This is a genomic window from Jiangella mangrovi (assembly GCF_014204975.1).
Classification (GTDB): domain Bacteria; phylum Actinomycetota; class Actinomycetes; order Jiangellales; family Jiangellaceae; genus Jiangella; species Jiangella mangrovi.
In genome coordinates this window covers 3,479,475-3,594,817 of the sequence record NZ_JACHMM010000001.1, presented here as the reverse complement: position 1 = coordinate 3,594,817, position 115,343 = coordinate 3,479,475, and the positions used below count along the sequence as shown (strand labels likewise).

Below are 115,343 nucleotides of genomic sequence, written 5' to 3'. Positions count from 1 at the left end.
ATTGCGCTTCTCGCCCCGCGTTCGTCGCTCCCAGCCGACGCCGAGTGCTCGGGTCAGGTGATCGGCGAGGACAGAGTTGTAGTGCTCGGACAGCGCAACCACCGCGGCATGCATCGGGCGCCCGTCGAGCGTGCGCCACCTGCCGTCGCGACCCTGCACCCGGTTCGCAATGACAACATGCGTGTGCAGCTGTGGGTCCGATGCCCGGGAGTCGTAGTGATCGAACGCCGTCGCGGCTACGCCCAGGGTCTCGATCTGTGCGACTCCACCGGTTCCGGTGCGGGTCATCGCGACGTCGCGCTCGAGCAGCGCGATTACATCCGCGATGGCGTCGTGATGTGCATGGACGATCATCGCCTGGGTGCCGACGTCGGCGAGCCCCCACAGGACGGACACCGACTTCGGGACCGAGAAGGTGAGGTCGTAGCCGGCGACGGTCCGAGGCCGCGAGCGCGCGGCCTCTTCCGCCTTGATCTGCCGCATGCTCTCCGTTCGTTGCTCAGGAGAGAGTTCCGGGCTCAGGCGTGCAGCGCGGACCGCAACTCGCACCGCGACCGGCTTGAACTGGTAGAAGCAGCGGCCCAGCGGCTCGCCGGTCAGGGGGTCCAGGCCCCGGCCGAGCAGGCGACGCAGCTGCGCCTCCGTCACGACATCGCCGGAGGTCAGTGTGCCGTCGCCGAAGCCGTGCACGCCTGTCCCGAGCCAGAACCCGGGGGGTGTGCCCTTCTCCTGGTAGTAGCGGGTCAACGGCGTCGACAGCGAGCGGTTGCCATCACCGGCTGCGACCGACCTCAGCAGGTATCGGTAGCCCTCCCCCGCTGTCAGCACCCGCATCGACACCGTCACCGAGTCCAGGTACGCGGAGGTCGCCGCGGAGGGACTCGGATCCGCCCAGGGTCAGCGTCCCATTCGCCGTCTCAGACCTGCCCTTGTGACCCCGCACGGTTCCGACCCTCGCTGCTCACAGGGATTTCTCCACTGGGTTGCCGGCCCCCGCCTAACCGAACATCTCTTTTGACCGTTTACGCATGAGCTGTCTCAGCTCGGAGCGTGTTGTTGCCCACGCATCCGGGGAGAACCGCTCCTCGATCTCAGCTAGATGGACTCGGAGGAATTCGGCATACGACTCGTCAAGGAGCGAGGAGGTCTCGCGTTGCTTGAGGAAGAGGCGCCGGACGAGATCAATCGTGTACCACTCGGTGGCTGAGCCGGTCGCGGCCGGCTGGAAGTCGAGCAACAGCTGCTGACGGTCGCTGACGAAACGCAACCGGAGCAGAGCGGACTCGACCAAGAGCAGCGCATCGCCGCCGTTCGATGTCGAGACCTCGGAGCCGACGATCCGGTACCGCGCTTCGCGCCAGAGGAAATCCATGTGGGCGGCGATGAACGCAAGGATGAGCGTCATGTCAGCCTCGAGGACGGAGGGACCATTGGTTCACCCATTGGTAGCCGTTGGCAAGGAGGTAATCGATCTCCCTCTGAAGATACCCGCCCAGAGGGATCTCACCCTTGGGCACGGACAGCAGTATGCGGTCGCCGGCGGCGATTCGGTCGTCGAGGAAGTACACGTTCAGCGCCCACGGATCGAACCCCTGAGCCGTGTACTCGTCCCACTTCTGCTTGCCGATGTCGAAGTAGCTCGCTCCCCTGGCCTCCGCTTTGTTGATGTACCCCGGATGACGCCCGAGCACGGTGTCCCCGCTGTTCGTTACGTGCTGGGTTGCCAGTTGAATCTGCTCGTCGGTGAGCCCAGCGACGGCGCCCGCCCCAGGTCCCAATGGGCCAGCCGAACGATTGGCTCCAGGAAGGCTCGAACGGCTCAAGAACGCGGGGACGGCACTGGAGAGGCCGCCGCCGATGGCGCCGAGGGCGACATCGAGGGCTGAGGTGGGTCGACAGAGGAGGGTGTTGGTGGCCCAGGTGTAGCCGGCGCCGACGGCGGTGTTGACGCCGAGGGCGGTGAGGAACCTGGGCGCGCCGCTGCGCACGGTGGAGGCAACGGCGTTGCCGACGCCGGGCATGAGGATGGCGGCGCCGGCGCCGATGGCGGCGTCCTGGAACACCTGGGTGCCGAAGTCGGACCAGTCCCAGTCGCCTTCGTGGTCGAAGGCGTAGGAGACGCCGCCGGCGAGGCCGCCGATCGCGCCGCCGACCGCTGCAATCACGCAGAGGGGGCAGAGGCCGGTGGGGTCGGTGAGAGTGGTGGGCTGGCCGTCGGCGTAGATGTAGGGGCTGATCGCGGACGAGCCGGCGGGCCGGTCGACGGGGTCGGTGCTGGTGAAGCGGCCTGTGTCGGGCTGGTAGTCGCGGGCGAGCAGGTGGTAGTCGGCGGTGGCGGTGTCTTGGTGGGCGCCGGTGTAGCGGCCGGTGTTGGCCGGCGGTGAGGTGGCGACCTGGGTGGTAGTGGTGACGCCGAAGACGTCGTAGGTATAGCGCCACTGCTGGGCGCCGGTGGTGTTGACGACCTCGGTGGTGCTGCCGAGTCGGTCGTGAAGGTGCGGGAACACCCCGGCGGCGGTGCGTTGGGCGAGGATCGCACCCGTGGGGTCGGTGACGTAGGCGGTGGTCGCGCCGGCCGGGGTGATGGTCTCGGTCCGATACGGGACGTCGGCATTGATGTCCCAGGTCGATCGGGTGATCGCGGTGCCGGTGGTGCTGCTGGTACGCAGACCGAAGCCGTCGTAGCCGTAGACGGCGTCGGTGGTGGCGGTGTCGACAGCGGTGAGCCGGTTCGCGGCGTCGAACGTGTAGGTGGTCGCGCCATCGGTGATGAGGTTGCCGTCCAGGTCGTGGGTGTAGCTCTGGACGGGCGTGCCGGTGGCGGTCTGGATGGTGGCGGTGATCTGGTTGGCCGCGTCGTAGGCGTGGGTCAGGTCCGTGGTGGCGGTGCGCACGCGGGTGCGGTTGCCGACGTCGTCGTAGTCGTAGCGGGTGCCGCCGGTGGCCGTACAGGTGCTCGTGGCGGGGACGGTGCACTCGCGGGTGGGACGGCCGGCGTCGTCGTACTCGATGGTGGTGCGGGTCGGGGCGGCGGTCCCGCGGGTGGTGTCGATGCGGGTGGGCTGGCCGGCGTCGTCGAGGGTGTAGGTCCACGACGAGATCAGCGCTCCGGTGGAGCGTTCGGAGCGGACGCTGGTGAGGCGGCCGGCGTCATCGTAGCCGCGCTCCTCAGTGGTCCCGCCGGGCAAGGTCGCGGTGAGCGGGTTGCCGGCGTTGTCGTAGGTGAAGCTGCTGGCCTGGCCGTTGATGGTGCGGGTCGCGAGCAGCGAGTCGGCGTCGTAGGTGCTGACGACCTGGGTGCCGCCCGGGTAGGTGATCGAGGCGACGTTGCCGAGGTCGTCGTAGGTGTAGTCGAACCCGGTGGCCGCGGTGCCGACGCTGGTCATCTGGCCGGCGTCGTCGTAGGTGAGCTGGCGGGTGCCGGTGGCGTCGGTGACGCTGGTGAGCTGGCCGGCGTCGTCGTAGCCGTAGGTGACCGTCGTGGCGCCAGGGATGGCGACGCTGGTCTTCAGCCCGCGGGCGTCGTAGACGGTGGTGACGGTCTGGCCGCGGGCGTTGGTGATGCCGGTGCGGTTGCCGTCGGCGTCGTAGTCGTAGCTGGCGACGCGGTTCAGGCCGTCGGTGACGCTGGTCTGCCGACCGGCGAGGTCATAGTCATAGCTGGTGGTGTGGCTGTTGGCGTCGGTGATCGTCGCGACGCGCCCGACGGGGTCGTACGTGTAGGTGGTGACGGCGCCGGTGGGGTCGGTGACCGTGTCGACCTGACCGGCGGGGGTGTAGGTGTAGCTGGTGGTGCGCGACAGGGCGTCGGTGACGGTAGCGATGCGGTTGAGCGCGTCGTAGCTGGTGGTCGTGGTCTCGCCTGATGGGTTCGTCTCAGTGATCAGTCCGCCGGCGGCGTCGTAGCCGTAGGTGGTGATCTCGCCACGCCCGTCGGTGAGCGTGCTGACCCGTCCGTCATCGTCGTAGGTTCTCGTGACGGTGATGCCACCCGGCGTCGTCTCGGTCAGCCGGTTGCCGTCGTCGTCGTAGGTGGAGGTCGTCACGCCGTCGGCGGGATCGATGACCGCGATCGGGCGGCCGACCTCGTCGTAGTCCGTCGTCGTGACCCGGCCCCCTGGATCGGTGGCGGTCAGCGTGCGTCCGGCGCCGTCGTAGGACCAGGTGCTCTCGCGGCCGAGCTCGTCGGTCACGGAGACACGGCGGCCGAGTTCGTCGTACTCGGTGACCTCGACCGCGCCCATCGGGTCAGTGAGGCTGACCTGGAAGCCGCGCTCGTCATACCCGAAGGTGGTGGTGAAGTCGGCCGGGTCGCCGCCGGCTTCGTTGCCGCGTGGAGAGGTCCGCGCGACGAGCCGGTTGGCGGCGTCGTACTCGAGGGTGGTGACGTCGCCGTTGGGGTCGGTGATGCTGGTCTGGTTCCCTGCGTCGTCGTAAGTGTGGGTAGTGACGCCGCCGTCGGGTGCGGTGGTCGTCGTGAGTTGGCCTGCGCCGTCGTAGACGTTGGTGGTGATCTCCCCCGCCGGATCGGTGATCTCCACCAGGCGGCCGGCGTCGTCGTACGCGTACTGGGTGACCGCGCCGTCGGGCGTGGTCTGGGTCAGCAGCCGATCGGCATCGTCGTAGGTGTAGGTCGTGGTGAAGTCCGCGGGGTCCGCGCCGGGCTCGTTGCCACGCGGGTCCACGCGGGAGGTCATGCGGCCGGAGGTGTCGTAGCCGTAGGTCGTGACGGCACCGGTCGGCGAGGTCTCGGTGACGAGGTTGCCGGCGGTGTCGTAGTCGTACTCGGTGGTGTGGCCCTCGGGCGTGGTCGCCGTCTCGAGCAGGCCGCGGGTGTCGTAGGTGTTCGTGGTGACGGCGCCGTCGTCGGTGGTGACGGTCAGCGGCAGGCGCGCGGCGTTGTAGGTGTAACCGGTGACGGCGCCGTGCGGGCCGGTGTGCGAGGTCGCGTCGCCGTTGGTGTCGTACACCCACGACTGCGTGAGGCTCGACGGCGCCGGCCCGGTCTCCGTCGTAACCCGGTGGGCGGTGTCGTAGGTGAAGCTGGTGGTCCCACCGGACGGGTCACGGACCTGGGACGGGTTCCAGAACACGTCGTAGCGCGACTGAGTCAGGTTCCCGAGTGGGTCGAACCGGCCGACAAGTGCCTTGCCTGCGTAGACATCGGTCCAGATGCCGCCCTCGGGGTCGGTGACGTCGGTGCTGTACTGCTCGTGCTCGAATGTCGTCTCGCGATCCAACGCGTCGGTCTGGGTGCTGACTCTGCCTTGCGCGTCGTAGACGTTGGTGACGGTGTCCGCGCCCGTGGCGTCGGTAATCACGGACAGGCGGCCGTTGGTGTCGTAGCCGTAGGTCGAGGTGGTCCCGTCGACGCCGGTGACGCTGGTGAGCCGGCCACTGGTGTAGCCGTAGGTGATCTCGCGGCCGTCGGAGATGTCGATCTGGGTGAGCAGGCCGCCGGTGTAGGTGAGGTCGAAGGTGTGCCCGGCGGCATCAGTGATGGTCGACACCTTCCCGCTCGAGTGCTGCAGCGACAAGCCCTGCCCGGTGGCGGCGACTGTGCTGGTCAGTGTCCCGGCGGTGTCGAACGCCAGCACCGTCCCATCCGGGGTGCGCAGCTGGTAGCCACCCGTGACCGCCATCAGCGTGGACCGCGACGTGATCGGACTGGCGTAAGTGCCGTTCGACCGCCGCGTGAACGGCTGCGCCGACCCGTCCTCCGCATGCAGCACCACACTGGCGCCGCCGGAGGCGATCTGCAGCCGCGCCTCCCACGGCACGGACCAGCCGACGCCCATGGAACCCGCGTCGGTGTCGCGGGAGGAGTACGTCCTGGTCGCCGAACACGTCTCCCCCGGCGCGGCCAGCTCCACATCGGTGAACGACGGCGTGAACGCGCCCGTCGCGGTGTTCACCGAGTTCCCGCCGCTGTTCTGCAACCCGCCGCGGCCCGCGCTGGTCGGGGCGCACAGGCCGCCGATCAGACCGTCCGGGATGTCGCCGTTCACCCACAGGTTCCACGTGCTCGACCCCGTCTGCCCACCCACGACGGCCGCGTTGACGAACACGCTCGAGTTGCTCCGCAACGGGTTGTTCCACGTGCCCGTGCACCCGGTGCCGGGCAACGCGACCGTGAACGTCACCGGCACGCCAGGCACGCCGTCATTGATCGACGGCGCCGACACGGTCCCAAGGCTGTAGACCTGCTGCTGCAGCAGGCAGTTCCGCGTGTTCGCCGACACCGCGACGTCCTCGACCGTGCCCGCCGGACCGGAGTGCTGCACCTGGAACGTGAACGTCACAGGCTCCCCCGGCAACACCGACCCGTACTGCGTCACCGCGCCACTCGCAGCCAGAGCGCCGCCGAAGGAGTTGAATCCCTGGACGTTCCGCGGCAACCCGACCGCGTTCACCAACTGGTTCGCCCGCCGCGGCGACACCTTCAGCTCGGCCAGCACCTCATCGAGGCTCTTGTCGTCGACCGGCAGCTTCCGGTGCGGATCGAGCTCGATCCCCTCCGCGTGCTCATCCAGCTGAGCGTCGCGATCGGCCTCGGACATCGCGTCGTGGCCCTGGACGGAGTCCGGGAGCTCCGGCGCCATGTAGGCGGTATCGGCTACCGCTGGTCTCGGGACCCGCTCCGCAACCGCACCGGCCTGGGCGGGGAATCCCGCCGCCAGAACGGCCAACGACACGACGGAAGCAAGCCCACCCGACAACCTCACGGCAACCCCCTGCGGCATCTCAGGACGAACCCGACGAAGGGCACGATCCGGCTAACCTAGCCACAATGCAGGCTGTCCCGCTACCCTGAGTAGCCAAAAAGTCACTTAGAGTAGCGATCTAGGCGGCCAAGGGCGAAGGCGAGCCGCACCGTCCATAGGCCCGCACGACAGTTGCTCGGTCCCAGCAGTGAATCCCCCTCACCGCTCACGCGCCGATCCCCGCTTCGCCAACGAGGTCGCCGCCCCGCGCCGCGCTCTGGCCCGAGGGCACCCGCGGCCTCGCCCACGCTGACTTCACCGAGACCGCCGACGTCTGGCAGGACCTGGAAGAACGGGTGCTGCTCGCCCTCCCCCGACGGCTCGGCCCAGGCGTGGTGAAGACCCAGTGCCAAGTCCCGCGTGCCATCATTTGGGCTGTGACCTTTCCCGCCGTCGCCATAGTGGTGCTGATCGCGTCGCCTGGCGACACGGGACCGGAGCGCAGCACAGTCGCGCTCGAACTCGGTCGCTGGAATGCGCTGCGCGCCCAGCACGAGCACGTCGTCGTGGTGCCGTGGCTCTACGAACACCATGCGGTTCCCCTGCTCGGAGCGCACCCACAGAGCATCATCAACGCTCAAGCGGTTGACCGTGCTGACGCGGTCGTTGCCATCTTCGAGGCTCGCCTCGGAACCGCGACCGCGGCGGCAATCTCGGGCACAGCGGAGGAAATCCAGCGGGCGGTTGCAGCCGGGAAGCCCGTCCACGTCTACTTTTCGCGTGAAGCCGTCCCCGTGGGGGACATCGATCCGCAGCAACTCGCAAGCCTCAAGGCGTTCCGCGAGGGCCTGCAGTCCCAGGGACTGCTCGGCGAGTACGAAAGCCCGAAAGACCTCGCAGCCCAGGTGCGGGCGGCGATCGAGCACGACATCGCCACGCAGCGCTGGGGTGTCGAGGCTGGTCCAATCCCGGCTGCCCGAAACGGCGGTGCACTCCTCGTCGCCCATCATGACCATCGGCGGGAGCCGAGGGGGATCGATAACCGCGGCAAGCAGCTCTATCGAACCATTTCAAATCGTCTGGTGGTCACTAACAAGAGCACGACGACAGCTGCCGACGAGCTGATGGTGCGGGTGGAGGGCCTAAACGGGCAGGAGGCAGCCGTTCGCTTCGACGAGCCGAAGGAGCCGATCACACTAGGGCCGGGATCCGAGAGATCTTGGACCTTGATTGCATTCAGCCGTGACGACGTCCGCGTACTGCTCACCTGGACCGAGGATGGTCAGCCCATGCACGCGGAACAGACCATTCGTCTCAGCTCCGGTTGATGATCGATGTCGTCTTGACCTGAAGCGTTCAGGCCGCCGTGATATGCGCGCACACTATGACCCGACCTCCTGGACTCTGACGCGGCCGGCCAGCGCCGCGCGCACACCTGGACACATCGAGCTGGCCGTCGCCGGTGACGGGACTGCGGATCCCCGCCACCGGCGACGGCAGGCGACTACTCGTGAGGTTCGACCTGATGCAACCGGGTCAGTCGAGGCTCCAGACGGCCGCCTCCCGCAGTGTCACCGGGCCAACTAGGCCGGCTTCAAGCAATGGCGAGTCGCTCGAGTAGTGCTTCCAGGTGGTGAACGTGATCCGCTCGCCGCCCGGCTTCAGTTTGCCCTCGACGAACCAGTCGGGGATCGCAGAGATGCCGCCGGGTCGCTCGCCGCCCTCGTTGTAGTCGTACTCGGGCGGCAGCTGCTCGTCGCCGATGAGGCGGTTGGGCCACAGGTTCGTCACCTTCACCTCGAGGGTGTTCTGCCCGGACGACACGGCGTCGGTGATGTCGAGGAGGTGCGGGCGCCGCCAGGACGTCCCGAGGGACTGGCCGTTCACCGTCACGTCCGCGATCACCTCGACACGGCCGAGGTCGAGGAAGAGCCGCCGGTCCCGCCCGACGCGCGGTGCGGAGAAGGCCGTGCTGTAGACCGCGGTCCCGGAGAAGTACCGCACACCGGCGTCCTCGTGCCGGTGCAGCGACGTCAGCTGCTGCAGTTCGACGCTCTCCGGAGCGCCCCGGCCGGCGGGGAAGCTCACGGACCAAGGGCCGGCCAGCTCGGCCGGCTCGCCGAGGTCGGAGAGCCGGAGAGACGAGTGGCCCTTCGCCTCGTACCGGCCGTTCTGCCACACGAGCAGTGATCCGCTCGCACCGAAGGCGGGCTCGACGGATGGCGGTGCCGCCGGCGCCGGGACGCCGCCGGCCATGAGCTCACGGATCTCGGCGTCGGACAGGGCCTTAGGCGCGACGGTGAGCGCCTCCAGGTCGCCCTCGAAGTGCGGGACGAAGATCCGGTCCGGCGCGGCGAAGCCGGCTCCCGGGTGGATCGTCCGGCCCGAGGTGAGGCCACGGTGGACGAACTCGCCGTCGACGTAGAGGTGCGGCACACCGTCGCGGTAGACGAGCGCGACATGGGTCCAGCCGGCGATGGCGACGTCGGCGACGAGGACCCGGGGGAACTGGTCGTCCCAGCGTTCGTAGGCGGCAACCGCGTTGCGGCCGACGACGAAGCTGGCGGTGGCGTGACCGTCCCCGAAGAGCGCGGCACCGTCCGGCGGGTACGCCACGAAACTGAAGGCACCCATGTAGCCGTGCCGGCCCTCGGTCGCCTCCGGGCCGAAGTCGTCCGGGCCGGTCGTGGTGTCCCCCTCCGGCTTGACCCACGCCGCGATGGTGAAGTTGTCCGAGACGTCGTTCGGGCCGGCGGAGCGCTCGAGGCCGCGGGCCGCCAGCACCCGCTCGCCGTCGCGGGTGATCTGCTCGACCCGTTCCTTCCGCGCCTTCGAGCGGAAGACCACGAAGACCGACCCCGACGGCTCGAGGGTGAGCGGCAGGACGACCTCGTCGCCGTCGACGTCGTAGACGGGGGCGTCGATGATCGCGCCCGTGTGGGCGTCGAGCAGCTCGGGTTTGCGGTCGCCGGCGCGGAACCGGCAGACGACGTCCTCGTAGCGCCGCTGCTGGTTGGCGACGAAGTACACGTCGGTCTTGTCGACGACCCGGTGAATGTAGTGCAGGTTGGCGTCGGGGTTCCGGGAGCTGTAGGTGAAGTCCGGACCGAGCTCCAGCCGGTCCAGGACGTCGCCGACAGACGCGCCCCAGAAGACCCGGCCCCGGCCGAATTGCCGTTCCGTCTTCGTCTCACCATCCAAGTCGCCCCAGAGCTCGCGGACGAGCGCCCGCAGCCGCGTCTCGTTCCGCTCCTTGTCCTTGAGGCCGTAGACCTCGGAGGGCGGGGCGCCGAGCAGCCACATTCCTGCCCGGACGAGGTCGTGCAGCCGTCCCAGGACGGTCAGCGACATCTGGGTGATGCCGTCGGGCAGCACGAAGGCGCGGTACTGCATGCCGTCCGGGAGCACGATCCGGCCGCGACGGATCTCGACCCGGCTGAGCAGTGCCTCTACATCGCACAGGTCGTAGGCGTGTCCGGCCGGCGGGTCCGGGGTGAGGATCGGGTACTCCTCGTCGAAGTACCCCTTGGTCCGGGTCTCGACGGGCGCGTTCTCGCCGACGAAGTAGAGCAAGTCGGCGACGTACTTGCCCTGGCGGAGGATGTGCTGGCAGGACGCCATGTAGGCGAGCCACGGCCCGGCCTGGTCGAACCACGTCGTGGTCCGGTTCATGTGGATGCCGTGCGGGCCCATGGTCATGCCCGGGAGCACGTCGGGGTTGCCGGGCTGATGGACGAACGTGTGGAAGATGACGTCCTGGAGGCCGTGCGTGTACACCAGGTCGCCGATGGCCTTCATCGCGAACGGGTGCTCCGTCCACTTGGCGTACTCCTCGGAGCCGGTGAACGACTCCGCACCGACCACCGGCTTGCCGTGGAGGTGCGCGACGGACGAGGCAATCTTCAGATCGGGGATGTGGTTGCCCGACCTGAACCAGAACTCGCCCATCGGGTAGTCGGTGCGCGAGCCCGCCTGGAGCTCGTCGAACGGCCCGTTGCCGTAGGGCTCGGTCTTCGAGACCAGCCCGACCTCGTGGCAGAGCTCGTTGAAGCGGCCCCAGTAGTTGTCGGCCATGAGGTCGGCCTGCACGCGCCGCACGTCCCACAGGAACCGCTCCGTCGTCTCGACGTCGCCGACGATGCGGCCGGTCATCGCCGGCAGGTAGGCGGTGAGGTCGTAGCCGGCGCGGTCGCTGAACTCGGCGTCGAAGCCGGGCGTCCAGTTCTGCATGCCGACCTCGTAGCTGTCGATCAGGGCACCCGCGAGGTCCTGATCGGCCAGCGGCCGCAGACCGTCCAGCAGCGGCCCGAAGAACCGCTCGAAGTGGAAGTCCATCGCCTCGCGGCTGTACTTGTCGATCTCCAGGCCGACACCGGTGTCGGTGGCCTGGTTCTGCACGCGCCCCGTGGTGGTGTGGCCGAGGCGCAGGATCGTCCACTCCCCTGCCGGTGCGTCCCACCGCAGGCGTCCGTCGTCGACCCGGTCGGTTAGGTCGACGACCTTGCGCGAGTCGATGATGCCGGTGACGGTGCGCTCGTCGAGGTCCTGGTCCTGCAGCGCCCGGCGGCCGAGGTTGGTCTTGTACGGCCAGTCCTCGAGCCGGTCCGCCGCGGTGAGATCCAGCTCGCTGATGTCGACCGAACGACTGCACGACACCCGGAAGAACCGGGCGGTCACGGCCTCGAACGCGGCGGTCGCGGGGAAGGCCGCGGTCCGGCCGAAGCCGCTGCCGCCGGTGAGGGCAGCCACCGGTGTGTAGCTCGATCCGTCCTGGGACGCCTCGAGGACCATCCCGGCGGGCGCGCTGCGGTTGTCGCCCGGGACGGCGGCCTGGATCGCGATCGTCCGCGCCGTGAACGGCTCGGCGAACTCGAGGACCAGACGGGCGGGGCTGTTCTCGTCGGCCGGGCGCATCTCGATGACGGTGTCGATGGTCCGGTCGGTGATCGCCGCGACGTCGGTCTCGACGCCGTCGACGGTGGCGCGCCGCACCCGGCTCGTCAGCGGTGCGGTTTCGCCCGGCAGCGACGGGAAGGCGAGGATCTTCGCGTCCTGGAAGTAGTCGAGGTTGGCCAGCGGCCGCTGCAGGTCCACCTCGACGGTGCCGCCGCCCTGGACGTAGGTCTCGCTCCAGGAGAGCTGCTGCATCGATAGCTCTGGCGTGATCCAGGGCGCTCCGGTGGAGGACCAGCCCGAGCAGTTGTGCAGGGTGAGGTCCAGTCCCAGGCGGTGGGCCTCGCTCATGGCGTGGTTCATCAAATCGAACCACTCGTCGCTGTAACTGACGACCGGACCGGCAGGCATGCGGTCGCTGACTTCGAAGAGATGGAAGCCGCCGATGCCCGTCAAGGCCATCGCCTCGAGGTCACGAGTGATGCCCTCGGAGGTGACGCTGCCGTTCATCCAGTGCCACCACGTGTGCGGCCGCGCGGACGCCGGAGTCTCGCCGAACGGATGCGAGGACGCTTTGCGCTCCCCCGCCGCAGCGGTTCCGACGTGCTGCGATACCACGAGCATCATCGATGCTCCGGCCGTGGCCTTCAGAAAACCTCTTCGGTTCAGGTCCATTCGCCCTCCCTTGGACGATTCCCGCACAGGGGCCGCTCAGCTCGGGCGACGCCGTCTCTCACGCTCGCCGGGGCGCGGCCGCGCGCCCTTTTCGGGGTGTGCGGCGGCCATCGCTGGATGGCCCGTGAGAGTGGGCTTGACGACGATTGATCTCGCCGTCCGCCAGAGCAGGAATTGAGTCGATTCAATCCCTTGTGACAAACCGTAGAGCCCACGGGTGATGACCGGTAGGTCAGCGGTGCAGGTTGTCCGGATCCGGTCAACCCCGGAGCAGCGTGACCTCAGAGCAGGCCTCGGTGCGCCGCCCACACGACGGCCTCGATCGGTGTCGCGACCCCGATCCGATCGCACACTGCACGGGTGCGGCGGCGCACTGTGCGCTCGGACATGTCCATCCGCCGTCCGACCACGTCCAGGGGGAGCCCTTGCGCGATGAGCTGGAGGACTCTCAGGTCCTCGTCGTCGATCGCGGGGGCTGGTGGCCGCGCTGTCTCCATTCGGTGTCCCTCCTCGGTGAGGTCACAGGCGCTCCGTGGAGTCCAGGCGGCCGGCGCCCGCGCTCGAGCGCGCCGACCGCCTCGCCGGGGGACGTGGCACCCCGGCGAGGCTTCGGTGTCCGAGGCGCGACGGCCGCCGTCAGAAGTCGAAGTCGTCGATGTTCTCGGCGTTGAAGACGAACGGATCCCCGAGGAGGACCGCAGCGTCGGCGCCGACTTCATACGAGCCGAGCCGGCCGGCCTCGAAGGTGTCCCCCTCCTCGCCGGTGATCTCGCCGGTGACGAGGGCCTGGGCGGCGAAGGCGGCGAGGTAGCCGAGGTCAGCCGGGTTCCAGAGCGCGAATGCGGTGACGGTGCCGTCCTTGACGTACTCGCGCATCTGGTTCGGGGTGCCGAGGCCGGTGAGCGCGACCGTGCCCTTGTGCTCGGACGTGGAGAGGTAGCGTGCCGCCGCGGCGATGCCCACCGTCGTGGGCGACACGATGCCCTTCAGCTCCGGGTAGGTCTGCAGGAGCGCCGCGGTCTTGTCGAAGGACGTCTGGTCGTCGTCGTCGCCGTAGACGACCTCGACGAGCTCGATGTCGGGATGACTGGCCTCGAGCTCCGCCTCCATCATCTCGATCCACGCGTTCTGGTTGGTCGCGTTGGCCGATGCGGACAGGATGGCGATCTGGCCACTCCCACCGATCTGCTCGGCGATGAGGTCGACCTGCACCTTCGCGATCCCCTCGGCGGAGGCCTGGTTGATGAAGAGGTCGCGGCACTCGGGGTTGGTGTCGGAGTCGAAGGTGACGACCTTGACGTCCGCCGAGCGCGCCTCGTCGAGCGCGTCGCAGATCGCCTCGGGATCGTTCGCAGAGACGACGAGGGCGCCGACCCCCTGCTGGGCGGCGGTCTGGATGAAGCTGACCTGCGACGTCGGGCTCGCCTCCGTCGGCCCGACCTCCTCGTAGGAGCCACCGAACTCCTCGATCGCCTCCGCGCCGCCGGCGTTCGAGGTGTCGAAGTAGGGGTTGCCGAGGTTCTTCGGCAGGAAGGTGATCGCCAAGTTGGCGTCGCCACCGTCCCCGCCGCCTCCGCCGGAGTCACTCGAGTCGTTGCCGCAGCCGGTCGCCAGCAGGGCGATGCCCAGCGCGAGCGCTACTGCCGTTCCTGCGCGCCGCTTCGGATTCGGTCCGAACATCGTTGTCTTCCTTCCTTGATGCGAACGCACTGCTATTGGGGTGCCGGCTGTGGTCGGCGGTCGTCCCCCGGTCGTCGTCTCCTCGAGAGGGCGCCGAACCGCCGGGTCTGGAGCCAGGCGAGGAGGCTGGTAGACACCACGGACGCGATGAGCAGCAGGCCAGTGATGACGTTGATGATGTCGCTGGAGATCCCGGCCAGCCGGAGAGCGCTGCCGAGTGTCCCGATGAGGAGCACGCCGGCGATCACGCCGTGCAGCGCCCCTCGCCCGCCGAAGATCGAGACGCCCCCGAGCAGCACCGCGGCGATGATCTGCAACTCCATCCCCATGGCGTTGTCGCCGCGGGCGTTGGAGTACAGCAGCGTGAAGTACACGCCCGCGAATCCCGACACCGCGCCGCTGAGGACGAACAACTGGAACTTGGTCCGGGCGACGTCGATGCCAGAGAACGCCGCCGCGTCCTTGTTCAGGCCGATCGCGTACAGCGACCGTCCGTACGGCGTGAAGTGCAGCAGCACGGCGAAGACGACCGCGAGGATGGCGAAGAGAATCATGACGACCGGGATCGGCGTGCCGGGGATGTTGGCCTTGGCGAGGTCGGTCCAGCTCTCCGGGAAGTCTGTGATCGCCGTGGTGCCGAGCAGGCCGACCGCGATGCCGCGGAAGAGCGCCAGCGTGCCGATGGTGACCGCGAGCGACGGCAGGCCGACCACGGTCACGAGGAACCCGTTGAACGCTCCCGCCAGTGTTCCCACCAGGACGGCGGCAAGTGCGGCCAGGGGGAACGGCAGCCCGGCCTGGGTGAGCAGACCGGTCACGACGCTCGCGAGACCGACGATGCTGGCGACCGAGAGGTCGATCTCCTCGGTGACGATGATGAGCGTCATGGGCAGGGCGATCAGCAGGATCGGGGCGACGTCGCGGAGCAGATAGGTCGCGGTCAGCGGGCTGTCGAAGTTGGGCACGGTGGCGAGCGACACGACGACCACGAGCACGAGGATCACGACGATGGCGGTTTCGCGGGTGAGCAGCGCCCGTCGCCACGCGGGCCTCGCGTGGGGCTTGTAGGTGCGCACGGCGACCTCGGTCGCGGTCATCTCGTCTCCTCCCGTTGGGCGATGAGCCGTCGGTGCTGTCTCACCGCGAGCACCCGGTCGAGCACGATCGCGCCGAGGATGAGGACGCCCACGACCGCTCGCTGCCAGAAGTCGTCGATTCCGAGGATCGGCAGGGCGCGGTTGATGGTGAGCAGCAGGAACGCGCCGATGGCGGCACCCCGGACGGTGCCGACGCCGCCCGAGATGGCGACGCCGCCGATGACCGCAGCACCGATCGCCTGCAACTCCCAGCCGAACCCGGCGCCGGAGCTGACGGTGCCGTAGCGGGCGGCGAACAGCACGCCGGCCAGCCCGGACAGGGCGCCGCTGACGACGAATGCCGCGACGATGCGCCGGGTCATGGGCAGGCCACACAGATGGGCGGCGGCCGGATCGGAGCCGATCGCGTACAGCTCGCGCCCGCTGCGCAGGTTGCGCAGATACCACGCGGCGCCGGCGAGCACGACGAGGGCGATGATCGTGAGGATCGGGATGCCCAGCACCTGGTCGGTACCGAGTCCGCGGAAGCCGCCCGGCATGTCCGAGGCGTTGATGCGGTCGCTGCCCGTCCAGGCGACGTTGATGCCGCGGTAGACGTACATGGTCCCGAGCGTGATCACGAGCGCCGGCACCCGCGCGAAGGCGACAAGGGCTCCGTTGACGAGACCGAGCAGTCCGCCCAGGGCGACACCGGCGAGGAACACCACGACGATCGGGATGCCGGAGACGTCGACGAAGAGGGTGCCGGTGAGGTACGCCGTCAGGCCCACGATCGACCCCACCGAGAGGTCGACGTTGCGGGTGATGATCACGATCGCCTGGCCGACGGCGACCAGCAGGAGCAGCGACGGCGTGAGGAGCAGGTCGCGGAACCCGTCGCTGGAGAAGAGGAAGTTCGGGTTGCTGAGGGTCGCGGCGATGATCACCAGCACCAGGGCGACCAGGATGCCGGTCTCGCGCGCGGTGGCGGCGTGGCGCATCAACCTGGACGCGCTGCTGGCGCCGGGAGCCGAAGGGCGCGTGACCGTGGTCATCGGACCGCCTCCGTGACCGTGGTGGCGGCGTGCATGATGGCCTCCGGCGTCGCCTGGTCACGCGGGAACTCACCCGTGAGGCGCCCTTCTCTCATGACGAGGACGCGGTCGGCCATCCCAAGCACCTCCGGGAGCTCGGACGAGATCATGAGGATCGCGATGCCCTGCTGGGCGAGCCGGCTCAGCAGACGATGCACCTCGGCCTTGGTGCCGACGTCGATGCCGCGCGTCGGCTCGTCGACGATGAGCACTCTCGGCTCGGTGGCAAGCCACTTGCCGAGCACGACCTTCTGCTGGTTGCCGCCCGAGAGCGTGCTGGCCTGGGCATCGAGGGCGGACGTCTTCACCTCGAGCCGGCTCGCCCACACCTGCGCCGCCTCGTTCTCACTGCGGGTCCACACCAGCCCCCACCTGGCGAGCTTGGACCGGATGGCCAGCGTGAGGTTGCGCGAGACGCCGTCGTCGAGAACCAGGCCTTGTCTGCGCCGGTCCTCGGGGACGAGGGCGATGCCACGACTCGTCGACGTGCGCGGGCGACCCTTCGGCAATGCCTCTCCGTTCACCCGTACGCTGCCGCTCTCGTACGCGTCGACCCCGAAGATCGCGCGCGCGACCTCGCTGCGCCCCGCGCCGACCAGGCCCGCGAGGCCGACGATCTCGCCGGCACGCACCGAGAATGAGACGTCGCGGAACACACCGGCGCGGGTGATCCCCTCGACCTCCAGCACGACGTCACCGATGTCCGCGGCGAGCTTCGGGTAGAGCTCGGTGACGTCACGCCCGACCATCTGTCTGACGAGGTCGTCGACCGTGGTGTCGGCGATGGGCGTGGTGTCGACGTAGGAGCCGTCGCGCATGACCGTGACGGTGTCGCACAGCGCGAAGACCTCGTCGAACCGGTGCGAGATGAACAGCAGCGCCCGACCCTCGTCGCGAAGGCTCCGGGCGACGGCGAACAGGCGCTCGACCTCGACGCCCGACAACGCCGCCGTCGGCTCGTCCATGATCAGCACACGCGCGTCGAGGGAGATCGCCTTGGCGATCTCGATGATCTGCTGGTCGGCAATGGACAGGCCCTCGGTGACGCGGTCCGGGTCGAGTGCCACGCCCAGACGGCCGAAGATCTCCTGCGCCTCCTCGCGCATCGCTCGGCGATCGATCCGCCCGAGCCGGGTCACGGGCTGGCGGCCCATGAAGATGTTCTCGGTGACCGAGAGGTCGGGGAAGAGCGTCGGCTCCTGGTAGATCACCGCGATGCCCGCGGCCTTGGACTGTGCGGTGCTGGAGAAGTCGACCGATTCGCCGTCGAGGAGGAGGTCGCCCGCATCGCGGCGATAGAGGCCGGCGACGATCTTGACGAGCGTCGACTTGCCGGCGCCGTTCTCGCCGATGAGTGCGTGGATCGAGCCTCGCTCGAGGATCAATGAGCCGGATCGCAGCGCGACGACCGGGCCGAACGACTTCACGACCCGTCGCAGCTCGAGCACCGGACGCGGCGGGGCGGACGCTTCGACTTCGATGGCCACGCAGGCCTCCTCCTCGCTGAGGGATCGTCGTCCGAACTCGACTTGAATCAAGGATGAATCGATTCATGCTAAGTTCAAGTTACCCTAGGGACCTGCCGCGGTGCGGTCAAGTTCTCGGGCCGATTCCTGGTCGATGGAGAGTGGAGGCGTCCGTGGCCGTGAGCATCCGGGACGTGGCGCAGCGCGCCGGTGTGTCCGTCGGCACCGTCTCGAACGTGCTCAACCGGCCGAACGAGGTGTCCGCAGACTCGGTGACCCGGGTGACCCGCGCCATCGAGGAGCTCGGCTACGTCCGCAACGACGCCGCGCGGAAGCTGCGCGCCGGCATCAGCGCCACGGTGGGGTTCGTCGTCCTTGACGGCCAGAACCCCTTCTACAACGACGTCGTCCGCGGCGCCGAAGACGAGGCGAGCAGCCACAGCATCGCTGTCCTCTACGGCAACACCGACCAAGACCCGCGCCGCGAGCGCACCTACATCGACCTCTTCCACGAACAGCAGGTCCGGGGCCTGCTCATCGCCCCGTACGGCGACGTGACGGCCCATCTCGGCCGCCTCCGGGAAGCCGGCATCGCCGTCGTCCTGGTCGACCGGTTCAGCGGCGACGGTAAGTTCTCGTCCGTCTCGGTCGACAGCGTCGCCGGGGGGCGGCTCGCCGTCGAGCACCTGATCGAGACCGGTCGCGACCGGATCGCCTTCGTCGGCGGCCCGTTCGACATCCGTCAGGTCAACGACCGGCTCGCCGGAGCTCGCGCAGCGGCGGAGAACGCCAACACCCCCGCGTCCCTCGAGGTCATCGCAACGGAGAGCATGGCCGTCGAGGACGGCGTGTCCGCCGGCGCCCGCATCCTGGCGCGCTCCCCCAGCGACTGGCCGGATGCCCTGTTCGCCGCCAACGATCTGATCGCGTTGGGACTCCTGCAGTCCCTCGTCACGGACGGACGCGCGAGGGTCCCTCAGGACATCGCGATCATCGGCTTCGACGACATCCCCTTCGCCGCCGCGGCCGCCGTGCCGCTCTCGTCCATCCGCCAGCCCAGCCGCGTGATGGGGCGCACCGCGTTGCGGATCGTCCTGGAGGAAGCGGCGGACCCCGATAGCATCCCCCGCCAGACCGTCTTCCCGCCCGAGCTCGTGGTCCGTTCGTCCACCGTGTCCAGGTGACAAGCGGCTCACCCGGGACCGGTTGGCCGGCTCCGGGTCATCGTGCCTCGGGCGTCTCAGGTCAACCTCCAACCAGCGCTCGGAACCGCTTCTCCAGCTGTTCGGCGGCGGCGGCCAGCCGGCCGCGGTGGCCGCTGACCGCCGCGGCGTCGTTCGCCAGCTGGTCGCGCTGCGTGTCGAGCATGCGGGCGAGCTCCGCCGGTTGCGGGCCGCCGAGACCGGCCCGGCTCCGGACGAACGCGGCAGGGTCGAGCGCGGTGCGGTAGCGCTGCTCGGTCAGCGGGAAGTCCTGACCCGTGACCTGCCGGTAGATGGCTGCGGCCGCGTCGACGCCGATGTCGGCCGGGGCCAAGGCCTGGGCGCGGCCGTGGTCGGCCAGCTGCGACGCGAACCGGTGCCCGTCGCGGAAGGAGACGCCGGCGGTGTCGTGCAGCAGGTCGGCCAGCTCGGTCATCGTGGAGTAGTCGTTCGCGCACTCGGCGAGCGCTCGTGCGCGGTCGACCCGCAGCGCTGCCAGCACGTCGCCGAAGAGCTCCACCAACAGCCGGGTCGGCTCCGCGGCGAGCTGGGTGATGCTCACCTCGCGAATGTCGGGCATGCCGGTGTGCAGGTTGTGCGCCGCCGTGAACAGTGCGCCGAGCGATCCGGTGACCAATGAGGCCAGCTCGCGCAGCGTCTCCAGAGCTGTGGGGTTTCGCTTCTGCGGCATCATGCTGCTGATGCCGGTCAGCGGGCCGGCCGCCAGCGTCAGCCACGGAAGCGGAGCCGCCTGCACTTGGTGCACGTCCTGGACGATCTGCGTCACCTGCACGGCCACGATGCCGAACCCCGCGGCCGCCTCGAGAATGGCGTCGGTCGGCGCCAGGTGGTTGGCGGCATAGGAGTTCTCGACGACGCCGTCGAAGCCGAGCAGCCCGGCCAGCAGCGAGCGGTCGAGGGCGAACCTCGACGTCGTCAGGGCGCCGGCGCCGAGCGGCGAGACGTTGCCGCGCGCGTACGCCTGGTCCAGCCGGGCGAACCCGCGGCCCATCGCGTCGTCGACCGCCAGCAGGTAGTGGCCGAACGTCGTCGGCTGAGCCTGCACGCCGTGGGTGTAGGCCGGCACGACGGTGCCGGCGTGCGTCTCCGCGAGGCCGAGCAACCGCCCGCGCAGCACGACGAGCGCGTCGAGCACCTCGAGGATCCCCGCGCGGAGCACGGCGCGGCAAGTGGCGGAGAACATGTCCTGCCGGCTCCGGCCGAGGTGGATCAGCGACGCGTCGCCGCCGACCAGTTCGGCCAGGCGGGACTCGAACTCCAGGTAGTCGACCCACTCCCCCGCGTACGGCTCGGCGGCCAGCAGGTCGATCGCCCGCGCGAGGCCGGCGGCGACACCGTCCTCGACCAGTCCCGCCTCGTGCACGACGACGAGGGCGGCCCGGTTCATGTCGAGGCCGAAGGCGTGGACGAGCGGCGACGGCCGGAAGAGCAGCGCTCGCGCCGCGTCGTAGGCCGGACCAGGATGATCGACGTCGGTCATGCGCCGGCCACCTTGAACGGCTCGAGCGCGCGGCGGTCCAGGTCGAAGCCGAGGCCCGGGCGGTCCGGTACCGAGATCGTGCCGTCGACGTTGAGCTCGAGGCGTTGCTCGAACATGACGTCCTTCAGCGTGTTCAGGCTGTTGTCGTAGTACTCGACGATCAGGCCGTTGGGAACGGCGGCGACGAGGTGGACGTGGATCTCCTGGTCGCCGTGCGGGGCGACGGGGGTGTCGTGGGCCAGTGCGTAATGGGCGGACTTCTGCCATTCGGTGATGCCGCCGAGGATCTGGGCGTCGGCGTTGAGGACGTCGGCGCAGCCGGTGTCGACGAGGTGGCGGAAGCCGGGCAGCGTGTACTCGTTCTCGCCGAGGGCGATCGGCACGTCGCCCGCCGCGACCAGCGCGGCGGCGCCGTCGAAGTCGTCGGGGCCGAGCGGCTCCTCGAACCAGTAGACGCCCCGCTCGCCGAGGGCACGCGCCATGCGGCGGGCGCCGATGCGGTCGTAGGCGTTGTTCGCGTCGACCAGCACGTCGACGCCGTCGCCGACCGCCTCGATGACCGCGTCGACCCGGGCGAGGTCCGCGGCGATCGGGACGCCGCCGACCTTCATCTTCACCGCCGCAACGCCGTCGTCGACCCGACCGCGCATCTCGTCCTGGAGATCGTCGAGCGTCTTGCCCGGCTCGTAGTAGCCGCCCGCCGCGTAGGCCGGGACGCGGTCGCGGTAGCCGCCCAGCAACCTGTGAACGGACATGCCGGCCTGCTTGCCGATGGCGTCCCAGACCGCGATGTCGACGGCGCTGATCGCCCGGGTGCTCAGGCCGCGGCGGCCGTAGATCTTGGGCCGGTAGATCGCGGCCCAGATGCGCTCGGTGTTCAGCGGCAGGCCGACCACGGACTCGGCGATCTGGCGCAGCGCCTGGAAGACGATGGCTCCACCGTGCGTCCAGCCGACGCCGGTGATCCCGTCCGCGGTCTCGAGCTCGCAGACGACGATCTCGGTATCCGTGTACGTGTAGAGCCCGTTCGTGATCGGCTTCTCGTACGGCGCCGAGTACGCCGTCACCCGGACGCTCGCGATCGTCATATGCCGCGGCCCTCCCTTGATCAGATGTGATGTAAATCGATCTAACGGTCACACTGGCACGCCGTCGGCGTCAAGTCAGGTGCTTCACAGATGAGCGAATCCTGAGCTGAATGCATGGTTATCGCCGTGAGACAGTGAGGATTGACGCCACGGCCGTCGACTGCCTATGCTGCGGCATCGTCGATGGAGTTAATCGATACAACTCCCACGTTCAACGGAGAAACGGTGGTGATGATGACCTCCAGTACGACCACGACGGCGAGTCGGCCGGTCGCGACCGGCACCGGATCGCGACGGCGGCGCAGCCATGTCTCGCTGTGGTTCGCCGTCCCGGCGCTCGCCGTCTACGCCGTCGTGGTGCTCTATCCGGTCGCCTCGGGCGTCTACCTGGCCTTCACCGACTGGAACGGCCTCAGCGCGACCCGCGCGTTCACCGGGCTCGAGAACCTGCGGACCTTCCTCGGCGACGGCGACGCCATGGGCGCGCTGATTCACCAGCTGATCATCGCGACGGTCTTCCCGCTGATCCAGAACGTCGTCGGGCTGGCGCTGGCGGTGGCACTGAACTCGCGGATCAAGTCGCGCTACGTGCTGCGGACCGTCTTCTTCGCGCCGGCCGTGATGACGCCGATCATCATCGCGTTCCTCTGGCAGTACATCTACTCGACCGACGGCACCCTCAACACCGTCCTGGGCGCCGTCGGACTCGACGGGCTGCGGCAGAGCTGGCTCGGCGATCCCGACCTCGCACTCTGGTCGATCATCGCGGTCATCATCTGGCAGTTCACGGGCTATGCCATGGTCATCTACCTGGCCGGCCTCCAGGCGATCCCCGGTGAGTTGCTCGAAGCGGCGCAGATCGACGGCGCCGGACGGGTGACGACCTTCGTCCGGGTGGTGATCCCGCTGCTGGCGCCTTCCATCACCATCAACGTGGTGCTCTCCACCATCATGGGCCTGAAGATCTTCGACCAGGTCTACGCCATGACCGGCGGCGGGCCCGGCAACGCCACTCAGACGCTCACCGGCTACCAGTACCAGCAGGCCTTCACCCTGGGGAACTTCGGCTACGGAACGACCGTCGCCCTGGTACTCGCGGCCATCGTCTCCGTCGTCGCCGCACTCCAGTACAAGGTCCTGCGCCGCAACGAGCGGGCCGCCTCGTGACCGGGCGGCGCTACGGCGGCGGCACGTTGACGCTCGAGATCGTCATGATCGCGATCGCGCTGGTGTTCGCGTTCCCGCTGTACGTGCTCGTCGTGCTGTCGTTGAAGAGCCCCGAAGAGGCGGCGAACTCGCCGCTGTCGCTCCCATCGGCGCTGTCGTTCGACAACTACACGGCGGCCTGGGAGCAGGCTGACCTCGCGCCCGCCATCCTCAGCAGCGTCGTCATCACCGTCGTGAGCGTCGCGGCGCTCGTGGTCACCGGCGCGCTCGCCGCGTACGCCATCGCCCGGCACACCAGTCACTGGAGCGGCGCCCTGTTCGCCGTCTTCCTCGTCGGGCTCGTGGTCCCGTTCCAGCTCGCGCTGATCCCGCTCTACCAGCTGGTCCGCGACGCCGAGCTGCTCGGCTCCTACTGGTCGGTGATCCTCTACATGGTCGGCACCGAGCTACCGCTCACGGTCTTCCTCTACACCGGCTTCCTCCGAGCGGTCCCGCGCGACTACGAGGAGGCCGCCATGATCGACGGCGCCTCGCAGCTGCGCGCCTTCCGCTCCGTCGTCTTCCCGCTGATGCGACCCGTCACCGGGACCGTGATCATCCTCAACGCCATCGGGTGCTGGAACGCGTTCCTGGTGCCCAACCTGTTCCTCAGCGGCTCCGGGCGCCAGACGATCCCCGTGGCCGTGTACTCGTTCGTCGGCGAGTTCGCGACCCAGTGGAACCTCGTCTTCGCCGGCCTCGTCATCGGCATGGCCCCAATCCTGCTCGTCTACCTGCTGCTGCAGCGCCGCATGATCCGCGGCTTCGCCAGCGGCCTCAAGGGCTAGCGCCGTCCGTCGTCCGTCCCGAGAGAAGGACCCCGTCATGACCACCAGAACACACCGGTCCACGACCGTCGCCGGCACCGCACTGCTCGCCACACTCGCCCTCGCCGCTTGCGGCGGATCCGGCGGCGACTCGACGGGCGCCGGCGACGACTCCGGCGCGCCCTCGGGCGAGCTGCGCATCGCCGTGCCCACCAGTCAGGGCCCCGCCACCACCGCCGCCGCGGAGGCGTTCGAGCAGGAGTACCCCGACGTCTCGGTGGACGTCTCGACGGCCAACACCGACCAGTATCAGCAGGCCACTCGGACACAGCTCGCCTCGGGCACCGCCGCCGACGTCGTCTACGTCTGGGCCGGCAGCGGCGGCGTGATGTCCGTGGCCACACTGGCGAGTGAGGGCGTGCTCGCCGACCTGTCGGAGGAGGAGTGGACGGCGGGCATCCCCGAGGAGCAGCGCTTCCTCACCCAGGTAGACGGCAAGACCTACATCCTGCCCGCCATCTACGGCGCCGTCGGCGCCATCTACAACCAGGCAGCCTTCGACACCGCCGGCGTGACACCCCCGCAGACCTGGACCGAACTCCTGGCCGCCTGCGACACGTTCAACGACGCCGGCATCGTCCCGATGGCGCTGGGCCTGCAGACCCCGGCGAACGGTCAGTTCATCGACTACTCGCTGGTCGCGACGACGGTGTACGCGGAGCAGCCGGACTTCGGCGAGCAGATGGACAGTGGCGCGGCGACCTTCGCCGACTCCGGCTGGCGTGACGCCATGGAGAAGTACCTCGAGCTCAACGAGCACGGCTGCTTCCAGGAGAACCCGACGGGCACGCCGGCAGACGAGGCGCTGCGGATGGTCAGCACCGGCGAGGCGGCCATGTCGGTGCAGGTCAACTCCTCGCTCCCCCAGGTCCAGGAGTCCGCCCCGGACACCGAGTTCGGGCTGCTGGCGCTCCCTGCCACCGACGACGCCCCCGCCACGCGGCTGCCGGTCGCGCTGACCGGCACCTTCGGCGTCACGGCGCGGAGTGAGAACCAGGCCACCGCCAAGGCGTTCCTCGACTTCCTGGCCGAGAACCAGTCGATCTACGCAGAGCAGGTGAGCACGCTCCCGATCGACCCCGACCAGGCCCCGGCGGAGGTCACCCCGGCCCTGGAGACCGTCAGCACCTTCGTCGCCGACGGCCGGACCGCCCCGTATCCCGACCAGACGTGGCCGAACCCGGAGGTGCAGCAGACTCACCTGCAGGTCGTGCAGGATCTCTTCACCGGATCGGCCAGTGTCGACGACGCGCTCGGCCGGCTGCAGGAGGCCTTCGAAGGGTGAGATCATCGGTCCGATGGCACGGACCCGATGACCCGTCCGGCACGGCCAGGCTGAGAAGGAGGCGGTGATGGCCAAGGTCCGAGTCAGGGAGGTGGCCGCCCTGGCCGGTGTGTCCACCGCCACCGTCTCCAACTACCTCAACCGGCCGGGCCGGGTCTCCGACGAGACCGGCAGGCGGATCCGCGCCGCCATCGACGAGCTCGGCTACGTCCGCAACAACGCCGCCCGGCAGCTGCGGCAGGGCCGCAGCTCGACCATCGCGCACATCGTCCCCGACATGACCAATGTGACCCTCGGCGCGCTCGCCGACGGCATCGAGAAGCGGGCGTCGGAGGCGGGACTGTCGGTCTTCCTCGCGAACTCGCAGGGCGACCAGGAGAAGGAGAACGCGTACCTCGAGCTCTTCGAGGAGCACGGGGTACGCGGCATCCTCGTCCTTTCCCGCGGCCCGGTCGAGGAACGGCTGGCCGCCATGCGTGAGCGCGGGACACCGAGCGTGATCATCGGCCACCGGGCCTCGAACCCCGAGCAGCCCTCGGTGTCCGTCGACAACGTCGCGGGTGGCCACCTCGCGGCGAAGCACCTCGTCGACATCGGCCGCCGGCACATCGCCTTCGTCGGCGGCCCGCTCGCCATCCCCCAGGTCGCTGATCGCCTCGCCGGTGCCGGCCGCGCCGTGAAGGAGTCGGGCACCGCCTCGCTCGAGCTCATCACCGTCGACCAACGCGACGTCGCGACCGGGCGTGCGGTCGGGGCGGAGCTCGCCGCCCGTAGCGCCGACCGCCGGCCCGACGCCGTCTTCGCCGTCAACGACCTCCTCGCTGTGGGCCTCGAGCAAGCACTCGTCACCGGCGGCGTGCGCGTCCCCGACGACATCGCCCTCGTCGGCTACGACGACAGCGAGTACGCCCGCGCGTTGCTCGTCCCGCTGACCTCGATCCGACCTCCGCACGAGAGTTTCGGCGCCTCCGCGGTCGACCTCCTCATCACCCTCATGACCGACGACGGACCACCAGAGGAGACGCAACTCGTGTTCGCACCCGAGCTCGTCGTCCGCGGATCCACGGTTCCCGGCGCCGACACCTGACGGCTCCAGGCGGGTGCTCCCGAGTGGTCGCCGACATCGGCAGCCGCGCGCCACCACCGCTGCGTCGGAGCCTCGGCCTACGCTCGTGCTCGTGACGGTCACCTGGACGAGTCTCCATCGGCTTCTCGGCGTTGCGCCGGGACCGCTGACGTACGAGATGTTCGAGCAAGCCGCCGGCGAACAGCTCGCCGAAACTGGCGACCTCGACTGGAAGCAGACTCTGCCGTTCAAGCTCGAAAAAGCCCATGCCGAGAAGGAGAAAGAGGAACTGTGCAAGGACGTCGCTGCCATGGCGAACAGCGGCGGCGGCCTCATCGCCTACGGGATCGCAGCAGACGGGCAGAGTGGCCGGGCGCAGAAGGTCATGCCCGTGACCATGGACGAGAAGGCCCAACTGCAGATCCGCTCACTCGCCGCTGCCCGTATCCGGCCTATCGTCGGCGGCCTTCAGCTCGTACCGTTGCCGGCCCCGGGTGATCCCGCGAACGGAGTGCTCGCGGTGCACGTGCCCGCTAGCCCATCAGCGCCTCACGCCTTGGAAGGCCAGGACGTGCTGCGATTCCCGTACCGCTACGGTCCGCAGACCGTCTGGATGCGGGAGCAGGAGCTCGAACGCGCTTACGGTGACCGATTCGATAGGCGAGCGGCTGACCATGAACGGCTCGCAAAGATCATCGATGAGCTGACAAGCCGGCTCGATTCTGGCGTTGGAGCATGGGTCGTGGGCGTCGCGCACCCACGGGTCCCCCGCACGGGCCTAGTGCCGGACACACCACGTGGGGAGATCATTTCGATCATCGACCGGGCACGGGAAGTCTCGAATGAGCTCATCCCACGCGGCGGTTTCTTCAGGTACGGGTTCCTCGATGCTGTCGAGCACGAGGCGCTGAACCCGCGTCGAGGACTTCGCCGTTGGGTCGTGCGTCGGGCTTCCCCCTCTGGCCCCAGCGATCAATCACAGGGCGTGCACGTGGAGATCCATCACGACGGCACCGCCGTCCTCGCCGCCCAGTTGAACTGGAATGCGCCTTCGGATGACACCGCTCTTGTGATCTCTGAACTCATCGAAAGCGCCGCCGCGGACCTCGTCGCGCTGACCGCCTCGACCGCTCGAGCACGCTACATCGACAGCCCACTGGCTGTGCGCCTCGATCTGGTACAGGACATCGACGGCGCCCTTCCCTACCAGGCCGCAACCGCCTACGGGCCGCTCGGCACGCCGCGGAACACCCCGCTCCCGATCGACGGCACTTGGCGTGTACATCGCTTCACGCCGATCGAGACGGAGGTCTCCGCAACGGCCGATAAGTCAGCCCTGGAGGAGGCCGCGCGTGATCTCGCGACTGACGCCATGCACCAGTTCGGCGCGGAGTCGATTCGACTCCTGCGGGCGCGTCCCGCGGGTGGTCAGGCAAGCTGATTCCGGAGCTCGGCGGCCGCTTCAAGGGGCCAGTGCGCCAGCGAGCGGCGTGAGCGCGACGACCTACCTGGAGATCAAGAAGATGTCGAACCGCGGGACGACCCGCTCCGGCTGATCGACCTCGGCGTACGTGGAGCCGAACGGGAACTCCGTCCGTCGGCATAGGAGATCGTCACCGCGTCCAGGCGCCGGCACACGAGGGCTGCCGTCGACCTGGTCGCGGTTGCGCAGCAAGACAGGTTATCCGTTGTAAAACAGTCCGCACGGTTATCCGTTGTAAATCGTGGCGAAGGGACAGGCATCTTGTACGACGTCGAGGTCGGACTGGATCCGGCGTTCACCGTGGGCACGGTCGATCCGCGACTGTTCGGCACGTTCGTCGAGCACATGGGGCGGTGCGTCTACGGCGGCATCTTCGAGCCCGACCACCCCACGGCCGACGAGCACGGCTTCCGCGGCGACGTCGCCGAGCTGGTCCGCGAGCTGGGCGCGACCGTCGTCCGCTACCCGGGCGGCAACTTCGTCTCCGGCTACCGCTGGGAGGACGGCGTCGGTCCGGTCGCGGAGCGCCCGCGCCGCCTCGACCTGGCCTGGCGTTCGTTCGAGCCGAACACCGTCGGCGTCGACGAGTTCTGCCGCTGGGCCCGCGGCGTCGGCATCGACCCGATCCTGGCGGTCAACCTCGGCACCCGGGGCGTGGACGCCGCCGTCGACCTGCTCGAGTACGCGAACTTCGCGCCCGGCACGACGAGCACCGCCGATCGCCGCGTGGCGAACGGGCACAAGGACCCGCACGCGATCCGCACCTGGTGCCTGGGCAACGAGATGGACGGCCCGTGGCAGATCGGGCACAAGACCGCCGACGAGTACGGCCGGCTCGCCGCCGAGACGGCGAGGGCCATGCGCCGCGCCGACCCGGACATCGAGCTGGTCGCCTGCGGCAGCTCCAACAGCGCCATGCCGACGTTCGGCACCTGGGAGCGGGTGGTCCTCGAGCACACCTACGACCTGGTCGACCACGTCTCGCTGCACGCCTACTACGAGCCGGTCGGCGGCGACGTGGACAGCTTCCTGGCCTCCTCGGAGGACATGCGCGCGATGATCACGGCCATCGCCGCGACGGCGGACCACGTCGGCGCGGTGCGGCGCAGCGACAAACGGCTGACCATCTCCTTCGACGAGTGGAACGTCTGGTACCAGCACCGCTTCGCCGGCCAGGAGGGGCTCGAGCGGACCGAGAACGGCGCCCTCATCGAGGACGTGTACGACGTCACCGACGCGGTCGTCGTCGGCGACCTGCTGATGGCCCTGCTGGACCACTGCGACCGCGTGGCGATCGCCTGCCAGGCGCAGCTGGTCAACGTCATCGGGCCGATCCTGACCCGGCCGGGCGGTCCGGCCTGGCGGCAGACGATCTTCCACCCGTTCGCGCTGACCGCCCGGCACGCCCGCGGGACGGTGCTGCGGACGGCGGTCCGCACCGCACCGCTCGCGACGGAACGCTTCGGCGACGTCCCCGCCACGCGCGTCACCGCCGTCCAGGACCCGGTGACCGGGGCGCTCACCCTCTTGGCCACGAACCGCAGCCGCACCGAGCCGGCCCGGCTCACCGTCGACCTCCGAGCCTTCGGCCACCGCCGGCTGCTCGAGCACCTCACGATCGCCGACGACGATCCGTCCGCCACCAACACCGCCGAGCAGCCGGACCGGGTCGTCCCCCGTCCGGCCACCGGCACCGTTCTCGACGGCGACCAGACGCTCACCGCGACCCTGCCGCCGTCGTCCTGGCACCTCATCCGGCTGGGCGACTGACCCGGCACTGCCTGCGAAGGAGCAGCTGTGACCACACGCATCCACCCCCTGTCCAGGAGACGCTTCCTCACCGCGACCGGCATGGTCGGCGCCGGCGTCGTCCTCGCGAACTGCGGCGGCGGCTCGCAGTCGCCCGGCGCCGAGCCGGCCGAGGGCGACGGCGGCGCCAGCGGCTACGACGGACCGAACGTCGAGCTGGCGTTCTGGAACGGCTTCACCGGCGGCGACGGCCCGTTCATGCAGGAGCTCGTCGACACGTTCAACTCCGAGAACCCGAACATCGCGGTCACGATGACGGTGATGGAGTGGGCCGACTACTACGCGAAGGTCCCGACGGCGGTGCAGTCCGGCAACGGGCCCGACGTCGGCATCATGCACATCGACTCGCTGCCGACCAACGCCGCCCGCAACGTCATCGTCCCCCTCGACGACGTCGCGTCGGCACTGGACCTGAAGGAGGGCGACTTCGCCGACGCGGTCTGGGGCGCCGGCGAGTACGACGGGCAGCGCTACGGCATCCCGCTGGACATGCACCCGCTCGGGATGTTCTACAACAAGACCGTCCTCGAGTCCGCCGGCCTGGACCCGGAGAGCCCGCCCATGGACCGGCAGTCCTACGAGGCCGCGCTCGAGGCGCTGGCGTCCGCCGGGATCCAGGGGCACTGGATGTCGCCGCACCCGTTCACCGGCAGCATGACGCTGCAGTCGCTGATCTGGCAGTTCGGCGGCGACCTGTTCAACGAGGACGGCACCGAGGTCACCTGGGCCGAGGACCCCGGCGTGCAGGCGCTGACCTGGATGGTCGACGCGGTCAACACCGGCTGGAGCCCCAAGGACGTCGGCCAGGACGCCGACGCGATCGCGCTGCAGAACGGCCAGGCCGCGTTCAACTGGAACGGCATCTGGAACATCAACACGCTCAAGGAGATCCCCGACCTGCAGTGGGGCGTCGCTCCGCTGCCGAACATCGGCGGCACCGACGCGGCGTGGGCGGGCTCGCACAACTTCGTCATCATGCGCCAGCGCCAGGCCGACGACGACAAGCTGGCGGCGTCCCGGGTGTTCATCAACTGGGTCAGCCAGCAGTCCATCGCATGGGCCGAGGGCGGCCAGGTGCCCGCCCGCAACGAGGTCCGCGAGTCCGCCGAGTTCGAGGCGCTCCCGGAGCAGGCCGCGCTCGCCCAGCAGGTCGACTACCTGCACTTCCCGCCGTCGGTGCCGGGGATCAGCGAGGCGTTCGCCGACTTCGACCAGGCGCTCAACGAGGCGGTGCTGCTGACGAAGGAGCCGGCGGCCGCGCTGTCCGAGGCGGCCGAGCGGGCCTCGAAGAAGCTGGAAGAGAACCGCGAGCGGTACGACGGGTAGCGCCGTGGCGACCACCGCGCCGGCGGCGCCGCCGGCCTCCCCCACCCGCATCAGGCGGCACGCACCCTGGACGCCGTACGCGTTCATGGCGCCGTTCCTGGTCGTGTTCGCGACGTTCGTGCTGGCGCCGGCGGTGCTCGGGATCTGGATGAGCCTGCACGACTGGGACTTCATGCTGCCGAGCAAGCCGTTCATCGGGCTGGACAACTATCTCGCGCTGTTCGACTCGACGTCGGCCGTGTTCGAGGAGTTCTGGAACGGCATGCGCGCGACCGCGATCTTCACCGTCGCGAGCGTCCCGTTCCTGGTCGCGGTCCCGCTCGGGCTGGCGGTGCTGCTGAACCGCCGGTTCCCCGGCCGGACGTTCTTCCGAGCGGTCTTCTTCATGCCCTACGTGCTCGGCGTCGCCGTCGTCGGGCTGCTGTTCCGGTTCATGCTCGACCCGAACATCGGCATCGTGAACGGCCTGCTCGGAACGACGACGCCGTGGATCACCGCCCAGCCGTGGGCGTGGATCAGCCTGGTCGCGATGACGGTGTGGTGGACGCTCGGCTTCAACACGATCATCTACCTGGCCGGGCTGCAGGACATCCCGCGCGAGCTGTACGACGCGGCGAAGGTCGACGGCGCGTCGGCCTGGCAGGTGTTCCGGAACGTGACGCTGCCCGGGCTGCGCACGGTGCACCTGTTCGTCGTGACGATCACGATCCTGGCCTCCGCGAACATGTTCGGGCAGGCGCTGCTGGTGACCAACGGCGGACCCGGCGACTCCACCCGGACGGCGCTCATCGTCATGCTCGCCGAGGGCCTGGAGTCGTTCCGGATGGGCAGCGCCGCGGCGATGTCGTACCTGCTCGCGATCTTCCTGGGGATCGTCTCGATCGTCCAGGTGCTGGCCATGCGGGAGAGGAGGCCGCGATGGCGCTCCTGACCCGCCCGTCCCGGTCCAGCGAGGACGACCGGGCGACGACGGCGTCCGGCTCGCGCGGGGCGCCCGGCGGCCTCGCCCGGCGGGGCATGTTCTGGCTGTTCCTGCTGGTCCTGACGGTGATCTTCATCGGGCCGATCGTCTGGATGTTCCTGACGTCGATCAAGACGAACCCCGAGGCGACCGCAGTCCCGCCGACGCTGCTGCCGTCGTCGCCGACCTTCGACGCCTACGAGGGGCTGCTGCGCCTCGATGGCGCCTACCCGGTGCTGCGCTGGTTCCTCAACAGCCTGCTCGCGGCGACGCTGCACATGGTGCTGGTGCTGGCGATCGCGTCGACGGCGGCGTACGCGCTGGCCCGGCTGCACTTCCGCGGCCGTGGCGCGCTGTTCGTCGTGATCGTGTCGACGCTGTTCATCCCCGGTTTCGTGTTCCTCATCCCGAACTACCTGATCATCGACCGGCTCGGCTGGCTGGACACCGTCTGGGCGCTGGCCGTGCCGGGCGCGGCCGGCGCGTTCGGGGTGTTCTTCCTGCGCCAGTTCTTCGCCATGCTCCCCGGCGAGCTGGAGGAGGCGGCGCTGATCGACGGCGCCAACCAGTGGCAGATCTTCACCCGCATCGTGCTGCCGAACTCGAAGCCGGCGCTGGCCACGCTCGCGGTGCTCTCGTTCCTGTCCAACTGGAACGACTTCGTCTGGCCGATCTACGTCCTGTTCAGCCCGGAGCGGCTCACGCTGCCGGCCGGGCTGCGGCTCCTGCAGGGCGCGTACACCACCGACTACCCCGTCATCATGGCCGGCGCGTTCGTCGCCAGCGTCCCCGTCCTGATCCTGTTCCTGTTCACGCAGCGCTACGTCATCGAGGGCGTCTCGCGCAGCGGACTGAAGGGATGATCGCGTGATCCGAATCCCCCTGCTCGGCGCCGTCGTGCTGATCGCCGGGCTGCTGGCGCCGTCCGCCGCCACGGCGGAACCGGCAGCTGACCCCGTCACCCGGAATCCGATCTCGAGCGAGTTCTCCGACACCTACGCCGACCCGGCCGTGATCCGCGGCAAGGACGGCTGGTGGTACCTGTACGCGACCAGCGACCCGTTGCACGAGGCGCCGAGCGAGTTCGGGCTCATGCACATGGCCCGGTCGCGCGACTTCGTCGACTGGGAGTACCTGGGGACGGTGTTCGAGGAGGGCGACCGGCCTTCGTGGACCACCGGAGGCTCGTTCTACTGGGCGCCGGACATCCGCTACGTCGACGGGCAGTACGTCCTGTACTACACGGTCACCGACACCGTCGCCGAGCCCGGGCAGTGGAACTACGCCATCGGGGCCGCGACGGCGCCGACCCCGGCCGGCCCGTGGACCGACTCCGGCGGGCCGGTCGTCGCGCCGCGGCCGGTCGGCGACGGCAACTACTTCAACACCATCGACCCGGCGCTGCTGTCGGCGTCGGACGGGAAGCGCTACCTGTACTTCGGCGGCTTCCACGGCGGCCTCTGGGTGACCGAGCTGGACGCGTCCGGGCTGCGCGCCGTCGGATCGCCCACGCAGGTCACCGTCGGCGACCGGTACGAGGGCTCGTTCGTCGTCGAGCGGGACGGCTGGTACTACCTGACGGCGTCGTCGGCGAACTGCTGCGCCGGGCCGGTCACCGGGTACAGCGTCTACGCCGGCCGGTCGCAGAGCCCGCTCGGCCCGTTCCTCGACCACGAGGGCGTCTCGATGCTGGACTCGCGGGTCGGCGGGACGCAGGTGCTGGCGCAGAACGGCAACCGCTGGATCGGCGTCGGGCATCACACGATCGTCACTGACGTCGCAGGTCAGGACCACATCGTCTATCACGCGATCGACCGGGACGATGCCTGGCTGGACGCGCCCGGCGGCGTCAACGAACGGCCGACGCTGATCGATCGGCTCGACTGGATCGACGGCTGGCCGGTCGCGCGGGCCGGCGCCGGACCGTCCGACACCCCGCAGCCGGCGCCGGTGACGGCGTCGTCGCTCGGGATCGAGTCGGCTGCGCCCGCATCGAACGGGGCGCTGCGCGGCGACTGGTCCGCGGGGACGGATTCCGTCGGCGACGGCGGCGACGTCGCGGTGCTGTCGGGTGCGGCCCGGACGGCGGAGTCCGCGCCGAAGGACGTGCGGGTCGAGGCGGACGTCCAGGTGTCCGGAGCGTTCACCGTCGAGGTCGCGCGGTCCGGGCGCAACGGCGTCACGGTGGCCGTCGACGCCCTGGAGCGGACGCTGACCGTCACGTCGACGCAGGGCCGCCGCGTCGTCGGCGACTCCACGCCGTTGCCGGCCCGGTACGACGGCGACGAGTGGACGGCGCTCTCGGTCGAGGTGCGCGACGGCCGCGTGGTCGCGCGGCTGGCCGAGAGCCGGCTCGGCGACGCCGACGCCGAGGTCGCCCTCGACCTGCCTCGCGGCGTGGCCAAGCCCCGCCCCGTCACGCTGGCGGCGTCCGGCGGCGAGGCGCGGGTCGACAACCTCACCGTCGTCGCGGCGCACGAGCCGGTGACGGAACGCGTCGACGAGCCGGCCGCAGGTGACACCGTCGTCGATGAACAGTTCGACGGGTCCGCGCCCGGCGCGGGCTGGGAGTGGGTGCGGCCGTCGTCGTCGGTGACCGTCGGCGAGGGCGTGCTGCGCTGGCCGCTGGAGTCCGTCGACGTCGTCGGCGCCGGCAACACCGGGCCGCTGCTGCTGCGTACGCCGCCCGACGGCGACTGGATCGCGGAGACGAAGCTGCACCTCGACCTCGGCTCCGGGACCATCCGCAACTACCAGCAGGCCGGGCTGATCGTCCGCGTGGACGACGACGACCTGCTGCGGCTCGGCGACGTCGCGATCTGGGGCACGCGCCAGGTCGAGTTCGGCAAGGAGCTGGACGAGAACGGCGCCCTGCGGTGGGGCGCGCACCTCGGCGGGCCTGTGGCGTCGACGATGTGGCTGCGGATCGCGCACACGCGGGACCCGGAGACCGGCGAGCACCGGTACCGGTCGGCGTCCTCGCGCGACGGGGTCAGCTGGCGGTGGGGCGCGACGTGGACGCTGCCGGCGGACACGTCGCCGCAGATCGGGCTGTACGCCGGCGGCGGCGCCACCCCGGCCAGCGTCGCGACGTTCGACTGGTTCCGTCTGTACGAGGCTCGATGAGGATCGGTCTCTTGGCGGCGGTGCTCGCGCTGACCGCGTGCACCGCCGCCGAGCCGGACCCCGTCGAACCCGATCCCGCTGAACAGGAGACCAGCACCGTGGGCTTCACGAACCCCGTCGTCGACCGCGACTTCCCCGACCCCGCCGTCATCGAGGCCGACGGCGGCTACTACGCGTACGCGACGAACTCGCGGCTCGGGAACGTGCCGGTCATGACGTCGCCGGACCTGGTGACGTGGGAGCCGGCCGGCGACGCGATGCCGGTGCTGGCGCCGTGGGTGACCGGCGGGCGGACCTGGGCGCCGGAGATCGCCGTCCACGCGCCGGACCGGTACGTGCTCTACTACACGGCGCTGGGGACGGCGTCGGGGCGGCAGTGCGTGGGCGTGGCGGTGGCGTCGTCGCCGTCGGGCCCGTTCGTCGACGAGTCCGCGGAGCCGCTGATCTGCCAGGCCGACGAGGGCGGCTCGATCGACGCGAGCCCGTTCACCGACGCCGACGGCGCTCGCTATCTGCTGTGGAAGAACGACGGCAACGCCGTCGGCGTCGACACCTGGCTGTATGCGCAGCCGCTGTCGCCCGACGGGTTGTCGCTCGTGGATTCGCCGGTCCGGTTGATGAAGCAGGACCAGCCGTGGGAGGGGAACCTGGTCGAGGCGCCGTTCCTGTGGCTGCGCGACGGCACGTACTACCTGTTCTACTCGGCCAACGCCTACGACACCGCCGCGTACGCCGTCGGCTACGCCGTCTGCGAGGGTCCGCTGGGGCCGTGCTCGAAGCCCTCGGAGGAGCCCGTGTTGGCGTCGACGGAGGACGCGGCCGGGCCGGGGCACTGCGTGCTGGTCGAGAAGGACGGCCGCACCTGGATGGTCCACCACGCCTGGCCGCCGGAGTCGGTCGGCTCGGCGCTCCCCGGCCGGACGATGTGGCTCACCGAGGTGACCTGGTCCGACGGCGTCCCGGTCCTGGACGGCCCGCGGGCCTCGGTGGACGTCGTGCCCTGAGTCATGGCGCTCTTTCCGCTGCTCTGGCAGCAGAAGAGCGCCATCAGCCGTCGACGGTGACGTCGATGGTGTGCCAGCCGGAGGCGCCGTCCGGCACGGGCGGCGCCTCCTCGGAGGTCTGTACCTCGCCGTCGGCGGTGGTGGCGCGGACCGTCAGCCGGTGCTCACCCGGCTCGGCGTCCCACTCCCACACCCACTGCCGCCAGGTGTCGGCGCTCGGGACGGCGGCCAGCCGCGCGGCGTTCCAGTCGCCGTCGTCGACCCGGACCTCGACGGCGTCGATGCCGCGGTGCTGTGCCCACGCGACCCCGGCGACGGCGACGGTACCGGCGTCGACGTGGGCGCGGCTGTTCGGGACGTCGATGCGCGACGCGACCTTGACCGGCCCCTTCTCGGCCCAGCCGCGGGTCGTCCAGTAGGCCTCGAAGTCGGCGAACCGGGTCACCTCGAGCTCGACCACCCACTTGGTGGCGCTGACGTAGCCGTACAGGCCGGGGACGATCATGCGGACCGGGAACCCGTGCGCGACGGGGAGCGGCTGGCCGTTCATGCCCACCGCGAACAGCGCGTCGCGGCCGTCGGTGAGCACGTCGAGCGGGGTGCCGGCGGTCCAGCCGTCCTGCGACGTGGAGCGGACGGCGTCGGCATCGGCCGTCGGTCGGGCGAGCGCCAGGACGTCGGCGATGGGGATGCCGGTCCACAGCGCGTTGCCGATGAGGTGGCCGCCGACCTCGTTGGACACACAGTTCAGCGTCAGCCAGCGGCTCTCGAGGCCCATGCCGACGAGCTGGTCGTAGTCGAGCTCGACCTCGTTCTCGACCATGCCGTGCACGCGCAGCGTCCAGTCCTCGGCCCGGACCAGCGGCTCCGAGAGCGCGGTGTCGATGCGGTAGAAGTCCTGGTTGGGCGTGCGCCACGGCTCGCCGCCGTCGACGACGAGGTCGACCCCGTCGGGCGGCGTGGCCCGCGGGAGGTCGATGGTGCTCGCCAGGTCGTCTCGCGACGTCTCGACCCCGGCCCGCCGAGCGCCGAGCAGCTGACCGAGCCCGCTGCCGACAACGGCGAGGCCCGCGGTGATGCCGGCGGCGGTGAGGAACGATCGTCTCGTCGGCGCCGATGGGGGTGACGGCGTCAGCTGCGGTTGCGGTGTGGTCGGCCCGGTCGCCTTGCCGACGAGCCAGCTCAGGGTCGGCAGCGCGACGATCCCCGCCGCGACCGTGGGGATGAGGTCGGCCATGGTGGTGTCGGGCCGGCTGTTGACCGCGAACCCGGCGATGACCAGCAGCGCCGTCGCGGCGAGCATCCCCCAGCCCTTGCGGCGGGCCGTGAGCAGGCCGATCAGCGCGCCGAGGACGACCAGCACCACGCCCATGCCGACCAGCAGCGCCGTCTTGTCGTGGGTGCCGAACGTCTGGATCGCGAAGTCCTTGAGCCAGGACGGCGTGTGGTCGATGAACTCCTCACCGACCGCCACCACCGGCGTCTCGGCCCGGCCCAGCGCACCGGCGACCACCTCGGCGGCGGCGAGGCCCAGTCCCAGCGAGAGCACGCCGGCCAGCGCGGGCGGCCACCACGGGCGGTGTGGCGTAGCCGGCGGGGCGGTCTCCGGCGCTGCCGTCACGGAATCGGTCACCCTCCGATCATCCTCCCGGCCTCGCCGCGCGCCCAGGTGACCGTCATGATCGTCAGCGAAAGTTCAGAATCGGGGTTGGCCGGGAGGATGAGGTGGGCCGGGGTGACGAGGTTGGCTCCCCGTCCCCCTGCTGCCCAGTCTCTTAACCCCGCACGCGCGCCTCAAGTCCGCGCCCTCTGTGGTCGGCTCTCACTGTGGCTTCCGGGGCTTGGACTTGACCCGCACGCACGGGGCCAAGAACTCTGGCAGCTATCAGGGGGACGGGGAACACCCTGGGCACGCCTCGCCGTCATCTTGCGGCGCGCCTGGGGCTGTGGACAGCGATGATCATCAAGGATCGCCCACATCACGAGGCTTACCCGAGCCTCAACACGATTGCAGGCGTGTCGAGGCTCGGGTAAGCGTGGTGGGCGGCCCAGCAAACACCCCGAAAGGTGCGGGCCCGCCGACCACCCACCCGTCGCCAGACTCCCCCCGTCCCCCTGATAGCTGCCCGTTCTTAGACCGCGGGGAACCGGGTCAAGTCGAAGCCCCGGAAGCCACAGCGGCAAAGCAACCACAGAGGGCGCCGACTTGAGGCGGGTCCCCGCGGCTAAGAGAATGGGCAGCAGGGGGACGGGGGGAACCCAGCTCAACCCAACGCAGCGAGATATGGGGCGATCCCTCGGAAGGCCTGGCCTCGGTGCGAGATCGCGTCCTTCTCCTCCGGCGACAGCTCGGCGGTGGTCCGAGTCGACCCGGAGGCCACGAAGATCGGGTCGTAGCCGAACCCGTTGGTTCCCCGCGGCGAACGCACCACGACCCCGTCGCACCGCCCCTCCGCGACGAACGAAGAACCGTCGGGCAGGGCCAGCGCCGCCACGCACACGAACGCGGCCTGCCGGGCCGAGTCCGGCACGCTCTCCAGTTGCGCGAGCACCAGCCGCAGGTTGGCGCCGTCGTCGCCGTGCACCCCGGCCCAGCGGGCCGAGAACACGCCGGGCATCCCACCCAGAGCGGCGACCGACAGGCCCGAGTCGTCGGCCAGCGCGGGCAACCCCGTCGCCGCCGCCACCGAGCGGGCCTTGAGCAGGGCGTTCTCCTCGAACGTCAGCCCCGTCTCCTCGACGTCTTCCACACCGGGGAACGACGACACCGCGACCAGCGAGACCGGGGCCCCGGCCGACGACAGGATCCGCGAGATCTCCGGAATCTTGTGCGCGTTCCGAGTGGCGAGTACGACCTTCACCCGACCAGCGCCGCGTTCTGCAGGTCGGTCAGCTCCTTGCAGCCGGAGCCGGCCAGCGCGAGCAGCGAGTCCAGCTCGGAGCGGTCGAACGGCGCGCCCTCGGCCGTGCCCTGGACCTCGATGAAGCGGCCGTCGCCGGTCATGACGACGTTCATGTCGGTCTCGGCGCGCACGTCTTCCTCATAGCAGAGGTCGAGCAGCGGGACGCCGTCGACCACGCCCACGGAGATGGCGGACACGGAGTCGGTCAGCACCTTCTTGTCCGACGACACCAGCTTCTCCGCGCGCATCCACTCGACGGCGTCGTAGAGCGCCAGGTACGCCCCGGTGATGGCGGCCGTGCGGGTGCCGCCGTCGGCCTGCAGGACGTCGCAGTCGATGACCAGCGTGTTCTCGCCCAGCGCGGCGGTGTCGATGATGCCGCGCAGCGACCGGCCGATGAGCCGCGAGATCTCGTGCGTGCGCCCGCCGATGCGGCCCTTGACCGACTCGCGGTCCGAGCGGGTGTTGGTCGAGCGCGGCAGCATGGCGTACTCGGCCGTCACCCAGCCGAGGCCGGAGCCCTTGCGCCAGCGCGGCACGCCCTCGGTGACCGACGCGGCGCAGAGGACGCGCGTCTTGCCGAACTCGACGAGCACCGAGCCCTCGGCGTGGTCCAGCCACCCCCGGGTGAGCCGGACGGTGCGGAGCTGATCGGCGCTGCGGCCGTCGATACGGGTCATGCCGCCCAAGCTATCGCCTACTCGACGGTCGCAGCGCCGAACCCCCGTGACAGAAGGTCCGAACCCCTCCCTCAGAACGTCCGGATCGCGATCTCCGCCGGCGCGGAGAACAGCGACACCAGCTCGTCGTCCAGCTTCACCAGGGTCAGCGAGACGCCGGCCATGTCCAGCGACGTGCAGTACTCGCCGACGTAGTTGCGCCCGACGGTGATCCCGCGGTCCGAGAGCTGCTCGTGCGCGCGGCCGTACAGGATGTACAGCTCGCTGATCGGGGTGCCGCCCAGCCCGTTGATCATCAGCGCGACGTTGTCGCCGCGCTCGTACGGCAGGTCGGTGACGACGGCCTCGAGCAGCTCGTCGATGATCGCGTTCGCGTCGGCCAGCTTCTCGCGGCGCCGGCCCGGCTCGCCGTGGATGCCGACGCCCATCTCCATCTCGTCGGCGCCGAGCTCGAACAGCGGCGAGCCCTTGGCCGGCGGCGTGCACGACGTCAGCGCCATGCCCATGGTCCGGGTGACGGAGTTGACCTTGTCGCCGATGCGGACCAGCTCGTCGAGGTCGGCGCCCTGCTCCGACGCCGCCCCCACCGCCTTGATGACGAAGAAGTTGCCGGCCACGCCGCGCCGCCCGACGGTGTACGTCGAGTCCTTCACCGCGACGTCGTCGTCGACGACGACGGTCTTGATGGTGACGCCCTCGGCCTCGGCCAGCTCGCGGCCCATGTCGAAGGCCATGCGGTCGCCGGTGTAGTTGTTGATCAGGTGCAGGACGCCCTTCGGCGTGTTGAGCAGCTTGCTGGTCTCGAGCACATAGTCCATGGGCGGCGCCGAGAAGACGTCACCCGGACAGGCCGCGTCGAGCATGCCCCTGCCGACGACCATGACGTGCGCCGGCTCGTGCCCGGAACCGGAGCCCTGGATGATCGAGACCTTGTCGTCGCTGGGCGCGTCGGAGCGCATGATCAGGTTGTACTCGGGCACGTAGCGCAGCGTGTCGGGATTGGCCAGCGCGATGCCCTTGAGCATCTCGGGCACGAACTGCTTCGGGTCGTTGACGAACTTCTTCACAGCGCCTCCTCCGGCTTGGTTGCGGGAGCGGCGTGGTCCGCCCATCCCCCGGCGATGCGTTCGGCCATGACGGCGACGGCGACGGCGCCCGCGTCGAGCGTGCCGATGCTGCGTTCCCCCGTGTACGCAGCTCGGCCCCGCTTGGCGATCAGCTCGCGGGTCGCCTCCGCTCGTTCGCGCGCCGTCGCCGCCGCCGCGTCCAGTGCCGCCTGCCCGTCCGCGCCGGTGGCCAGCTCGGCCTCCAGCCGGTCGACGGCAGGGATCAGCGCGTCCAGCAACGTCTTGTCGCCGACGTCGGACTGGCCGCGCGTCTTGATCCCCTCGATCGCCGCACGCAGCATGGCGATCGCGTCCTGTGTGGTGACGGCGGTCCGATCGCCCGCCGTCGACCCGGCGCGGAGGAACGCCGTCCCCCAGATCGGCCCGGACGTGCCGCCGATGCGCCCGGTGATGGTGATGGCGACCTTCTTGAGGAACGTGCCGATGTCGCTGCGGTCGATGCCGTCCCAGTCGGCCAGCACGATCTCGAAGCCGCGGGCCATCGAGTAGCCGAAGTCGCCGTCGCCGACGACGGCGTCGAGGTCGCCGAAGTAGGTCTCGTTGTCGACGGCCGTCTGCGCGATGGTGCGCACGACGTACTCGACAGCGGAGAAGCTCGGATCGGCCATCTATGCCTCCTTCAGCAGCGCGGCCACGTCGTCGAGCGTGATCCACTCGCCGGGCCGGGCCGCGGTGCGGTTGGCCAGCACGGTCGTGTGCTCGCCGTCCGGGTCGCCCAGGGTGGTGACCACCAGGGCGGCCTCGGAGAAGTCCTCGTTCTCCGTGTAGCCGTTGACCGTGACCAGGCAGGAGAGCCCGGCTCCGCGGGCGGCGAGCAGCCCGTTGCGGCTGTCCTCGACGACGACGACGGCGTCCGGCTCGGCGCCCAGCCGGTCCAGGGCGAGCAGGTAGATGTCCGGTGCCGGCTTCTTGCGCGGCACGATGTCGCCGGCCAGGACGGTGAAGCCGGCGGCCCGCTCGTCCCCCACCACGTGCGTCAGGACGGCGCGCACCGACGGTTCCGCCGACGTGGACGCGACGGCGAGTGCCCAGCCCGCGGCGGCGGCCTCCTCGACCAGCCGCGCGACGCCCGGCCGCCCGGGCAGCCGGCCCTCGGCCACCATCTCGGTGTAGAGCTGGGTCTTGCGCCGGTGCCAGCGGGCCAGCACCTCGCGCTGCCCGTCCTCGTCCGCCGGCAGTCCGGCGGCCGCGACGAACGACGGCGTCAGCAGGCTGGCCATGCGCTCCTTGCCGCCGCCGATCAGCAGCTTCTCGGCGTACTCGTCCTCGCTCCAGTGCACCGGCAGGCCGAACTCGGCGAACGTCTGGTTGAACGCGGGCAGGTGGCCGTAGCGCTCGGTGTCGGCGAGCACGCCGTCGCAGTCGAAGACCAGCGCCGGCACGCCCGTCACCAAGCCTTCCCGGCGCTGCCGAACTGGCGCATGAAGTCCGCCGACATCTCCAGCACGTCGGCGCGGACGGCCTTGAACAGCGACGGCGGGTCCCAGCTGTCGCGCCGCTCGGCGCCGCGCAGGTACTCGAGGTTGGACTGCATGAACGTCACCTTGAGCGCGGTCGAGATGTTGACCTTGGCGCAGCCGCGGGCGATGAGGTCGGCGAACTGGGCGTCGGTCATGCCGGTCCCGCCGTGGAGGGCGATCGGGATCGGCTCGGCCTCGACGATGTCGGTGACCCGCTGCGCGTCCAGCTTCGGCTCGGCCTTGTAGCGGCCGTGCGCGTTGCCGATCGCCGGCGCGAACACGTCGACCCCCGTCGTGCGGATGAACGTCAGCGCCGTCTCGAGCGACTGCCGCTCCGCCTCCTCGTCCGAGCCGACGCCGTCCTCGACGCCGGTGATCGACTCGATCTCGCCCTCGACATGGGCGCCGACGGCGCGCGCCTCGGCGACGACCTCGACGGTCTGGCGCTGGTTCTCCTCGACCGGCAGCGCCGACGCGTCGAACAGCACGCTGTTCCAGCCCTTGCGCAGGCAGTCGGTGATGACCTGCCGCTCCGGGCAGTGGTCCAGGTGCAGCGCGACGGGCACCTCGATGCCGGCGGTCATCTCGCGCCACATCGCGAACAGCAGGTCCAGTCCGATCGACTTCACCGTCTTCACCGACGTCTGGACGATCACCGGCGCCCGCTCCTGGACCGCCGCCGCGAGGACGGCCTCCATGCTCAGGTCGTTGACGACGTTGATGGCGGCGACGCCGTACCGCTCGGCGAAGGCCCGGTCCAGGATCTCCCTCGTGGGCACCACGGGCACGCGGCCCACCCCCTTTGCGATCTGCCTCGACGCTAGGTCGCGGGTGGCGGCGGGCGCCTCGGGGAACCTCCCCGTCTGTCTGCGGGATTTCCCTACCTTTGGGGGACGGCGTCAGCGTGCGGCGCCGCGGGCGGCGACCTCGGTGCGGCTGCTGGCGCCGGTCTTGCGCAGGACGGCGCCGACGTGCTTCTCGACGGTCTTGACGGAGATGTTCAGCCGCTCGGCGATCTGCTTGTCGCGCAGCCCGCGTTCGAGCAGATCGCGGACCTCGCGCTCGCGGACGGTGAGGGCGGCGCCGTCGGGCCCGGGCTGCGTGGGCCCAGGCAGGCCGTCGCGGACGCTGGCCGAGAGCGTGATGCCGCCGTGCGCCGCCGCCAGCACGGCGCGGGCCAGCTCCGGACCGTCGGCGTCGGGCCCCACGCAGCCGCGCGCGCCGGCCCGCAGCGCCTGCCCGATGAGCGGGTCGCCGGAGCGCGCCCCCATGAGCACGACCGCCGCGCCGGCGTCCTCGGCGACCAGCTGCCGGGTGCACTCGACGCCGTCGTGACCCCCGAGGTAGGCGTCGACCAGCACGACGTCGGGCTGCAGCAGCCGGTACGCGTCGAGCAGCGCGTGCGGGCGGTCGATCTCGGCGACCACCTGCACGCCGGGCTCGGCGGCCGTGAGCAGCCGGACCAGCCCGGCCCGCGTGACCGGCTGGTCGTCGACGACGAGGACGCGCAGCCGGTGCGTGGCGCGGCTCCCGGTCGCGTCGGGGCCGCCGTCGCCGCCCGGCTGGTACGGCAGGCTCGCGCGGATCTGCGTCCCCCAGCCCGGGGTCGACTCGACGTCGACGGTGCCGCCGTACGTCCGCGCCCGGGCGACGATGCCCCGCAGCCCGAACCCGTGGCCGGAGTCCGTCGTCCGGTCGAAGCCGCGGCCGTCGTCCTGCACCATGAGCACGAGCCCGTCGGTGCCGTAGACGATGCCGACCCGCGCCGACGCCGCCCCGGCGTGCTGGACGATGTTGGTGAGCGCCTCTTGGGCGATGCGGAACGCCTGGTGCGCGACCTCGGAGGTCAGCGGCGCCGGCTGCCCGGCGACGACCAGCTTGGCGTCGAGGTTGCCGGTGGCGCGGGCCCACGCGACCTCGACCCCGACGGCCTCCTCGAGCGAGTGCCCTTCGAGCAGCGACGGTGGCAGCCCCAGCGCCGTCCGCCGCGACTCCGCCAGCGCCCCGCGGGCCGCCTCGCGCGCTGCCGCCAGTTGCCCGCCGTCGGGCCCCTCGGTCGTGACGCCCTCGAGGTGGACGAGCACGGCGGCCAGCCCCTGCGCGACGCTGTCGTGGACCTCGCGGACCAGCCGCTCGCGCTCGGCGGCCGTGGCCTCGGCGCGGGTACGCTCCTCGAGCTGCTCGTGCATGCGCGCGTTGACGATCGCGATGGCGGCATGCTTGGCGAACAGCTCGAGCAGCCGCGCGTCGTCGTCGGTGAACCTGCGCTCCGGGTCGCGGCTGAACACGATGCACGCGCCGATGACCGCGCCGCGCCAGGCGATCGGCACCCCGATGACCCCGTGCAGCGTCGCCCGGTCGGCCGGCGCCACGTGGCCGCCGGGGACCTGCGTGTACTCGTCGAACATGAGCGGGCCGCGCGCGGCGACGACGGCGCCGGTCATGCCCTCGGAGAGCGGGAAGCTGCGGCCGGACTGGCAGGCGATGCCGAAGTCGGCCTCCTTGCGGTACACGCCCGCGGTCTCGTCGACGCTGCAGATCGAGCCGGCGTCCGCGCCGAGGAGCTCCACCGAGCGGCGCAGGATGCGGTCGAGCAGCGGGCGAAGCGAGAACTTCCCGGCCAGGTCCTCGACGACGGACGCGAGCGCGTCGGCCTGCGCCTGGGCCTGAACGGCCAGGTCGGCGTCCTGCTGTGGTCGGCTCACGGCCCCTCCACGGCGGTGTGGGAAGCACTCGCCCTGGCATCGTACGGCCGCCCCGCCCCGATCCAGACCCCTCGACCGAGTTGATCATGGAGAAGGTCGGCTCCCAGATCGCTCGGGAGCCGACCTTCTCCATGATCAACTCGGTCGAGGGGTCTGGCGGCGAGCAGCGCGAATCGCCTGCGTACCGACGGTGTGACGGGTTACGTTCGGGATCGTGGAGCGCAGGGCGGCGCCGAAGCACCGCCGGTCGTCCGGGTCGCGGGCGCCCGGCCGGCGCCGCACGCTGTTCACCGTCGCCGGTATCGCCGGCGAGGTCCTGCTCACCGTCGGCGCGCTGGTGCTGCTGTTCGTCGTCTACACGTTCTGGGGCACCGGGCTGCAGACGGCGGCCGCCCAGGACGACCTGCGCGACCAGTTCGAGCAGCACCTGCTCGCCCGCGCCGACGAGCCGGCAGGCAGCGACACCGGCGCCCAGACGGAGACCGATGCGCAGACGGAGCCCGAACCTCTCGAGCTCGGCGACGCCTACGGGATCCTGCGCATCCCGCGCTTCGGCGACGACTGGGAGCGCATCGTCGTCGAGGGCACCGAGCCCGGCGACCTCGAGGACGGCCCCGGGCACTACGTCGACAGCGTCGACCCCGGCCGGCTGGGCAACTTCGCCGTCGCAGCACACCGGTCCGGGCACGGCGAGCCGTTCGCGCGCTTCGCCGAGCTGCGCGAGGGCGACGTGGTCGAGATCGAGACCGTCGAGGGCGTGTTCCGGTACGAGCTCGACGACGCACCGGACGGGGACGACGACGGCAACGTCATCGAGTCGACGGAGCTGTGGGTCGTCGACCCCGTCCCCGGCGAGCCCGACGACACCGAGCCCACCGAGGCCCGGCTGACGCTGACGACGTGCTGGCCGCGGTGGGGGTCGGAGAAGCGGATGTTCGCGACCGGTGTGCTGGTGGACGAGCAGCCGCGGACTCAGTAGAGCATCAGCGGGTAGACCTCGAAGATCGACCCGTACTGGACGCCCAGCCGCGGGCCGGTCATCCGCGCGAACATGCCGAGGAAGTCGCGCGGCTCCGGGTGGCCGGGCAGCGCGCCGAGGTAGCCGGCGTGCGCCTCGAGCGAGCGCACGCCCAGCTCGAACGTGTCGGTGATGTCGACGCCGTGGGCCGCCTCGAGCGAGCCGGCCGCCCAGATGGCGCGGACCTTGTTCCACGGCTCGAGGCCCTCGTCGAGCAGCTCGGTGAAGACCCAGCGGTTGCCGGCGTCGCGGGCGCCGTCGAGCACGGCCTTGCCGGTGGCGATGTGGTCGGCCTGGTTGAGCATGCCGGGGCCGAAGGTCTCGTGGAAGTTGCCGGTGATGACGATGTCGGGACGGTGGCGGCGGATGACCCGGGCGACGTCGCGGCGCAGCGGCAGGCCGTACTCGACGACGCCGTCGGGATAGCCGAGGAACTCGACCACGTCGACGCCGACGACGGCGGCGGCGTCGCGCTCCTCCTTCTCGCGCAGCGGCCCGGTCTGCTCCGGCGGCATGGTGTCGATGCCGGCCTCGCCGCTGGTGACCATGCAGTACACGATCTGCTTGCCCTGCGCCGTCCACCGCGCGATGGCCGCGGCGGCGCCGTACTCGACGTCGTCGGGGTGCGCGGCGATGACCAGCGCGCGGTCCCAGTCCTCGGGCAGCGGCTCGAGCGGCGTCGTCGGGACCGGGAAGGGCGGCACGAACGCCTCCGCGTCCTCCGGCTGTTCGGGCGCGACCGTGTTGTCCGTCATCAGACCTCCCAGTGTCCCCCCGGCGCGGCGAGCTCCACCGGGCCGTCGTAGACCGCGCTCGCGTGCTCGGCCGCACGCCGCGGGTCGCCCCATGGTGGCACGTGCGTGACGACGAGTCGACGGGCCCCGGCGGCGGCGGCGTGCTCGCCGGCCTCGCGCCCGGTCAGGTGGATGCCGGGCGGGTTGTCGGCGCCGTCGGTGTAGGCGGCCTCGCAGAGCAGCAGGTCGGCGCCGCGGGCCAGGTCGACCAGCGCGGGCGTGGCCGCGGTGTCGCCGGAGTAGACCAGCGACCGCCCCTCGTGCTCGACGCGGACGGCGTACGCGGGGACGGGGTGCTCGACCCGCACGACCCGCACCGTCAGGGAGCCGACGGCGATCGCTTCGGCCGGGGAGGCGGGGTAGGTCCGGAAGTCGAACTCGCCGGACAGCCCGGGGTCCTGCTCCTTGCCGTAGGCGGCGGCCATGCGCTCGGCGGTCTCGTCCGGCCCGTACACCGGGACCCGCCGCGATGACGGCACCCCGTAGCGCAGCGCGACGTAGAGCCCGCACAGGTCCATGCAGTGGTCCGGGTGCAGGTGGCTGAGGACGACGGCATCCAGCTCGGCCAGTCCGGCCACGCCCACGAGCCGCTGCAGCGGGCCGAGCGCGCCGTTGCCGAGGTCGAGCACCAGCCGCGCGCCGCCCGCCTCGACCAGGTAGCCGGACGCGGGCGAGTCCGGCCCGGGCATCGACCCCGAGCACCCCAGGACGGTGAGCCTCAAGACCCGACCACCAGGTTGCGGCCCACGACCGGCAGCTCCGACGTCTCTTCGACCGACGCGATCTCGGGGCCGAGGAACCGGCGGCCCAGCTCGCGGAACGGCCGCGCGTCGCCGGTGGAGCGGAACTGGTGCGTGGGCGGCGGCAGCGCGTCGTCGCGCATGAGGCGGTGGTCGACGAGCGTGCGGTAGACGTCCTTCGCGGTCTCCTCGGCGCTGCTGACCAGCGTGACCGCCTCGCCCATGACGTACGAGACGACGCCGGTGAGCAGCGGGTAGTGGGTGCAGCCGAGGACCAGGGTGTCGACGCCCGCGTCGCGCACAGGCTGCAGGTACTCGCGGGCGACGGACTCGAGCTCCGGGCCGTGGGTGATGCCGGCCTCGACGAACTCGACGAAGCGGGGGCAGGCCTGCGTCGTGATGGAGAGGTGCGGCGCGGCGGCGAAGGAGTCCTCGTAGGCGCGCGACGTGACGGTGGCGCGGGTGGCGATGACGCCGACGGTGTTGTTGCGGGTGGCGGCGACGGCGCGGCGCACGGCCGGCTGGATGACCTCGACGACGGGGATGTCGTAGCGCTCGCGGGCGTCGCGCAGGACCGCGCTGCTGGCCGAGTTGCACGCGATGACCAGCATCTTCACGCCCTCGTGGACAAGGGTGTCCATGACGTCGAGGGCATACTCACGCACCTGCGCGATGGGCCGCGGCCCGTACGGTCCGCGCGCGGTGTCGCCGACGTACAGGACGGGCTCGTGCGGGAGCTGGTCGAGCACGGCCCGGGCGACCGTCAGACCGCCCACTCCGCTGTCGAAGATCCCGATCGGTGCGTCGTTCATCGGAGCAAGAGCGTACGCCGACGGGCGGACGCTGGCGCTCAGACGTGGCGAACGCCACGCCGCCGCCGTCGTGACGGTGGTTACGCCCGGCGGTAGTCGAGGACGACGTGGCCGCTGCCGAACGTCTGCACGTCGGTGAGCTCGAACGCGACCGGAGCGAACCCCGTCGTGAACAGTGGCACCCCGGACCCGGCGACCATGGGGTACTGCTTGACCACCATGCGGTCGATCTCCGGCAGCACCGCACCGGCCAGCCCGGCGCCTCCGGCCAGGTAGATGTCCAGCGACGAGTCCTCGGCCTTCAGCCCGCGCACGAACTCGAGCGGGTCGCCGTCGACGATGGTGACGGCGGGATCGGGCGACTCGAGCGACCGCGAGACGACGTACTGCCGCAGGTGCGCGTACGGGCTGGTGACGCCCACGTCGAGCGCCGGCTGGTAGGTGCGCCGGCCCATGACGACGGTGTCGAAGCGCGAGTTCGGGACGCCGTCGATGCGGCCGAACTGGCGGGCGTGACTCGGCAGGGCGTCGCCGTACTGCGAGAACATCCAGGTCGTGTACTCGTCGGACATCGGGAAGAACTCGACCTCGTCGCCCGGACCCGCGATGAAGCCGTCGATGGACTGACCGATGTAGTAGACCAGCTCACGCATCGGATTACCGTACGTCAGGCCCAGAGCTGGCCGTCGAGGCGGTCCTCGGCCTCGTCGACGGTGCCCTCGTACGCTCCGGTCGACAGGTACTTCCAGCCGCCGTCGGCGACGATGAACGCGATGTCGGCCCGCTGCCCCGCGTCGACGGCCTTGCGGGCGATGCCGAGGGCGGCGTGCAGGACGGCGCCCGTGGAGATGCCGGCGAAGATGCCCTCGAGCTCGAGCAGCTGCCGCGTGCGCTGGACGGCGTCGTGCGGGCCGACCGAGAAGCGCGACGTCAGCACCGTCTCGTCGTACAGCTCCGGCACGAACCCCTCGTCGAGGTTGCGCAGGCCGTAGACGAGCTCGCCGTAGCGCGGCTCCGCGGCGACGACCTGCACGTCGGGCAGCTTCTCGCGCAGGTACCGCCCGACGCCCATGAGCGTCCCCGTCGTGCCCAGGCCCGCGACGAAGTGGGTGATCTCGGGCAGGTCCTCGAGCAGCTCCGGGCCGGTGGCCTCGTAGTGCGCGAGCGCGTTGCCGGGGTTGCCGTACTGGTAGAGCATGACCCAGTCCGGGTGCTGTGTTGCGAGCTCTTTCGCGACGCGGACGGCCTCGTTGGAGCCGCCCGCGGCCGGCGACGGGATGATCTCGGCACCCCACATGCGCAGCAGCTGACGCCGTTCCTCGGACGTGTTCTCGGGCATGACGCAGACCATGCGATAGCCCTTGAGCTTCGCCGCCATGGCCAGCGCGATGCCGGTGTTGCCCGACGTCGGCTCGAGCAGCGTGGCGCCCGGCGTCAGCCGTCCGTCGGCCTCGGCGGCCTCGATCATCCGCAGCGCCGGGCGATCCTTGACCGAGCCGGTCGGGTTGCGGTCCTCGAGCTTGGCCCAGAGCCTGACCTGCGGCGACGGCGACAGCTTCGGCAGCCCGACCAGCGGCGTCCGGCCGAGGGAGTCGAGCAGGGAGTCGTAGCGCATGGTGGGTCTGCGCGTCAGCGCGCGCCGCCGGCGACCGCCGGCAGGACCGTCACGCTGTCGCCGTCGTTCAGGGGTGTCTTCTCGGCGCCGAGGAAGCGCACGTCCTCGTCGTTGACGTACACGTTGACGAACCGGCGCAACGAGCCGTTCTCGACCAGGCGGTCGCGCAGCCCCGGGTGCCGGCTCTCGAGGTCGTCGATGAGCGCGGCCAGCGTGTCGCCGGCGCCCTCGACGGTCTTCGCGCCGCCGGTGTACTGGCGCAGGATCGTGGGGATGCGGACCTCGACGGCCATCGGACGGCTCCTGGACTGTTTCGCGGGCTGGTTGTCACACACCGCAACGGCGGTGCACGGTCCCATCATTCCCCATCGGTGACCTGCACCTCTTCCTCGGTCACCACGCCGTCCACGATCCGGAACGACCGGAACTCGTAGGTGTCGGGCTCGCGGGTGGAGACGAGGACGTAGTGCGCGCCCGGCTCGTTCGCGTACGCGATGTCCGTGCGCGACGGGTACGCCTCGGTGGCCGTGTGCGAGTGATAGATGACGACGGGCACCTCGTCGTTGTCGTCCAGCTCGCGATAGAGGCGCAGCAGGTCCATCGAGTCGAACTCGTAGAACGTCGGCGACCTCGCCGCGTTGAGCATCGGGATGAGCCGCTCCGGCCGGTCGCTGCCCTCCGGCCCGGCGATCACACCGCACGCCTCGTCCGGGTGATCCCTGCGGGCATGCTCCACGATGGCGTCGACGAGGTCACGGCGGATGCTCAGCACGGTTGCCAGGATAGTGAGCCGGTGTTCGAGGTGGGCTCCCCGTCCCCCTTCCGTGTCCGTCTCGTCCGGTTTGCCAGGCTGTGGACAGCGAAGATCATCAAGGATCGCCCACATCACGAGGCTTACCCGAGCCTCAACACGATTGCAGGCGTGATGAGGCTCGGGTAATCGTGGTGGGCGGCCCAGCCAACGCCACGAAAGGTGCGGGCCCGCCGACCACCCACCCGTCGCCAGACTCCCCCCGTCCCCCCGATAGCTGCCAGAGTTCTTGGCCGCGGGGACCCGGGTCAAGTCGAAGCCCCGGAAGCCACAGCGAAACAGCACCACAGAGGGCGCCGACTTGAGGCGGGTCCCCGCGGCTAAGACACTGGGCAGCAGGGGGACGGGGAACCTCAGTCCAGCGCCGACGACAGGGTCCGGACCAGCGTCTCCTGGACCCAGCCGAGCCAGTCGTAGACGTCGTGGACGTGACGCCGGGGGTCGTTCTCGTCGAGGCGGAGCCAGTCGTCCTCGTCGCTCTCGGCGACGCCGAGTCGCGTCCCCAGGGCCAGCCGCAGGTCGGTCAACGTTCGCAGCCAGGCCTCGGACTCGTCGGCGTCGAGCTCGATGCGGATCTTCTCGCGTTCCTTCTCCGACAGCCCGGCACCGTCGGCCGTGGCCAGCGAGGCGAGCACCGTCGCCGCCGTCGCCGCCTTGCGGTCGCGCAGGCCGCGCTCGGTGAACCGGCGGAAGTCGGAGGCGGCCTCGGCGTCCTCGCGGTAGCCGTCGGGGAAGAGGCGGAGCAGCACCGGGTCGGTCGGCCGCGACGGGGCGCCCTCGTCGGCGAGGCCGAGCTCGGCGGCCCAGCGGTCGCCGGCCTTGAGGTCGGCGGGGTCGTCGCGCACCAGCTCGAGCAGCTGGCCCACGAGGGAGCGCAGCAACTCGACCTCGACGACGTGGAACGACGCGGCGACGACGCCTCCGCGAGCTCGACGGAACGCGGTGCTCAGACTCGGTCCCCCGCCTTCTGCAGCGTGGCCCACAAACCGTAGGAGTGCATCGCCTCGACGTCGCGCTCCATCTCTTCACGCGTGCCGGAGGACACGACCGCCTTCCCCTTCTCGTGCACGTCGAGCATCAGCTTCTCGGCCTTGGTCTTCGGATACGCGAAGTATGCCTGAAAGACGTAGGTGACATACGACATGAGGTTGACCGGGTCGTTCCACACCACGGTGACCCAGGGCACGTCGGCCTTGGGGACCTCCTCGGCCTCCGGGCGCTCGATCTCGACGGGTGCGGTCATCACGGCCCCCAATGGTGTCATCTTCCGGCCATCACCCCGCGCCGTCCTCGCGCTGACATGCACAACCGTGCCTCGGACCGACCTTGTTCCGCCGGCCCACGACATCTCATCATCCACCCCGCGCCACGCCTTCGCCAGTCTCGGCATGATCCGGGCCATTCGTGGCGCAGCCGCATACTCTGGTGCTTGTGTCGGCTACGACGGCCCTGCTCACCGACCATTACGAGCTGACGATGCTGCAGGCGGCGCTCGCTCGGGGCACCGCCGGACGGCGGTCGGTGTTCGAGGTGTTCGCCAGACGCTTACCCGGCGGTCGCCGGTACGGCGTGGTCGGCGGGACCGGCCGGCTGCTGGACGCGATCGAACGGTTCTCGTTCGACGACGACGCACTGGTGTTCCTCGAGCAGCAGAACGTCGTCGACGGTGCCACGCTCGCCTGGTTGTCCGATTACCGGTTCAGCGGCGACGTCTGGGGCTACGGCGAGGGCGAGACGTACTTCCCGAACTCGCCACTGCTGGTCGTCGAGTCGACGTTCGCCGAGGCCGTCGTGCTCGAGACCCTGGCGCTGTCGGTGCTGAACTTCGACTCCGCGGTCGCGACGGCGGCCTCACGGATGACGACGGCGGCAGGCGCGCGGCCGTGCATCGAGATGGGGTCGCGGCGCACCCACGAGCAGGCGGCCGTCGCCGCGGCGCGGGCCGCCTACATCGCGGGCTTCACCACCACCAGCAACCTCGAGGCCGGCCGCACGTACGGCGTTCCCACGGCCGGGACCAGCGCGCACTCGTTCACGCTGCTGCACGACACCGAGCGCGACGCGTTCACCGCCCAGGTCGACTCTCTGGGCAAGGGCACGACCTTGCTGGTCGACACCTATGACGTCGACGAGGCGGTCCGGCTGGGCGTCGAGATCGCCGGACCCGAGCTGGGCGCCGTGCGGCTGGACTCCGGCGACCTGCTGTCCCTGGCGACGGAGGTGCGCGCGCTCCTCGACTCCCTCGGCGCCCGCGACACCCGCATCGTCGTCACCAGCGACCTCGACGAGCACGCCATCGCCGCGCTGGCCGCCGCCCCCGTCGACGCGTACGGCGTGGGCACCCGGCTGGTGACGGGGTCCGGCTCGCCCACCGCGGGCATGGTCTACAAGCTCGTGGCCCGCGAGGACGACGACGGCACCATGGTCTCGGTCGAGAAGAAGAGCCCCGACAAGATCAGCCATGGCGGCCGCAAGTTCGCGCTGCGCCGCCGCAACCGCCGCGGGGTTGCCGAGGCCGAGGTCGTCGGCGTGGGTCGCCAACCGGTCGACGACGGCAACGACCGACCTCTGCTCATCCCCCTCGTCCGCGGCGGCGAGACCATCGGCCGCGAGCCGCTGACCAGCGCCCGCGAGCGGCACGAGCGCTCCCGCGCCGAGCTTCCCCCCACCGCGCTGCAGCTCTCGCGCGGTGAGCCCGCCATCCCGACCCGCTGGGAGGACCGCTCATGAAGCGCGCACTCATCGTCGTCGACGTGCAGAACGACTTCTGCGAGGGTGGCAGCCTCGCCGTCGCGGGCGGCGCCGACGTCGCGTTCGGCATCGCCGAGGTGCTCAAGGCCTGGACCGACGGTGACCCGTGGGAGCGACGCTACGACTACGTCGTCGCCACCCGCGACCACCACATCGACCCCGGCGACCACTTCTCCGACTCCCCCGACTACATCGACAGCTGGCCGCGGCACTGCGTGGCCGGCACCGACGGCATGGCCTTCCACCCCAACCTCGACCCGCAGCCGTTCGACGCCGTCTTCGACAAGGGCCACTACCAGGCGGCCTACTCCGGCTTCGAGGGCTCGTCGCACGACGACGTCGCCCTGGCCGACTGGCTGCGCGCCCACGAGGTCGACACCGTCGAGATCGCCGGCCTCACCACCGACCACTGCGTCCGCGCGACCGCCGTCGACGCCGCCCGGGCCGGTCTGGCGACGACGGTCCTGCTGCACCTGACCGCCGGGGTGGCTCCGGGGACGACGGCGGCGGCGCTCGATGCGATGCGGGCGGCCGGCGTGCGGCTCGAGGGCGAGCCGATCCTCCGCTGACGCCGTCGGCCCGGTCAGACGGCCGGCGTGGCCGCCTCGCGGGCGTCGAGCAGCTCGTCCCAGTGCGCCGCGCCCCACGCGCAGAGCGCCTCGATGACCGGGAGCATGCTGCGCCCGAGCGGCGTCAGCGCGTACTCGACGTGGCGCTCCGGGCCGGGCCGCTCGGTGCGGGTGACCAGGCCGTCGCGCTGCAGGTTCCTCAGCGACGCGGTCAGGGACTTCGCGCTGACGGTGCGCAGCGGCACCCGCAGCTCGGAGAACCGGCGCGGGCCGTCCTCGAGGCAGCGGACGACCATGCCGGCCCACTTGTCGGCGAACCGCAGCGGGATCAGGGTCGACGGGCAGACGGGGTCGAACATGTGGGGATCGAGCGGCGCGCGCATGGGTTCACGGTACTGACCTCGGTGGTCACCGCGGGGTAACCAGGGGCCCGCCTAGCGTCCGCGTCATGACGACGATCGTGGTGTTCGGAGCCGGCGGACGAGCCGGGCGGGCGGTGCTGGCCGAGGCGGCCGCACGCGGGTGGACGGCGACGGCGGTGGTCCGCGACCCGGCGCGGCATCCGGACCTGGGGAACGACGGCGGCAGCTCGGTCCGGATGGTGGCCGGCGACGTGACCGACGGGGACGCCGTCGCCACCCTGTCGGCGGGGCACGACGCGGCCGTCCACGCGGCGGCTGATCTCGGCACGCCCGCAGCGCAGTTCTTCCCTGCTGCCGCGTCGGCGCTGCTCAGCGGCCTGGCCGAGGCGGAGGTGCCGCGGCTGGTCGCCGTCGGGCTGGCCTCGCAGCTGCCGGACGTGACCGGGCGCCCGCTGATCGACACGCCGGGCTACCCCGCCGAGTACCGCGACTTCATGGTCGGCCACGGGGCCGGGCTGGAGGTGTTCCGCACCGCGCACACCGTCGTCGACTGGCTGGTCGTCGCCCCGGCCGGTGACTTCGACCCCGGCGGCCCGCGGACCGGCCGGTACCGATTCGTCCCGGGCGACGCGGCGGCCCGGGTCTCGTACGCGGACCTCGCGGTCGCCGTCGCCGACGAGATCGAGCGGCCCCGGCACCACCGCCTCCACCTCGGGGTCGAGACGGCGTGAGCGGGTAGGGTCGGCGGGCGTGACCGTCGCCGTCTGGATGATCGCCGGCGCGCCCGGAGCCGGGAAGACGACCGTGGCGCGCAAGCTGGCCGCCCTGCTCGACCCCGTGCCCGCGCTGCTGGACAAGGACACCGTCTACGCGCCGTTCGTGGTCGCGACGCTGGAGGCGAACGGGCGGCCGTTCGGCGAGCGCGAGGGCCCCTGGTACGACGAGCACATCAAGGTGCACGAGTACGCGGGGCTCGCCGACACCGCCGCGGAGGTCCGGTCCGGCGGCTGCCCGGTGATCCTCGTCGCCCCGTTCACCGGCCAGACCCGCTCGCTCGAGCGCTGGGCCGCCTACGTCGAGCGGCTGGGTGGCGACCCGGTGCACCTGCTGTGGGTGCGCTCCGACGGCGACACGTTGCGCGAGCGGATCCTCGGCCGGGGCCACGACCGCGACGGTCAGAAGCTGGCGAACTTCGAGGAGTTCACCGCCGCGACCCTGCCGGACGTCGCGCCGCCCGCCCCGCACACCGAGATCGACAACCGCCGCGGCGCCGTGCCGTTGGACGATCAGCTGGCCGCGGTGGTGGCCGGGTTCGTTCGCTGACGCTTGGCACGCTCCAGCGTCGTCCTTGGCACGCCGCGAGTGACCAAACGCGCCCGAGATGTGGCTTTTGTGGAACGCTCCAGCGTGCCAAGGTGCGCCGGCAGCCGGGAGAGGCCTCCGCGCGGGTCTCCGGCTCGCTCGGCCAGCGCCCGGCTCTGTCGGTGCGTGCCCATAGGGTGGGTTCCCTCCCAGCCGGGCGGGGTGGCCCACCCGGTGGGTGGGGGCGGCTAGCCCGCCGAACCGGGCGCGACGGGGACCTCGATCGCCGGCAGCCGGGCGGCGTCGACGATCGTGCGCTCGCCCAGCGGCTGGTCGAGTTCGACGACGACCGGGGTGGGCGGGTTGCCCTGGCAGTCCGCACCGCCCTCGACCCCACGGACGCCCACGACCAGCCGGACCTCGTCGTCGGTCTCGTCGACGCTCACCGTGACGCGGTCGGTCGCCGCCTGGCCGGACGCGCAGGCCTGCTCCACGACCAGCAGCGACAGCGACGTGTCGGCCGCCGACGGCGGAGCCGCCGGGTCGAGCAGCACCGTCCCGGGACCGAGACCCTCCATCACAGCGCGCAGCGCGCACGGCCCGGAGGACGTCGGCATCCACTGCCCGTCCACCAGCGAGACGATCAGGCGTTCGTGGTCGCGGACCTCGCCGTCCAGGATGTCGGGCGGGTCGAGGGGCGCACCGCAGCCAGCTCCTCGTCGCCGGTGTCGAGCGCGCGCCAGCCGTCGAGCCCGTCGGTCGCGGCGGCGAACGCGTCGAGGCCGGGGTGCTCCAGGCCGTCGACCGGCGGCGCGTCGTCCCACTCCGCGGCCGTGGTGACGACGCCGAAGCAGTCGTACTGGGCCGACGCCGGGCCGGCGACCTCACCGCCGGCGTCCTCGGACCCGCACGCCGCGGCGGTCAGCACAGCAACCACAACGGCGACCGGCAGCACCACCCGGCGAATCGTCGGCATCGTCGCCTCCCGCGTCCATTGTGGCAATGGATCCGCGTCAGGGGAACAGCCGCTCCAGCACCTGCGCCACCCCGTCCTCGTCGTTCGAGGCGCAGCGGTGCGACGCGGCGGCGACGGCGTCGGGGTGGGCGTTGCGGACGGCGTAGGAGGTGCCGGCCCAGGTGAGCATGGGCACGTCGTTGGGCATGTCGCCGAACGCGACCACGTCGTGCGCGTCGACGCCCAGCTCGGCGCACAAGGTCGCGAGCGCCGACGCCTTCGAGACGCCGGCCCGGCTGACCTCGAGCACGGGCGCGTGCCCGGAGTAGGTCGCGGCCGCCAGCGACCCGACGACGGCCGCCGCTCGCGAGACGAACTCGCGCGCGTCGAGCGACGGATGGGTGACGACCAGCTTCGAGACCGGCTCGGCCAGCAGCTCCTCCAGCTCGGCGACCACCGTCCCGTCGGGCGCGGGCCAGGTGCCGCGGAACGACGGCTCCTGGCCGAAGGTCAGCCGCCGCTCGATGGCGAACGTCGCGCCCGGCACGCTGGCCCGAATGGCCCGCGCGACCTCCAGCGCGACGTCGCCGGGCAGGCCGTGCTCCTCGATCACCTCGCGGCGCCGCACGTCGTAGACCAGCGCGCCGTTGGCGCAGATCGCCAGCCCGTGCGAGCCGACCTCGGACGCCAGGACGTCGATCCAGCGCGGCGGCCGCCCGGACACGAACACCACGGTCGCGCCGGCCTCCTCCGCCCGGGCGAGCGCGGAACGGGTGCGCGGCGACACCGTCCCGTCGCTGTGCAGCAGGGTCCCGTCGAGGTCGGTGGCGACGACCTTCACGGCAGCGTCAGCCCGGACTGGACGGCGAAGACCACCAGCTGGGCGCGGTCGCGGGCGTGCAGCTTCACCATGGCCCGCGACACGTGCGTGCGGACGGTGGCCGGGCTGACGACGAGCTCGGCGGCGATCTCGTCGTTGGACCGGCCGGTGGCGACCCACGCGACGATCTCGCGCTCGCGCTCGGTGAGCCGGACCAGCTCGGGGTGCGGCGCGCTGGCCGGCACGTCGCGGGCGCTGAACTGCTCGATGACCCGCCGGGTGACGGACGGCGACAGCAGCGACGCGCCGTCGGCGACCACCCTGATGGCGTGCAGCAGCTCGTCGGGCGGCGAGTCCTTGAGCACGAACCCGCTGGCCCCGCCGCGCAGCGCCTCGAACACGTACTCGTCCAGCTCGAACGTCGTCAGCACGATGACCTTCACTTGCGCGAGCAGGGGATCGGCCGTGATCTCGCGCAGCGCGGCCAGGCCGTCGAGCACTGGCATGCGGATGTCCATGAGCACGACGTCGGGCTTCGTACGGCGGACGAGGTCGACCCCGGCCCTGCCGTCGGCCGCCTCGCCGGCCAGCTCGGTGTCGTCCTCGGTCTCCAGCAGGGTGGCCAGCCCCATGCGCACCAGCGCCTGGTCGTCGACCACCGCCACGCGAATCACGCCGTCGCTCATGGCGTCGATCCTGACATGTCCGTCTGACGGTCCGCGGGCACGAGGGGCAGCCGGGCGTGGACGGCGAACCCGCCGCCGGTCCGTGGACCGGCCTGCAGCCGCCCGCCGAGCGCCTCGGCCCGGGCCCGCATGCCCGCGATTCCGGTGCCCGACCCATCGGGGGACGACGGCGTCAGCTGCGGCTCCGCACGGGGCCGGGCGCCCACGCCGTCGTCGCTCACGTCCAGCAGCAGCTCGCCGTCCGAGCGCCGGATGCGCACCTCGGCCCGGGTGGCGGCGGCGTGGCGGAGCACGTTGGTGAGCGACTCCTGCACGATCCGGTACGCGGCGACGTCGACGTCCGGCGGGAGGTCGCCGTCGGCCCCGGAGAGGTCCGCCGTCACCTCGACGCCGCCGGCCCGGATGCGGTCGAGCAGCACGCCGACCTCGGACAGCCCGGCGACCGGACGGCGGGGCGCGGCGTCGGTGACGGGGCTGCGCAGCACCTGCAGCTCGGCGCGCAGGCCGTCGAGCGAGGACTTGCTGGTGTCGCGGATGGCCTCGAGCGCCGCGCGCACCTTCTCGGGATTGCGCTCCAGCACGTGCAGCGCGACGCCGGCCTGCATGGCGATGACCGCGAGCCCGTGGCCGACGGAGTCGTGCAGCTCCTGCGCCATGCGCAGCCGTTCCTCCGACACCGCGCGGCGGGCCAGCGCCGCCCGGACGTCGGCCTGCGACTCGCGCCGCGTCTTCAGCGCCGCGCCGATGGCGAGCGGTGCGGCGAACGCGGCCAGCGAGCCGATGGTCCCGGCGCTGGCCTGCCGCCAGAAGTCGCCGGACTCGTCCAGCAGCCGCGACACCGACAAGACGGCGATGAGCGCCCAGTAGCCGCCGATCCACCGCACCGCCGTCCGCAGCGGCAGCTGGTACCCGAACGTGAAGCTGACCACCAGGATCGTGAACATGATCGGGCCGTACGGATAGCCGGCGGCGAGGTAGCCCAGGACGGCCGCGCCACTCACCATGAGGACGGTGCGCGGGTAACGGCTGCGCAGCACGAACGGCAGCGTCGCGAGCACCACCAGGGCGTACGCGTACACGTCGGCGTCGCGGCCCTCGTCCTGGCCGGCGCTGGCACCGTGCGTCCCCGCGATGCAGATGAACAGCAGGAACAGCGCGATGCCGGCGTCGAGCAGCGAGACCTTGAAAGGGGCGTACTTCTTCACGTCACCGACCCTAGGACGGCCGCCCCGTCGCCGGCGTCGGCAACGCGGCGTAACCGCACTACGCGGATCTGCGTACGTGCGATGCCGCTCTGGAGCCGACGCGGGCGACGGCGGCTGCGCGGGAGCGTGGAGCCATGACGAACACCATCGTGGTCACCGACCGGCTGACCAAGCGCTACGGCGAACGGCTCGCCGTCAGCGACGTGAGCCTCACCGTCCGCAGCGGCGAGGTGTACGGCTTCCTCGGACCGAACGGAGCCGGCAAGACGACCACGCTGCGCATGCTGCTCGGCCTGGTCCGTCCCACCAGTGGGACCGCGACGATCCTGGGCCACGCGCCCGGCGAGCCCGGCGCGACGTCCCGCATCGGCGCGCTGGTCGAGGGGCCGGGCTTCTACCCGTACCTCTCCGGCCGCGACAACCTGCGCGTCATGGGCCGCTACCAGGGCGTCTCCGACCGGGCCGTCGACGAGGCACTCGACCGGGTCGATCTCGCGGCTCGTGGCGGCGACGCGTTCAAGTCGTACTCGCTGGGCATGAAGCAGCGGCTCGGCGTGGCGTCGGCGCTGCTCGGCGAGCCGGACCTGCTGGTCCTCGACGAGCCGACCAACGGCCTCGACCCCGCCGGCATGGCCGACATGCGCAAGCTCGTCGTCGACCTCGCGCAGCAGGGCCAGACGGTGCTGCTGTCGAGCCACCTGCTGGCCGAGGTCCAGGAGATCTGCGACCGCGTCGGCGTCATCGCGCACGGCCGGCTGCTCGCCGAGAGCACCGTCGCCGAGCTGCGCGGCGCCAGCACCCTGCTGGTCCGCGCGCAGCCCGTCGAGCTGGCGCTGGCGGTGTCGATGCAGGTGGCCGGCGACGACGCCGTCCAGCTCACCGACGACGGGGTCCGGCTGGAGCTGCCCGAGGAGCGGGCGCCCGAGCTGGCCCGCGCGCTGGTCGAGGCCGGCGCCGACATCCACGAGATCCGCCCCTCGGAGCGGTCCCTCGAGGACGTGTTCTTCGAGATGACGACCGACCACCCGGACCAGGCGGACCACTCGGACCAGGAGGAGAACCGATGAGCACCGCGACCACGACTAGCGCACCCGCCGCCCGGAGCGGCGCGGCGCGATCCGCGACCGGCCCGCTGGGCGGCCTGCTCGCCAGCACCCGGGCCGAGCTGCTGCGCCTGCGCAAGTGGCCCGCCGTCTGGGTCCTGGCGACGGTGTGGCTGCTGCTGAACCTCACCTTCGCGTACCTTTTCAACTACATCGCCTACGCCACCGGATCGTCCGGCTTCTCCAACGAGGGCGTCTCGCCCGAGGCGCTGCTGCCGGACCTGCTGCCCGCGGCGATCCCGTCGGTCCTCACCGGCGGCATGCCGATGTTCGGCGGCGCGATCATGTTCATCCTGGGCGCGCTGGCCGCCGGCAGCGGCTTCGGCTGGGGCGCCTGGAAGACCGTGTTCACGCAGGGCCCGCGCCGGGTGCCGGCGTTCGGCGGGACCCTGGCCGCCGTCGGTGTGGCGGTCGTCGGCGTGGTCGCGGCGACGCTGGTCCTCGACCTCATCGCGTCGACCCTGATCGCCGTCGTCGAGGGGCAGAGCATCGTCTGGCCGGCGCTCGGCCCGCTGGCGGAGTCGGCCGGCGGAGCGCTGCTGATCTTCGGGATGTGGGCCGCGGCCGGCGTGCTGGTCGGCGTGCTGACCCGCAGCCCCGCACTGGCGGTCGGCCTCGGGCTGGTGTGGTCGCTGGTGATCGAGAACCTGCTGCGCGGCGTCGGCAACCTGCTGGGCGGCGTGGAGTACGTGACCGACGTGCTACCGGGGACGGCGGCCGGTTCGCTGGCCGGCGCGCTGGGCGCCGGCGGCCAGGGCGACCCGGACGGTGCGCCGGGCGTGCTGACGGTGCTCGACGGCCGGCCGGCGGCGCTGCTGGTGGCGGCGTACCTGGTGGCCTTCGCCGCCGTGGCCGCGCTACTGATGCGCCACCGCGACGTGGTGTGACGACGAGCGGTCGATGACGTGAGCGGGCGGCCCAGGGGCCGCCCGCTCCGCCGTGGTCACTCGCGCGTGGTGAGCTGCATCTCGAGCGAGACGTCGGTGCCGATCTCGCCCCGGTTGGAACCGTCCTCGACCAGCAGCAGGATGCTGTTGGAGCCGCTGCTGGTGGCGGTGACGGCCATGGGGAAGCTCAGGTTGCCGCTGCTGGTGCCCGAGCCCGCCCCGGTGCCCTCGAGGACCTCGATGGTCGCCGTCCCCTGCTCGAGCGTGGTGGGCAGGGCCTGCTGCGTCACCTCGGTCTCGAAGGTGTACGCCGTGCCGTCGAACTCAGTGAGCCGGTAGGTGGTGGTGCTGCAGAAGACGACGCCGTTGGAGTCGACGGCCGTGGCGACGTCCCAGACGGCGCCGACTCCGACCGGTTCGCGGGGCAGCGGAACGGCCAGCTGCTCGAGCTGGGCGCCCATCTGGCCGATGGCCGCGGCCAGCGCGGGGTCGGAGACGCCCGCGGTGTCGATGTCGCCCTCGATGAACACGCCGCTGCGATCGGTGGTGACCGTGCTGGTGAGGCCGACCATCGACCCCATGGCGGCCTGCAGCTGGGGGTCGTCGGAGTCGAACTCGGCGCGGTCGTAGACGACCGACATGGAGATCTGCTCGTCGGTGACCTCGTCGATGGTGACCGCGAGGCCGAAGATCATCGGCGGGATCTGCTGCGGCGGCTGGGCCACGCCGCCGAGGGTCTGCGTCGACTCGGTGAGGATGGTCATGTCGAGTCCGACGGTCTGGCCGGCGGTGGGTGAGAGCTCCATGAGGGCGCGCGGCTCCGCGCCCGGGTCGGCCACGGTGACCTGAGGCGCGTCGTCGGTGCTGCACGAGACCTCGTCGTCGGCCACCGGCTCCTCGGTCGGCTCGTCCGTGGGCTCGGGCTCCTCGGAGGCCTCCGCCGTCGGCGAGGAGGTGCCGGCGGCGGACGCGCCGCCGTCGTCGGAGTCACCGCAGCCGGCGAGGACGAGAAGGGCAGCGGCCAGGGGCAGGCAGCCGGTGATGCGGCGCACGGGGGCTCCTCGGAGGGGGTAGGACCAGGTGGAACGCACTCTAGTCCCGCCCACCGACAACTCAATTCACCACAAGGTAACCGCGGCTCACCCCGTCGGGCCGCGGCCGCTCCAGCTCCACGCGTAGGCGCCGTCGTCGCTCTGCTGGCCGGCCTCGCCGATCTCGAGCGGCCGGAAGGTGTCGACCATGACGGCGAGCTCGTCGAAGTAGTCCTTGCCCAGCGCCCGCTCGATCGCCGCCGGCTGCGGGCCGTGCGAGTGCCCGCCCGGGTGCAGCGTGATGGAGCCCTGGCCGATGCCGGAGCCCTTGCGCGCCTCGTAGTCGCCGCCGCAGTAGAACATGACCTCGTCGGAGTCGACGTTGGAGTGGAAGTACGGCACCGGCACGGCCAGCGGGTGGTAGTCGACCTTGCGCGGCACGAAGTTGCAGATGACGAAGTTGTAGCCCTCGAAGACCTGGTGCACGGGCGGCGGCTGGTGGATGCGCCCGGTGATCGGTTCGAAGTCGTCGACGTTGAACGTGTACGGGTAGAGGCAGCCGTCCCAGCCGACCACGTCGAACGGGTGCGTCGGGTAGGTCACGATGCTGCCGACCAGGCCGGACGGGCCGTGGCCGCGGTGCTTCGTGTACACGTCGACGTCGGTGCCCTCGGTGACGAACGGCTCCGCCGGCGCGGTCAGGTCGCGCTCGCAGTACGGCGCGTGCTCGAGGAACTGGCCGAACCGCGACAGGTACCGCTTCGGCGGCGTGATGTGCGAGTTCGCCTCGACGACGTACGCGCGGAGCGGGCCGTCCCCCGTCGGGACCCAGCGGTGCACCGTCGCGCGCGGGATGATCGCGTAGTCGCCCTTGCGGACGTGCAGCAGGCCGAACATGGTCTCGAGCGTCGCCTCGCCGTCCTCGACGTACACGCACTCGTCGCCGATGGCGTTGCGGTAGAGCGGCGACGACTCGCCGGCCGCGACGTAGGCGATGCGGACGTCGCCGTTGCCGAGCAGCAGCCGGCGACCGGTGACCACGTCGAACGCCTTCCAGTCCTTGCCCGGGAAGAGGTCGTGCGGCTTGAGGTGCATCGGCTTGAGCGGGTGGTTGGCGACGGTGCGGGCGTCGGGCAGCTCCCAGATGCGCGAGTCGACGATGGCCGACGGCACGCCCTCGTGGTAGAGCAGCGACGAGTCCGACGAGAACCCCTCCTCGCCCATCAGCTCCTCGTAGTACAGGGCGCCGTCGGGCTTGCGGAACTGAGTGTGCCGCTTCGGCGGGACCTGGCCGACGCTGCGGTAGAACATCTCCGTCACCTTCTCGGCGTTGTTCGGCATTGTTCGGAAATCGGACACACTTGCCCGTATATCGACCAGCGTCGAGGATGGTGAGATGGGTGTCAAGGAGGACGGGCCTGCGATGACGATTCCACCGATCTTCGACCGCCTGATCGACGACGCCGCCGTGTTCCCGCCGGGCGACCTGCCGCTGGCCGACGCCGTCCCGGCGCACGTGGCGCACCGGTCGGCCTGGTACGCCGGCCTGGTCGGGCCGCTGCTCTGCCCGGCGACGTCGCTGCCGTCGCTTGCGTCGTTGTCGCAGCGGTTGCCGGAGGCACGCGGGCCGCTGGGCGTCGCCGTCATCGTCGACACCGGGACGGCCGGCGCGCTCGGCGCCGTCGACACCGTCGTCGGGGAGCCGGGCCTGACGCTGCGTGGCGTCGAGCTGGCCCTGCGCGGGTCGCCGCTCGGCGACGCGGCCCGGCGGGCGGTGGCCGCTCTGGACGCCGCGCTCGGTGGCCCCGACGACGACGAGCCCGCCTACGTCGAGGTGCCGCTCGCCCCGGGATGGGAGTCGGCCCTCGACGTCATCAGCGAGGCCGGCTACCGGGCGAAGCTGCGCACCCGCGGACCCGCGGCTGACGCCGTCCCGTCGAACGAGGAGGTGGCGGCGTTCGTCGTCGCGTGCCTCGACCGGGGCGTCGTCATGAAGTTCACCGCGGGCCTGCACCACGCCGTCCGCGGCCCCGTCGAGCACGGGTTCCTCAACATGCTGCTCGCCGTGGGGACGGCGGCGGGCGGCGGGTCCGTGGCGGACCTGGCGCGGGTGCTGTCGATCGACGACGGCGCCCGCTTGGCCGCCGCCGTGGGCGGCCTCGACGCGGCGTCGGTGCGGCGCTGGTTCGGGTCCTACGGGTCGTGCAGCATCGCCGAGCCGCTGTCGGAGCTGATCGGCCTCGGGCTGGTGTCCGAACCCGGTAGGGTCGCGCGGTGACCTGGTTGGATCTTGCCGACGACGCCCCCTTCGACGCCTGGACGCTGCCCTACGGCGTCTTCTCCACCGACGGCGAGGAGCCGCGGGTCGGGGTCGCGGTCGGCTCCTGGATCCTCGACCTCGCGCCGCTCGCCGCCGTCGAGGGGCTGGACGGCTCGCACCTGTTCGCGCAGCGCTCGCTGAACCCGTTCCTCGCGGCCGGCCGGCGGGCGTGGGACGCGGTGCGCGGCTGGCTGCTCGAGGTGGTCACCGAGTCGCCGCACCGCGACCTCGTCGAGCCGCAGCTCGTCCCGCTGGCCGAGGCGACGCTGCACCGCCCGTTCACCGTCGGCGACTACGTCGACTTCTACGCCTCGCAGACCCACGCCGAGAACGTCGGGCAGATCTTCCGGCCCGACTCCCCCGCGCTGCCCGCGGCCTGGAAGCACCTGCCCATCGGCTACCACGGCCGGGGCGGCACCGTCGTCGTCTCCGGGACGCCGATCGTGCGGCCGTCGGGGCTACGCCGGGTGGGCGGCGCTTCCGGGGACGTCGAGTTCGGGCCGTCGCTGAAGCTCGACATCGAGGTCGAGGCCGGGTTCGTGGTCGGGACGCCGTCGGCGCTGGGGTCGCGGGTGCCGGTGTCGTCGTTCGAGGACCACGTGTTCGGCATGGTGCTGGTCAACGACTGGTCGGCTCGCGACATCCAGGCCTTCGAGTACGTCCCGCTCGGGCCGTTCCTGGGCAAGTCCTTCGCGACCTCGATGTCGCCGTGGGTCGTGCCGCTGGCCGCCCTGGAGCCGGCGCGCGTCTCGCCGCCGCCGCGCTCGCCTGCACTGTCGTCGTACTTGCGCGACGAGGGGCCGTGGGGTCTGGACCTGACCTTCGAGGTGCTCTGGAACGACAGAGTCGTCGCCCGCCCGCCGTCGCGCGACCTGTACTGGACGCCGGCCCAGATGCTCGCCCATATGACGGTGAACGGCGCCTCCGTCCGCACCGGCGACCTCTACGCAAGCGGAACCGTGAGCGCCCCCCGCCCGGACAGCGGCTCCTTCCTGGAGCTGACCTGGAACGGCACGGAACCAGTGACGCTGAGCGACGGCTCCCGGCGCTCCTTCCTCGAGGACGGCGACACCATCACCATCCGCGCCACGGCCCCCGGCCCAGGCCAGTCGCGCCAGAGGTTGGGCGAAGTGACCGGAACCATCCACCCCACCCCATGATCATCAAAGAATTGGGGTGTCAGGGCGCCCTGTTTCTTTGATGATCATGGGGCGGGTCGCTGGGCACCGGGAGCCGCACGAGCGGAGGGTGCCCGTCCAGCCGCGGGCTCGGAGGACGCGGGCCTGTTCGGCGGCGACAGTGCACGGCTTGCCGTACACGTCGGCGTGGCCGTACCGGAGCGTGGCCCGCCCGTCGACGGTGGCGCGATTGTCGCGGCGGTGGTCGCGGAAGCGCCCTTCGCCGGTATGCCCGACGCGCCCATCGAGCTCCACGCGGACGTGGTACTCGTCGTAGTCGACGTCGATCCAGATGACCCGCCGGCCCGCGACGCGGCGCTGCCGTTGGCCGGTGGGCAGACCGTGGGCGCGTTCGACCCGGTGCAGGTGGCGTAGCTCGAGTGGTGACTGAGCACCGTCGGCGATGTCGGCGAGCATGGCCTCGACCATGCCGCGCCAGCGGATCTTCTTCCGCCGGGCCAGCGCTCCGGTCAGCCGCTTGGGCGTGGTCAGGCGGCGCTGGCAGGCCGCCGTCACCCAGCCCTCCGCGTCGCCGGGGTCCGGCGCAATGTTGACGAGATCGAGCACGGTCTCGTCGATGCGGGTCCGGGCCGGCGTGGCGGCCGGGTGCCTGGTTCGAGGCAGCCGGTGCGCGTAGTGGACGCGGACGCCATCGATCTTGCCCCCGACGTACCGGTCGGCCGGCACCGTCACGTGGATCACCGGGCCTGGGTCGTCGCACAGGCCACCGAGGTAGGCCGCGGTGCGATGGCTGGCGACCGCGCCCGGTCCGGCTCGCAGGAGCGCTGCCCACACCTGCGCGTGGAACGTCAACGGGCCGGTGACCGTGGCGTAGGTGTGGGCGTGGATGCGGGTCCAGCGCCCGGACCCCACCAGCCATCTGATCTTGTCGGCACTGAACCCGGCCGCCAGCGCCTGAGCACGGCTGACGATGCCGTGCTGGTCGGCGATGAGGTCGTCGAGGTCCACGGCGCACAGCGTGCGTCAGGCAACGCCGTCGCGCCAATCGGCCCTGTGGACAACGATGATCATCAAAGAAACGGGGCGCCCTGACACCCCATTTCTTTGATGATCATGGGCGGGTGGGTCAGGCGTGGCCGGCGTGCTCGTGCTCGACGTGGCCTTCGGGCTCGATCTGGAACGTGCTGTGCTCGATGTCGAAGTGGCCGGCGAGGCAGTCGTGCAGGCCGTCCAGGACCGAGTCCGCACCACACCCGGGCGGGGCCTCGTCGGCGATGACGACGTGGGCGGACAGGACCGGGACGCCGCTGGTGATGGTCCACGCGTGCAGGTCGTGGACGTCGACCACGCCGGGGATGCCGATGATGTGGCGGCGGACGTCCTCGAGGTCGACGCCCTTGGGGGTGGCCTCGAGGAGCACGTCGAGCACCTCGCGCAGCAGCAGCCAGGCGCGCGGCAGGATCAGCAGGCCGATGAGGATCGACGCCAGCGCGTCGGCCTGTGTCCAGCCGGTCCCGATGATGACCAGCGCCGCCGCCACCACGGCCAGCGATCCCAGCGTGTCGCCCAGGACCTCGAGGTACGCGCCGCGCACGTTCAGGCTCGCGGACTGCCCGGAGCGCAACAGCAGCAGCCCGCCGACGTTCGCCAGCATGCCGACCACGGCGACGACCAGCATGATGCCGGTCTCGATCTCGCCGGGGTCGCCCAGCCGCCGGACGCCGCCGACGATCGCCAGCACGCCGATGACCGCGACGACCACGCCGTTGGTGAGCGCTGCCAGGATCTCGGCCCGCTGCCAGCCGAACGTCCGCGCCACGGTCGTCGGCCGGGCCGCGATGGCCGTGGCCAGCAGCGCCAGCGCGACCCCGAGCCCGTCGGCCAGCATGTGCCCGGCGTCGGCGAACAGCGCCAGCGAGCCGGACATGAACGCGCCGACGACCTCGGCCACCAGCACGACGGCGATGATGACCAGGACCGCCTGCATGCGCCGCCGGTACGCGTACGACGCGGTGGCCCCGCGCGGCGGCAGGCCGTGCCCGTGACCGTGTCCGGCGCCCATCAGTGCGCCTGCCCGGGTCTGGTGGCGGGGGCGGCGGTGTCGGGGCGCGCCCGGTGACCGGGAACGACGGCGTCAGCGTGCGGTCCCGCGGCACCGGCCCCCGCACCGGCGCCCGCACCGTCCGGGCACAGCCGCGCAGGTGAGCCGGCCGCCGCCAAGACGTCCTCGGCGGCGGCCAGCATGGCCCACAGCTCGGGCCGGATGAGCGCGTAGTACGTGGACCGGCCGTGCGGGTGCGGCTCGACCAGCCCGGCGTGGCGCAGGCAGGACAGGTGGCCGGACACCGTCGACTGGGCCAGTCCGAGTTCGGCGGTGAGGTCGACCACCCGTCGTTCACCGGCGCCGAGCAGCCGCACGATCTCGAGCCGGGCCGGGTCGGCCAGGCTGTGGAACAGCTGCACGGCCGCCGTGTCGGCGGACGTCCGATTCATCGTCATACGACGATGATAACGCCCCTCACCGATGAACGGCCACGAGCCCCAGCGTCACGGCAGCGCCGGCTTGCCCGCCGTCCACACCCACACGTCGAAGAACTCCTCGAGGTCCTGGCCGGACAGCTCCTCGGCCAGCGCCTGGAAGTCGTCCGTCGTCGCGACCGAGTCCTTGTACCGCGTCGGCCACTCGACCGACAGCGCGTCGAACGCCGTCGCGCCGATCTCCTGGCGCAGCGCGTACAGCGTCGCCGCGCCCCGGTCGTAGACGGCGCCGGCGAACAGCCCGAGCGGGCCCGGGTCGGCGACGACCGTCTGCCAGAACGCGTTGGTCGCCGGGATCGCCATGACGTCGGCGAAGTTCTCCGCCGCCGTGGTCCGCCCGTCGTGCTCGGACCAGAGCCACTCGGCGTACGACGCCCAGCCCTCGTTGAGCCAGATGTCCGACCAGCGCTCCGGGCTGACGGTGTTGCCCATCCACTGGTGCGCGAGCTCGTGGGCGACCGTGCCCTCCGACGCGCTCCGGGAGTAGATCGGCCGGGTCTGCGTCTCCAGCGCGTAGCCGACGCTGTCGTCGTCGACGATGGCGCCGTAGGAGGAGAACGGGTACGGCCCGAAGCGGGTCTCGAAGAACGCGATCATCTCGGCGGTCTGCGCGAGGCCGGCCGACGCCGCGGGCGCGAGGTCGCGGTCGATCGCGTCGATGTTCAGCAGGCCGTCCGGCGTCGTCCACTGCCGCAACTCGTAGTTGCCGACCGACGCCGTGACCAGGTAGCTCGCCATCGGCTCGCGCGACGACCACTCCCAGGTCGTCCGCCCGTTCGCGGTCGTGGAACCGACGAGGTCGCCGTTGCCGACCGCGACCAGACCCGCCGGCACGTCGACCGAGACGTCGTAGGTCGCCTTGTCGGTCGGGTGGTCGCTGACGGGGTACCAGGTCATCGAGCCGTCCGGCTCGCTCGCCACCATGGCGCCGTCGCGCGTGGTCACCCAGCCGTAGAGGGCGCCCTCGATGTCGACCGGCCGGCCGGTGGCGCCGCCGTAGGTGACGACGACGTCGACGGCCCTGCCGCGGGGCAGGATCGTCTTCGGCGTGATGACCAGCTCGTCGCCCTGACGGGTGAACGACGCCGGCCGGTTCTTGACGACGACGGACTCGACGGTCAGCCCGCGCAGGTCCAGGTTCAGGCTGGTCAGATGCCGCGTCGGCACGATCGTGACGGTCGCGACGGCGGTCAGCTGGCCGGTCAGCGGCGCGGGCGCGGCGGCCGGCGGCTGGTAGCGCAGGTCGAGGTCGTAGTGCACGGCGTCGTAGCCGCCGTTGCCCGCGAACGGGAAGTAGGCGTCGCCCGCACCGGACCCGCCCGGGGCCGGCCGCGACGACTGGCCGTCGGCGGCAGAGGCGGGCAGGACGACTCCCGCCGTCAGCACGACGGCGCACGCCGCGGCCAGACCGGACCTCATACGAGTTCTCATTCGAGCACGCTCCCCCGGTAGTCGACGGTTGATCACCGCAGCCTGCCCGAGTTCGGGGCAAAAGGGAACGCCCCCGTGCGACCGCATAGGCTCGGGTCTCGTGGGTGTGCGCGCGCGTCTCGCGGGTTTCCTCGGTGTCCGTCCGCTGGTTCCGGACGCCGCCGCGCGCCGGTCGGTGCGCCAGGCGGCGCAGGCCGAGCCGGCGCTCCTCGATCTCCCCGACGACGAGCTGACTCGGCGGCTGCGCGGTGACGACGGCGACCGGGCGATCGCCGTCGCTCGTGAGCTGGGACGGCGGGCGCTCGGCGAACGCGCCCACGACAACCAGCTGCTCGCCGTTCTCGGCCTGCTGGCCGGGCGGATCGTGCAGCTCGACACCGGCGAGGGCAAGACGCTGGTCGGCGCGCTCGCGGCGACGCTGTCCGCCGCCCGCGGCCGGCACGTCACCGTCCTGGCGGCCAACGACTACCTCGCCCGCCGCGACGCCACCTGGATGCGCCCGCTGTACGACGCGGCCGGCGTGAGCGTCGCCTGGGTCGACGGCGACACGGAGCCGGACGAGCGGCGGGCCGCCTACGCCGCCGACGTCACCTACGTCGCCGCCAGCGAGCTGGGCTTCGACGAGCTGCGCGACCGGCTGGTCCGCGACCCCGCGGAGCGCGTGCGCGCCCGGCGCGAGGTCGTCGTCGTCGACGAGGCCGACTCCGTCCTCATCGACCAGGCCCGCCAGCCGCTCGTCCTCGCCGGCGCCGTCGACGACGCCGAGTCCGACACCGCCATGGCCCGGCTGGTCGCCACGATGCGCAAGGGCGAGCACTACACGGTGAGCGACGACGGCTTCGGGGTCGCGTTCACGCCGGCGGGCGAGTCGCTCGTCGAAGAGGAGTTCGGCGTCGACCTGTACTCCGAGGCCGACGGCGGGCGCACCCTCACCCGGGCCAACCTCGCCGTCCACGCCGAGGCGCTGCTGACCCGCGACGTCGACTACCTCGTGCGCGACGGCGCCGTCCAGCTCGTCGACGCCTCGAAGGGCCGCGTGGCCCGGCTGCAGCGCTGGCCCGACGGGCTGCAGGCCGCCGTCGAGGCGAAGGAGGGACTGACGCCGAGCCAGGCGGGCGAGATCCTCGACTCCGTCACCGCGGCGGAGCTGGTGCAGGAGTTCGGCCTGCTCTGCGGCATGACCGGCACCGCGGCCACAGCGGTCGAGCAGTTCGACCGGATGTACCGCCTGCGGGTCGAGGTGGTCGCGCCCAACCTGCCCTGCGTCCGCGTCGACGAGCCGCTCGCGCTCTACGCCACCCGCGCGGACAAGCTGCGCGCCGTCGTCGCCCGCATCGCCGACGCGCACGCGACCGGCCGGCCCGTCCTCGTGGGCACGCCCAGCGTCGCCGACAGCGAGGAGCTCGCCGAGCTGCTGGCCGCCGCCGACGTCGACTGCGTCGTCCTGAACGCCAAGAACGACGAGGCCGAGGCCGCCGTCATCGCCGAGGCCGGGCGGCGCGACGCGGTCACCGTCTCGACCCAGCTGGCCGGCCGCGGCGTCGACATCCGGCTCGGCGGCGGGAGCGACGACGGCGACGGCGGCGACCGGGCTCGCGCGGAGGTCGCCGAGCTGGGCGGGCTGCTGGTCATCGGGACGGAGCCGCACGCGGCCGCGCGCCTCGACGACCAGCTGCGCGGCCGGGCCGGGCGGCAGGGCGACCCCGGCGGCTCGGCGTTCTTCGCCAGCCTCGACGACGACGTCATCGCCAAGCACGCCCGCATGCGGGCCTCGGCGGACGCCTACGGCGCGATCACGTCCGCGGGCACCCGCGCGCAGGCCGAGCACGCCCAGCGCGTGGCCGAGGGCGTGGCCCTGCGCATCTACACGAACACCCACGAGTACGCCGTCGTGCCCCGGCGCCAGCGTGCCCACGTCCTCGCCCGCCGCGAGGAGCTGCTCGAGCTGCCCGAACCGGAGCGCGGTGTGCGGCTCTTCCACCTCGACCGCGCGTGGGCGGACCACCTCGCCCACCTGGCGCACGTGCGCGACTCCACGCCCCTGCGCTCGCTGTCGGGCAAGACGCCGGTCGTCGAGTTCAACGCCGAGGCCGTCCAGGCCTTCGAGCCGCTGCTGCGGCAGGCCGAAGACGACGCCGACGCGTTCCTGGCCGCCCACCCGGACCTCGCCGACGCCGACGAGGCCGACACGCTGGGCCTCGGCCGGCCGTCGGCCACCTGGACCTACGTCGTCCGCGACGACCCGTTCGCCTCGCCGGTCGAGCGCTTCCTCACCGGCATCACCCGGCGGGCCCTCGGCCGCCCCGACCCCGACGAGCGCCCCGCCGCGAGCTGACAGACTGGCCCGATGGCTCTCAGCGGGTTTGGCGTCACCGAGTTCCAGCTGGTCCTGCTGCGACGCATGCAGGACTTCCAGCCGGAGCTGGTCGAGGCCGCCTGGGAGCGGCTCGGCGTCACCCGCACCGACGCGCGCAAGGCCAACGCTTTCTGGCAGTCGGTCGAGCGGTCGCGCACGGCGCCGCGTGGACTGGACCGGTACCGCATCGTGCTCGGCGGGCCGGTCGGCCAGAGCGAGGTGCCCATCGGCGACGTCACGTGCCGCCTGTTCCACTGGTACCTGCCGCTCTGGCCGGACCTGCGCTGGGAGCTGCTGACCAGTGCGACCGGCGCCGTCGTCAACGGCTGGCTGGCCCGCGAGCAGGGCGGCGCCGTCCCGGAGCTGCCCGCCGACGGCGATCTCGAGCCGTGGTCGTGCGTCATCGGCGACGTCGAGAAGACGTATGCCGACGTCAAGCACCTCGAGGGTGATGCGCCGAGCCGGTGGCACGTCGCGTTCACGACGCCCACCGGCTCGGGACGGCTGGCCCGCTTCGTCTACGGACTGGTGCAGACGACGGAGGCGAGGACGCTCAGAGGTTCCCCCGCCGGTCCTGCTCGCGCTCGATCGACTCGAACAGCGCCTTGAAGTTGCCCTTGCCGAAGCCCAGCGAGCCGTGCCGCTCGATCATCTCGTAGAACACCGTCGGGCGGTCGCCGATGGGCTTGGTGAAGATCTGCAGCAGGTAGCCGTCCTCGTCGCGGTCGACCAGGATGCCGCGCTTCTTCAGCTCCTCGACGGGGACGCGGACGGTGCCGATGCGGGCCCGCAGCTCTGGGTCGTCGTAATAGGCGTCGGGGGTGTCGAGGAACTCGATGCCCTCGGCGCGCATGGCGTCGACGGTGCGCAGGATGTCGTTGGTGGCCAGCGCGATGTGCTGGCAGCCGGCCTCGCCGTAGAACTCGAGGTACTCGTCGATCTGCGACTTCTTCTTCGCGACGGCCGGCTCGTTGAGCGGGAACTTCACCCGGTGGTTGCCGTTGGCGACGACCTTCGACATGAGCGCGGAGTACTCGGTGGCGATGTCGTCGCCGACGAACTCGGCCATGTTCACGAAGCCCATGACCTTGCGGTACCAGTCGACCCAGTAGTCCATCTTGCCCAGCTCGACGTTGCCGACGCAGTGGTCGACGGCCTGGAAGAGCCGCTTCGGGGCGCCGTCGCGCTTGACGTGGGTGGAGGTGCGGGCGACGTAGCCGGGCAGGTAGGGGCCGGAGTAGCGGGACCGGTCGACCAGCGAGTGCCGGGTCTCGCCGTACGTCGCGATGGCGGCCAGGCGGACGGTGCCGTGCTCGTCGGAGACGTCGTGCGGCTCCTCGAGGACGGTGGCGCCCTGGGCCCGCGCGTGCGCGACGCACTTGTCGACGTCGGGCACCTCGAGCGCGAGGTCGATGACGCCGTCGCCGTGGCGGCGGTGGTGGTCGAGGTGGCCGCTCTCGGGGTGCACGCCGCCCTGGATGACGAAGCGGGCCGACCCGCTGCGCAGCACGAACGCCTTGTGGTCGCGGTTGCCGGTCTCGGGGCCGGAGTAGGCGACCAGCTCCATGCCGAAGGCGGACTGGTAGAAGTGCGCGGCCTGGGTGGCGTTGCCGGCGACGAACACGACCGCGTCCATGGCCGTGACCGGGAACGGGTCCTTGGACTCGTCGTACTCCACCAGGCCGACGAGCTGCTTGAGCTGCTCGAGATCGAGGTCGGCGTCGCGTTCTTCGGGGGTCAGAGCGTGATCGATGGCCGTCATGACTGGACTCTGCCGGTCCGGTCACGGAGTGAGCAAGTGGCACGTAACCCAGTGGTCACGGTGTACGGTGTGGCTACCGTAACCGGTGATTCGCTGTACATGTTGTCCATACAGGAGGGGTCATGATCGACGACCTCGACGCCCGCGTCCTCGCGCTGTTCACCGAGCAGCCGCGCATCGGCGTGCTCGAGGCGTCGCGACGGCTCCAGGTCGCCCGCGGGACCGTCCAGGCCCGGCTCGACCGCCTGCGCGACACCGGGGTCATCGCCAGCCTGGCGCCGACTGTCGACCCCGCCGCCCTGGGCTTCCGAGTGACGGCGTTCGCGTCGCTCGACATCCGCCAGGGCGCCCGCGCCTCGGTGGCGGCGCACCTGAGCCGCATCCCCGAGGTGCTCGAGGTGCACACCATCACCGGCCAGGGCGACCTGCTCTGCCGCATCGTCGCGCGCGACAACGACGACCTGCAGCGCGTCATCGACGACCTCGTGGGCGACGACGACATCGTCCGTACCTCGACGCTGATCGCGCTGTCCACCGTCGTCGCGCCCCGGATCCTCCCGCTCGTGGAATCGGCGGCGACGGCGTCGGCTGCCGGTTAGCGGACGGGCTCGCCCGCCCAGGCGATGAGGGCGGCGCGCAGCTCGGCGTCGCGACGGATCATCGGCCTGGTGTCGGTGGCCCAGCCGACGTAGCCGTCGGGGCGGACCAGGGTGAGGCCGTGCGAGCGGTCGACAGTCGTGACGAGGTCGACCCGGCCGCCCCAGGGGTCGACCAGGCCGTGGTGGTCCTGACCGGTGAGCAGGACGAACCGGCCCCGGCGCAGCTCTTCGTAGAGCCGCGTCTTCGTGCCGGACTCGGTGACGACGGTGACGTCGGGGACCCGCCTGCCCACCAGCGGGTGGTCGCCGCGCTCGCGGCCGTAGCCGATGGCGAGGCCCGACACGAACTCGCCGGCCTTGCGCTGCAGCGGGCCGATGCTCGCGGCGACGGCCCCGGCGAGGTTGCGCACCGCCCGCAGCGCCGCCGACCCCGTCAGCGCCATGCGCAGCAGCGTCCCGCTGCCCTGCACCACGCTGGCCCCGACGGCGCGGCGCTCTGTGTCGTAGCTGTCGAGCAGCCCGGGCGGCGCCCAGCCCTGCACGGCCGCCGCGAGCTTCCAGCCCAGGTTGGCGGCATCTTGCAGGCCGGTGTTCATGCCCTGCCCGCCGGCCGGCGAGTGCACGTGCGCGGCGTCGCCGGCCAGGAACGCCCGGCCCTCGCGGTAGCGCGGGACCAGCCGCTCGTCGCTGTGGAAGCGCGACATCCAGCGCACGTCGTGCATGCCGTAGTCGGTGCCGAGCACGCGGGTCGCGACGTCACGGATCTCGTCGAGGTCGACGGGGTCGTCGTCGGGACGCTGCTCGCGGCGGTCCCAGGCGATGACGCGGTACCAGCCGTCGCCGTACGGGGCGATGAACGCGAACCCGTCGTCGTTGGCGTTGACGACCAGGACCTCGGCGGGCGGGTCGGCCAGGCGGACGTCGGCCAGCATGACCGACTGCACGACGGCCTCGCCGGGGAACGGCAGCCCGAGCGCATCGCGGACGGTCGAGCGGACCCCGTCGGCGCCGACGGCGTACGCCGCCCGCAGCTCTCGCCTGCCGCCGTCGTCGCCGGTCAGTCGTACGGTGACGCCGTCGCCGTCCTGGTCGAGGCCGGTGACCTCGGTGCCGGTGACGACGGCGGCGCCGGCGGCCCGGGCGCGTTCGGCGAGCACGTCCTCGACGTTGTACTGGGGCGTGACCAGCACGAACGGGAACCGCGTCGGCAGATCGGAGAGATCGACCTCGACGTTGCCGAACAGGCTGAGCGCCGCGACCCGCTGCCCGGTGCCGATGACCTGTTCGGCGATGCCGCGGGCGTCGAACACCTCGAGCGTGCGCGCGTGGACGGCGAACGCGCGGGTCAGCGGGGAGCGGCCGGTGCGCTGCTCGACCAGGGTGCACGCGACGCCCGCAGCGGCCAGGTCGCCTGCGAGCAGCAGGCCGGTGGGCCCGCCTCCGACCACGACGACGTCCGGCGCGTCACTCATCGCATCCCTCCGGCTCCTCATTGCCCTCGGATGTCGTCGGGCCGGGCATGTCCCCAGCAACGGTCGCCCTGACTCGGTGCCTCGTACCGATGACGTCGAGGAGGCCTCCGGCCCCCTCTCGTCACCGGTCTGCCCGGCCCTCCTGGGCCTGTCGGCACCGTACCCGCCTGGGCGCCCGGCGCACCTGTCACGGACATCACAGTCAGCGTCACTGCTGGTCATGTCAATCGTCGCGGCCCTGCGGACTTGCCTCGCCCCCCGGGTAGCAGGGTTGAATGTCTCCGATGTCCAGTCGAGCCTCGGGCGGCGCGCTCGCCGCCTGCCTCATCATCGCCGCCATCGTCGGGTTCGGTGGCGGTGCGTACATCGGCTCGCAGTCCGGCGGCGGCAGCCCGTCCGACTCGGAGTCCACCTCGGGCGACAGCACCACGCCCGTGGGCGAGACCCCGGCCGGCGGCGAGACCCCGCCGCCCACCGAGACCCCCGCGGGCGAGGGCGCCATCACGCTGTCCGCCGACCCCACCCAGGTGGCTCCAGGGGGCGACATCAACTTCGCCGTCACCATGGAGCCCGCCGAGGAAGGCGTCGAGCTGATCATCCAGCGCAGCGTCGACGGCGGCGAGTGGGAGGCCTTCCCCAACGTCAGTCCGATCGTCATCGATGCGAACGGCGCGGGCACCTCGCGCGTGAACTCCCAGCGTGAAGGCGTCAACAGCTTCCGCGTCGTCCGCGCGGACGACGAGACGGTCGTCTCAAACGCCGTCGACGTGACCATCGGCTGACGGTGCCGGATGCTTCAATAGGCGACGATGCCTCCTCCAGCCTCAGGTGACGCCCGGCCGACCTCCAGGCACGCGGCCGGTGGCCGACGCGCGGCCGATCGCGGCTCCGGCAACGACCCGGGCCGCCGCTCCGGCGACTCCTCCGCACCTGAGGTCACCGAGACCGGCGACGACCTCGGCATCGCGGCGTGGCTCGAGTCCGCCGGCCCCGCACCGCACGAGACCGGGCCGCTGCTGCCCGGCTTCGGCGGCCTGATCGGCGCGGACGCCGCCGATCCGCTGGGGCTCGACGCGCCCCAGCGGCCCGCCGAGGACGAGCCCGCTCGCCGCCACGCCTCCAAACACGCCGCCCCGTCCGGCCGGGCCGACCTCGGCCGGCCCGGCGATCGCGACGCGGGTTCCGGTGCGGAGCCGGCCGCCGCCCCGCCGCCCGCCACCCCACCGCCGGCCGAGTCGAGACACGAGGCCGCGCCGGGCGCGGACGCCCCCGGCGAGACCCGCGGCGCCCGCCGTGCGCGCGCCACCGGGCCCACCCCCGATCCCGGCGAGTCCCGCCACGCCGCCGGCCCCGAGCCCGCGGCCGAGTCCGCCCGGCCGGAGCATCCGAGCGGCGACGAGCCGGTCCGGGGCTCCCGCGCGTCCAGGCACGCCGCGGGCGGCCGCCGCGCCGCGACCCGCCGCTCGGGCCCCGTCCCCATCGACGACGCCGCGACGGCGGCCGCGGCCGGCACGCCCGTCTTCGGCACCCCGTTCTGGTCCGGCCCGAGCCAGGAGCCCGACCCCGACGACCCGCTCGGCCTGAACGAGCCCGAGGCGGCGCCCGCCGCGCCGAGCCACCGCGCGAGCCGGGCCTCCGGGCCGGTCACGCAGGCCTGGGCACCCCCACCCCCGCCCGAGACCGCGGTCACGCGCCGCGCGCCCGTCCCGGCGCCGGCTTCCGCACCGTCTCCCGCTCCGGTGGCGAGCACCGTCGCCGCGCCGCCGACCATCCACGCCTTCGCGCCCGCTCTGGCGCCCGACCCGGTCGACGAGGACGACGACGCCCCTGAGCGCGAGCCGTCGGCGCGCACCGGCGGCGGCACCCGCGGCCGGTCGCCGAGCATCCGCCCGCGCAAGACCGGCGGCGACCCGCCCCAACGCACCACTGGCGGCACGCTCGCCGCCTGCCTCGCCGTCGCCGCCGTCCTCGGGTTCGCCGGGGGCGCCTGGTTCGGCTCGCGCGACGACGGCAGCGACCCGGCCGGCGACGCGGCCACCTCCGACCCCGGCACGCCGGGCGAGGGCGAGGCGCCGCCCGCCGAGGGCCTCACCCTCACGGCCGACCCCGTCTCCGTCGCGCCGAACGACCTCATCGCGCTGGCCGGCACGCTCGCGCCCGTCGACGACGGCGTCGAGGTGACGCTGCAGCACCGGGTTGGCGACGGCGAGTGGGTCGACTACCCCGCCAGCCGGCCGCTCACGTTCACCACTCGCGCCGACGGCTCGTTCAGCGGCTCGGTCGCCACCGACGCGCCCGGCCCGAACTACTTCCGCGTCGTGAACATCGACGACGCCGAAGAGGTCTCCAACGAGATCGAGGTCACCGTCGCGGAATAGCGACGACCAACGGCCTCAGGCCAGCGCCGCCGCCAGCTCGGCCGCGGCTGCGACCGTCCGGGGCCCGACGGTGTCCGCGTCGAGCGCGCCGAGCGCGATGACCCCGACACTCGCCTCGACGCCGGGCACGCCGACCACCGGCGCCGCCACCCCGCTGGCCCCGGTCTGCAGCTCTCCCGCCGTCGCCACGAACGCCGGCGACCCCGTCCGCGCCCCCAGGATCGCCCGTCCGGCCGCACCCCGCTCGAGCACGTGCCGCGAGCCCACCCGGTAGGCGACGTGGTAGTCGGTGCGGGTCGGCTCGACCACCGCGACGGCCAGCGCCTCGGCGCCGTCGGCGATGGTGAGGTGCGCCGTGGCTCCGACGTCCTCGGCCAGCGATCGCAGCACCGGCTGGGCGACCTGGCGCAGCGACGGCTGCACGCTGCCGGCCAGCGTGAGCACGCCGAAGCCGACGCTGAACCGGCCCCCGGCTACCCGGCGCACGAGGCCGTGCTGCTCGAGCGTGGCCAGCAGGCGGTAGACGATGGTGCGGTTGACGCCGAGCACGACGGAGGCCTCGGCGACGCTGAGCCCGCCGCTCGACCCGGACAGCACCTCGAGCAGGCGTAGCCCACGATCGAGGGTCTGCGAGATCTCCACCACGGCCCCACCATAGAGGTTCCGCGGTGCCCGGTCCGGAGCGGAGTTTCGCGCGTACTGTGTCACGCAGATGACATCAGCGCATCGCCCACAGCGCGGCCAGGAGCACAGGACGGTCCGCAGGCCTCCTGCGTCCTCGCCGGGGAAGCGTGGCTCGGACGAATCACGGAAAGGTCGGTCCGTCGATGAAGAAGCTGATCAACTCCCCCGACTCGGTCATCGCCGACGCCCTGCGCGGCATGGCCGCCGCCCACCCGTCGCTCGCCGTCGACCTCGAGAACCGGGTCGTCTCGCGGGCCGGCGGCGCCATGGCGGGCAAGGTGGGACTGGTCTCGGGGGGTGGCTCCGGGCACGAGCCGCTGCACGGCGGCTACGTCGGATACGGCATGCTCGACGCCGCCGCGCCGGGCGAGGTCTACACGTCACCCGTCCCCGACCAGATCCTGGCCGCCACGAAGGCCGCCGACCACGGGTCCGGCGTACTGCACATCGTGAAGAACTACACCGGCGACGTCCTCAACTTCCGCATGGCGGCCGAGCTGGCCGAGGACGAGGACATCCGCGTCGTCAGCGTGGTCACCAACGACGACGCCGCCGTCGAGGACTCCACCTACACCGCGGGACGCCGCGGCGTCGGGGGCACGGTCTTCGTCGAGAAGATCGCCGGGGCCGCCGCCGAGGAGGGCGCCGACCTCGACACCGTCGCCGCCCTGGCCACCCGCGTCAACGAGGCCACCCGCTCGTTCGCCATCGCACTGCACGCGGGCACCGTCCCGGCGGCCGGCAAGCCGGGCTTCGACCTCGCCGAGAACGAGGTCGAGCTGGGCGTCGGCATCCACGGCGAGCCGGGCCGCGAGCGCGGCGCCATGGCACCCGTGCACGACCTCGTCGCCTACTCCCTCGACGTCATCCACGCCGACCGGCCCGTCTCGGGCAACCTCCTGGTCATGCTCAACGGGCAGGGCGGCACCCCGCTGATCGAGCTGTACGGCGCGTTCGCCGAGGCCACCGCCTGGATCGAGGGCCACGGCGGCACCGTCGCGCGGAGCCTGGTCGGCAACTACATCACCAGCCTCGACCAGCAGGGCTTCTCCATCACCGTCATGTCCCTCGACGACGAGCTGCTGCGGCTGTGGGACGCGCCGGTGTCGACGCCCGCGCTGCGGTGGGGACGGTGAGCATGGCATTCGACACCACCACGGCGACGGCCTGGATCACCGCGGCGGAGGCCGTCGTCAAGGCGAACGAGGCGCGTCTGACCGGCCTCGACGCCGCCATCGGCGACGGCGACCACGGCGCCAACATGGCCCGCGGGCTCACCGCCGCCCTCGCCAACATCGCCGAGAAGGAGCCAGCCACGCCGGGTGACGTCCTGGTCGCCGCCGGCCGGGGCATCGTCGCCAAGACCGGCGGCGCCTCCGGCCCGCTCTACGGCACCGCCTTCCGCCGGGCCGGCAAGGCGCTCGGCGACACCACCGACGCCGACGCCGCCCAGGTCGGCGAGGCACTCGAGGCCGCCCTGACGGCGATCAAGGAGCTGGGCGGCGCCGCCGAGGGCGACAAGACCATGGTCGACGCCCTCACGCCCGCGGTCGCCGCGTTCCAGGCGGTCGCGGGCGACGGCGGCACCGTCGCGGCCGCCGCGCAGGCCGGCGCCGACGCCGCCGAGGCCGGGCTCGCCGCGACGGTCCCGCTGCAGGCGCGCAAGGGCCGGGCCAGCTACCTCGGGCCGCGCAGCGTCGGCCACGAGGACCCGGGCGCCGCGTCGCTCGCGCTGATCCTGCGGGCGCTCGCGGAGGTCACGGCGTGACGGTGGGCATCGTGCTGGTCTCGCACAGTCCGGCCGTCGCGAGCTCCGTCGCCGAGCTGGCGGCGGAGCTCGCGGGCCCGTCGGTCGCCATCAGGGCCGCGGGCGGCACCGACGACGGCCGGTTCGGCACCAGCATCGAGCTGATCTCCGCGGCCGTCCGCTCCGCCGACAGCGGCGACGGCGTCTGCGTGCTCATGGACATGGGCAGCTCCGTGCTGACGTCGAAGACCCTGCTCGAGGACCTCGAGGACGAGGACGACGCTCCGGTCGTGCGGCTGGCCGACGCCCCGTTCGCCGAGGGCGCTGTGGCGGCCGCCGTGCTCGCGTCGACGGGACAGGACCTCGACGCCGTCGTCACCTCCGCCGAGCACGCGTGGTCGATGCGCAAGCTCTGACCGCCCGCCCCGCGCACCTCACCGACCCCACCCGCCTCCCCCTCAAAGTTGATCATGGAGAAATGCGGGTTCCCGGGCGACCAGAAGCCGCATTTCTCCGTGATCAACTTCGAGGGGTGGGTTCGCGGGGCGACGGCGACCGCTGCGGCCGGCGACCACGCCGACACCGCACGTTCACGCCGTCGTCGATCACCCTTGACCCGCGCCAGGCGCGGATGCCATATTTCACCTGTTACCGGTCACATTCCGCCCAGGGCGGACCCCGGAACGCTCCTGTTAACGCTCACATATGCACCACTGCGCGGCCAACGAGGGCCGGAACGAGGAGGGCGAGATGAGCAAGAGATTCTCCCGACGCGACGCGTTGCGCATGGGCGCGATGGCAGCGGCCGCGCCTGCGGCGGGCTCCGCCGTCGCCGGCGCGTTCGCACCCGCCGCGAGCGCCAGCACCAGCATCGCCGCGGCCATCCCGGGCGGCGCGCCGCGACCGGGCTGGACATCGGGCACGTGGGAGGTCGCGCCGTTCGCGCTGAACCAGGTCACCCTGGGCGACGGCATCTACAAGGAGAAGCGCGACCGGATGCTCAACTACGCCCGCAACTACCCGGGCACCGGGAACATGCTCGACGGGCCGGACCGCATGCTGCACCTGTTCCGGCGCAACGCGGGCCTGCCGGCGCCGGGCACCTGGCCGGGCGGCTGGGACACCCCGAACCACCTGCTCCGCGGCCACTTCTCCGGCCACTGGATGACCATGCTGGCGCAGGCATGGGCGGCCACCGGCGAGGAGCAGTTCCTGACGAAGCTCGACTACATCGTCGCCGAGCTCGCCAAGGTCCAGGACGCCCTCGACCAGCGCAACTTCGGCCGCGTCGCCGGCAAGTTCGGCAAGGCCGCGCAGCTCAGCGACCCGCACCCGAACCAGTTCGTCACGCTGCCCGCCGGCATCAACGCCGACGTCACGGACCTCACCATCTCGGCCTGGGTGAACCCCGTCGCGAACCAGACCAACGCGCGCATCCTCACCATCGCGAGGACCAGCAGCGTCTATCTGGCCCTGACGGCGCGCATCTCCGACACCGTCGGCCCGCGCTTCGCGATCACGCTCAACGGCGCCAACGGCGAGCAGCGCATCGACTCCCCCGTGCAGCTGCCGGTCGGCACCTGGTCGCACGTCGCCGTCACCCTCAGCGGCGGCACCGGCCGGCTCTACGTCAACGGCACCGAGGTCGGCGTCAACGCCGCCATGACGGTTACCCCGGCGGCCCTCGGCGCCACCGTCAGCAACTGGATCGGCCGCTCCACCAGCAACGACCACGCGCTGCTCAACGCCGCGGTCGACGAGGTCTCGCTGCACGGCCGGGCGCTGTCCGCGGCCGAGGTCCAGGCGCTCGCGTCTGCCACCACGGACCCGACCGGCGGGGTCGACGGCGCCGGCCTGCTGGCCCGCTGGACCTTCGACGACGAGGGCCAGGCCGCGCCGGACGCGTCGGGCCACGGCCGCGACGCCACGATCATCGGCACCGGCCACCTCGGCTACCTGGCCGCGTTCCCCGAGGGCCAGTTCATCCGCATCGAGCCGCCGATGGTGCAGCCCAACAGCGGGCCGAACGCCGTCTGGGCGGTCTGGTACACCCACCACAAGATCATGCGCGGGCTGCTCAACGCCTACGACATCACCGGCAACGAGGACGCGCTGCCGATCCTGTTCCGCATGGGCGAGTGGGTCCACAGCCGGCTGAGCGCCCTCACCCCCGCGGGCCGCGACAGCATGTGGAACACCTACAGCGCCGGCGAGGCCGGATCGATGAACGAGGTCATGGCCGAGCTCGCGTCGCACACCAGCGACAGCGCGCAGCGCGACCGGTTCCTCGAGGCCGCCAAGATGTTCACGTTCAGCACCCTGTTCAACGCCACGATCGCCGACGTCGACCAGCTCAACGGCCGGCACGCGAACCAGTACATGGCGCCGAACATCGGCTACCTGCGCATCTTCGAGCACACCGGCGAAGAGGACTTCCACACCGCCGCCCGCAACTTCTGGGGCATGGTCGTGCCGCACCGCACGTTCAGCAACGGCGGCGCCGGGCGCAGCGAGCACTTCCGCGCCCGCGGCGACATCACCTCCGGGTTCACGTCGACCAGCGACCCGCGGCACGCCGAGACCTGCTGCGCGTACAACATGCTCCGGCTCACGCGGAACCTGTTCTTCATCGAGCCCGAGCCGGCCTTCATGGACTTCTACGAGCAGGCCCTGCACAACCAGATCCTCAGCTCGCGCCGCGACATCGACAGCAACACGAACACCGAGGTCACGTACCACCAGAACATGTGGCCGGGCCGGTCGCGGCGCATCGGCAACACCATCGAGTACAGCCGCTACGGCGGCAACGGCAGCTGCTGCAACGGCACCGGCGTCGAGAGCCACACGAAGTACCAGGAGACGGTGTTCTTCCGGTCCGGCGACGGGTCGGCGCTCTACCTGAACCTGTTCATCCAGGCGACGCTGAACTGGCCCGAGCGCGGCTTCGTCATCTCCCAGGAGACGGCATTCCCGGCGGCCGGGTCGACCCGCCTGCGCTTCCAGGCCGGCAGCGGCGCCCTGGACCTGAAGCTCCGCGTCCCCGGCTGGGCGAAGCAGGGCTACAAGGTCGCCGTCAACGGCAAGGACCAGAAGGTCGACGCGACGCCGACCTCGTACGTCACGATCAGCCGGGTCTGGCAGGCCGGCGACGTCGTCGACATCACGATGCCGCTGAGCTTCTGGGTCGACAAGGCGGTCAACGACAAGTCGGTGCAGTCGATCATGTACGGCCCGACGCTCATGGTGGTGCGCGACGCGAACACGAGCTACCGGGAGTTCTCGTTCTTCTCCCAGCTCGGACTGAACGGCGACCTCGCGCCGTCGATCCAGGCCAGCGACGCGTCGATGCACTTCACGACGCACGGCTACCTGCTGGCGCCGTACTACATCGCCGACCCGGTGCCCGGACAGTTCAACTCGTTCCACACGTACTTCAAGCGCGTGGAGCCCGAGGTGGTCTTCCGGTCGCAGAAGACCGGCGTACCGAACGACGCCGTCCGCGACCAGAACGGCGAGACGTTCCTCGACCGGGTCTGGGACTCCGCGCCGTTCGCCGACCACGGTGCGTTCCTCCGCCGGGTCGAGACAGTCTCCGGTGAGTGGTTCGAGGCCGGCCGGCACACCCGGCGGCAGCGGCAGGACATCCTCATCGCGGCCGCCCGGGCGCAGAGCGAGTTCTGACCTCTCCTAGAAACGGCGGGCGGATCACCGGCGGTCCCAGAACCCCGGTGATCCGCCCGCAGCCATGTCCGGTCAGAACTGCTCCTCCTCCGTCGAGCCCTTGAGCGCGAGGGTGTCGCTGTCGGGGTTGAGCGCCGTCGCGACCAGGTCGAAGTAGCCGGTGCCGACCTCGCGCTGGTGTTTCGTCGCGGTGTAGCCGAGGCGTTCGGCGGCGAACTCGCGCTGCTGCAGGTCGACGTACGCGGTCATCGCGCTCTCCGCGTACCGGCGGGCGAGGTCGAACATGCCGTAGTTGAGCTGGTGGAAGCCGGCCAGCGTGATGAACTGGAACCGGTAGCCCAGCTCGGCGAGGTCGCGCTGGAAGGTCTCGATCTCGGCGTCGTCGAGGTGCGCCTTCCAGTTGAACGACGGCGAGCAGTTGTACGCGAGCATCTTGTCCGGGTACTGCTCGTGCACCGTCTCGGCGACCTTGCGGGCCAGGGCGAGGTCCGGGGTGCCGGTCTCGACCCACAGCAGGTCGGCGTAGGGCGCGTAGGCCAGGGCGCGGGCGAGCACCGGCTCGACGCCGGAGCGGGTGCGGTAGAACCCCTCGGCGGTCCGCTCGCCGGTGAGGAACGGCTGGTCGACGGGGTCGACGTCGCTGGTGATCAGCTCGGCGGCCAGCGAGTCCGTGCGGGCCACGACGATGGTCGAGACGCCGGCGACGTCGGCGGCCAGGCGCGCCGCGTTGAGCGTCCGGACGTGCTGCGACGTCGGCACCAGCACCTTGCCGCCCAGGTGGCCGCACTTCTTCTCCGAGGCCAGCTGGTCCTCGTAGTGCACGCCCGCCGCGCCGGCGGCGATGAGCGCCTTGGCCAGCTCGTAGGCGTTCAGCGGCCCGCCGAACCCGGCCTCGGCGTCGGCGACGATCGGCGCCAGCCAGTCGAACCCGGGGTCGGCGCCCTCGGCGTAGGTGATCTCGTCGGCGCGCAGGAGCGCGTTGTTGATGCGCCGGACCACTGTCGGCACCGAGTTGACCGGGTAGAGGCTCTGGTCCGGGTAGGTGTTGCCGGACGTGTTGCCGTCGGCCGCGACCTGCCAACCGGACAGGTAGATCGCCTTCAGCCCGGCCCGGACCATCTGGACGGCCTGGTTGCCGGTGATGGCGCCGAGCGCGGCCACGTGCTCGTCGTCGCGGTGCAGCATCGCCCAGAGCCGCTCGGCGCCGCGGCGGGCGAGCGTGTGCTCCTCGCGGACGCTGCCGCGCAGCCGCACGACGTCCTCGGCGGTGTAGGTGCGGCGCACGCCGGCCCAGCGGGGGTCGGTGGCCCACTGCTCGGCGAGGGCGGCGGCCTCGGTCGTCTGACGGTCCGTCGTGGTCGTCATGCTCACTCCCGGAGTCGGTGAATTGCTGACGTCCTCCACTCTTGGCCGCCCTGTGTGAGCCGATCCACCGCTAGTGTGGGTGAAGATTCGCCGAATTTCACAGAATGGGAACCAATGGCCGATCTCGACCTCGTCACCCTGGGCCGGCGCATCCGGCACGCCCGCAAGGCCGCCGGACTGACGCTCGGGGCGCTCGCCGCCGCCGTCGGCCGCGCGCCGTCGCTGCTGTCGCAGATCGAGAACGGACGGCGTGAGCCGCGGCTCACGCTTCTGCAGGCCATCGCGACGGCGCTCGACGCCGACGTCGCCGACCTCATGAAGCCGGAGCCGCCGTCGCACCGGGCGGCACTCGAGATCGCGCTCGAGCACGCGCAGGCCGAGCCGCTGTACTCCTCGCTCGGGCTCCCGCACGTCGCCGCCTCCAGCGCCGCCCTGTCGACGGACGTGCTCGAGTCGCTGGTCGGGCTGCACCGCGAGCTGCAGCGCCGGGCCACCGAGCGGGCCGCCACGCCCGAGGAGGCCCGCCGGGCCAACGCCGAGCTGCGCCGGCAGATGCGCGACCGCGGCAACTACTTCCCCGAGATCGAGCGCATCGCGGCCGGCATCTCGCAGGCCGTGGGCCACGAGGGCGGGCCGCTGACCGAGCGCGGCGTCGGCGAGCTCACCGCACACCTCGGCTTCACCCTGCACCGCGTCGCCGACCTGCCGCGAGCCACCCGCTCCGTCACCGACCTCGCCGACCGGCGCATCTACCTGCCGTCGTCGGGCCGCGGCGGGCACGACCCGCGCACCATCGTGCTGCAGACGCTCGGGCACTTCGCGCTGGGCCACCGCGAGCCGGCCGGCTACGCCGACTTCCTGCGCCAGCGGGTCGAGACCAACTACTTCGCCGCCGCACTGCTCATGCCCGAGGCGGCCGCCGCCGGGTTCCTGCAGCGCGCCAAGGCCCGGCGCGAGCTGGCCATCGACGACCTCCGCGACGTGTTCGCGGTGTCCTACGAGACGGCGGCGCACCGCTTCACCAACCTCGCGACGCACCATCTGGGGCTGCCGGTGCACTTCATGCGGGTCGGCGAGGACGGCGTCATCTACAAGGCGTACGAGAACGACGACGTCACGTTCCCCACCGACGTCACCGGCGCCATCGAGGGCCAGCTGGTCTGCCGGTTCTGGGCGTCGCGGGCCGTGTTCGCCACGCCGGACCGGTACGCCACCCACCACCAGTACACCGACATGGGGCGCGGCACCTACTGGTGCACCACGCACGTCGAGACCACGCCCGAGGGCGACTTCGCCATCGACGTCGGCGTGCCGTACGCGCACTCGAAGTGGTTCCAGGGCCGCGAGACGACCGTCCGGGCGACGTCGGGCTGCCCCGATCCGTCCTGCTGCCGCCGTCCGCCCGCCGGCCTGGCCGACCGCTGGGGCAGCCGCGCCTGGCCCAGTGCACGCGTGCACTCGCACCTGCTGGCAGCATTGCCTCCGGGTACGTTTCCGGGGGTGGACGACACCGACGTCTACGCCTTCCTCGAACGACACTCCACCGCGGCGGCCGATTAACCGGACATTCTCCAAGAATCTGGTGACAGCACCACAAACTGTCGGTAGGTTCTGCTGTTACTCGGCCGGCGCGACCCGCCGGTGCAGGGCGACAGAGGGGATCCGCAGTGACCAGCCAACCCACCCGGCGCGCCGTCCTGGCGCTCGGCGCCGCCATCGTCGTGACACCCGCCATCTCCACCACCGCGAACGCCGCCGGCCACCCCGTCCGGACCGTCACGCGCCTCACCACCGTCTTCGCCGCGGCCGCCCGCCGCCACGGCGTCCCGCGCGACCTGCTGGTCGCGCTCGCGCACACCGTCACCCGCATCGACGACCACGCCGGACAGCCCAGCTCCGCCGGCGGCTACGGCGTCATGCACCTGATCAGCAACCCGACCACCGACACACTGGGCACGGCGTCCAAGCTCAGCGGCCACACCGTGCCGGCGCTGCAGACCGATCTCGCGGCCAACGTCGACGGCGCCGCCGCACTGTTGCGCGCCCTGGCCGACGGCGCCGGACTGACGGCGGCCGACCGTGGCCGCGTCGACGCCTGGTATGAGCCCGTGGCCCGCTACTCGGGCTTCGCCGACCCCTCCGTCGCCCGGCTCGAGGCCGACACCGTCTACCAGACGCTGGAGCGCGGCCTGTCCCTGCAGGCGAACGGCGAGACCTTCACCGTCGCCGCCCGCCCCGTCGCCCCCGAGTACGGCACCTTCGCCGACGTCCCCACGCTCGACCAGCGGTTCACCGTCATGACCGACGACTACCCGCCGGCGCGCTGGGTGGCCGCCAACTCGGGTAACTACCGGGTGGCCAACCGGCCCAATGACTACGCCATCGATCGCGTAGTCATCCACACGGTCCAGGGCTCGTACGCCGGCTGCATTTCGTGGTTCCAGAACCCGAGCGCGAACGTCTCGGCGCACTACGTCATCCGCTCGTCCGACGGCGAGGTGACGCAGATGGTGCGCAACAAGGACGTCGCCTGGCACGTCGGCAACACCAACAACCGGTCCATCGGCATCGAGCACGAGGGCTGGGTCAGCGACCCCGCCTGGTACACCGAGGCCATGTACCGCTCGTCGGCCGCCCTGACCCGCCACGTCTGCGACCGCTACGGCCTCCCGCGCAACCGGACCACCGTCATCGCACACAGCGAGGCACCCGGCGCCACCCACACCGACCCCGGCCCCAACTGGGACTGGAACCGCTACATGAGCTACGTCAACGGTGGCGGCGGCGAGCCGTCGTGGAGCGTCATCGTCGACAACGGCGGCGCCTTCACCGCGAGCGCCAACTGGGTGACGGCGTCGGCGCCCGGCCAGTACGGCAGCAACCACCGCCACGCCCAGCCCGTGCTGTCCAGCGACGTGGCCTGGTTCAGCGCGAACATCCCGTCGGCCGCCACCTACCGGGTCGAGGTCTGGTACCCGCAGGACCCGGCCAACAACTCGCGGACGCCCTACATCGTCGCCACCCCGAGCGGCAACCAGACGGTCTACGTCGACCAGCGCAGCAACGGCGGCCGCTGGGTCTCCATCGGCACCTTCTCGCTGGCCGCCGGCAACCGCCCGGTCGTCGGCGTCAGCCGCTGGACCTCGACCGCCGGCTCCATCGAGGCCGACGCCGTCCGCATCTCCCGCTAGACCTTCCGACGGGGCACCCCGGAGCCCCACCGGCGGCCGCCCGCGACCACGCCCCCCGAGGTCGCGGGCGGCCGCTCCTGTTTGCGGCCCGCCCCGCCCGCGCCCCTCCTGCAAGTTGATCTTGGAGTTCTGGGGCAATTGCGGCCCGAAATGTCCGATAGATGGCCCCGAAAGTCCAGGATCAACTCAAGCGCGCCGCCGCCCAGGCGCTCGGCACCGGCATGATCGAGCTGTCGGTCGCGGTCGGCGCCGGCCTCACCTATGCCAGCGGCGAGCACGGCGCCGTCGCCGCCACCGTCGGCCACGGTCCCTTCGCGTTCTGGCGGCCCTGGAGCCGCATGGGATGATGCGATGCGATGGCCACACCGAAACCACCACTGACTCGGGGCGGCGTGGTCGTCGTCTGGTTCCTGATCGTGTTCGTCGCCCTGATCGGCATCGGCGGCGGCATCGCCCTGATCGCCGAAGGCCTGAACGGCCGTGACGCCGTGGCCGACGGCCCGGCCGGCACCCTCACCCCCGCGGACCGCCAGTGCGGCCGGGACAGCTGCTCGTGGATCGGCGACTTCACCAGCGACGACGGCACGATCACCCGCAGCGACGTCGAGTTGCGCGACGCCGAGCGGGTGCGCCCCGGCGACCCGATGCCGGGCTGGATCGACGACGTACGCCTGCGCGACGACGCCGACCGGCCTGTCGCCTACACCGCCGACTACGACTGGGGCGTGCGGACGGCCGGCGGTGTGTTCCTGCTGGTGTTCTGCCTGGTGACGGCGGCGTTGCTGGTGCGGATGGTCCGGCGGCACCGGCGGCCGGACAGTCCCTAGCCGCTGCGGGCGACGGCCCAGGCGCGGATGGTGTCGATGCGCTCCTGGATCTCGGCCGCCGTGGCGAGCGCGGCCGGCGGGCCGCCGCACGACTTGCGCAGCTCGGTGTGGATGACGCCGTGCGGCTTGCCGGTGCGGTGGTGCCAGGCGCCGACCAGGCCGTTCAGCTCGCGCCGCAGCAGCGAGATCTGCTCGAACACGGCGGGGTCACGCTCGCCGTGACCGTCGGCCGGCCCATCGGCGCCGGAGCCTTCACCGTCGGGAGCCGCCGCTTTGGCCGCCTGCTGCTCGGCCTGCCGCCGTCGCAGCAGGGTGGCCACCTGGTCGGGCTCGAGCAGGCCGGGGATGCCGAGGTAGTCGGCCTCTTCGGCGGACCCGGCGCGGGCCTGGGTGCCGAACTCGCCGCCGTCGTACAGGACGCGGTCGAAGGAGGCGTCGGAGCCGAGCGCCTCGAACGGCATGAGCTCCTCGCCGTCGGCGGGCTCCTCGCGCTGGGCCGCCTCCATGAGCGCTTCCTCGACGGCGTTGGGGTCGTCGTCGGCGCCGGGCGGCTTGCCCAGGACGTGGTCGCGCGAGACCTCCATCTCGCCGGCATACGAGAGCAGCGACGGCACCGTCGGCAGGAAGATCGACGCGGTCTCGCCGCGCTTGCGGACGCGGACGAAACGGCCGACGGCCTGGGCGAAGAAGAGCGGGGTCTGGGTGGCCGTGGCGTAGACGCCGACCGCCAGCCGAGGGACGTCGACGCCCTCGGAGACCATGCGGACGGCGACCATCCAGCGGCTGTCGCCGTCGCTGAACTCGGCGATCTTCTTCGACGCCTTGGGCTCGTCGGACAGTACGACGGTGGGCGACTCGCCGCAGACCCGCTTGAGCAGCGCGGCGTAGGCCCGGGCGGACTCCTGGTCGGTGGAGATGACCAGGCCGCCGGCGTCGGGCACGTGCCGGCGCACCTCGGTGAGGCGGGTGTCAGCGGCCTGCAGGACCGATGGGATCCAGTCGCCGTGCGGGTCGAGTGCCGTGCGCCAGGCCTGCGCGGTGATGTCCTTGGTGAGGGGGTCTCCCAGCCGCGCCGCGACCTCGTCGCCGGCCCGCGTGCGCCAGCGCATCTCGCCGGAGTAGGCGAGGAACAGCACCGGGCGGACCACGCCGTCCTTGAGCGCCTCGGCGTAGCCGTAGGAGTGGTCGGCGACGCTGCGCGGGACACCCTGGACGTCGGGTGAGTAGGTGACGAACGGGATGGGGTTGATGTCGGAGCGGAACGGCGTGCCCGTGAGCGCCAGCCGCCGCGCCGCCGGCTCGAACGCCTCGCGCGTCGCCTCGCCCCAGGAGAGGGAGTCGCCGGCGTGGTGCACCTCGTCGAGGATGACCAGCGTGCGGCGGTTCTCGCAGCGGGCGCGGTGCAGCATGGGGTGCGCCGCGACACCGGCATAGGTGACGGCAACACCGGTGAAGTCGCGGCTGGTGCGGGCCGTGCGGCCGCTGAAGGCGGGGTCGACGGTGATGCCGACCTTGTCGGCCGCCTCGGCCCACTGCCGCTTCAGGTGCTCGGTGGGGGCGACGATGGTGAGCTGGTGGACGACCTTGCGGGCCAGCAGCTCGGCGGCGATGCGCAGCGCGAACGTCGTCTTGCCCGCGCCGGGCGTGGCCACCGCGAGGTAGTCGCGGGGGTCGCGCCCCATGTAGTCCTCGAGCGCAGCTGCCTGCCAGGCACGCAGGCGCCCCGCGGTTCCCCACGGGGCACGATCGGGATATGCAGGAGACAGATGCTCAGCGGCCGAGGTGCTCACACAGCTCCCGTGACGTCGACGTCGGTGTTCCGGTCCGCCGGCGGCACTGCCGACCCCGATGCTTCGAGCCTAGCCGCCGGGACCGACAGCCCGCGGGCGGACGCGCGCACTGTCACGCCGCGTGGCCCTCGGTGCTCGGCGCCTCCGTGGTCGACGGCGTGCGCACCCGGCCGGCGGCCCACGCCCCGAACAGGGCGAGCGCCGCCATGACCCCGATGATCACCAGGTAGACCCAGTGCTCGACGGCGGCCTCGGCGAGGTCGTCGGCGTGCCCCGTGCCGAAGATCGTGCCAGCCAGGCCGACGAACGTCGCCGTGAACAGGGCGTCGCTGACCTGCAGCGCCGCGGAGTTGGCGCCGTGCTCCTCGACCGGCGACAGCTGGAACAGCAGCACGCTCATGCTCGCCGTCGCGATGCCCATGCCGAACGCCCCGATGACCCAGCTGAGCATGACGACGACCGCCGGCACCGCAGGTACCAGCGTCAGGGCGACCAGGCAGATCGCGATGGCGACGAACACGCCGCCGGCCCGCACCAGCAGGTAGCGCGGCGCGACGGTGCGGGTGCGGCCCTGGTACCAGGACCCCGTCGCCCAGCCGAGCGCTCCCCCCGTCAGCGACAGGCCCGCCAGCGTCGACGACAGCCCCCGCTCGGACACCAGCAGCAGCGGCAGGAACGTCTCGGTGCCGAAGAAGGCGCCCGCGTAGATGCCGCGCAGCGCGACGACGGTGGGCAGCCCGCGGCGCAGCACGATGGTGCCCGGCGGCAGCAGCTTCGGCACCGTCGGGACCATGAGCGCCAGCGCGACGACGGCGACGCCCAGACCCAGGAGGTCGGCGCGCGAGCCGGCGTACTGCAGGAGCCCTACACCGAGCGCGGCGGCCGCGGCGAACCGCTTGCGGCCCGTGCGTCGCGGCGGGGCGCCACCCGGCGGCGGCCCGTCGACGGCCTTGGCCTGCGGCAGCGCAAGGAAGATCGGGATCAGCACCAGCGGCGCGATGCCCAGGAACACCCACCGCCACGAGAACTGGTCGGTCAGGATGCCCGCGACCAGCGGCCCGATGATCGACGGAAGCACCCACGCGGCGGCCATGGCGGCGAAGATCTTCGGCCGCAGCCGCTCCGGGTAGGCCCGCCCGACCACGACATACAGCGCGACGATGACCAGACCGCCGCCGAGGCCCTGGATGGCCCGCCCGGCGAGGAACGGCCACATCGACTGCGCCGACCCGGCCAGCAGCAGGCCCACCGTGAACGCACCGGTGCCGAGGATCAGCGGCAGCCGCGGCCCCTTGCGGTCGCACAGCTCGCCGGAGACGACCATGGCGAACAGGCTGGTGGTGAAGAACGCGGAGAAGGCGAACGCGTAGAGCGCCATGCCGTCCAGCTCGGGCACCGCCTTGGGCATGGCGGTGGCGATGGCCATGGACTCGAACGCGACGAACACGACCGCCGAGACGATGCCGACGGACAACCGGAGATGCGCCGGACCGAGGATTCCCTGGGCGCCGTCGTCGGCCGGCCTCGCTGTCACGAGCGAATCATAGCGACGCTCCCGACATGGTCGGTTCGCAATTTCTGTCCGTAGACTGACGGCGTGAGCACGCAGATGAGCCCCGGCACCGAGACCATCGAGGACCGCCGCACCCAGACCGGCAGTGGCGACGGCGACCACGAGCGGTTCTCGCACTACGTGCCCAAGGACAAGCTCACCGAGGCCATGATCAACGGCACGCCCGTCATCGCCCTCTGCGGCAAGGTGTGGGTGCCCAGCCGCGACCCCCAGAAGTACCCGGTCTGCCCGCAGTGCAAGGAGATCTGGGAGTCCATGAAGCCGGGCGGCGGCGACAAATCCTGACCGCGGTGTCACATTCGGGTCGCTGAGAACACCCATAGGGGGTGTGAGAGCGACAACGAGTTCGGCAGCCTGCTGCCGTCAGTGCGGCCGTGGCTGACCGGCCGGTCCGTGCGGCCGTCGAGGCGCTGACGTCCCTGCGCGCGGCCGCGGTGGCGGAGTTCGGAGCGCTGCGTGCGGCGACGGTGGGCCGTGCGGCCCGCGTGGCCGGCGGGTCCGGCTTGCCTGGCGCCGACGGCGTCGTGGCCGCTGTCGACGACGCCGCCGGCCGCACGCTGCACGCCGTCGACGCCGAGGTGCGGCGGCTGCGCGAACTGGTGCGCGACTCACCCCTCGCGGGCCGCCGGCCACCGCTTCTCGCCCCCTCGGGACCGGTCGCCGGCGGCTCCTCCTCCGTCCCCGGTCTGACGGCGGAGCCCCCGCTCACCGCGGGGGTCGAGTACGCGGCGCGCCCGCTCACCCTGCCCGCCGACGTCGACGTCGGGTTCGCGCGGCAGGGCGGCATCAGCGACTGCCACCTCGTGGCGGCGCTGGGCGCGGTGGCCGGCCGCGCGCCCGGCCTGCTGCCGGTCGCGACGGCTGGTGACGGCGCCGTCCTGGTCGACGTGCCGGGGCGGCGGTACCGGCTACGGGCGACGTTGCCGGTCGACGGCGGCAGCGGCCGGCTCGCATACGCGCACGGGCCCGACGACGCCACGCTGGTGCCGTACGTCGAGAAGGCGTTCGCCGTCTACGCCGGCGGCTACCCGGTGCTCGGCGAGGGCGGGCTGCCGGTCGAGGCGCTGTACTGGCTCACCGGCCGGCCGTGCTGGCTGCTCCGCCTGCCGCGGGCTCCCGACGAGGCCGTGCTGGCCCTGGTGGCGTCGCCGCAGCCCGCGGTCGCCTGCAGCCGCCCCTTCGACGACGACCCCGCCGACGCCGCGCTTGCCGTGCGCTACGGCCTCGCGCCGGTCGGGCACGCGTACACGGTGTGCGGCTCGGACGACGACGGGCGGGTGCTGCTGCACAACCCGTGGGGCCTGCGCCACCCCGACCCCTTGCCGCTCGACCTGTTCCGCCGCCTCTTCACCCGCATCGACTGGTGCGAGACCGATGACGACGACTGACCCCCGCCAAGCCGCCGTCGAGCTGCGGGCCGGTTATCCGGCACTCGTCGGCGCTGCCTGGGTCACGGTGATGGGGATCTCGGCGCCGCTGGTCTGCCTGGGGGTCGACGATCCGGGCGGGCAGCAGACCACCGCCTGGTACGCGCCCGGCAACGTCCTGATGGCAGGCGGTCACCGGTGGCGGGTGCTGAGCACCAGTGCGTTGCCGCGGTCGTCGGCGGATCCCGTGCCGGGTGCGCTCGGGGATCACACGGTCGCCGTGCTGCTGCGCTTGGACGGTTAGCCGGGGTGATGAGGTCGGCTTGCTGGTCTCCCGTCACGTCCTTGTCCCACGTCACGTCTGCGGGCCCGTTTCGGGCGTTTCGCGTGACGGCAGACCACGACGTGACAGCAGACCAGCACGCCAGACCGCGACTTCACTACGCAGGGCCGACTTCACTAGCGAGAACCGTCTTCTGCGCCCCAGCCGGAGCCCAGAAGACGACTTCCGCTAGTGAAGTCGTCGACGCTAGTGAAGACGACCGCAGCCCGCGAGGAACCGCCCACCCGTCGCCAGACTCCCCCGTCCCCCTGATAGCTGCCGAGTTCTTGGCCGCGGAGCCGCGGGTCAAGCGGACCCCCAGGGCGCGCAGCGCCCATCGGTCCGCTTGAGGCGCGGATTCGCGGCTAAGACACTGGGCAGCAGGGGGACGGGGCCACCCAACCCAACCCCACGCACCCTAGAAAGAACTCAGTTCATCGAAGGATCAGCCGGGAAAGTCGCCATCAACGCCAACTGCCCGCCCTGGCGCCGCAGCACCGTCGGCCACATGTCCTGGGCGTCCAGGCGGAAAGCATCCCCAGGCTCAGCGTCCACCACGAACCAGGAGCCTTCGTCGATCTCACCTTCCAGCTGGTCGGGGGCCCAGCCGGCGTAGCCGGCGAAGACGCGCATCGCCGTGACCGCGGGTTCGATGATCTCGGCCGGAGTGTCCAGGTCCACCACGCCCAGCGCGCCGCGGACCCGCCGGATCCCCAGGGGTTCGTCCCTGCCGCCGACGGCGACCAGGCCGAGGGCGCTGTCGAGGCTGACCGGGCCGCCCTGGAAGACGACGCCCGGCTCGGACACGACCGAGATCCAGCGTGGGAGGACGTCGCCGACGAGGACTTCCGTGGGTTTGTTGACCATGACGCCGAGCGCGCCGTCGCCGTCGTGGGAGAGCATGAGGACGACGGCGCGGTCGAAGGTCGAGCCGCGCAGCGACGGGGCCGCGACGAGCAGTTTCCCCGTCAGCGCCTCAGTGTTCTTCCCCACGGGTTCCATCGTGCATCAGACCGGGATGGCCGGGAACTCGCCGGTCTCCTCGGCGACGCGGCGGATGGTCTCGACGCTGCCGCGGACGGCTTCGGCGACGGTGTCGGCGACGCCGGAGTGGAAGACGCTGGGAACGATGTAGGACGGGTTGAGCTCCTCGTCCTTGACAGTGCCGGCCAGTGCCTTCGCCGCCGCGATCATCATCTCCGTCGTCACCGAGCGGCTGCGGGCGTCGAGCAGGCCGCGGAAGACGCCGGGGAAGGCGAGCACGTTGTTGATCTGGTTCGGGTAGTCCGAGCGGCCGGTGGCGACGACGGCGGCGAACTCGCCGGCCGCGCGGGGGTCGATCTCGGGCTCGGGGTTGGCCAGCGCGAACACGATGGCGTTCGGGGCCATGGTCGCGACGTCGGCGGCGCTCAGCACGTTGGGCGCGGACACCCCGATGAACACGTCGGCCCCCAGGACCGCGTCGCGCAGGTCGCCCACCACGCCGCGCGGGTTGCAGTGCTCGAGGTACCAGGTGGGGACGCCGGTGAGGTCGGCCCGGCCGGGGTGGATGACGCCGTTGATGTCGGCGGCGACGATGTCGGTGACGCCGGCCGCGACCAGGAGCTGGGCGATGGCGTGCCCGGCCGCACCGGCGCCGGACATGGCGATCCGAATGGAACCGATGTCCTTGCCGACCACCTTGAGCGCGTTGTGCAGGGCCGCGAGCACGACGATGGCGGTGCCGTGCTGGTCGTCGTGGAAGACGGGGATGTCGAGGAGCTCGCGCAGCCGGGCCTCGATCTCGAAGCAGCGCGGGGCGGAGATGTCCTCGAGGTTGATGCCCGCGAACACCGGCGCGATGTGCTGGACGGTGCGGACGATCTCGTCGGGGTCCTGGGTGTCGAGGCAGATGGGGAACGCGTCGATGCCGCCGAACCGCTTGAACAGCGCCGCCTTGCCCTCCATGACGGGAAGGGCCGCCGTCGCGCCGATGTTGCCCAGCCCCAGCACGGCCGACCCGTCGGTGACGACGGCGACGGTGTTGCGCTTGATGGTGAGGCGGCGGGCGTCGTCGGGGTTGTCGACGAGCGCCTGCGACACGCGTGCCACACCCGGGGTGTAGATGAGCGAGAGGTCGTCGCGGTTGCGGATCGGGACCTTCGACACGACCTCGATCTTGCCGCCGAGGTGGACGAGGAAGGTCCGGTCGCTGACCTTGCCGATGACGACACCGGGCACCGAGCGCAGCGCCATGACCAGTTCGCCGGCATGCGCCGACGACGTGGCCGCGCAGGTGACGTCGACCTGGATGCGGTCGGTGCCGGAGCCGGTGACGTCGAGCGCGGTGACGAGTCCGCCGGCCTTCTCGACGGCGGCGGTGAGCTGGCCCACCGACGACCCGCCCGCGGGCACCTCGAGGCGGACGGTGATCGAGTAGGAGACGCTCGGAACGCTGACCACGGTGACCCTTCTTGCCGAGATGTGAGCAGGACCACCGTAGATGATCCCGCACCCGCCCGGCCGCGGCGGCCGGTTGCCCGAAGAGACCCCTTACGGCCCATCGACGACGGGGTAAGGGGCCGGCGCCGCCGGGGTGTGCGTGGACGCCCGATGCCGCCGGCCCGCCCTCAGCACGAGTCTCGACTGTGAGAAGAGAAGTCCGAGGGAGGACATCATGATCGACAGCATCCGTGCCGAGATCGACTACCGCCAGGAGCGGGTCCGGCGCGATGTCGCCGCGGTCCGCCCGAGCACCGGGAAGGGCCGCGCCGAGCGGTCCGCCCGCACGTCCGAGGACCACCCCGCCGCCGGCCGGCCCGCCACCCGGCGTCCCCGGCCGGCGGTCCAGTACGCCCGGCCGCGCGCCCTGAGCACGCAGCCGGGACCCGGCGGCACCGTCTGCTGACCGGAAAATGCTGACTGCGATGTCGGAGGCGTGTGCGAGCATCGGTATCGTGCCTCGGCTTGGTACTGGTGTCCCCTTCATCGCACGCGGCGACGAGACCGCTCGTCTGCGTGCGGCGCTCGAGCGCGCCCGCGACGGCGCGGGCGGCGCCGTGCTCGTCTCCGGCGACGCCGGCGTGGGCAAGAGCAGGCTGCTGGCCGAGTTCCTCGACGAGGCCGGGACGGGCGGCGCGCACGTGCTGCTCGGCCGCTGCCTCAGCGTCGGCGAGGCCGGCCTGCCGTACCTGCCGTTCAAGGAGGTCGTCGAGCAGCTGCGCCGGCGCCGCCCCGACCTCGTCGAGGCACGGCCGGCGCTGTCCGGGCTCATCGGCCGCGCCACCGCCACTGCGGCGCCGTCGCGCGAAGAGAACGACCTCGGCCAGCTGCAGCTCTTCGACGCCATGTTCACCGCGCTGGCCGAGCTGGGCGACGACGCCCCGGTGCTGCTCGCGGCCGAGGACCTGCACTGGAGCGACGCGTCCAGCCGCGACCTGCTCTCGTTCCTCGTCTCGCGACTGGCCGGGCAGCGGCTGCTGGTCGTCGCCACCTACCGCTCCGACGACCTCCACCGGCAGCACCCGCTGCGCCCGCTGCTCGCCGAGCTGGTCCGGCTGCCGGTCGTCGAGCGGCTCGACCTCACCCCGTTCAGCCCGGCCGACGCGCTGGCGTTCGTCGAGACACTGGCCGACGGCAGCATCGAGGCCGACCTCCTGGCCGACGTCGCCGCCCGCTCCGAGGGCAACGCGTTCTTCGCCGAAGAGCTGGTCGCCGCCAGCGCCACCGGCCCGGCCGGCGGCATCCCCACCGCGCTGGCCGACGTCCTCATGTCCCGGGTCGAGACGCTGAGCCCGGCGGCCCAGCGCGTCGTCGGCGCCATCTCCGTCACCGGCCGCCGCCACGTCCGGCACGCCGCGGTGCGCTCCGTCGTCGACCTCCCCGACGGCGAGCTCGACGCCGCCCTGCGCGAGGCGCTGCAGCACCACATCCTCGTCACCGACGACCAGGACGGCTACACCTTCCGGCACGCGCTGCTGCGCGAGGCCGTCTACGCCGACCTGCTGCCCGGCGAGCGGGTCCGGCTGCACTCCGCCTACGCCAAGCGCATCGTCGACCTGCAGCAGGACGAGCTCGCCGGCGCGCTCGCCTACCACAGCCTGCGCAGCAACGACCTCCCCACCGCGCTGGCCGCGTCGGTCAAGGCGGCCGACGACGCCATGCGTGTCGGCGCGCTCGCCGCCGAGCTGCGCCACGTCGAGCAGGCCCTCGAGCTGTGGTCGGCGGTCGACCAGCCGGCCGAGCACGCCGGCGTCGACGAGCTCGCCCTCACCCGCAAGGCCGCCTACGTCGCCAGCGCCGCCGGGCACCCCGAGCGGGCGCTCGCCTACGCGCAGGCGGCGGTCGTCGTGGCCGACCGCGACGCCGACGCCGTCACCCGCGCCGACGTCCGCCGTCAGCTCACCGAGGCGCTCCTGGCCAACGGCCGGTGGAAAGAGGCCACCCAGACCATCACCGACGCCTGGCCGCTCGTCGAGTCCGAGCCACCCAGCCGCACCCGCGCCTGGGTGCTGGCACTGCGGGCCCGCACCGCCTGGGACCGCGACAGCGACGATGCGCGGTCGTTCGCCGAGCAGGCCATCGAGGACGCCCGGGCCAGCGGCAGCGTCAGCGCCGAGTCCGACGCGCTCATCTCCCTCGCCTTCAACGACCTCCGCGCCGGCGCCGTCGAGGACGCCTGCGCGCTGTTCGAGCAGGCCCGGCAGAACGCCGTCCGCGTCGGCGCCGCCAACGTCGAGCTGCGGGCGTCGTTCAACCTCGTCACCACCCGCTACGAGCAGGGCCGGCTCGACGACTCCGTCGCCCTGGCCGACGCCGCGGTGCAGCGGGCCAGCACGCTCGGCGTCACGTGGAGCATGTACGGCCTCGAGCTGCGCTGGCTGCGGGCCATGGTCCACTACGCCCACGGCAGTTGGGACGAGGCGCTCGCCGCGGCCAGCCCGCCGGGCGAGCAGGTCTCCGACACCATCACCGCGCTGCTGGCGGCGTCGGCGGCCATCATCAACGTCAGCCGCGGCCGCTTCGACGAGGCCCGGCGCGACCTCGTCCGGGTCCGCCCCGAGTGGCACCGCGACAGCCAGATCGCGCTGCTCGCCGGCATCGCCGGGGTCGAGATGGCCGGCTGGGAGGGCCGCTGCGCCGAGGCCGCTTCGCTGGCCGACGAGGCCATCTCCTCCATGCGCAAGAACGACGACCACTGGCCGCTCGGCGGGCTGCGGCTGGCCGTGCTGGCCCTCGGCATCCAGGCCGACCTCGCCAGGCAGGCCCGCCTCGACCACGACGACGCGGCCGAGGCCGCCGCCGTCGCCGAGGGCCGCCGGTTCGCCGAGCACGCCCGGCTCACCGCCCAGCACGGCATCCCGCGCGCCGACACCCTCGGCCCCGAGGGGGTGGCCTGGCTGGCCCGGCTCGACGCCGAGGAGTCCCGGCTCGACGGCGGCTCCGACCCCGCTCCGTGGCGGGCCGTCATCGAGGCGTTCGGCTACGGCGACGTCTTCCACGTCGCGCTGGCGCAGTGGCGGCTCGGCGAGGTGCTGATCGCCGCCGGCGACCGAGACGCCGCCGCGACCGAGCTCGCGGCCGCTCACGAGACCGCCCTCAGGCTCGGCGCGCAGCCGCTTGCCGGCGCCGTCCGCGACCTCGCCCGCCGCGCGCACCTCGCGCTGCCCGGCACCGTCCTGCCGGCCACCGGGCTGCTGACGCCGCGCGAACTGTCCGTCCTCGAGCTCGTGGCCCGCGGCTACACCAACCGCAAGGTCGGCGAAGAGCTGTTCATCAGCGAGAAGACCGTCAGTGTGCACCTGTCGCGGGTCATGACGAAGCTCGGCGCCGCCAGCCGCACCGAGGCCGTCTCTGTCGCCCACCAGCGCGGACTGCTCACCGACGGCTGAAAACCCGGCGACACCGGGCGGCCGGTCCTGGCAGAGTGGCCGCCCGTGTCCAGCGTCTACCTCATCACCGGCATCATGGCGGCCGGCAAGTCCACCGTCGCCCAGGCCCTGGCCGAGCGGCTGCCGAAGGCGGCGCACGTGCGCGGCGACACGTTCCGCAAGGCCATCGTGTCCGGCCGCGCCGAGCCGGTCCCCGGCAGCGACGAGGGCATGGCCCAGCTGCGGCTGCGCTACCGCATCGCGGCGGGCGTCGCCGACGAGTACGCCGCGGCCGGGTTCACCGCCGTCGTGCAGGACGTCGTCCTCGGGCCGGTCCTGGCCGACTACGTCGCGATGGTCCGCACCCGGCCGCTGCACGTCGTCGTCCTGGCGCCGCGGCCCGACGCCGTCGCCGCGCGCGAGGCGGGACGGGGCAAGACGGGCTACGGCGCCTGGACGGTGGCCGACCTCGACACGTCGCTGCGCGAGGAGACGCCCCGGCTCGGGCTGTGGCTGGACACGTCGGACCTGACGCCGGAGCAGACGGTCGACGCGATCCTCGCCGGCGCCGCAACCAGCTCCGTCGCTTGAGACGTCACTTCAGGCCGGTGGCGTTGCCGGAGCGCATGAAGTACCGCGAGAAGAAGACGTAGACGATCGCGATCGGGATGGTCGAGAGCGTCGCCAGCGCCAGCTTCAGCGGGAACTGCTGCGACCCCTGCAGGTCACCGGCCGTGAGCCGGGCGATGCCGAGGTTCAGCGTCGCGAGGTCGGGGTCCGACGTCGCCACCAGGAAGTGGGTGAACTCGTTCCACGACCCCTGGAAGGACAGGATCGTCACCGTCACCAGCGCCGGGCGGACCAGCGGCAGGATCACGCTCCAGAACGTCCGGAACACGCCCGCGCCGTCGATGCGCGCGGCCTCGTCGAGCTCAGTCGGGACCGCCTCGAACGCCGTCTTCATCAGCAGGATCCCGACGGCGTCGCAGAACAGCGGCAGGATCATGCCGGCGTAGCTGTCGAACATGCCCAGCTCGTTGAGGACCAGGAACTTCGGGATCAGCAGCACGACGCCGGGCACGGCCAGCACGGCGACCACCCCGGCGAACACGACGGCGCGGCCGCGGAAGCGCAGCCGGGCCAGCGCGTAGCCGCAGAGGCTGTCGATGATCAGCCGCCCCAGCGTCACCGAGACCGTGACGAAGAACGAGTTGCCCAGCCAGCGGAACACCGGCACGGAGTACGCCGGGTTGTCGCCCGCCACGACCGCCCACGCCGCCGTCGAGACCGGCGACGGCCACAGCGCGACGGGGTTGGCGACGGCGTCGGCGTCGGTCTTGAACGATGTCGCCAACTGCACCAGGAACGGGCCGAGGTACAGGATCGTCCCGAGCGCCAGCAGCCCGTAGCCGATCACGCGCACCAGCACCTTGCGCGACACCGGGGAGTACCGGTCGGTCAGCACGACGGGGACGGCTGCCCGCGCCGACCGCGGGGCCGCACGCTGACGCCGTCGTCGATCCAGCACGCCGCTCATGCCCGCCGCTCCCGTCCCACCCACCGCTGGATCAGCGTGAGCACGATGATGATCGCGAACAGCACGAACGCGACCGCCGCGCCGACCCCGAACTGGCCGTCGCCGAAGCTGCGCACGTAGGAGATGTAGGCGGGCGTCAGCGTGGTCTTGGCCGGCCCGCCCTGCGACAGGATGAACACCTGGTCGAACACCTGCCAGCTGCCGATCAGCGCCAGCGTGATCACCAGCGTGATGTGCCGGCGCATCAGCGGCAGCGTCAGGTACCGGAACCGCTGCCAGGCGCTCGCGCCGTCGATGGCGGCCGCCTCCTCCAGCTCGACCGGGACGTCCTGCAGGCCGACCAGGAAGAACAGCATGTACGTGCCCGACGTGGTCCAGATGGTGAGCATGATCAGCGTGCACATCGCCACTGACGGCCCGGACAGCCAGTTCCACAGGCTCAGCCCGCCCACCGTCGTGTCGGCCAGCGCCCCTGGCGCGCCGTCCACCCCGAACCACGACAGCGCGAGGTGCAGCACGCCGCGCGGGTCGGTGAACCACGTCGGCCCGTCGACCCCCACCCACGACAGCACGACGTTCACCACGCCGGCGCCCTGGAACAGGAAGAGGAAGAGCACGCTGATCGCGACCGACGACGTGATGGCCGGGAAGTAGAGGATCGTCCGGAAGAACGACCGGCCGCGCAGCACGTAGGAGTTCACGGCCAGCGCCAGCACGAACGACAGCACGACCACGCCGGTGACGTTGAACAGCACGTAGTAGAGCGTGTTGCGCACGCTCAGCATGAAGTCGCCCCGCAGCAGCCCGGCCTCGGCCAGCAGGTTCTGGTAATTGGACAGCCCGACGAACTCCGCCTCGCCGGAGAACGGGCTGGACTGCCCGTTCCAGTCCAGCAGGCTGACCCACGCCGCCATGATCATCGGCGCGAACAGGAACACCACCAGCACGACCACGGCCGGCGCGACGAACAGCCAGCCGGCCCGGCGCTCCTGCAGCCGATGTCCGGAGACGGGGCGTCGGCGGACCGGCCGGGTCCGGCCCGCCGACGTGTCCCGGGTGACCGTCGCGGTCACATCACTCCTGCGCGAGGACGGCTTCGCCGTTGGTCTGCAGTGCCTGCAGCGCCTGCTCCGGTGTGACCGTGCCGGCGGCCATGCCCTCGAGCTGGGTGTTGAAGTCGGCCAGGACCGACTCGAAGCCCGGCACCGCGACCTGGCTGCGGGCGCTGTCCATGCCCTCGGCGAACGCCGCCTTCTCGGGGAACGTCTCGGCGTTCCAGTCGGCGAGGCTGGCCCGCGACGGGATCGGCCCGAACGCCTCGGCGAAGGCCTGCTGCTCCTCGGGCGCGATGAGGAAGTTCACGAGGTCGACGGCGGCGGCCTGGTTCTCGCTGTCCTGGGCGATCCCCCAGCAGTTGGTGAACGCCGTCGACCCCTGCCCGCCCGGTCCGGCCGGCATCGGCACGGCGGTCCACTGGCGGTCCGGGAAGTCGTTCTGCAGCGCGCCGACGATCCAGGCGCCCTCGATGGTCATGGCCGACTTGCCGCTGCCCAGCGCCTCGCCGCCCCACGCCGCGTCGATGTTCGGCGCGAACGCGAACGAGCCAGCGTCCATGTTCTGCTGGAGGTACTGCAGCGTCGCCAGGTTCTCCGGGGTGTCGGCGGTGACCTCGGTCTGGTCGTCGTTCACGAAGAACCCGCCGCCGGCCAGCATGAACGTGCCGACGGGGTTGTAGTCGCCGGTGAAGGCCAGCCCGACGCGGCCGTCGGCGGTCAGCGCCTGCGCCGCGGTGGCGAGCTGGTCCCAGTCCTGCGGGTAGTCGGCCTCGGTCAGCCCGGCCGCCGTCCACGCCGCCGTGTCGATGACCAGCGCGTGCACGCCGCCGTCCTTGGGCGCGCAGTACAGCTCGCCCTCGTAGGTGAACGCGTCGCGCAGCGACTGGTAGATGTCGTCGGCGTCCTCGATCTGGTCGCCGTACGGGTAGAGCGAGCCGCCCTCGGCGAGCATGCGGAAGCGGTCGGGGCTGACGTAGAAGAGGTCCGGCGGGTTGCCGCCGGCGAGCCCCTGCTGCAGCTGCTGCACGAGGTCCTGGGCGGGGATCACCTCGACCTCGTTCCCGGTCTCCTCGGCCCAGCGGGTGGTGGCCTCCTGGACGGCGACCGTCTCGGCCTCGCCGGACGAGCCGATCATGACGGTGAGCGACGCGGGTTCGCCGGTATCGCCTCCGCTCGCCTCGGACGGCTCGCCGCCGCCGCCGTCGTCGCTGTCGTCGAAGCCGCTGCCGCAGGCGGCCAGCAGGGTGGCGGCCGCCACTGCCGTGGCCACCGCGAGTGGGGTGCGGGCGAACTGTCGCATGATCAGGCCTCCGTGGGGGGAACGGCGGGACGGGAGCTGGCCCTGACGACGAGCGACGGGCGCAGCAGGCGGTGCTCGGGGCCGGGCGGGGTCTCCACGACACCGAGCAGGCCGAGCAGCATCAGGACGGACTCGCGCCCGATCTGCTCGATGGGCTGGGACAGGCTGGTGAGGTCGACGCCGGGCAGCCGGGCGGCGGGGGTGTCGTCGAAGCCGACGACGGCGACGTCTTCGCCCGGGCGCAGGCCGCGGTCGGCGAGCGCTCGGAGCGCGCCGTAGGCGGACTCGTCGCTGACGCAGACGAGCGCGGTGGGCGGCTCTTGAGCGCCGTCTCCGTCGAGCAGGGCGCCCGCCAGGGCCCGGCCGGTCTCGGCGCCGCCCTCGGCCCGGACGACGCGGGGATCGAGGCCGAGCCGCAGGCAGGCGGCGGTGTAGCCGGCGACGCGGTCGTCGCCGACGCCGGAGCCCTCGGGCCAGCCGATGAACGCGATGCGGCGGTGCCCGAGCGCGTGCAGGTGCTCGACCGCCTCGGTCATGCCGGCCGCGCCGTCGACGTCGACCCAGCGGCCGATGTCGGGGCCGGACCAGCTGCGCCCGAACGCGACGAACGGCACGCCCTGCTCGGTGAGCCAGCCCGGCCGCGGGTCGGCCACGACGGTGTCGGCGAGGACGAACCCGTCGACGGCGCGCTGGGCGAGCAGCTCGGCGTAGCGGTCGAGGCCCGCGGTGCCGGCCGGTGCGGTGAAGAGCAGGACGTGGAAGCCGTGCTCGGCGGCGGACTCGGTGACCGCGTGGACGAACCGGTCGAGGACGGGGTTGAGGTTGCCGGCCGGGGTGGGCTGGACGCAGTAGCCGACGAGGCGGCTGATGCGCGTGCGCAGCGACCGGGCGGACCGGTTGGGCCGGTAGCGCAGCTCGCGGATGGCGTCCTCGACCCGCTGCCGGGTCTCGGGCGCGACCCGCTCGGGCGCGTTGAGGACGTTGGAGACGGTCTGCCGGGAGACCCCGGCGACCGTGGCGACGCTCTCGAGCGTGGCACCGCTCTCCGGTGTCGCCATCCGCGTCCTCCTTGACGTGTTGAACGATCAAAATTGGGTTGATAGCGTTGCTTTTGATCGTTCAAAATGGGATCTGGTTCAGAGTTAAGAGCGCCACGACTGTTCTGTCAAGTCTCGAAAGGATCACGCTGGTGACCGTTCCGCCCGCCCCCGGTCCGGTGCCCCAGCCGTTCCTGCACGACCTCGTCAGCTGCCTCAAGGCGCCGACGGTGGCGCTGTCCGGTGCCGACGGCCAGATCCGCCCCGCCGGCGCCCAGGGCGTGCTCGCCCACGACCGCCGCATCGTCTCCGAGCTGCGGGTCGACGTCGACGGCCACGAGCCGGCACCCGCGGGCCACGGCCTGCGCGGCGCCGGGCACGCGCACTTCACCGGCCTGGTCCGCCACCTCGGCGACCCCGGCGCCGACCCCACGGTGCGGCTCGAACGGCAGCGCTTCGCCCGGCCCGACGGCGTCGCCGAGCGGCTCGAGCTGGTCAACAACGCGCGCGAGCCCATCACGGCCACCGTCCGCGCGCACGTCGCGGCCGACTTCGCCACCGCCGAGGCCATCAAGCACGACGGCGCCCAGCGCGGCGGGAGGGCCCCGTCGACTCTCTCCTCTCCCGGAACGGTGGGCTGGTCCGACGGCGACCTCATCGTCACCGTCACCGCAGCGAACGCCGTCGTCGATGCCCACGAAGGCGGCGCCGTGCTCAGCTGGCCGGTCGAGCTACCGCCCCGGACGTCGTGGACCGCCGACGTCGAGGTGGCGGCCGCCTTCACCGGCGGTCCCCCGGCCAACGCGTTCGGCCCGGCCGACGGCGCGGGCTGGGACGCCGTCGCCGTCGCCGGGCGGTCCGACCTCGCCCGACTGACCGAGCGCAGCGTCGACGACCTCGCGGCGCTGGCGCTGTCCGACCCGCTCGAGCCGTCCGACACCTTCCTCGCCGCCGGCAGCCCATGGTTCTTCACGCTCTTCGGCCGCGACTCCCTCTGGGCCGCGCGGTTCACGCTGCCGCTGGGCACCGGCCTGGCCCGCGGGACGCTGCGCACGCTGGCCCGCCGCCAGGGGCGCCGGCACGACCCCGACACCGCCGAGGCGCCGGGCAAGATCCTGCACGAGGTGCGCATCCCGGCGGCCGGGTCCTGGCTGCCGCCGGTCTACTTCGGCACCGTCGACGCCACCGCCCTGTGGATCTGCCTGCTGCACGACGCCTGGCGCTGGGGGCTCCCGGCCGCCGACGTCGCCGAGCTGCTCGAGCCGCTCGAGGGGGCGCTGCACTGGCTGACGGAGGAGGCCGACCCCGACGGCGACGGCTTCCTCGAGTACGTCGACACCAGCGGCCGCGGCCTGGCCAACCAGGGCTGGAAGGACTCCGGCGACTCCATCCAGTACCCCGACGGCACCATCGCCGAGCCGCCCATCGCGCTGAGTGAGGCGCAGGCCTACGCGCACGAGGCCGCGCTGGCGGGGGCGGCACTGCTCGACGCGTTCGGCAGGGGTTCCGGCCGCTCGAGCTCGGGTGCGTTGCGCGAGTGGGCCGCCGCGCTGCGCGAGCGCTTCGCCGCCACCTACTGGGTGTCCGACGAGAAGGGCCGGTTCCCCGCCATCGCCCTCGACGGCGCCAAGCGGCCGGTCGGCACCGTCACCTCCAACCTCGGCCACCTGCTCGGCACCGGGCTGCTGCGGCCCGACGAGGCCGCCGTCGTCGCCGACCGGCTCGGCCGCCCCGACCTCGACGCCGGCTACGGTCTGCGCACCATGAGCGCCGACGCCGCCGGGTTCAACCCGCTCGGCTACCACGCGGGCAGCATCTGGCCGCACGACACCGCCATCGCCGTGCGCGGGCTGGCCGCCGACGGATTCGCCGACGTCGCGGCGTCGCTGGCCGGCGGACTGCTGCGGGTCGCGCCCGACTTCGCCTACCGGCTGCCGGAGCTGTTCGCCGGCACCGACGCCCGGGCCGGCGAGCCCGTGCTCGCCTACCCGGCCGCCTGCCGTCCGCAGGCGTGGTCGGCGGCGACGGTGGTGGCGCTGCTGCAGGCGGCGCTGGGCCTGACGGCGGACGTCCCGGCGGGCACGCTGCGGGTCGCCCCGCACGCCGCGTTCGCCGACTGGTTCCCGCTGCGGGTCGAGGGCCTGCGGGTGGCCGGCCGCCCGCTCACCATCGCCGTCGACGCCGCGGGCCGCGCCGAGGTCCACACCTCCGCCCCGGTGGTCGTCGACACCCCGGAATGAGCGTGAACTGGCTCTCGTCAGGACGTATGAAAATGCCATAAAGTTCGCAACCATGGTCGAGTCATCCCTGCCAGACGCCTCCACTGCCGTCGTCTCGGTGGTGGTCGACGCCGACCCTGCCGACGTGTTCCCGATGTTCACCGAGCCCCGCGGGCTCGCCGGCTGGTTCTGGCCGGCGGCGTTCGCGGCCATCTACGAGACCGACCCCAGAGCCGGCGGCCGCTTCGCGTTCCGCACCGCCGGCCTGGCCACCGGACACAACGTCGCGATCCGCGGCATCTTCGGCGAGGTCCGCAAGCCGCGACTGGTCACCTACATCTGGTCCTGGGACGGCGACAGCGCACCCGCGAGCCGCGTCGCCGTCCGCCTGTCGCCGTCGGACGAGGGTGGCACCGAGGTCGTCGTGACACACAGCCACAACCCGACCGAGGAACAACGCGACGACCACCTCAAGGCCTGGCACGACAGCCTCTCGCGCCTGGCCGATCACCTCGCCATCGGATAACCTCGTAGACATGCCAGGTCAGCGCTGGTTTAGCGGCCCCCGGTCGGCGAACGTCCGCCGCCCGGAGGGTACGCACGCCTGACCCTTCGCGGACGACCGGCCGGGGGAGCATCCGTCCCGCTTCCCGCTGCCCCGTGAAAGGCCTGGTCATGACCGCTCCCCTCATCGACGCCGACAGCCGGCCGCAGCCGCTGTCGTTGTCCGCCCTGGTCGACGCGCTCTCGTTGCGCGACCTCACCGATCCCGCGCAGGGCCCGCACGCCCTACAGGTCCTCGTCTCGTCCGCCGCCGACGCGCTCGGCACGCGATGGGACGCCGACGTGCGGGTGCTCCGCTCGCGCCCCGTCGTCGCCGTCGAGGACAACTACGACCGCCTCGGCTACCGGCCCGACGCCGTCTCGCGCGACCTCCGCTACACCCGCTACGTCAGCGACACCACGATGCTGCGCAGCCATACCTCGGCGGGGGTGCCGCCGGCGCTGCGGGCGCTGGCGTCGTCTCCGTCGGGCCCGCACGGGTCGCCGTCGCGGGATGTGCTGCTGGTGCTGCCGGGCATCTGCCACCGCCGCGACTCCATCGACCGCCTGCACACCGGCACGCCGCACCAGCTCGACCTCTGGCTGCTGCGCCGCGGCGGGCGCCGGCTCGACCACGACGACCTGCACGCGCTCGTGACGACGCTCGTCGGCGCCGTCCTGCCGGGGGCGCACTGGCGCTGGACGGCGACGACGCACCCGTACACGACCGGCGGCCGCGAGGTCGAGGCCATCCACGACGGCCACCCGGTCGAGATCGCCGAGTGCGGGCTGGCGGCGCCCGAGGTGCTGGCGGCCGCCGGGCTGTCGCCGTCGTCGTGGTCCGGACTGGCGCTGGGGATGGGCCTGGACCGGGTGCTGATGCTGCGCTCCGGCATCCCGGACATCCGGCTGCTCCGCTCGGCCGACCCGCGGGTCGCGTCGCAGCTCACCGGGCTCACGCCGTACCAGCCGGTGTCCGACCTGCCGCCCGCCCGCCGCGACATCTCCGCCGCCGTCCCCGCCGGCTCCGACGCCGAGGTCCTCGGCGACCGTGTCCGCGAGGCGCTCGGCCCCGACGCCGACCTCGTCGAGGAGGTCACCGTCCTGTCGACGACCCCCTACGACGAGCTGCCGGCGGCGGCGCGGGCGCGGCTGGGCATACGGCCCGGCCAGGAGAACGTGCTGCTCCGGCTGGTCCTGCGCCCGGTCGACCGGACCCTCACCAGCGAGGAGGCGAACACCCTCCGCGACCGCGTCGCCGCCGCCCTCACGAGGTAGCCGCGCGATGGCGGGTGGTGTGGTGGGGCCATGGCGCCACCACACCACCCGCCATCCACTCAGCGCCCGACGTAGACGGGTGCGGCCTCCGCGGCGCCTTCCGCGGCCGAGAACTCGCGCAGGCCGAACCGGGCGTGCACCCGCCGCAGCCACGCCGGCGCCCACCACGTCGCTCGGCCGAGGAGCCGCATCGTCGCCGGCAACAGGGCACCACGGATGAGGGTCGCGTCGATCAGGACCGCCAGCGGCAGCCCGACCCCGAAGGCCTTCATCAGCGTGATGTCGGAGACGAGGAAGGCGAGGAAAACGATCGAGATGAGGACGGCCGCGGCCGTCACGATGCGGCCGACCTTCTCGAGCCCCAGAGCGACCGCCGCCGTCGGCGCCGCCCCGCGGTCGTACTCCTCGCGGATCCGGGACAGCATGAAGACCTGGTAGTCCATGGCCAGGCCGAACGCCAGCGCGAACAGCATGACCGGCACCGTCGAGATCGTCGTGCCCGTGACGGTGAAGTCGAACAGGCCGGAGAGGTTGCCGTCCTGGAAGATCCAGACCATCGCGCCGAACGTCGCCGACAGGCTGAGCGTGCTGAGGACCAGCGCGAGGAACGGCAGCAGCACACTCCCGGTCAGCAGGAACAGCAGCACGACCATCGCCAGCCCGACCGCGCCGAGCGCCCACGGCAGCACGTCGAGCAGCGACCGGTCGGCGTCCTCGGCCATCGCGGCGGTGCCACCGACGAGCGTCTCGAACGGCGCGTCGACGGCGCGGACGGCGCCGACGAGCTCGCGGGTCAGTTCGACGGTCTCGGCCTCCGGCACGACCGACAGGTAGACGGCGTCGTCGGCGGCGAATCGTTCATGGGCCGGCCCGGCGGCCGCGACCGCCGCGCCGCCGGCATAGCTGCCGGTGACGGTATCGACCCGGGCGACGTGGTCCAGCCCGGACAGTCCCTGCGCATAGTCGCCGACGGCGTCGGCGTCACCTCCCGCGGGGATCACGACCTGCAGCGCGTCCTGCTCGCCGGTCGCGAACTCCTCGCGGATCGTCGTCGCGACCTGGCGGGCCTCCGAGGAGTCCGGCATGACCCGCTCGTCGAGGTAGCCGAGCTTCATGCCCAGGAACGGCGCGCCGAGCAGCAGCAGGACCGCCGTGACCACCGTCGCGATCGGCAGCGGCCGGCGCATCACGAACGTCGCCAGCCGGTGCCAGAACCCGTTCTCCACACCGTCGCCGGCAACCGCGTTCCGGCGGCGGCGCAGCCGGGGCGTCCCCACCCGCCTCCCGAGCACCGCGAACAGCGCCGACAGCACGATCAGCGACGCCGACGCCGCCAGCAGTGCCGTCAGCACCCCCGCGTACCCGATGGACCGGATCGCCGGCAGCGGCACGAGGATCAGCGTGGCCAGCGCGATGCACACCGTCAGCGACGCGAACACGATGGTCCGCCCGGCCGAGGTCAGCGTGGCGCGGATCGCGTCCGGCACCGTGCGGCCGCCGGCCAGCTCCTCGCGGTACCGGTTCACCATGAGCAGGCTGTAGTCGATCGCCAGGCCCAGGCCGGCCAACGTCACCACGTTCGCCGCGAACACCGACAGCTCGGTGACGTCGGCCAGCACCCACAGCAGGCCCATGCCGAGCAGCGACGTCGCGGCGGCGACCGCCAGCGGCAGCAGCGCCGCGACGAACCCGCCGAAGACCAGGACCAGCGCGATCAGCGTCACCGGGAAGACGATCATCTCGCCGGTGACGACGTCCTTCTCGCTCTGCTCGGTCAGCTCGTGCGAGAACGCGGCGTACCCGCCCACCTGGACGTCGACGCCGTCGGCGAGCGCCCCACCGTACTCGGACGCCAGCTCGCCGACCCGCTCGTTGACCTCGGTCTCGTCGCCGGTGATGGTCGCCAGCACGAGCGCGCGGTCGCCGCCGGCACTGCGCAGCTGCGGCTGCCCGGACGTCCAGTACGAGACGACGTCGCGGACGCCGTCCTCGCCGGCCAATCCCTCCGTCAGCCGGGTCCCGGCCGTCGTCGAGGCTGCCGAATCGACCCGGTCCGGCGCGGTCACCAGCAGCGCCAGGTTGGGCGGCGACTGGCCGAACGTGTCCTCGAGCAGGTCGGCGGCCCGCCCGGACTCCGAGCCCGGGTCGTCGAAGCCGCCGGCCGACAGCTTGCCGAACAGCGACATGCTCGTCGCGCCGCCGAGCAGCGCCAGCAGCAGCGCCACCACGAGCACGGCCCGTCCCCGGCGCGTCACGAACCCCGCCAGTCTTCTCGCCATCGTGCATCCACCTCATGTGGTCTCGTCGGTTTCCGCCCACGAGACACAGAAGGTCTGCCCGATGTGACACCGGTGCCGGGAACGCGACCCAGCTCACATCTCCAGGCCGCCGCAGCAGAGCGCCGGACGCACCTCAACCCGGCCGCCCGCGGCGACCGGGAGCTGCCGGGCGTGCCCGAGCGCGCAGTCGATCGTCTCGCATTCGACCAGGTAGAACGAGGTGAGGTGCTCGCCGTCGTCGCGCAGCGGGCCGTCGGCGACCACGCCGTCGTGCAGCCGCTTCGTCAGCGACGGGTCGGCCAGCGCCTCGGCGACGATCAGCTCGCCGCCGCCGGCCAGCTCGCGCTGCAGGGCCTCGTGGCCGGGTCCGGCCGTGGGCGGATCGCGGTAGACCAGGATCAGGTACTTCATCGGGTTCGCCTCCGGTTCGGCTGCTGCTCTCACCGGTGACGTCGGAGCCGGCGGCGGGATCTCGACATCGGCGAGCCGGTGATCTAAAGTGTACGAAACCGTTTCGTTCACTTTGTGAGGAGCACGATGTCCCCCACCCGCGGTGAGCTGCGTGAGGACGCGGTCCTCCGGGCGACCGTCGAACTGCTCGCCGAGATCGGCTACGGCTCGCTCACCATGGACGCCGTCGCCGCCCGGGCGAAGGCGAGCAAGGCGACCATCTACCGCCGCTGGGCCGGGAAGGCCGACCTGGTCGTCGCCGCGATCGAACGGCAGACGACCAGCGACGGCGACAGCTTGGCGCCGCCGGACACCGGCGCGCTCCGAGCCGACCTGCTGGTACTGCTCACGGCCATGCGCGACCGGCTGACCGGCCAGAGCGCCGCGGTGGTGCTCGGCCTGCTGACGGCCATGCGCGACGACCCCGCTCTCGCGACGACGGTCCGGGTCCGGCTCATCGGGGTCAAGCGCGACGCGTTCGCCCCTGCGCTGCACCGCGCAGCCCGGCGGGGCGAGATCGCCGGCGACCCCGACCACGACCTCGTCGCCGAGGTCGCCTCGGCCCTGCTCTTCTCGCGCCTGTTCGTCACCGGCGAGCCGCTCGACGACGCCTTCCTCGACCGGCTGGCCGATGCCGTCATCCTTCCCCTCGTCCGTGGAGCCACGCCATGATCCTCACTGTCCTGCTCGCGTTCGTCGCGGGCTTCTTCGCCGGCAACGGGCTGCCCTACTACATGGAGGGCAGCACCGGGCGCACCACCAACCCGAGCCCGTTCGGCGAGGGCGCCGTCGTCAACGTGCTCGTCGGCTGGACCGGGCTGGTGATCGCCGCGCTGGCCTGGTACTTCGCCGACGTCTCGAGCCACCCGTGGCCGGGCTGGGCGGCGGCGGCGCTGGGAGTCCTGACGGTCGGGCTCATCCACGCCCGCGCTTGGCAGGCCGACCCGTGGAACCGGCGCCGCACCGCTACGAGCTGACGGTCACCCGCTCGCCCACCCGCAGCCGCAGGTCCGCCGCCGCGCTGCCGCGGTTGACCGCGAGCGCCAGCCGGCCGGCGGAGTCGACGATCAGGACCGGCTCGCCCTCGGGCACGGCCGCGTACGACGACGCCAGCGGCACGTACGACGACCGGTCGCCGACGGTGACCCGCAGCCGCGCGTGCTCGTCCAGCCCGGCCGCCGCGAGCTCGGCCGCCCCGGCCGCCAGCGCGGCGTTGCCGAAGCGGTCGACGACGTGCACCTCGGCCTCGACGGACTCGGCGCCGACCCGCAGCCACGGGTCCGCGAGCCGGACCAGCGACGCCGGGTCGACCGACGGTCCCAGCGCGCCGACGTCCAGCCCCGCGGCCAGGTGCGCGGCCGCCGGCGCGAACACGTCGCGCCCGTCGAACGTCGTCGCGCCGGTGGTGAGCCGGTACTCCGCCGCCGTCAGCTCGACCGCCCGGCTCGCCCCGCCCGCGGCGTCGGCGGCCCAGAGCAGCAGCCCGTTGTCGGGCCCGACCAGCACGAACTCACCGGCGACGACGGCGACGGCGCGGCGTTCGGTGCCCACCTCGGGGTCGACGACGCCGAGCAGCACCGACGGCGGCAGGTACGGCAGCGTGTCGGCGAGCACGACGGCGCCGTGCCGAACGTCCTGCGCGGGGACGTCGTGCGTGACGTCGATGACCCGGGCCGACGGCGCGATGCGCGCGATGACGCCGTGACAGGCCGCGACGTACCCGTCGGCCAGCCCGTAGTCGGTGAGGAACGCGATGAACGACGGCGTCATCGGTTGACCAGCACCGCCGTCACGACGTCGTCCATGGCGACCAGGCCGACCTCGGCGCCGTCGCCGTCGACCACGATGCCCAGCTGCGACCGGGCGCCGCGCAGCACCTCGGCCGCCCCGGCGAGGTCGGCGCCGTCGGGGATCAGCGGGACGGGCAGCGCCGCGCCGCCCGCCGTCCACGGCGTGCCGTTGCCGCCGTCGCCGTTCCGGGCGACCGAGCCCCGGGCGATCAGCGCGCCGCGCACGTGCACCGCGCCGACCGCGGTCCCGGCGGCGTCGCGGACCACGAGCCGGGTGCGCTCGCTGGCGCGGCCGACCTCGATGACGTCCTGCGGCCCGGCGCCGGCCGGCACCGAGACGATCCGCTCGGCCGGCACCATGACCGTGCGCACCTGCTGCTCCGGCGCCACCAGGGCGCGCTCGAGCAGGCCGTAGTCGTCGTCGGCGATGAGGCCGAGCCGGTTGGACTCGCGGACCAGCTGGTGCAGCTGCTCACGGTTGCGGATGGTGACGATCTCGTCGCGCGGGCGCACCCGGACCAGCCGGAGCAGCACGTTGGTGATGCCGTTGAGCAGCACCAGCAGCCAGCGGACGGCGAACGCGTAGGCCCGGAACGCCGGCGCGAGGATCATGGCCGACTGCTCGGGGTGCGCGATGGCCCACGACTTCGGCGCCATCTCGCCGACGACGACGTGCAGGAACGTCACGCCGGTGAGCGCGATGACCAGCGCGACGACGTCGGCGGTGCCGTCGGGCATGCCCAGGGCGTGCAGCGGCCGCTCGATGATGTGGTGGAAGGCCGGCTCGGACACCATGCCGAGGCCGACGACCACCATGGTGATGCCGAGCTGCGCGCCGGCCAGCATGAGCGAGAGCTCGCGGATGCCCGACAGCGCCGCCTTGGCGCCGCGCTTGCCGGCGTCGACGGCCTGCTCGATGCGGTGCCGGCGGGCGCCGACCAGCGCGAACTCGGCGGCGACGAAGAACCCACTGGCGATCAGCAGGCCGGTGGTGACGAGGATGGCGACGACGGGGCTCACGAGGCGGCCTCCGCGCTGTCACCGGTGCGGACCCGGCCGAGCCCGCGCAGCCGCACCAGCTCCGGCACGTGCCTGGCCACCGTCACGACCTCGATCTCGACCTGGTCGCGGTCGTTGGTGACGTCGCCGACGACCAGGCGGTCGCCGGGCTCGGCGAAGCGGCCCAGCTCGGCGACGATCAGGCCGGCGACGGTGTCGTAGTCGTCGGACTCGTGCAGCGGCAGGCCGGTCTGGTCAGCGGCCTCGTCGACCCGCAGCCCGGCGTCGAGCTGCCACCACTCGCCGTCGCGGGTCACCCCGACCGCCTGCTCGTCGGTCTCGTCGGTGATGTCGCCGAACAGCTCCTCGGAGACGTCCTCGAGCGTGACGATGCCGGCCAGGCCGCCGTACTCGTCGACCACGCAGGCGAACTCGTCGCCGGCGTCCTGCATGCGCTCGACCAGCGCTGGCAGCGGAAGGCTGTCGGGCACCAGCAGCGGCGGCCGGGCGATGTCGCCGACCAGCGTGGTGTCGACGGCCTCGGGGGCGACGTACATGAGCTCGCGCACGCCGACCACGCCGGTGACGTCGTCGGTCTCGTTGCCGCGGACCGGGTAGTTCGAGTGGCCGTGCGCCGTGATCAGCTCGATGACGGTG

102 protein-coding genes (2 of these 102 cut by a window edge) are annotated in these 115,343 nt (G+C 71.9%); 46 read left to right on the top strand and 56 right to left on the bottom strand.

The annotated features are described in order from the left end of the window. From mobF to HD601_RS16585, 3 genes are all read right to left on the bottom strand, one after another. Positions 1-846 carry the start of a MobF family relaxase gene (mobF, locus tag HD601_RS16595; protein WP_221441056.1) on the bottom strand. The gene continues 2,685 nt to the left of window position 1, outside the view, so only the first 846 of its 3,531 coding nucleotides appear in the window; its start codon is at positions 844-846; its stop codon lies off the left edge, out of view. Positions 847-997: 151 nt separating this feature from the next. Then, positions 998-1,405, bottom strand: a complete 408-nt coding sequence (locus tag HD601_RS16590; RefSeq protein WP_184823607.1) for a hypothetical protein — start codon at positions 1,403-1,405, stop codon at positions 998-1,000. Position 1,406: 1 nt separating this feature from the next. Next, entirely contained in the window at positions 1,407-6,602 is a 5,196-nt protein-coding gene (locus HD601_RS16585; protein WP_184823605.1) for a DUF6531 domain-containing protein, read from the bottom strand. 539 nt (positions 6,603-7,141) lie between these two features. Between HD601_RS16585 and HD601_RS16580 the strand changes: the two genes are divergently transcribed. Continuing rightward, complete coding sequence (locus HD601_RS16580) at positions 7,142-8,032, top strand: DUF4062 domain-containing protein (RefSeq protein WP_184823603.1); 891 nt, start codon at positions 7,142-7,144, stop codon at positions 8,030-8,032. A 208-nt stretch (positions 8,033-8,240) separates the two neighbouring features. On the opposite strand, the gene HD601_RS16575 is transcribed toward HD601_RS16580, so the two are convergent. From HD601_RS16575 to HD601_RS16550, 5 genes are all read right to left on the bottom strand, one after another. Beyond that, positions 8,241-12,221 (bottom strand): glycosyl hydrolase, encoded by a 3,981-nt coding sequence (locus HD601_RS16575; RefSeq protein WP_281386769.1) that lies wholly within the window; start codon positions 12,219-12,221, stop codon positions 8,241-8,243. A gap of 687 nt (positions 12,222-12,908) precedes the next feature. Beyond that, positions 12,909-13,952, bottom strand: a complete 1,044-nt coding sequence (gene rhaS / locus HD601_RS16565; RefSeq protein WP_184823597.1) for a rhamnose ABC transporter substrate-binding protein — start codon at positions 13,950-13,952, stop codon at positions 12,909-12,911. A 32-nt stretch (positions 13,953-13,984) separates the two neighbouring features. Further along, positions 13,985-15,049 carry an ABC transporter permease gene (locus tag HD601_RS16560; RefSeq protein ID WP_184823595.1) on the bottom strand — a complete coding sequence of 355 codons (1,065 nt, stop codon included), beginning with the start codon at positions 15,047-15,049 and terminating at the stop codon, positions 13,985-13,987. Then, on the bottom strand, positions 15,046-16,083 hold the full coding sequence (locus tag HD601_RS16555; RefSeq protein ID WP_184823593.1) for an ABC transporter permease: 1,038 nt from the start codon (positions 16,081-16,083) through the stop codon (positions 15,046-15,048). The genes HD601_RS16560 and HD601_RS16555 overlap by 4 nt, the downstream gene beginning before the upstream one ends. Then, positions 16,080-17,609, bottom strand: coding sequence for an ATP-binding cassette domain-containing protein (locus HD601_RS16550; protein ID WP_221441054.1), 1,530 nt, complete (start codon positions 17,607-17,609; stop codon positions 16,080-16,082). Before HD601_RS16550 ends, HD601_RS16555 begins: the two co-directional genes overlap by 4 nt. Positions 17,610-17,761: 152 nt before the next feature. Here HD601_RS16550 and HD601_RS16545 point away from each other — a divergent pair, with 152 nt between their 5' ends. Next, entirely contained in the window at positions 17,762-18,772 is a 1,011-nt protein-coding gene (locus HD601_RS16545) for a substrate-binding domain-containing protein (protein ID WP_184829973.1), read from the top strand. A gap of 61 nt (positions 18,773-18,833) precedes the next feature. Here HD601_RS16545 and HD601_RS16540 read toward each other — a convergent pair whose 3' ends face one another. Both HD601_RS16540 and HD601_RS16535 read right to left on the bottom strand, forming a co-directional pair. Continuing rightward, positions 18,834-20,291: a lyase family protein gene (locus HD601_RS16540; protein WP_184823591.1), complete on the bottom strand. Its 1,458-nt coding sequence runs from the start codon at positions 20,289-20,291 to the stop codon at positions 18,834-18,836. Next, positions 20,288-21,379, bottom strand: coding sequence for a mandelate racemase/muconate lactonizing enzyme family protein (locus HD601_RS16535; RefSeq protein WP_184823589.1), 1,092 nt, complete (start codon positions 21,377-21,379; stop codon positions 20,288-20,290). Before HD601_RS16535 ends, HD601_RS16540 begins: the two co-directional genes overlap by 4 nt. A 234-nt stretch (positions 21,380-21,613) precedes the next feature. On the opposite strand from HD601_RS16535, the gene HD601_RS16530 reads away from it, so the two are divergent. The 11 genes from HD601_RS16530 (at position 21,614) to HD601_RS16480 (ending at position 35,472) form a co-directional block, all read left to right on the top strand. Next, a complete protein-coding gene (locus tag HD601_RS16530; protein WP_184823587.1) occupies positions 21,614-22,546 on the top strand; it encodes a carbohydrate ABC transporter permease in 933 nt (310 codons plus the stop codon). After that, the gene (locus HD601_RS16525) at positions 22,543-23,373 is read left to right on the top strand and encodes an ABC transporter permease subunit (protein ID WP_221441053.1); all 831 of its coding nucleotides are present in this window, start codon (positions 22,543-22,545) and stop codon (positions 23,371-23,373) included. Before HD601_RS16530 ends, HD601_RS16525 begins: the two co-directional genes overlap by 4 nt. Positions 23,374-23,410: 37 nt before the next feature. Continuing rightward, entirely contained in the window at positions 23,411-24,697 is a 1,287-nt protein-coding gene (locus tag HD601_RS16520; protein WP_184823585.1) for an ABC transporter substrate-binding protein, read from the top strand. A 67-nt stretch (positions 24,698-24,764) separates the two neighbouring features. Then, positions 24,765-25,784: a LacI family DNA-binding transcriptional regulator gene (locus tag HD601_RS16515; protein ID WP_184823583.1), complete on the top strand. Its 1,020-nt coding sequence runs from the start codon at positions 24,765-24,767 to the stop codon at positions 25,782-25,784. Positions 25,785-25,875: 91 nt separating this feature from the next. Then, positions 25,876-27,204, top strand: a complete 1,329-nt coding sequence (locus HD601_RS16510; protein WP_184823581.1) for an RNA-binding domain-containing protein — start codon at positions 25,876-25,878, stop codon at positions 27,202-27,204. A gap of 303 nt (positions 27,205-27,507) precedes the next feature. Next, positions 27,508-29,016, top strand: a complete 1,509-nt coding sequence (gene arfA / locus HD601_RS16505; RefSeq protein ID WP_221441052.1) for an arabinosylfuranosidase ArfA — start codon at positions 27,508-27,510, stop codon at positions 29,014-29,016. A gap of 27 nt (positions 29,017-29,043) precedes the next feature. Further along, positions 29,044-30,381, top strand: a complete 1,338-nt coding sequence (locus tag HD601_RS16500; RefSeq protein WP_221441051.1) for an extracellular solute-binding protein — start codon at positions 29,044-29,046, stop codon at positions 30,379-30,381. Positions 30,382-30,385: 4 nt separating this feature from the next. After that, positions 30,386-31,312 (top strand): carbohydrate ABC transporter permease, encoded by a 927-nt coding sequence (locus tag HD601_RS16495; protein WP_221441050.1) that lies wholly within the window; start codon positions 30,386-30,388, stop codon positions 31,310-31,312. Between the two features lie 86 nt (positions 31,313-31,398). Further along, positions 31,399-32,205, top strand: coding sequence for an ABC transporter permease subunit (locus tag HD601_RS16490; RefSeq protein WP_184829964.1), 807 nt, complete (start codon positions 31,399-31,401; stop codon positions 32,203-32,205). Positions 32,206-32,209: 4 nt separating this feature from the next. Beyond that, positions 32,210-34,468: a family 43 glycosylhydrolase gene (locus tag HD601_RS16485; protein WP_221441048.1), complete on the top strand. Its 2,259-nt coding sequence runs from the start codon at positions 32,210-32,212 to the stop codon at positions 34,466-34,468. Next, positions 34,465-35,472, top strand: coding sequence for a glycoside hydrolase family 43 protein (locus HD601_RS16480; RefSeq protein ID WP_184823580.1), 1,008 nt, complete (start codon positions 34,465-34,467; stop codon positions 35,470-35,472). Before HD601_RS16485 ends, HD601_RS16480 begins: the two co-directional genes overlap by 4 nt. A gap of 43 nt (positions 35,473-35,515) precedes the next feature. Here HD601_RS16480 and HD601_RS33905 read toward each other — a convergent pair whose 3' ends face one another. From HD601_RS33905 to HD601_RS16440, 8 genes are all read right to left on the bottom strand, one after another. Then, positions 35,516-37,105, bottom strand: a complete 1,590-nt coding sequence (locus tag HD601_RS33905; RefSeq protein ID WP_221441047.1) for a molybdopterin-dependent oxidoreductase — start codon at positions 37,103-37,105, stop codon at positions 35,516-35,518. Positions 37,106-37,736: 631 nt separating this feature from the next. Beyond that, on the bottom strand, positions 37,737-38,333 hold the full coding sequence (gene rdgB, locus HD601_RS16470) for an RdgB/HAM1 family non-canonical purine NTP pyrophosphatase (RefSeq protein ID WP_184823578.1): 597 nt from the start codon (positions 38,331-38,333) through the stop codon (positions 37,737-37,739). After that, on the bottom strand, positions 38,330-39,055 hold the full coding sequence (gene rph, locus HD601_RS16465; protein WP_184823576.1) for a ribonuclease PH: 726 nt from the start codon (positions 39,053-39,055) through the stop codon (positions 38,330-38,332). The genes rdgB and rph overlap by 4 nt, the downstream gene beginning before the upstream one ends. Positions 39,056-39,126: 71 nt before the next feature. Next, entirely contained in the window at positions 39,127-40,122 is a 996-nt protein-coding gene (gene dhaK, locus HD601_RS16460) for a dihydroxyacetone kinase subunit DhaK (RefSeq protein WP_184823574.1), read from the bottom strand. Beyond that, complete coding sequence (gene dhaL, locus HD601_RS16455) at positions 40,119-40,790, bottom strand: dihydroxyacetone kinase subunit DhaL (RefSeq protein ID WP_184823572.1); 672 nt, start codon at positions 40,788-40,790, stop codon at positions 40,119-40,121. Before dhaL (HD601_RS16455) ends, dhaK (HD601_RS16460) begins: the two co-directional genes overlap by 4 nt. Further along, positions 40,791-41,573, bottom strand: a complete 783-nt coding sequence (locus HD601_RS16450; protein ID WP_221441046.1) for an HAD-IA family hydrolase — start codon at positions 41,571-41,573, stop codon at positions 40,791-40,793. Beyond that, a complete protein-coding gene (locus HD601_RS16445) occupies positions 41,570-42,430 on the bottom strand; it encodes a ketose-bisphosphate aldolase (protein ID WP_184823569.1) in 861 nt (286 codons plus the stop codon). Before HD601_RS16445 ends, HD601_RS16450 begins: the two co-directional genes overlap by 4 nt. Positions 42,431-42,541: 111 nt before the next feature. Then, positions 42,542-44,347, bottom strand: coding sequence for a GAF domain-containing protein (locus HD601_RS16440; protein WP_184823567.1), 1,806 nt, complete (start codon positions 44,345-44,347; stop codon positions 42,542-42,544). A 214-nt stretch (positions 44,348-44,561) separates the two neighbouring features. On the opposite strand from HD601_RS16440, the gene HD601_RS16435 reads away from it, so the two are divergent. After that, positions 44,562-45,326: a class E sortase gene (locus HD601_RS16435; protein ID WP_184823565.1), complete on the top strand. Its 765-nt coding sequence runs from the start codon at positions 44,562-44,564 to the stop codon at positions 45,324-45,326. Here HD601_RS16435 and HD601_RS16430 read toward each other — a convergent pair. The 9 genes from HD601_RS16430 to clpS all read right to left on the bottom strand — a co-directional run bounded on the left by HD601_RS16430 (position 45,320) and on the right by clpS (position 51,380). Next, entirely contained in the window at positions 45,320-46,120 is an 801-nt protein-coding gene (locus HD601_RS16430; protein WP_184823563.1) for a PIG-L deacetylase family protein, read from the bottom strand. The two genes, HD601_RS16435 and HD601_RS16430, sit on opposite strands and share 7 nt — an antisense overlap. Further along, positions 46,120-46,881 carry an MBL fold metallo-hydrolase gene (locus HD601_RS16425; RefSeq protein WP_184823561.1) on the bottom strand — a complete coding sequence of 254 codons (762 nt, stop codon included), beginning with the start codon at positions 46,879-46,881 and terminating at the stop codon, positions 46,120-46,122. The genes HD601_RS16430 and HD601_RS16425 overlap by 1 nt, the downstream gene beginning before the upstream one ends. Beyond that, positions 46,878-47,711, bottom strand: coding sequence for a glutamate racemase (gene murI, locus HD601_RS16420; protein ID WP_184823558.1), 834 nt, complete (start codon positions 47,709-47,711; stop codon positions 46,878-46,880). Before murI ends, HD601_RS16425 begins: the two co-directional genes overlap by 4 nt. An 80-nt stretch (positions 47,712-47,791) precedes the next feature. After that, a complete protein-coding gene (locus HD601_RS16415; protein ID WP_184823556.1) occupies positions 47,792-48,364 on the bottom strand; it encodes a dihydrofolate reductase family protein in 573 nt (190 codons plus the stop codon). Between the two features lie 14 nt (positions 48,365-48,378). Then, the gene (locus HD601_RS16410) at positions 48,379-49,326 is read right to left on the bottom strand and encodes a PLP-dependent cysteine synthase family protein (RefSeq protein ID WP_184823555.1); all 948 of its coding nucleotides are present in this window, start codon (positions 49,324-49,326) and stop codon (positions 48,379-48,381) included. Positions 49,327-49,340: 14 nt separating this feature from the next. Beyond that, positions 49,341-49,619 carry a MoaD/ThiS family protein gene (locus HD601_RS16405; RefSeq protein ID WP_184823553.1) on the bottom strand — a complete coding sequence of 93 codons (279 nt, stop codon included), beginning with the start codon at positions 49,617-49,619 and terminating at the stop codon, positions 49,341-49,343. A gap of 65 nt (positions 49,620-49,684) precedes the next feature. Then, entirely contained in the window at positions 49,685-50,107 is a 423-nt protein-coding gene (locus HD601_RS16400; protein ID WP_343076506.1) for a M67 family metallopeptidase, read from the bottom strand. A 383-nt stretch (positions 50,108-50,490) separates the two neighbouring features. Then, positions 50,491-51,120, bottom strand: coding sequence for a DUF2017 family protein (locus tag HD601_RS16395; protein WP_221441045.1), 630 nt, complete (start codon positions 51,118-51,120; stop codon positions 50,491-50,493). Further along, a complete protein-coding gene (gene clpS, locus HD601_RS16390; protein WP_131983452.1) occupies positions 51,084-51,380 on the bottom strand; it encodes an ATP-dependent Clp protease adapter ClpS in 297 nt (98 codons plus the stop codon). Before clpS ends, HD601_RS16395 begins: the two co-directional genes overlap by 37 nt. Before the next feature lie 233 nt (positions 51,381-51,613). Here clpS and HD601_RS16385 point away from each other — a divergent pair, with 233 nt between their 5' ends. Both HD601_RS16385 and HD601_RS16380 read left to right on the top strand, forming a co-directional pair. Next, a complete protein-coding gene (locus tag HD601_RS16385) occupies positions 51,614-52,867 on the top strand; it encodes a nicotinate phosphoribosyltransferase (protein WP_246401347.1) in 1,254 nt (417 codons plus the stop codon). Beyond that, the gene (locus HD601_RS16380) at positions 52,864-53,457 is read left to right on the top strand and encodes an isochorismatase family protein (protein WP_184823551.1); all 594 of its coding nucleotides are present in this window, start codon (positions 52,864-52,866) and stop codon (positions 53,455-53,457) included. The genes HD601_RS16385 and HD601_RS16380 overlap by 4 nt, the downstream gene beginning before the upstream one ends. Positions 53,458-53,471: 14 nt before the next feature. Here the strand turns inward: HD601_RS16380 and HD601_RS16375 are convergent, their stop codons facing one another. Next, entirely contained in the window at positions 53,472-53,840 is a 369-nt protein-coding gene (locus HD601_RS16375) for a winged helix-turn-helix transcriptional regulator (protein ID WP_184823549.1), read from the bottom strand. Between the two features lie 65 nt (positions 53,841-53,905). Between HD601_RS16375 and HD601_RS16370 the strand changes: the two genes are divergently transcribed. Both HD601_RS16370 and HD601_RS16365 read left to right on the top strand, forming a co-directional pair. Then, on the top strand, positions 53,906-54,550 hold the full coding sequence (locus tag HD601_RS16370; RefSeq protein ID WP_184823547.1) for an NAD(P)-dependent oxidoreductase: 645 nt from the start codon (positions 53,906-53,908) through the stop codon (positions 54,548-54,550). 19 nt (positions 54,551-54,569) lie between these two features. Beyond that, positions 54,570-55,142: an AAA family ATPase gene (locus tag HD601_RS16365; protein WP_221441044.1), complete on the top strand. Its 573-nt coding sequence runs from the start codon at positions 54,570-54,572 to the stop codon at positions 55,140-55,142. A 227-nt stretch (positions 55,143-55,369) separates the two neighbouring features. Here the strand turns inward: HD601_RS16365 and HD601_RS16360 are convergent, their stop codons facing one another. From HD601_RS16360 to HD601_RS35805, 5 genes are read right to left on the bottom strand one after another with little or no spacing between them, the layout of a single operon-like run. After that, entirely contained in the window at positions 55,370-55,753 is a 384-nt protein-coding gene (locus HD601_RS16360) for a hypothetical protein (protein WP_184823545.1), read from the bottom strand. Between the two features lie 11 nt (positions 55,754-55,764). Next, complete coding sequence (locus HD601_RS16355; protein WP_184823543.1) at positions 55,765-56,097, bottom strand: hypothetical protein; 333 nt, start codon at positions 56,095-56,097, stop codon at positions 55,765-55,767. 37 nt (positions 56,098-56,134) lie between these two features. Further along, positions 56,135-56,917 carry an HAD-IIB family hydrolase gene (locus HD601_RS16350; RefSeq protein WP_184823541.1) on the bottom strand — a complete coding sequence of 261 codons (783 nt, stop codon included), beginning with the start codon at positions 56,915-56,917 and terminating at the stop codon, positions 56,135-56,137. Continuing rightward, positions 56,914-57,570 carry a response regulator gene (locus tag HD601_RS16345; protein ID WP_184829948.1) on the bottom strand — a complete coding sequence of 219 codons (657 nt, stop codon included), beginning with the start codon at positions 57,568-57,570 and terminating at the stop codon, positions 56,914-56,916. Before HD601_RS16345 ends, HD601_RS16350 begins: the two co-directional genes overlap by 4 nt. 8 nt (positions 57,571-57,578) lie before the next feature. After that, positions 57,579-58,787 (bottom strand): histidine kinase, encoded by a 1,209-nt coding sequence (locus HD601_RS35805; RefSeq protein WP_184823539.1) that lies wholly within the window; start codon positions 58,785-58,787, stop codon positions 57,579-57,581. Positions 58,788-58,921: 134 nt separating this feature from the next. Here HD601_RS35805 and HD601_RS16335 point away from each other — a divergent pair, with 134 nt between their 5' ends. Both HD601_RS16335 and HD601_RS16330 read left to right on the top strand, forming a co-directional pair. Continuing rightward, positions 58,922-59,854, top strand: coding sequence for an ATP-binding cassette domain-containing protein (locus tag HD601_RS16335; protein ID WP_184823537.1), 933 nt, complete (start codon positions 58,922-58,924; stop codon positions 59,852-59,854). Then, positions 59,851-60,777, top strand: a complete 927-nt coding sequence (locus HD601_RS16330) for a hypothetical protein (protein ID WP_221441042.1) — start codon at positions 59,851-59,853, stop codon at positions 60,775-60,777. The genes HD601_RS16335 and HD601_RS16330 overlap by 4 nt, the downstream gene beginning before the upstream one ends. A 56-nt stretch (positions 60,778-60,833) precedes the next feature. Here HD601_RS16330 and HD601_RS16325 read toward each other — a convergent pair whose 3' ends face one another. Together HD601_RS16325 and HD601_RS16320 are read right to left on the bottom strand one after the other, a co-directional pair. Then, positions 60,834-61,829 carry a hypothetical protein gene (locus HD601_RS16325; RefSeq protein WP_184823535.1) on the bottom strand — a complete coding sequence of 332 codons (996 nt, stop codon included), beginning with the start codon at positions 61,827-61,829 and terminating at the stop codon, positions 60,834-60,836. An 87-nt stretch (positions 61,830-61,916) separates the two neighbouring features. Beyond that, positions 61,917-63,149 (bottom strand): homogentisate 1,2-dioxygenase, encoded by a 1,233-nt coding sequence (locus HD601_RS16320; RefSeq protein WP_221441041.1) that lies wholly within the window; start codon positions 63,147-63,149, stop codon positions 61,917-61,919. A gap of 82 nt (positions 63,150-63,231) precedes the next feature. Between HD601_RS16320 and HD601_RS16315 the strand changes: the two genes are divergently transcribed. Both HD601_RS16315 and fahA read left to right on the top strand, forming a co-directional pair. Next, positions 63,232-64,086, top strand: a complete 855-nt coding sequence (locus HD601_RS16315; RefSeq protein WP_184823533.1) for a hypothetical protein — start codon at positions 63,232-63,234, stop codon at positions 64,084-64,086. Further along, the gene (fahA, locus tag HD601_RS16310; protein ID WP_184823531.1) at positions 64,083-65,288 is read left to right on the top strand and encodes a fumarylacetoacetase; all 1,206 of its coding nucleotides are present in this window, start codon (positions 64,083-64,085) and stop codon (positions 65,286-65,288) included. The genes HD601_RS16315 and fahA overlap by 4 nt, the downstream gene beginning before the upstream one ends. Before the next feature lie 3 nt (positions 65,289-65,291). Here the strand turns inward: fahA and HD601_RS16305 are convergent, their stop codons facing one another. The 4 genes from HD601_RS16305 to HD601_RS16290 form a co-directional block, all read right to left on the bottom strand. Beyond that, on the bottom strand, positions 65,292-66,275 hold the full coding sequence (locus HD601_RS16305) for a type IV toxin-antitoxin system AbiEi family antitoxin domain-containing protein (RefSeq protein WP_221441040.1): 984 nt from the start codon (positions 66,273-66,275) through the stop codon (positions 65,292-65,294). A 118-nt stretch (positions 66,276-66,393) separates the two neighbouring features. Next, on the bottom strand, positions 66,394-67,329 hold the full coding sequence (locus tag HD601_RS16300) for a cation diffusion facilitator family transporter (RefSeq protein WP_184823529.1): 936 nt from the start codon (positions 67,327-67,329) through the stop codon (positions 66,394-66,396). Continuing rightward, entirely contained in the window at positions 67,329-67,766 is a 438-nt protein-coding gene (locus HD601_RS16295) for an ArsR/SmtB family transcription factor (protein ID WP_221441039.1), read from the bottom strand. Before HD601_RS16295 ends, HD601_RS16300 begins: the two co-directional genes overlap by 1 nt. Before the next feature lie 48 nt (positions 67,767-67,814). After that, the gene (locus HD601_RS16290; RefSeq protein ID WP_184823526.1) at positions 67,815-69,224 is read right to left on the bottom strand and encodes a M1 family metallopeptidase; all 1,410 of its coding nucleotides are present in this window, start codon (positions 69,222-69,224) and stop codon (positions 67,815-67,817) included. A 112-nt stretch (positions 69,225-69,336) separates the two neighbouring features. Here HD601_RS16290 and HD601_RS16285 point away from each other — a divergent pair, with 112 nt between their 5' ends. Then, positions 69,337-71,571 (top strand): preprotein translocase subunit SecA, encoded by a 2,235-nt coding sequence (locus tag HD601_RS16285; RefSeq protein ID WP_221441038.1) that lies wholly within the window; start codon positions 69,337-69,339, stop codon positions 71,569-71,571. Positions 71,572-71,583: 12 nt separating this feature from the next. Continuing rightward, positions 71,584-72,201, top strand: a complete 618-nt coding sequence (locus tag HD601_RS16280) for a hypothetical protein (protein ID WP_184823524.1) — start codon at positions 71,584-71,586, stop codon at positions 72,199-72,201. Here the strand turns inward: HD601_RS16280 and hppD are convergent. Next, positions 72,146-73,354: a 4-hydroxyphenylpyruvate dioxygenase gene (gene hppD, locus HD601_RS16275; RefSeq protein WP_184823522.1), complete on the bottom strand. Its 1,209-nt coding sequence runs from the start codon at positions 73,352-73,354 to the stop codon at positions 72,146-72,148. The genes HD601_RS16280 and hppD overlap by 56 nt on opposite strands. A 122-nt stretch (positions 73,355-73,476) precedes the next feature. Between hppD and HD601_RS16270 the strand changes: the two genes are divergently transcribed. After that, positions 73,477-73,953 (top strand): Lrp/AsnC family transcriptional regulator, encoded by a 477-nt coding sequence (locus tag HD601_RS16270; RefSeq protein ID WP_184823520.1) that lies wholly within the window; start codon positions 73,477-73,479, stop codon positions 73,951-73,953. Here HD601_RS16270 and HD601_RS16265 read toward each other — a convergent pair. Further along, positions 73,950-75,425 carry an FAD-dependent oxidoreductase gene (locus tag HD601_RS16265; protein WP_184823518.1) on the bottom strand — a complete coding sequence of 492 codons (1,476 nt, stop codon included), beginning with the start codon at positions 75,423-75,425 and terminating at the stop codon, positions 73,950-73,952. The two genes, HD601_RS16270 and HD601_RS16265, sit on opposite strands and share 4 nt — an antisense overlap. Positions 75,426-75,709: 284 nt before the next feature. On the opposite strand from HD601_RS16265, the gene HD601_RS16260 reads away from it, so the two are divergent. Together HD601_RS16260 and HD601_RS16255 are read left to right on the top strand one after the other, a co-directional pair. Then, complete coding sequence (locus tag HD601_RS16260) at positions 75,710-76,207, top strand: hypothetical protein (protein WP_184823516.1); 498 nt, start codon at positions 75,710-75,712, stop codon at positions 76,205-76,207. A gap of 27 nt (positions 76,208-76,234) precedes the next feature. Further along, on the top strand, positions 76,235-77,803 hold the full coding sequence (locus HD601_RS16255; RefSeq protein ID WP_184823514.1) for a hypothetical protein: 1,569 nt from the start codon (positions 76,235-76,237) through the stop codon (positions 77,801-77,803). Positions 77,804-77,818: 15 nt separating this feature from the next. Here HD601_RS16255 and HD601_RS16250 read toward each other — a convergent pair whose 3' ends face one another. After that, positions 77,819-78,448, bottom strand: a complete 630-nt coding sequence (locus HD601_RS16250; protein ID WP_184823512.1) for a helix-turn-helix domain-containing protein — start codon at positions 78,446-78,448, stop codon at positions 77,819-77,821. A gap of 182 nt (positions 78,449-78,630) precedes the next feature. On the opposite strand from HD601_RS16250, the gene dhaK (HD601_RS16245) reads away from it, so the two are divergent. From dhaK (HD601_RS16245) to HD601_RS16230, 4 genes are all read left to right on the top strand, one after another. Next, on the top strand, positions 78,631-79,623 hold the full coding sequence (dhaK, locus tag HD601_RS16245; protein WP_184823510.1) for a dihydroxyacetone kinase subunit DhaK: 993 nt from the start codon (positions 78,631-78,633) through the stop codon (positions 79,621-79,623). Between the two features lie 2 nt (positions 79,624-79,625). Next, the gene (dhaL, locus tag HD601_RS16240; RefSeq protein ID WP_184823508.1) at positions 79,626-80,255 is read left to right on the top strand and encodes a dihydroxyacetone kinase subunit DhaL; all 630 of its coding nucleotides are present in this window, start codon (positions 79,626-79,628) and stop codon (positions 80,253-80,255) included. Then, positions 80,252-80,650 (top strand): dihydroxyacetone kinase phosphoryl donor subunit DhaM, encoded by a 399-nt coding sequence (dhaM, locus tag HD601_RS16235; protein ID WP_184823506.1) that lies wholly within the window; start codon positions 80,252-80,254, stop codon positions 80,648-80,650. Before dhaL (HD601_RS16240) ends, dhaM begins: the two co-directional genes overlap by 4 nt. 334 nt (positions 80,651-80,984) lie before the next feature. After that, complete coding sequence (locus HD601_RS16230; protein WP_184823504.1) at positions 80,985-83,915, top strand: beta-L-arabinofuranosidase domain-containing protein; 2,931 nt, start codon at positions 80,985-80,987, stop codon at positions 83,913-83,915. Between the two features lie 72 nt (positions 83,916-83,987). Here the strand turns inward: HD601_RS16230 and aceA are convergent, their stop codons facing one another. After that, positions 83,988-85,280, bottom strand: coding sequence for an isocitrate lyase (gene aceA / locus HD601_RS16225; protein WP_184823502.1), 1,293 nt, complete (start codon positions 85,278-85,280; stop codon positions 83,988-83,990). Between the two features lie 114 nt (positions 85,281-85,394). On the opposite strand from aceA, the gene HD601_RS16220 reads away from it, so the two are divergent. From HD601_RS16220 to HD601_RS16205, 4 genes are all read left to right on the top strand, one after another. Further along, positions 85,395-86,840: a helix-turn-helix transcriptional regulator gene (locus HD601_RS16220; RefSeq protein ID WP_184823500.1), complete on the top strand. Its 1,446-nt coding sequence runs from the start codon at positions 85,395-85,397 to the stop codon at positions 86,838-86,840. A 107-nt stretch (positions 86,841-86,947) separates the two neighbouring features. Next, positions 86,948-88,471, top strand: a complete 1,524-nt coding sequence (locus HD601_RS35800) for a golvesin C-terminal-like domain-containing protein (protein WP_221441037.1) — start codon at positions 86,948-86,950, stop codon at positions 88,469-88,471. A 161-nt stretch (positions 88,472-88,632) separates the two neighbouring features. Beyond that, positions 88,633-88,818, top strand: coding sequence for a hypothetical protein (locus HD601_RS16210; protein WP_184823498.1), 186 nt, complete (start codon positions 88,633-88,635; stop codon positions 88,816-88,818). Between the two features lie 9 nt (positions 88,819-88,827). Beyond that, positions 88,828-89,298: a hypothetical protein gene (locus HD601_RS16205; protein ID WP_184823496.1), complete on the top strand. Its 471-nt coding sequence runs from the start codon at positions 88,828-88,830 to the stop codon at positions 89,296-89,298. Here the strand turns inward: HD601_RS16205 and HD601_RS16200 are convergent. Both HD601_RS16200 and HD601_RS16195 read right to left on the bottom strand, forming a co-directional pair. Continuing rightward, complete coding sequence (locus HD601_RS16200; protein WP_184823494.1) at positions 89,295-91,088, bottom strand: DEAD/DEAH box helicase family protein; 1,794 nt, start codon at positions 91,086-91,088, stop codon at positions 89,295-89,297. The two genes, HD601_RS16205 and HD601_RS16200, sit on opposite strands and share 4 nt — an antisense overlap. Positions 91,089-91,200: 112 nt before the next feature. Beyond that, positions 91,201-92,622 (bottom strand): MFS transporter, encoded by a 1,422-nt coding sequence (locus HD601_RS16195; protein WP_184823492.1) that lies wholly within the window; start codon positions 92,620-92,622, stop codon positions 91,201-91,203. A gap of 63 nt (positions 92,623-92,685) precedes the next feature. Between HD601_RS16195 and HD601_RS16190 the strand changes: the two genes are divergently transcribed. From HD601_RS16190 to HD601_RS16180, 3 genes are all read left to right on the top strand, one after another. Continuing rightward, a complete protein-coding gene (locus HD601_RS16190; protein WP_184823490.1) occupies positions 92,686-92,946 on the top strand; it encodes a DUF3039 domain-containing protein in 261 nt (86 codons plus the stop codon). An 89-nt stretch (positions 92,947-93,035) separates the two neighbouring features. Next, positions 93,036-94,049 (top strand): calpain family cysteine peptidase, encoded by a 1,014-nt coding sequence (locus HD601_RS16185; protein WP_184823488.1) that lies wholly within the window; start codon positions 93,036-93,038, stop codon positions 94,047-94,049. Then, positions 94,036-94,332 carry a hypothetical protein gene (locus HD601_RS16180; RefSeq protein WP_184823486.1) on the top strand — a complete coding sequence of 99 codons (297 nt, stop codon included), beginning with the start codon at positions 94,036-94,038 and terminating at the stop codon, positions 94,330-94,332. Before HD601_RS16185 ends, HD601_RS16180 begins: the two co-directional genes overlap by 14 nt. Positions 94,333-94,779: 447 nt before the next feature. Here the strand turns inward: HD601_RS16180 and HD601_RS16175 are convergent, their stop codons facing one another. Both HD601_RS16175 and HD601_RS16170 read right to left on the bottom strand, forming a co-directional pair. Next, positions 94,780-95,352 (bottom strand): YqgE/AlgH family protein, encoded by a 573-nt coding sequence (locus tag HD601_RS16175; RefSeq protein WP_184823484.1) that lies wholly within the window; start codon positions 95,350-95,352, stop codon positions 94,780-94,782. A gap of 6 nt (positions 95,353-95,358) precedes the next feature. Next, positions 95,359-96,792, bottom strand: coding sequence for a malic enzyme-like NAD(P)-binding protein (locus HD601_RS16170; protein ID WP_184823482.1), 1,434 nt, complete (start codon positions 96,790-96,792; stop codon positions 95,359-95,361). Between the two features lie 214 nt (positions 96,793-97,006). Between HD601_RS16170 and HD601_RS16165 the strand changes: the two genes are divergently transcribed. Genes HD601_RS16165 through HD601_RS16155 form a run of 3 tightly spaced genes read left to right on the top strand, consistent with a single transcriptional unit; the run spans position 97,007 to position 100,790 of the window. Beyond that, positions 97,007-97,237, top strand: coding sequence for a hypothetical protein (locus HD601_RS16165; protein WP_184823481.1), 231 nt, complete (start codon positions 97,007-97,009; stop codon positions 97,235-97,237). A 49-nt stretch (positions 97,238-97,286) separates the two neighbouring features. Beyond that, complete coding sequence (locus HD601_RS16160; protein ID WP_221441034.1) at positions 97,287-100,220, top strand: AAA family ATPase; 2,934 nt, start codon at positions 97,287-97,289, stop codon at positions 100,218-100,220. A 45-nt stretch (positions 100,221-100,265) separates the two neighbouring features. Then, positions 100,266-100,790: an AAA family ATPase gene (locus HD601_RS16155; protein WP_184823479.1), complete on the top strand. Its 525-nt coding sequence runs from the start codon at positions 100,266-100,268 to the stop codon at positions 100,788-100,790. Between the two features lie 4 nt (positions 100,791-100,794). Here the strand turns inward: HD601_RS16155 and HD601_RS16150 are convergent, their stop codons facing one another. The 4 genes from HD601_RS16150 to HD601_RS16135 are packed head-to-tail and all read right to left on the bottom strand — an operon-like array spanning position 100,795 to position 105,149. Then, positions 100,795-101,736, bottom strand: a complete 942-nt coding sequence (locus tag HD601_RS16150; RefSeq protein WP_184823478.1) for a carbohydrate ABC transporter permease — start codon at positions 101,734-101,736, stop codon at positions 100,795-100,797. Next, positions 101,733-102,809 carry an ABC transporter permease subunit gene (locus HD601_RS16145; RefSeq protein WP_221441033.1) on the bottom strand — a complete coding sequence of 359 codons (1,077 nt, stop codon included), beginning with the start codon at positions 102,807-102,809 and terminating at the stop codon, positions 101,733-101,735. The genes HD601_RS16150 and HD601_RS16145 overlap by 4 nt, the downstream gene beginning before the upstream one ends. A 1-nt stretch (position 102,810) precedes the next feature. After that, entirely contained in the window at positions 102,811-104,091 is a 1,281-nt protein-coding gene (locus HD601_RS16140; protein ID WP_184823476.1) for a sugar ABC transporter substrate-binding protein, read from the bottom strand. 2 nt (positions 104,092-104,093) lie between these two features. Beyond that, entirely contained in the window at positions 104,094-105,149 is a 1,056-nt protein-coding gene (locus HD601_RS16135) for a LacI family DNA-binding transcriptional regulator (protein WP_184823474.1), read from the bottom strand. Between the two features lie 131 nt (positions 105,150-105,280). Between HD601_RS16135 and HD601_RS16130 the strand changes: the two genes are divergently transcribed. The 3 genes from HD601_RS16130 to srmL all read left to right on the top strand — a co-directional run bounded on the left by HD601_RS16130 (position 105,281) and on the right by srmL (position 109,168). Next, positions 105,281-107,368 carry a glycogen debranching N-terminal domain-containing protein gene (locus tag HD601_RS16130; RefSeq protein WP_184823472.1) on the top strand — a complete coding sequence of 696 codons (2,088 nt, stop codon included), beginning with the start codon at positions 105,281-105,283 and terminating at the stop codon, positions 107,366-107,368. A gap of 52 nt (positions 107,369-107,420) precedes the next feature. After that, positions 107,421-107,873, top strand: coding sequence for an SRPBCC family protein (locus tag HD601_RS16125; RefSeq protein ID WP_184823470.1), 453 nt, complete (start codon positions 107,421-107,423; stop codon positions 107,871-107,873). A 149-nt stretch (positions 107,874-108,022) separates the two neighbouring features. Beyond that, a complete protein-coding gene (gene srmL / locus HD601_RS16120; protein WP_184823468.1) occupies positions 108,023-109,168 on the top strand; it encodes a PheS-related mystery ligase SrmL in 1,146 nt (381 codons plus the stop codon). A 59-nt stretch (positions 109,169-109,227) separates the two neighbouring features. Here the strand turns inward: srmL and HD601_RS16115 are convergent, their stop codons facing one another. Together HD601_RS16115 and HD601_RS16110 are read right to left on the bottom strand one after the other, a co-directional pair. Beyond that, complete coding sequence (locus HD601_RS16115; protein ID WP_184823466.1) at positions 109,228-111,447, bottom strand: MMPL family transporter; 2,220 nt, start codon at positions 111,445-111,447, stop codon at positions 109,228-109,230. A 93-nt stretch (positions 111,448-111,540) separates the two neighbouring features. Further along, positions 111,541-111,858 carry a YciI family protein gene (locus tag HD601_RS16110; protein ID WP_184823464.1) on the bottom strand — a complete coding sequence of 106 codons (318 nt, stop codon included), beginning with the start codon at positions 111,856-111,858 and terminating at the stop codon, positions 111,541-111,543. A 126-nt stretch (positions 111,859-111,984) separates the two neighbouring features. Here HD601_RS16110 and HD601_RS16105 point away from each other — a divergent pair, with 126 nt between their 5' ends. Further along, the gene (locus HD601_RS16105) at positions 111,985-112,569 is read left to right on the top strand and encodes a TetR/AcrR family transcriptional regulator (RefSeq protein WP_184823462.1); all 585 of its coding nucleotides are present in this window, start codon (positions 111,985-111,987) and stop codon (positions 112,567-112,569) included. Continuing rightward, a complete protein-coding gene (locus tag HD601_RS16100; RefSeq protein ID WP_184823461.1) occupies positions 112,566-112,874 on the top strand; it encodes a hypothetical protein in 309 nt (102 codons plus the stop codon). Before HD601_RS16105 ends, HD601_RS16100 begins: the two co-directional genes overlap by 4 nt. Here HD601_RS16100 and HD601_RS16095 read toward each other — a convergent pair. The 3 genes in view from HD601_RS16095 to HD601_RS16085 are tightly spaced (each overlapping or abutting the next) and all read right to left on the bottom strand, a layout consistent with a single transcriptional unit that may run on beyond the window. After that, positions 112,864-113,667, bottom strand: a complete 804-nt coding sequence (locus tag HD601_RS16095) for an SAM hydrolase/SAM-dependent halogenase family protein (RefSeq protein WP_184823459.1) — start codon at positions 113,665-113,667, stop codon at positions 112,864-112,866. The two genes, HD601_RS16100 and HD601_RS16095, sit on opposite strands and share 11 nt — an antisense overlap. After that, on the bottom strand, positions 113,664-114,707 hold the full coding sequence (locus HD601_RS16090; protein ID WP_184823458.1) for a CNNM domain-containing protein: 1,044 nt from the start codon (positions 114,705-114,707) through the stop codon (positions 113,664-113,666). Before HD601_RS16090 ends, HD601_RS16095 begins: the two co-directional genes overlap by 4 nt. Then, positions 114,704-115,343, bottom strand: partial view of a hemolysin family protein gene (locus HD601_RS16085; RefSeq protein ID WP_184823456.1) — the 3' end only. It continues 710 nt past the right edge of the window; the window shows 640 of its 1,350 coding nt (coding positions 711-1,350); its start codon lies off the right edge, out of view — the gene reads right to left on this strand; it ends in the stop codon at positions 114,704-114,706. Before HD601_RS16085 ends, HD601_RS16090 begins: the two co-directional genes overlap by 4 nt.

Excerpts from the sequence above, each read along its gene's own strand:
- HD601_RS16315 (WP_184823533.1), top strand. The coding sequence starts at position 63,232 with ATGACGATTCCACCGATCTTCGACCGCCTGATCGACGACGCCGCCGTG.
- srmL (WP_184823468.1), top strand. The coding sequence starts at position 108,023 with ATGACCGCTCCCCTCATCGACGCCGACAGCCGGCCGCAGCCGCTGTCG.
- HD601_RS16585 (WP_184823605.1), bottom strand. The coding sequence starts at position 6,602 with ATGGCGCCGGAGCTCCCGGACTCCGTCCAGGGCCACGACGCGATGTCC.
- HD601_RS16590 (WP_184823607.1), bottom strand. The coding sequence starts at position 1,405 with ATGACGCTCATCCTTGCGTTCATCGCCGCCCACATGGATTTCCTCTGG.
- HD601_RS16300 (WP_184823529.1), bottom strand. The coding sequence starts at position 67,329 with ATGGGCGCCGGACACGGTCACGGGCACGGCCTGCCGCCGCGCGGGGCC.
- HD601_RS16165 (WP_184823481.1), top strand. The coding sequence starts at position 97,007 with ATGATCGACAGCATCCGTGCCGAGATCGACTACCGCCAGGAGCGGGTC.
- HD601_RS16095 (WP_184823459.1), bottom strand. The coding sequence starts at position 113,667 with ATGACGCCGTCGTTCATCGCGTTCCTCACCGACTACGGGCTGGCCGAC.
- HD601_RS16330 (WP_221441042.1), top strand. The coding sequence starts at position 59,851 with ATGAGCACCGCGACCACGACTAGCGCACCCGCCGCCCGGAGCGGCGCG.
- clpS (WP_131983452.1), bottom strand. The coding sequence starts at position 51,380 with ATGACCGCACCCGTCGAGATCGAGCGCCCGGAGGCCGAGGAGGTCCCC.
- HD601_RS16270 (WP_184823520.1), top strand. The coding sequence starts at position 73,477 with ATGATCGACGACCTCGACGCCCGCGTCCTCGCGCTGTTCACCGAGCAG.
- HD601_RS16205 (WP_184823496.1), top strand. The coding sequence starts at position 88,828 with ATGGCCACACCGAAACCACCACTGACTCGGGGCGGCGTGGTCGTCGTC.
- HD601_RS16385 (WP_246401347.1), top strand. The coding sequence starts at position 51,614 with ATGCTGCAGGCGGCGCTCGCTCGGGGCACCGCCGGACGGCGGTCGGTG.
- HD601_RS16125 (WP_184823470.1), top strand. The coding sequence starts at position 107,421 with ATGGTCGAGTCATCCCTGCCAGACGCCTCCACTGCCGTCGTCTCGGTG.
- HD601_RS16490 (WP_184829964.1), top strand. The coding sequence starts at position 31,399 with ATGTTCTGGCTGTTCCTGCTGGTCCTGACGGTGATCTTCATCGGGCCG.
- HD601_RS16535 (WP_184823589.1), bottom strand. The coding sequence starts at position 21,379 with ATGACGATCGCGAGCGTCCGGGTGACGGCGTACTCGGCGCCGTACGAG.
- aceA (WP_184823502.1), bottom strand. The coding sequence starts at position 85,280 with ATGACGACCACGACGGACCGTCAGACGACCGAGGCCGCCGCCCTCGCC.
- HD601_RS16335 (WP_184823537.1), top strand. The coding sequence starts at position 58,922 with ATGACGAACACCATCGTGGTCACCGACCGGCTGACCAAGCGCTACGGC.
- HD601_RS16520 (WP_184823585.1), top strand. The coding sequence starts at position 23,411 with ATGACCACCAGAACACACCGGTCCACGACCGTCGCCGGCACCGCACTG.
- HD601_RS16415 (WP_184823556.1), bottom strand. The coding sequence starts at position 48,364 with ATGCGTGAGCTGGTCTACTACATCGGTCAGTCCATCGACGGCTTCATC.
- HD601_RS16410 (WP_184823555.1), bottom strand. The coding sequence starts at position 49,326 with ATGCGCTACGACTCCCTGCTCGACTCCCTCGGCCGGACGCCGCTGGTC.
- HD601_RS16140 (WP_184823476.1), bottom strand. The coding sequence starts at position 104,091 with ATGCGACAGTTCGCCCGCACCCCACTCGCGGTGGCCACGGCAGTGGCG.
- HD601_RS16110 (WP_184823464.1), bottom strand. The coding sequence starts at position 111,858 with ATGAAGTACCTGATCCTGGTCTACCGCGATCCGCCCACGGCCGGACCC.
- dhaK (WP_184823510.1), top strand. The coding sequence starts at position 78,631 with ATGAAGAAGCTGATCAACTCCCCCGACTCGGTCATCGCCGACGCCCTG.
- HD601_RS16480 (WP_184823580.1), top strand. The coding sequence starts at position 34,465 with ATGAGGATCGGTCTCTTGGCGGCGGTGCTCGCGCTGACCGCGTGCACC.
- dhaL (WP_184823508.1), top strand. The coding sequence starts at position 79,626 with ATGGCATTCGACACCACCACGGCGACGGCCTGGATCACCGCGGCGGAG.
- HD601_RS16530 (WP_184823587.1), top strand. The coding sequence starts at position 21,614 with ATGACCTCCAGTACGACCACGACGGCGAGTCGGCCGGTCGCGACCGGC.
- HD601_RS16115 (WP_184823466.1), bottom strand. The coding sequence starts at position 111,447 with ATGGCGAGAAGACTGGCGGGGTTCGTGACGCGCCGGGGACGGGCCGTG.
- HD601_RS16375 (WP_184823549.1), bottom strand. The coding sequence starts at position 53,840 with ATGCGCGCGCCGCTCGATCCCCACATGTTCGACCCCGTCTGCCCGTCG.
- HD601_RS16210 (WP_184823498.1), top strand. The coding sequence starts at position 88,633 with ATGGCCCCGAAAGTCCAGGATCAACTCAAGCGCGCCGCCGCCCAGGCG.
- HD601_RS16280 (WP_184823524.1), top strand. The coding sequence starts at position 71,584 with ATGGCTCTCAGCGGGTTTGGCGTCACCGAGTTCCAGCTGGTCCTGCTG.
- murI (WP_184823558.1), bottom strand. The coding sequence starts at position 47,711 with ATGAACGACGCACCGATCGGGATCTTCGACAGCGGAGTGGGCGGTCTG.
- HD601_RS16100 (WP_184823461.1), top strand. The coding sequence starts at position 112,566 with ATGATCCTCACTGTCCTGCTCGCGTTCGTCGCGGGCTTCTTCGCCGGC.
- HD601_RS16355 (WP_184823543.1), bottom strand. The coding sequence starts at position 56,097 with ATGCCGACGATTCGCCGGGTGGTGCTGCCGGTCGCCGTTGTGGTTGCT.
- HD601_RS16295 (WP_221441039.1), bottom strand. The coding sequence starts at position 67,766 with ATGACGATGAATCGGACGTCCGCCGACACGGCGGCCGTGCAGCTGTTC.
- HD601_RS16135 (WP_184823474.1), bottom strand. The coding sequence starts at position 105,149 with ATGGCGACACCGGAGAGCGGTGCCACGCTCGAGAGCGTCGCCACGGTC.
- HD601_RS16105 (WP_184823462.1), top strand. The coding sequence starts at position 111,985 with ATGTCCCCCACCCGCGGTGAGCTGCGTGAGGACGCGGTCCTCCGGGCG.
- HD601_RS16540 (WP_184823591.1), bottom strand. The coding sequence starts at position 20,291 with ATGACCGACGTCGATCATCCTGGTCCGGCCTACGACGCGGCGCGAGCG.
- HD601_RS16555 (WP_184823593.1), bottom strand. The coding sequence starts at position 16,083 with ATGACCACGGTCACGCGCCCTTCGGCTCCCGGCGCCAGCAGCGCGTCC.
- HD601_RS16380 (WP_184823551.1), top strand. The coding sequence starts at position 52,864 with ATGAAGCGCGCACTCATCGTCGTCGACGTGCAGAACGACTTCTGCGAG.
- HD601_RS16220 (WP_184823500.1), top strand. The coding sequence starts at position 85,395 with ATGGCCGATCTCGACCTCGTCACCCTGGGCCGGCGCATCCGGCACGCC.
- HD601_RS16175 (WP_184823484.1), bottom strand. The coding sequence starts at position 95,352 with ATGGAACCCGTGGGGAAGAACACTGAGGCGCTGACGGGGAAACTGCTC.
- HD601_RS16575 (WP_281386769.1), bottom strand. The coding sequence starts at position 12,221 with ATGCTCGTGGTATCGCAGCACGTCGGAACCGCTGCGGCGGGGGAGCGC.
- HD601_RS16255 (WP_184823514.1), top strand. The coding sequence starts at position 76,235 with ATGCCTCCTCCAGCCTCAGGTGACGCCCGGCCGACCTCCAGGCACGCG.
- rhaS (WP_184823597.1), bottom strand. The coding sequence starts at position 13,952 with ATGTTCGGACCGAATCCGAAGCGGCGCGCAGGAACGGCAGTAGCGCTC.
- HD601_RS16515 (WP_184823583.1), top strand. The coding sequence starts at position 24,765 with ATGGCCAAGGTCCGAGTCAGGGAGGTGGCCGCCCTGGCCGGTGTGTCC.
- HD601_RS16265 (WP_184823518.1), bottom strand. The coding sequence starts at position 75,425 with ATGAGTGACGCGCCGGACGTCGTCGTGGTCGGAGGCGGGCCCACCGGC.
- HD601_RS16230 (WP_184823504.1), top strand. The coding sequence starts at position 80,985 with ATGAGCAAGAGATTCTCCCGACGCGACGCGTTGCGCATGGGCGCGATG.
- HD601_RS16150 (WP_184823478.1), bottom strand. The coding sequence starts at position 101,736 with ATGAGCGGCGTGCTGGATCGACGACGGCGTCAGCGTGCGGCCCCGCGG.
- HD601_RS16290 (WP_184823526.1), bottom strand. The coding sequence starts at position 69,224 with ATGAGGTCCGGTCTGGCCGCGGCGTGCGCCGTCGTGCTGACGGCGGGA.
- hppD (WP_184823522.1), bottom strand. The coding sequence starts at position 73,354 with ATGACGGCCATCGATCACGCTCTGACCCCCGAAGAACGCGACGCCGAC.
- dhaL (WP_184823572.1), bottom strand. The coding sequence starts at position 40,790 with ATGGCCGATCCGAGCTTCTCCGCTGTCGAGTACGTCGTGCGCACCATC.
- HD601_RS16370 (WP_184823547.1), top strand. The coding sequence starts at position 53,906 with ATGACGACGATCGTGGTGTTCGGAGCCGGCGGACGAGCCGGGCGGGCG.
- HD601_RS16560 (WP_184823595.1), bottom strand. The coding sequence starts at position 15,049 with ATGACCGCGACCGAGGTCGCCGTGCGCACCTACAAGCCCCACGCGAGG.
- rph (WP_184823576.1), bottom strand. The coding sequence starts at position 39,055 with ATGACCCGTATCGACGGCCGCAGCGCCGATCAGCTCCGCACCGTCCGG.
- HD601_RS16405 (WP_184823553.1), bottom strand. The coding sequence starts at position 49,619 with ATGGCCGTCGAGGTCCGCATCCCCACGATCCTGCGCCAGTACACCGGC.
- HD601_RS16320 (WP_221441041.1), bottom strand. The coding sequence starts at position 63,149 with ATGCCGAACAACGCCGAGAAGGTGACGGAGATGTTCTACCGCAGCGTC.
- HD601_RS16430 (WP_184823563.1), bottom strand. The coding sequence starts at position 46,120 with ATGACGGACAACACGGTCGCGCCCGAACAGCCGGAGGACGCGGAGGCG.
- HD601_RS16180 (WP_184823486.1), top strand. The coding sequence starts at position 94,036 with ATGACGACGACTGACCCCCGCCAAGCCGCCGTCGAGCTGCGGGCCGGT.
- HD601_RS16260 (WP_184823516.1), top strand. The coding sequence starts at position 75,710 with ATGTCCAGTCGAGCCTCGGGCGGCGCGCTCGCCGCCTGCCTCATCATC.